Below are 113,457 nucleotides of genomic sequence, written 5' to 3'. Positions count from 1 at the left end.
CGACCAAGAAACCCTGGCCTATGAGATCAAGCCGAAGAGCTGATCTTGATATGACCCAGCCGGGATCCCGGCTGGGTCTTCGTGGAGAGAAGTGGCTTTCCCTCCGGCCTTTTGATTGCTGCTGTTTGCGAAGGATCAGGCAGGTCTGCCTGATCCTTCGCTGTCCCATCCAGTACGAGACAGTATGATCGGTTTTCTTATTCAGCGTGTCCTGCAAGCGATCATGGTCGTGATCGCGATGTCGATCATCGTGTTCCTAGGCGTCTATGCCATCGGCAATCCTATCGATGTGATGATCGATCCGGGATCCGACCAAGCCCTGCGCGAAGCGCTGATCCAGCGCTACGGCTTCGATCGCCCCTTGATCGAGCAGTATTTCGTGTTCATGAACAACATGCTGCATGGCGATCTCGGGCAATCGTTCATCTATCGCCTGCCTGTACTCAACCTGATCATGTCGCGTCTTCCGGCAACCCTGGAACTTGCGCTGACAGCCATGTTGATCGCCACCTGCCTTGGCATCCCGCTGGGATTGTGGGCTGGCTACAAGCCCGATTCGCTTTCGGCCAAATCGATCATGGGCCTATCCGTCCTTGGGTTCAGCGTGCCGAGCTTCTGGGTCGGGCTTCTGCTCATCATGGTTTTTGCGGTCGAGCTCGGATGGCTGCCATCGGGCGGGCGAGGGCCGACCACCCAGGTGCTCGGCATGAACCTGTCGATCACCTCGCTCGAGGGCTGGAGCTACATTATTCTTCCGGCGTTCAACCTCGCGCTGTTCAAGCTCGGCTTGCTGATCCGCCTGACGCGTGCGGGCACGGTCGAGGTGATGAGCTCCGACTATGTGCGCTTTGCCCGCGCACAAGGGTTGTCCGAGAGCAAAGTTGTTGGCCTTCATGTGCTCAAGAACATCTCGATCCCGATCGTGACGGTCTTCGGCTTGGAACTTGGCTCGACGCTCGCGTTCGCGGTCGTGACGGAAACGGTCTTTAATTGGCCCGGCATGGGTAAGCTCATCATCGACTCAATCACCGTTCTCGACCGGCCGGTGATGGTGGCATACCTGATCCTCGTGGTGTTCCTCTTCGTTATGATCAATCTTGTTGTCGACTTGGTCTATGGCCAGCTCGACCCGCGCATTCGCGTAAAGGCGGCGTCATGAGCAATTCTCCCGCCCTCTCGTTGCCGGCGGAGACCAGCTGGACTCGGTTCTCGAACTTCTGGACGGATTTTCGCCAGAGCCCGGTTGCCGTCGCAGCTCTGATCGTTGTCGTCGTCGTGGTTCTGATGGCTATTCTCGCGCCCTTCGTGGCGCCGCAGGATCCCTACAATCAGGAGACCCTTGATCTGTTCGATGCTCGTTTGGAACCTGGAGAGATCGGGTCCGGCGGTTATGCCCACTGGCTTGGTACCGATGCCGCCGGGCGGGACATCTTTTCGGCTATTCTTTACGGATTGCGTACGAGCCTGATCGTCGGCGTCATGGCAGGATCCCTGGCACTCGTGCTCGGCACGTCGGTCGGACTCATTGCGGCCTATTATGGTGGTCGCATCGAGGCACTCATCATGCGCATCATAGACCTGCAACTCTCGCTGCCGGCGATCCTGCTTGCGCTGGTTCTCGTCGCCATGCTGGGGCAGGGGCTGATGCAGCTCGTGGCCGCGCTCGTGGCTGCGCAATATGCCTATTTCGCACGCACGACCCATGGTGCTGCTAGTGCGGAACGGCGCAAAGACTACATCGAGGCGGCACTTTCCACGCCACTGCCGGCCCGCCACGTGCTGTTTCGCCATCTTCTGCCCAATGCGCTGCCGCCCTTGATAGTGGTGGCGACGGTGCAGGTGGCGAACTCCATCGCCCTTGAAGCGACGCTGTCCTTCCTGGGGCTCGGACTTCCCATCACACAGCCTTCGCTGGGGAGCCTGATCTCCAACGGGTTCCAGTTCCTGCTGTCGGGCCGTTACTGGATCTCGATCTATCCTGGCATCGCCCTGATGCTGACGGTCGTCGCCATCAATCTCGTCGGCGATCAGGTTCGCAACGTTCTGAACCCGAGGCGCAGCCGATGAGCGATGCGGTTCTACGTGTCAAAGACCTTCAGACCCAGTTCCAGACCCGGGCCGGCGTTCTGAAGGCGGTCGATGGCGTGAGCTTCGAGGTCGGCCGCGGCCGCATTCTGGGCCTCGTCGGCGAGTCCGGTTCCGGCAAGAGCGTGACGGGTTATTCCATTCTCGGCCTGATCGAGCCACCCGGCAGGATCGTCGGGGGCGAGGTAATCCTGAACGGCAAGGATCTCACGCGCCTGAAAGGCGAGGCCATGCGGCAGGTCCGCGGTGCCCAGATTGCCATGGTCTTCCAAGACCCGATGATGACGCTCAATCCGGTTCTCAAGATCGGAACGCAGATGATCGCGGCCGTGCGGGCCCACGACAATGTTTCCCGCAAGGTGGCACGTGGAAGAGCGCGCGACGCGCTGGCCAAGGTGGGAATACCGAGTCCCGAGGAGCGGCTCGATGCGTATCCGCATCAGCTCTCCGGCGGCATGCGTCAGCGCGTGGCTATCGCCATCGCTCTTCTCCACAGCCCTGCCGTCATCATCGCGGATGAGCCGACGACGGCGCTCGACGTCTCGATCCAGGGTCAGATCTTGGCTGAGGTGCGGCGTCTTGCGGACGAGACCGGCACGGCGTTCGTGTGGGTGACGCACGATCTCGCCGTGGTATCGAGCCTGGCGGACGATATCTGCGTCATGTATGCGGGTAGGGTCGTGGAAAGTGGTCCTGCCGCCGATGTGATCGCATCTCCGCGTCATCCTTATACGGCTGGTCTTCTCGCATCCGTGCCCGCCGAGCACGAGCCTGGAACGAAGCTTCCGCAGGTTCCCGGTTCTGCGCCTTCCCTGGCCAACCTCCCGCCGGGCTGCGCTTTCGCGCCCCGCTGCGCCAAGGCGGGACCGGCCTGCACCACCACGCCGCCCGTCCAGCACTTCGAGCACGGACGCACCGCCCTTTGCCACTACCCGATCGAGCCCGTTTCATGCCAGCCGCTCTCCTTGACATCGACCACGTATCGAAGCGCTTCGTAAAGCAATCTAACATCGGAGAGCGCATCGCTGCCCTACTGGGTGCTGGGCAGAAGGCCGAGACTGTGCGCGCGGTGACCGACGTCAGTCTCACGGTTGCTAAGGGTGAGGTTGTGGGTCTGGTCGGCGAATCCGGCTGCGGAAAGTCGACGCTTGGGCGCATGGTCGCCGGTATCTATACGCCGAGCGACGGCAAGATCCTGTTCGACAAGGTGCCCGTGGCTAGGTCGCAGGGGCGGCGCACACAGAAGCTGACGACCCGCGTTCAGATGATCCACCAGGATCCTTTCGCGAGCCTCAATCCGCGCATCCGCATCGGCGACACGGTGGCTGAAGGCCCGGTGGCGCACAGCATCGTCAGGTCCCGCGAGGCGGATTCCTATGTGGCGGATCTGCTCGGGCGCGTGGGGCTCGACCCGAGTTATCGCAGGCGCTTTCCGCATCAGTTCTCCGGCGGCCAGCGCCAGCGCATCGCCATTGCCCGCGCGCTCGCCATGAAACCGGATCTTCTGGTGCTCGACGAACCTGTGGCATCGCTCGACGTGTCGATCCAGGCGCAGGTGCTCAATCTGTTCATGGACCTGCGCCGCGACCTCGATCTGACCGGCATCTTCATCAGCCATGATCTCGGTGTGGTTCGACATGTCTCCGACCGGGTCGCGATCATGTATCTCGGACGCATCGTCGAGCTGGCACCGACATCCGAGCTCTATGCCAATCCGAACCATCCCTATACCCGCGCGCTCTTCGAGAGCGTTCCGCGCGTCGGCGTGGGCCGGAAAGACTTTCGTCCCATTGCCGGCGAGATCCCATCGCCGCTTCATCCGCCGAGCGGATGTCACTTCCATCCTCGCTGCCCCTTCGCGGGCCCGCGCTGCAAGCGGGAGACCCCTCCGCTGGCCGCCATCGGTCCCGGCCGCTTCTCCGCCTGCCATCTCAACACCGGCGGCACAGATTAATCGGGAAGACTGACAGACATGACCCAGCAGGCATCTCTCGTCGCGCTCCAAGAGCGCGTCGCCGCCGTCAATGATGTGCTCAATGCAACTTCCGTCCTGACATGGGATTCCCGCACCATGATGCCTGCCGGCGGAGCGGAAACCCGCGGACACCAGATTGCGACGCTGACCCGCATCGCGCGCGATCTGCTTCTCGCGCCCGAGACTGAGAGGGCGCTCGAGGAGGCCGAGCGGGCAGTCCTGGAATTTGCGGAGGATTCTGCCGAGAGACGCATGGTGCAGCAGACGCGGCATGCGGTGGAACATCACAAGAGAGTGCCGGCATCCCTGATCCAGGAGCGGGCGGCTCTTCGCACCGTCGCCCAGGCGGCCTGGATCGAGGCACGTTCGAAGAGCGATTTCTCGATCTTTTCGTCCTTCCTTGCCAAGACCGTCGAATTGTCTCGCGCCTATGCCGATTGCATCGGCTGGAACGGGCATCCCTATGACGCAATGGTGTCGATCTACGAGCTGGGCGAAACGGCGGCCAGCCTCAAAGACCTTTTCAAGGAATTGCGGGCCGGCCTGCTGCCTATCCTCGATGACGCGAGGTCCCGGCCGCAGCCCCGTTCGGACTTCCTGTTCCGCGACTTCCCTGAAGAGGGGCAGCGCGCCTTCGGCCTGAGCCTTGCGGAGAGACTTGGTTACGATTTCCGGCGCGGACGCCTGGACACCACGGTTCATCCGTTCGAGGTGTCGTTCACGCGCAACGATGTGCGCATCACCACTCGCTACAACCGCAATTACCTTCCGGCATCCGTCTTCGGCACTGCGCACGAGACCGGGCATGGGCTCTACGAGCAGGGTGTCGATCAGGCCTTCACTCGCACGACGCTCGCCACCGATCTGGTCGGTCTCTACGCGGTCGGCGGTACGAGCTTCGGCGCCCATGAATCCCAGTCGCGTCTCTGGGAGAACCACATCGTCCGCAGCCGCACCTTCTGGCAGCTTCACTTCCCCGAGCTGCAGATGCATTTCCCGGATCAGCTCGGCGATGTGAGCGCGGAGGAATTCTATCGCGCCGTCACCCGCGTCGAGCCGGGCTTCATCCGTGTCGAAGCGGATGAGCTCACCTATGATCTCCACATTATGCTGCGCGTCGATATCGAATGTGCGCTCATGGACGGGTCATTGGCCGTGAACGATTTGCCGGAAGCCTGGAATGCGGCGATCAAACGTGATCTTGATCTCTCCGTGCCGAACGATGCGTATGGCGTCCTGCAGGATGTACATTGGTCGACCGGTTATATCGGCTCCTTCCCGACCTACACGATCGGAAATGTCATGGGCGCCCAACTGATGGAGACCCTGCGCAGGCAGAAGCCGTCTCTCGACGCTTCCATCACTGCGGGCGAGTATTCCGTCCTGGCGGAAGAACTGCGCACGAAGGTCTGGCAGCACGGTCGCCGGTTCATGCGCGACGAGTTGCTGGAGCGGATAACGGGACGCCGTCTCGATCCGGCTCCTTACCTCGCCTATCTGCGCAGCAAGTATGCAGCGTAAGAACAGGCAGGAAGCGGCCTGCGGCTCCGAGGTCGCAATGGCCAGCATCGGTGAGGTTCGTCAGGCTGCCAGCGACATGGGTGCGGCGGCAGCCGAGGTGCTCTCGCCTGCTCACCATTCCACCGGCCCTTGACAGGAGGTCGACCGCTTCCTCTCCGGCATCAAAGCCCCATAAGCCAATCCGGGCAATCCTGTGGAGGAGCCGCAGGGACGCTCGTCCCTGCGGCCCGTTTTCAATGCTCGACCTGATCGGCCGTATGGCCGGCACGCCAATAGGCAACGACCTGATGCTCTGAGGTCGGCACCTTCCACTCCTTGCGCAGGAGCTTCTTCAGGCATCGGCAGCTTTTCTGCTCGCAGCCGGCCCAGATGAAGCGACGCGTCTTGTCCGATGGCATGGTGATCCCGCGGACCGCATCCTCGATCAGGGACGTCGTTCCCGCCGGCGCCCCGTTCCGGTGCATCCAGCGTATGTCAAGCGCGGCGGCGGAGCGAAGAGGCTGCTCCTCGCTCGCATCTGCGACCTCGAGCAGGACGGTTGCTTTGCACTCGGCCGGGAGTTCCGCCAGGACGCGGCTGATGGCCGGAAGCGCGGTCTCGTCGCCGGCAAATAGATACCAGTCGGCAGGCGGAAGGTCGCCACCGCCCGGTCCCATCACTCCGACGACATCCCCGGGGCATGCCTGTTGAGCCCAGGTCGAGCCGGGCGTATCGTCGCCTTCGTGCAGGACGAAATCGATATCGATCTCGCCGTTCTCCAAATCGAGTTCGCGGATCGTATAGATCCGCATCACGGGCCGATCCGCTCCCTTCGACCAGACGGGCCGCCCGTCCTCACCCATCACCGGCCATTGTGGAACGACACCGGGCTTCGGAGGAAACAGGAGCCGTACATGCATGCCGCCGACCGCAAAGCGCGCGAGATCCGCGCCCTTGAGCCTCACCCTCCGCATGCGTGGCGTGATGTTGGTCGCGCTGACCACGCGCATTTCGCGGAAGTAGGGGAGCGGTGCTCCGGCAACACCATCGCCGGACCAGACGATGCGAGGTGTCTCGCCCTCCACGAAACCCAAAATATGCTCCGCAAGGCTCCACTTGACGTAAGCGAGGCCCGTAGCATCAGTGCCCTCCGCACGAAGGTGGAGAGTTTCGTCATCCGCTTCGACCGATGCAACGCCATAATCGAACTCCACTCGGGCGGAGCGATTGGACCGATGCACCCTGCCGTGTTCGATGAAATGATCGCAAAGCATGTCCATCATCTGAAGGGGACCTGCGAGTGTGACCCTCGCCTCGGCCCGAAGGACGGGTGATCTCATCGTTTGTTCCATGGACTATGGTGCTCCATCTATCGGTTTCGACGCAAAAGCCAGATCAGATACGGTCCGCCGATGAGCGAAGCGAAAAGACCCAACGGGAGTTGGTAGGGAAAGGAGACGATTCGGGAGAGCCAGTCGGCTCCGGTCATCAGCCCGGCTCCGATCAGGATAGCCGCCAGCAGTTGATGATGGGCACGACCGAAGCCGAGCAGCCGCGCCATGTGGGGAGCGACGAGCCCGACGAAGCTCAAAGGACCGACGATGAGTGAAGCCGCGGCCGTGAGGCCTGCGGCAAACAGGGTCAGGGTCATGCGGGTCATTTGAAGCGGCAATCCGACAGCGCGTGCATGGTCGGCTCCCAGAGGCAGGATTTCGAGCCAGCGCGTCATGAGGGGCAGCAGTCCCAGCAGAGCCAGAGCCACCGCGAGTGCGGCAGAGGCCTCCGTCCACGTGGTTTGATTGGTCGAGCCGCTGATCCAGGCCAGGAGCTGAAAGGCGCGGGCATCGCCCGTGATCATCGCTGCGTTGACGAGAGCGTTGCAAAGCGCTCCGACCGCAAGGCCTCCAAGGAGGAGGCGCTCCGAATTCTTCTCCTGCTGCCCGGCGACCGAGAGAAGCGCGATTAGGGCAACCAGGACGCCAATCACGGCACCGGTCAGCCGTGTGCCCATGGTCGGCGCAGGAAATGTGAAGAGGACGGCTGCCAAACCTACTCCAGCGCCAGCGCTGACGCCCAGTACCTCCGGGCTCGCAAGAGGATTATCCGTCATCCGCTGCAGGATCATTCCGGCCGCAGCCAGCATGGCCCCGGCGACCGCTGCCGCAGCGATGCGCGGTGCGCGGAACGGGAGGAGGTCGTCGAGAAGCTGACCGGTCGCAACGCTCCAGCCATCCGGTCCGCGTCCGACAAGCAGAGCCGACACGATCATGCCCAGAACGAGGAACAGGATCACAAGCAGCGGGAGGAGTGGCCGAGCGAGCCGTCGCACAGGTGAGGGCGACATGGACACGGATGCGTGACGAGCAAGCCGCAGGCGCGGGAGCAGATAGAGGAGGAGCGGTCCGCCGAGCAGCGCAGTCGCGGCTCCTGTCGGTACCATCTCTGCCGACCCGGCCGCCGCAAGCTGCACGAGACCATCCGCCAGCCATAAGATGGCCGCTCCGATGAGCGGCGCTGCTACGAAAACGTTTTTCTGACTGCGTGCGCCGCACAATCGGGCGAAAGCGGGAGCTGCCAAGCCGATGAAACCGATGACGCCGACTTCCGCCGTGACGGTCGTGGCAAGCCACACGGCGACGGCAAGCGCGAGGAGCCGCAGGGACAGGAGATTGACCCCTAGGCTGCGCGCACTCGCATCATCAAGTCCCAGGATCTCCAGCGGGCGAATCAGGAGGAAGGCTGCGAGAAGGGAAACTGACAGCGCGAGCGCAATCGCCTGAGCGTGGTCCCAGCCCTGCTGGGTGAGTGAACCGCTGCCCCAGATGAGAAGAGACATCATGTATTCGCCGTTCGCGAGGATCAGCGTCGCGCTCAATGCCATGGCAATCAGGGAAACAACCATGCCGGCGAGAACGACCGTGATAGGCTCAAGCCCGCGCTTCCAGGTAACGGTGATGAGAAAGGCGACGACCGCCAAGCCCCCGAGCAGCGCGACGGTCTCGCGTGCGCTGTCCATGAGTGCCGGCGCAAACAAGGTGGCGGTGGTCATGGCGAACTGCGCGCCTGCCGAGATGCCGAGCGTCGACGGATCCGCGATGGGGTTGCGAAGAACCTGCTGCAACAGGGCGCCGGACAGTCCAAGGGCAGCACCGGAGAGCAGTGCGACGGCAGCACGAGGGAGAACGCTGTTGAACAAAAGGATGCGATTCAGCTCGAAGCCCCGGCCGTCTGACAGTGGAAGCAGGTTCACAACCTGATACCAGCACAGACCCATGGCGACGGCAGCGGCCATGAGCCACGCGAGAGCCGATGGCCTTTGCGAAATTGCCCTAACCATTCGGTTCTCCAAGGGCGAAGAGCGCTTCGGTTAACACGCGCGCAAAACGCCTTGCGGCGGGAAGTGCGCCGAAGGGGTTTACGGGTGGCAGCGTCGCGACACGTCCTTCTCGAACGGCCGGAAAGGCATTCCACAATGGGCTATTCGCGAGGGTGCTGCGCGCATCCGGCGGAACCGGAGAGATGATGACGATCGATGCCTTGGGCACTTCCGCGAGAGCTTCCAGGGGAATAGGAGCGGCCGCCGCGTAGCTGGTCGCTTTCGGCCAGGCATTCGTGAAGCCGAGGCGCTGGAGAACGTCGCCGAACATGCTGTCGGTGCCGAAGACCCTGAAGTGGCGTGCGTCGCCGAGATTGATCAGGAAAACGGGTCGTGCCGTCCTGTCGGCGACACGCAGGCGAGCCTGCGCGAGCTCGAGAAATGAGATGTCCACATACGCCTGCGCCCGCTGCTTGCGTCCAAGACGCTCTCCCAAGGCCAGGGTGATCTGCGCGGCTGAGGCATAGGGGGGACGACCTGGTTCGTAGACCGAATAGGACACGACAGGAGCGATTTGTTCGAGGTTGTCCTGCGCCCATGTAAACCAGCGCGAGCTGATGATCAGATCGGGATTGGAGAGGCGCAGCATTTCGAAGTTTGGCGAGCCGCGAAGACCGAGATCGGCAACCTGCGCCGGCACATGCGGTTCGACCGCGATCTTTCGAAACTGTACGAGTTCCGTGGCTGCAACAGGCTCGACGTCCAAGGCGAGTAAGGTCTCGAACATGGCCCAATCGACGACGGCAATCCGCCGGTGGGGTTTCGCTTGGACCTTGCCGATGATGGAAGAGCCGATTGCGGCGCCAAGGAAGCTGCGTCGGGTCAACGCGAATGCATTTCGTGCGGAATATGGCTGCGTTGGCATTCGACGTACCAGGAGAAGATCCTACAGGTCTTTCTACGATGGATGATTTATACTTCTATTTTGGTCGCAAATACTATGCTGCTGTGGTCTCGGCCCAAAGATCGAGTGGATGTCGTTCTCGATCATTGTTTATCACGTAGGCGCCAGCATCATTCATCCTCTGGAGCGGGTTGATGAACCGTGGATGCTGTCGCGTCAATCGATTTCTCTCAAAAACACAATCATTGTAAAAACTTAGAACATTTCCAAACAATGCTTGAAAGTACAGGCGCGGCTATTTCCATCACAAAGGTTTCTCTTCCGAGCCCCGATCCGCCCGTCGATGAGAGCGACGTGGCTCATGATCCACAAGTCTGCTTTCCGGCCCAATATAGTAACAGGCGCAGTTTGTAATAGATATAAAGAGCTTATCTACAGTTTATAATCATTTTAGAATGCAGTTTAGAGTAGTTTTAAAACATAGCTCTTGCCTGAACCCAGCGGAAACCATAGTCAGTCGCCCGGACCAGCAATCCGCCGATTGCGCGCGCATGTGAGGTTTCAGCAGACCTCGATGCGACTGAAAGCCTTGGGGGCAGCTATGAATTGTCGTTATGTGTTGAGTATGGGAGTGAGCTTGGTCTCGCTTGCCGTGATGGTGGCATCGAGCGGGCCATCCATGGCTCAGATGCAGCCTGCGTCCGGCGAGATCGCGCTGGAAACCGTCACTGTCGAAGGGCAGGGCGGCACCGCGACCGGACCGGTGAATGGCTATGTTCCCAACCGCACGGCAACAGGCTCCAAGACTGACACGCCCATCGAGGAAATTCCGCAGGCGGTTTCGGTGATCGGCCGCGAGGAGATAGAAGACCGGCAGGCGCAGAAGGTCGACGAGGCTCTGCGCTACACGGCCGGCGTCTTTGCGCAGCCCTTCGGTGAGGATTCCGACACCGACTGGTTCTACATCCGTGGCTTCGATGCCGGCCAGACGGGCGTTTTCCTCAACAATCTGCCGCTCTATCAATACGGGTTCGGCGGATTCTTTATCGATCCATTCATCCTGGAGCGCATCGAGGTTCTCAAGGGACCTGCTGCCGCTCTCTATGGTGGCAGCGCTTCGGGAGGCTTGATCAATCTTGTGAGCAAGCGCCCGACAGTCGAGCCGCTTCGTTATGTCGAGACGGGGATCAACTCCTGGGGTAACGGCTATGCGGCCTTCGATCTCGGCGGCGCGCTCGATAAGGACAAGATCTGGTCCTACCGCCTGACCGGCAAGGTGTCCGGAGGCGGCTGGGAGACGAGGGAAGCCGAGGATTTCCGCGGCGTAATCGCGCCAGCTCTCACGTTCAGGCCCAATGCGGGTACCGAGCTGACCGTGCTCGGGTCCTACCAGCACATGGATCTCACCCACACGGGAGGCTTCCTTCCCTATGTCGGCACAGTCGTTCCGGCGCCGTTCGGACGTATCTCGCGCCGGTTCTACTACAATGAGCCCGCGGTCGATCTCTACCGCCGCGAGCAGGCGATGATCGGCTACGAGTTCGAGCATGCCGTCAATGACGTCTGGACGCTCCGACAGAACTTCCGGTACGCCCATACGGATTCAAAGGAGCGTGGTCCCTATCCGTACGGCTATCTCGACCCGGCGACCGGTTTCCCGGTTGCCACGCCCGTGGCGCCTGACTTCCTGCTCTACCGCATCGGCTTTAACCACCATACGGTGGTGAACACGCTCTCCCTCGACAATCAGGCAGAAGCGAAGTTCAACACAGGGCCGCTCGGCCACACGCTGCTGCTCGGCCTGGACTATAAGTACTACAACTTGGATCACATCCAGGCTTCGGGCGGTGGGACGCCGATCAGCCCCGTCAATCCGGTCTATGGTGCGCCTCAGGGGCCGACGGTTCCTTACCTCGACCAGGACCTGACCATGAACCAGCTCGGGTTCTATGCTCAGGATCAGATCCGCTTCGGCGGCTGGATTGCGACCCTGAATGGGCGCTACGACCGTGTCAGCACCGAGAGCACCGACAAAGTCGGAAGAGCGAACTTTACCGACAACACCGGCGAGTTCAGCGGCCGCCTGGGACTGGGCTATGAGTTCGCCAACGGGATGACGCCCTATGTTGCCGTGTCGCGCTCCTTCAACCCCGTCATTGGCTCCGATTTCTTCGGTGAATCATTCGAGCCCGAAACTGGTCAGCAGTATGAAGTCGGCCTCAAATATCGGCCGACCTTCTTCGATGGCCTGATCACGGCGGCTCTGTTCGATCTCACGCGTCAGAACGTTACCACGGCTGACCCGGAGCATTCTTTCTTCGAGGCCCAGTTGGGCGAGGTGCGCTCGCGCGGCTTTGAGATCGAAGCGCAGGCCAACATCACGGAAGGCCTGAAGGCGATCGCCGCCTTTACGGCCTATGACATCGAGATCACCGAGGATTCCAATGTCGCGCTGATTGGCAACCGCCCTAACGTGGTTCCGGAGATCCTGGCGTCGGGCTGGCTGGACTATACGGTACAGGAGGGCCCGTTCAAAGGTCTCGGTCTCGGGGCCGGCGTCCGCTATGTCGGCTTCTCCTATGTGGACAACGAGAACACCCTGAAGGTGCCCGCCGCGACCGTGTTCGATGCCGGTATCCGCTACACGCGGGACAACTTCACGGTGGCGCTCAACGTCAACAACCTCCTCGACAACGAATATGTATCATCCTGCGACACGCAGTACACCTGCAACTACGGTGCCGGTCGGGTCGCAACGCTGAAGGCGAGCTACAAGTGGTGACGTGTAGGGCGCCGTATCGAGGCGGCGCCCTCATCTCCGTGCCTAAACCCATGTCCACCGCTTCGAACTCCAACCCTGCCGCCGAGGCTTCTCTGTTCGAACTGACGGAGGTCAGCTTCGCGATTCCTGGGCGCACCCTGCTTCATCCTCTCACGCTGTCCCTCCCGGGGCGGCGTGTGATCGGATTGATCGGCCACAATGGTTCGGGCAAGTCGACGCTCATCAAGCTGTTGGCCCGCCAGCAGCCGGCATCCGGTGGCGCCATTGCCTTCGAGGGGAGGGAATTGTCGGCTTGGGGAGATCGGCCCTTTGCGAGACGGGTCGCCTATCTGCCGCAGCAGACGCCGCCGGCCTCCGGCATGCTCGTCAAGGAACTCGTGGCTCTGGGGCGGTATCCCTGGCATGGACCTTTAGGGCGCTTCGGTCCAGCCGACCGCGAGAAGGTGAGGGAAGCCATGGCTCTCGCCGACGTGGAGCCTTTTGCAGATCGTCTCGTGGACACCCTCTCCGGCGGTGAACGCCAGCGAGTCTGGCTGGCAATGCTGGTGGCACAGGATGCCCAGTTCCTGCTGCTCGACGAGCCGATTTCGGCGCTCGACGTCACCCATCAGGTGGAGGTGCTCGCCCTCGTGCAGCGTCTCTCTCGCGAGCGCGGGCTCGGAGTGGTCGTGGTGCTGCACGACGTGAACATGGCCGCTCGCTTCTGCGATGAGATCCTGGCGCTGCAGACAGGCCGGCTGATCGCCCGCGGCACGCCCGACGCGATCATGACGCCGCAGCAGTTGGAGGCTATCTACGGCATTGCCATGGATGTGATCCCGCATCCCATCACCGGCCAGCCGGTGAGCTTCGTCCGCTGAGCCGGCACCAAGCCCTCTCTTGCTCTGATCCGCCGCCGGCAGTACCTAGTCCCCCATGCGTTCTCTGCTCAATCGCTTTTTCGCCTACTATCGGCCACATCGCGGGCTATTCGTGCTGGACTTCTCCTGCGCGGTGGCTTCGGGCCTGCTCGAGCTTGGCTTCCCGATTGCGGTCAAGTTGTTCATCGACACCCTGCTTCCGACCGGTCAGTGGGGGCTCATCGCGCTCGCCTCGGCCCTGTTGCTTGTCATCTATATCCTCAATGCAGGTCTGATGGCGACGGTGACCTATTGGGGCCATATGCTCGGCATCAACATCGAAACTGAGATGCGGCGCAAGGCCTTCGACCATCTGCAGAAGCTTTCTTTCGGCTTCTTCGACAACCAGAAGACCGGCCACCTCGTAGCCCGCCTCACCAAGGATCTGGAAGAGATCGGCGAGGTCGCCCATCACGGGCCGGAAGATCTCTTCATTGCCGTGATGACGCTGGCGGGCGCCTTTACTCTGATGTTCACGGTCAATGCGAAACTTGCCCTGATTACGGCCCTGGTGGTTCCGCTCACCGCCTGGCTGACGACACGCTATGGCGGCCGCATGACGCGCAACTGGCAAGCCCTCTACGGACGGGTCGGCGATTTCAACGCGCGCATTGAGGAGAATGTCGGCGGCATCCGCGTGGTCCAGGCCTTCGCCAACGAGGATCACGAGCGCCGTCTGTTCGCCCTCGACAACCAGGGTTATCGCAAGACCAAGCTCGAAGCCTACAAGATCATGGCAGCGTCGACCTCGCTGAGCTATCTCAGCATGCGGCTGATCCAGATGGTCGTCATGGTTGCGGGCAGTTATCTGGTGCTCAAGGGTGAATTGACCGCCGGCGGCTTCGTCGGCTTCCTGCTCCTCGTCGGGGTCTTTTTCAGACCGGTCGAGAAGATCAATTCAGTCATCGAGACTTATCCGAAAGGCATCGCGGGCTTCAAACGCTACATGACGTTCCTGGATACGCGTCCGGACATCGCAGACCGCCCAGGCGCGAGGGATGTCGGCAAGCTCAAAGGCGACATTCAATACAGGAAGGTCGTGTTCGGCTATTCTGCGGAGCGTAGCATCCTCGAGGGCCTCGACCTGACGATCCGCGCCGGCGAGACCATTGCCTTCGTTGGACCATCGGGCGCGGGCAAGACGACTATCTGCTCGCTGCTGCCTCGCTTCTACGAGGTTGACAGCGGCGCGATCACCGTCGACGGGATCGACATTCGCGACATGACCCTCCGCTCTCTGCGCAGCCAGATCGGCATCGTGCAACAGGATGTCTTCCTGTTCGCTGGCACAATCCGCGAGAACATCGCTTATGGACGGCTTGAGGCCACGGAGGCTGAAATTCATGAGGCCGCCCGCAGGGCACGGCTCGACGAGGTGATCGCCTCTCTGCCGGCAGGCCTCGATACAGTCATCGGCGAGCGGGGAGTCAAGCTCTCGGGCGGCCAGAAGCAGCGCCTCGCCATCGCTCGCATCTTCCTCAGGAACCCGCCAATCCTGATCCTCGACGAAGCAACATCGGCCCTCGACACGGGGACCGAGCGGGCGATCCAGCAGGCTCTCGCCGAGTTGTCGAAAGGGCGCACGACGCTCGTCATCGCCCATCGCCTTGCCACCATCGTGAACGCGGACCGGATCGCCGTGATCGATCACGGCGTCATCGCGGAACAGGGCAACCACAAAGAGCTTCTCGCCGCCAATGGAATTTACAAGCGGCTGAGCGACGCGCAGTTCGCCTGAGGCGAAGGCCTGACGAGGTCACGCGCCTGCGGCGTCTGACCAGTATTCAAGGCTGCGTGCGTTGACGGGCGATCCTGCCCCGCCGTTCAGATCCAATATGATCCTGTGAAAGCGCTGAGCTTCCTCCGGACCGGTGAGAATTCGGAGGCTATGGATGATCCGGGTGATGCGCAGATGGTTATGATCGTACGAGGTGAGCCACCAATGTGCATCCTGATAGAACCTTAGCATCCGCTCGGCGGCTCGTTTCAGAGTGTCCTGCGCGCTCCGGTCGGCCCTGATCGCCTCAATCTCGACCTGCGTCAGAACAGGGGCTTCAGGCTGGGCGCCGCTCCGGGTCGGAAGCGGAAACAGCCACTGGATGTAGTCGTGCACCTCTTCCAATCGCTCGTCGGGATAGCCGAGGACATCGGCCGCAAGACGTCCCTGACCATCCCGTCCGGTCCCGGCCAGATAAGCGTGGAGAGGGCCTGCCGTCGAATTATCCATCGCCGTGCCTCCGTTCGGGCCGCAGCTTAAGGCTTCTTGCGAACTCAAACCAGCAGGCTTGCGGCGAAGCGTGCGCAGACGAGGAGGAGGAAGATGCCGAAGGCCACCTCGAGCCGACGCTTGGAGAGACGGTGCGCCAGCCGCGCGCCGACAGGCGCCATCCAGGTGCTGGTGGGGATGAACAGCACGAAACCCAGGAGCGAGATGTAGCCGAGAGCCAGTGGCGGCTGGAAGGCGATCACGTCCGGGTAATCGGCCATGTGCGGCCACCCGGCATAGATGTAGCCGAGGGCACCGGGAATCGAGATCAGGATGCCGAGGCCTGACGAGGTCGCCACCGCCTGATGGATCGGGCGGTTGTAGAAGGTCATGAACAGGTTGGAGAGCTGCCCGCCCCCGATCCCCATGAGCGCCGAGAGGATGCCGATGAGCCAGCCGTAGGCCACCATGATGGGCTTGGCCGGCATGTCGAGGCCGAAGCGCCAGGTGTCCTTGCCGAAGAGCAGACGGATCGCCGAGAGGCCGGCCACCACCACGAAGACGGTCTTGAACAGGTCGGCCGGCGCGTAGCGGGCGATGACGCTGCCGACGACGACGCCGAGCACCACGGGCACGGCCCAGACCCTCAGGATCGTCATGTCCACCGCGCCTTTGGCTCTGTGGGCATTGAAGGAGCGGATGGAGGTCGGGATGATGATGGCGAGCGAGGTTCCGACGCAGAGCGGCATGCGGACTTCCTCGGGCACCTCCAGGATGCGGAAGAGCTCGTAGAGGATCGGCACGGCGACCGCGCCGCCGCCGACGCCGAAGACGCCGGCAAGCAGGCCGGTGATGGCGCCGGCCGCCAGGAGCGCCACCACAAGCCATGCCAGATCGAACAGGGGGATACCAAACATCTGAAGGTCCATCGCTGAATAGCATGATGGCCGTAGGATCTTTTCAATCCCGCGGCAAGTGAGACTGTTGCAAGGCTGTCCTACTGCGGGTCGCGCCCCGCTTGCTGCGCCTGATAACCGCGGGCTCTCTCGTCAATCCAGGCCCGATCCGTGATCCCGCCGGGATTGGCGCGAGTGGCCATCGCATCCATGAAAGCGAGAAAACGCTCATGAGCGACGCCGTAGAGCCGGCGCATCTCAGCCAGAGGTTCGGGATGGTCGTCGACGCGCAGGTCGAGCACGGGATAGGGCTCGTCGCGCCAGATCTTGATGGCGGCAGATTGCTTGCCGCGCTTGTCCCCGCCTTCGACCTGCCCTGCATCGAGCGCACTCATGAGACGATCCGCGAAGGGCAGGTCCACGCGCCGCTTGTAGGTTTCGAGCGTCGCTTCGATGACAGATGGGCCCACCAGCATGTTGCCGGCGACCGAGACACCCTCATCCGTGAGATGCCCGCACCAATCGATGCAGTCCTGGCCCGTATGGGCTGCCGTGCGGCCATCACGGTCGATCACATGGAGCTGGCGGGAGCCGTGGCCAGGGTCCTGAGCAGTGAGGATCGCAACAATGTCCTCCGCGCCTCGTCCCTCGGCCAAGAGCCGGATGCCATCGGGGCCGTAAAGGGGATTCACGAGCGCCTGCGTGGCAAGTGCACCGATCCGTGCCGCACCGTGGGGGCAGAGCGCTCCCACGGCGAAGAACTTGGTGGTTACCGCAACGCCGAAGGCGCCGGTCTCAGGATCTTTGGCGAGGATCGACCAAGTCATGACCCATGCTCCTCAACGACCGACCGCGTAGGCCTGCATGAGGCGCGGCGTAGCGGCGCCGTGCAGCAATCCATCCTTGTCCCGGCTTGCCGCGACGAGGCGACCGACCGTCCAGGCAGGCGCGACCTCGACTTCATGGCCGCGTGCGCGCAGTTCGTCGAGCACCTCGGCGCCATAGGTCTCCTCGGCCATGAGGTGGCCGGGCTTCTGCTCGCGCGGATAGAACGAGGAGGGGAAGTGCGCCGTGTGCGACATCGGCTGGTCGATGGCTTCCTGCAGGTTCAGGCCATGGTGGGCATGGCGCAGGAAAAGAAGGAGCTGCCACTGCTCCTGCTGGTCGCCACCGGGTGAGCCGAAGACCATGTAGGGCTGGCCGTCCTTCTCCGCGAGGGTCGGGGTGAGCGTCGTGCGCGGGCGCTTGCCCGGCGCGAGGCTGGCCGGCAGGCCCTCTTCGAGCCAGAACATCTGGGCGCGCGAGTTGAGCATGAAGCCGAGCTCGGGAATGACCGGCGAAGATTGCAGCCAGCCGCCCGAGGGCATGGCGGCGATCATGTTGCCGAAGCGGTCTACCACGTCGATATGCACCGTATCGCCGCGACGTGCCGACCGCATGGAAGCAAGCGTCGGCTCGCCGCCCGTCACCTCCCGGTTCGTCGTCGAGAGGTTGCGCAGGGCCTCAAGGGTGCGGTCGACCTGGGTCTCGTAACCTTCGATGCGGCCGGGGCGCAGTTCGAACGAGGCCTTGTCGCCGATGAGCTTGCGACGCTCGTCGTTATAGGCATCCGACAGCAAGGTCTCGATGGGAACATCCACGAAATCAGGATCACCGTAATAGGCTTCGCGGTCGGCAAAGGCGAGTTTCTTGGCCTCGGTAATGATGTGGATGAACTCGGCGCTGGTCGGCCCCATGGCGGCGAGATCGAAGCCCTTCAGGAGCGCCAGTGTCTGCAGGAAGACCGGGCCCTGGCCCCAGGGCCTGATCTTGTTCACCCGGTAATTGTGGTAGTCGTAGGTCTGGGGAGCGTCGTAGCTTGCGGACCACTTTGCCATGTCATCGCCGGTCAGCACGCCGCGGTGGCGTGAGCCGCTCTGGTCCATGACTTCGGTCTTGCGCACGAAGGCATCGATGGCCTCGGCCACGAAGCCTTTGTAGAAGGCGTTGCGCGCCGCTTCGATCTGGGCCTCGCGGTCACTGCCCTTGGCCTCGCCCTCACGGATGATGCGCTTCCAGGTATCGGCAAGCTGCGGGTTGCGGAAGAGCTGGCGGGGCTTCGGCACCTCGCCGCCGGGCAGGAATACGGCAGCGGAGGTCGGCCATTCGGTTTCGAAGAATTCCTTGAGGCCCTTGATGGTGTCGGAGACGCGCGGCAGCAGGGGATGACCCTGCTCGGCGTAGTAGATGGCAGGCTCCAGCACCTCCCTCAGCGAGAGAAGGCCATGGTCGCGCAGAAGCAGCATCCAGGCATCGAATGCGCCGGGCACGACGGTGGCGAGCATGCCGTTGCCCGGGATGAGCTTGAGGCCCTCGTTCCTGTAGTGCGCGATGGTGGCGCCTTTCGGGGCCGTGCCCTGGCCGCAGAGCACTTCGATCTTCTTGGTCTTGGCCGAGTAGAACACCGCAGGCACCTCACCGGATGGGCCCACCAGATGTGGTTCGACGACCTGAAGCACGAACGCGGAGGCAACGCAGGCGTCAAAGGCATTGCCGCCTTTCTCGAGCATCGACATGCCTGCCGCGGAGGCGAGCCAATGGGTCGAGGTGACGATGCCGAAGGTGCCGAGGATCTCTGGCCGGGTCGTAAACATATGTCTCATCCGAAGTTGGTGTTATTGTTACTGTTCGCGGGGATCGAGCGCATCGCGCAGGCCGTCGCCGAGGAGATTGAATCCGAGCACGATCAGGAAGATCGCCGAGCCGGGGAAGATCGACATCCAGGGAGCCTGGTCCATGAAGTTCTTCGCCGTGTTGAGCATGGAGCCCCAGGAGGGATTGGGCGGCTGCTGGCCGAGGCCGAGGAAGGACAGGCTCGCCTCAGCGATGATGGCGGTCGCGATGGTCAGCGTACCCTGGACCAGGATCGGCGGCAGAACGTTCGGGAGAACGTAGCGCACCAGGATCCAGAAATCGGGCAGACCGATGGCGCGCGCGCCTTCCACGTAATCCTCCGCTTTCACGGTCAGCACCTGTCCGCGGGTAAGGCGGATGAAGATCGGCATGGCGGACAGACCGATGGCGATCATGGCGTTGGTGAGGCTCGGCCCGAGAAATGCCGCGAGCGCGATGGCGAAGATGAGGAAGGGGATTGCCAGCATGGCGTCGGTGGCGCGGGAGATCGCGGCATCGATCAAGCCGCCGAAATAGCCGGCGACGAGGCCGAACGGCACGCCAAGCACGATGGCGATGAAGACTGAAACGACACCCGCCATGATCGAGGCACGGGCGCCCCAGAGCATGCGCGAAAACACATCGCGCCCGAGTTCGTCCGTGCCGAACCAGAACAGAGCCGACGGCATCTTCCGGATGCTGGTGAAGCTCGGCTTGATCGGGTCGTAGGGCGCGAGATAAGGCCCAATGAGGGCAGCGAGAACGAAGAACAGGACGATGGCGCCGCCGAGTACGGCACTCTTGTTCTTCAGGAACTTGGCGAGGACGCGGCTGCGCTTCTTGGGCAGCGCGACCTCGTCGGCGATAGCGGCTGTGGCGGTCATGCGGCGTGCCTCAGGCGGGGATTGACGAGGACGTAAAGGACATCGGCCAGAAGGTTCATGAAGATGAAGCCGACGGCCGTACAGAGGACGACGCCCTGCACCACCGCGTAGTCACGATTGAACACCGCATCAACGATGAGCTTGCCGAAGCCCGGGATGGTGAAGATCTGCTCCGTGAGGACGGCACCCGCCAGCAACTCCCCGAAGAGCAGGGTAGAGAGCGTCACGATGGGCACGAGCGCGTTGCGCAGGGCGTGCTTCAGGATAACCTTCCGGGACAGAAGTCCCTTGGCGCGGGCGGTGCGGATGTAGTCGGACCGCATGACGCCGAGCATGGCGCTGCGGGTGTGGCGCATGAGGCTCGCGGCTAAACCCGTGCCGAGCACGAAGGCCGGCATGAGCATGGTCTTGATGTTGAGCCATAGATCCTCGGTTGGCGGCACATAGCCGGAGGCGGGCAGGAGCTGCCAGCGCACCGAGATCAGCATGATGAGCATGATGCCGAGCCAGAAATTGGGAATAGACAATCCCGACAGGGCGATCACGTTGGCCGTGTAGTCGACCGCCGTTCCCTTCTTCACGGCCGAGATGATGCCCGTGGGAATGCCGATGGCAAGCGCCACGATCATCGCCATGATGGCGAGCTCGAGGGTCACGGGCAGCTTGCTGAGGATCAGGTCGAGCACCGGGATGTCGGTGCGTAGGGATATCCCGAGATTGCCGGTCAGTGCGGAGCCGATCCACGCGAAGTACTGCACCGGGATGGGATCATCCAGGCGGTACTTCTCACGCAGATAGGCGAGCACCTGCGGGTCGCGCTCCTCGCCTGCCATGGTGAGAACCGGGTCGCCGGGCAGAAGCTTCTGCAGGGCGAAGACGAGGAGCGACACGATGATCAGCGTCGGGATGGCAATCAGTATTCGTCGTCCGATGTAGCGCAGCATCAGCTCGTGGAACCCATATCAAAGAAGGGCAGGGGTGTGCCCGGTCATGAAACCGGGCACACATTGTCGTTCAGGAGGCGAACTTCACGCCCTGCAGGCGGATCATGCCGTCCGGATAGGGCTTGAAGTTCTGGACCTTCTTCGTGTGAACGAAGGGCCAGGGCTGGTAGTAGGTGTAGATGATCGGCAGGTCCTGCTTCAGGATTTCCTGTGCGGCATCGTAGAGCTGCTTGCGCTTAGCCTCGTCATTGGTGACGCGGGCATCGTTCAAGAGCTTGTCGACCTGCTCGTTGCAGTAGCGGCCGTCGTTGAGCGCACCCTTGCAGGTGACGAAGGCGTGGATGTTGCCGTCCGGATCGACGCGCCCGGACCAGCCGATCACGTTCACGTCGAAATTGCCGGCCTGAGCCTCCTTCTGCATGGCGGCGAACTCGGTCGGACGCAGCGAGATGTCGAAGCCGGCCTCGGCCGCCATGGCCTGGATGATTTCGGCGATCTGCTGGGTCGTGGTGCTCGTGCCGAAGGTCAGCTCGAACTTCACCCGGTCGACCCCGGCCTCCTTCAGAAGCTGCTTGGCCTTTGCGACGTCGCGGGTGGTCGGACCGAATTTCGGATTGTTGTAGGGGCTGGCCTCCGGGAAGGGCTGCCCGGCCGGCGGATAGATTCCCGCTCCGACCACCTCGTTGATGACGTTGCGGTCGATGGAGAGTTCGAAGGCTTGCCGGACGCGCTTGTCCTTGCCGAGGGGGCTCTTGGCGCGCTCGCCGTTGTTGGTGTTGATGGTCAGGCCCTGATAGCCGATGCCCGAGACCGGCGCGAAGACCAGGTTGGCGTCGCTTTTGGCCGCGGGAACGTCGCTCGGCGCCAGGCGCTCGATAAGGTCGAGATTGCCCGAGCGCAGGTTGGCGAGACGCACGGTCGTGTCCGGAATGGGCTGGAATACGATGCGCTCGAAGTTGAAGTTCTTGGCGTCCCAGTGGTCGGCGAACTTCTCCAGCACGATGCGGTCGTTCTGTACGCGCTCGACGAATTTGTAGGGGCCCGAGCAGACCGGCTTCTGGCCGAAATCGGCTGAGGTCAGCGCTTTCGGTGACATGATCATGCCGGCGCGATCGGAGAGCTGGGAGAGCAGGGTCGCATCGGCGCGGGAGAGGTTGACCTTCACGGTCAGATCGTCGACCGCCTCGACATTGTCCACGGAGGTCAGCTCGCTCTTGCGCAACGAGTCCGGCAGGGTGCGGGCGCGGTCGATATTGGCCTTCACGGCAGCCGCATTCAGTGGCTCACCGTCATGGAATTTCACCCCCGGACGCAGCTTGAAGGTCAGCGACTTGCCGTCGTCGCCCCATTGCCATTCGGTGGCGAGTTCGGGTGTGAACTTCAGGTCGGGCGTGATGTCGACGAGCTTGTTGCACAGCGACGTGAACACGATGCGCCCGACGAAGGTGCGCGCGCGGTGCGGATCGAGCACATCGGGATCTTCGTTCAGGCCGATGCGCAGGGTTTGTGCAGAGGCCGCGGTGGTCATCATGAGCCCGGCGGCCAAGGCAAGGAGCAGTCTCTTCTTCATTCTGTCGTCCTCCAATCGTCCTCTGGATATCGTCTTCTGGTTCAGGGGCTCGTCGCGACGGGCTTATCCTGCCGTTCGCGCCAAGTTCGGTAGAGCGCCAGGCGCTTGGCGAGCGCAGCGCTCGGGGGTGGTGCGCTGATGGAGCCGGCGCCCGATCCCTGGATTTCCCGCCAGAAATGGCAGGCCACCTGCCGACCATCGGGCGCGGCTTCAAGAGCAGGGTGCTGCTCCTTGCACACCGCACGGGCATGGGGGCAGCGGGTATGGAAGCGGCAGCCGGACGGCGGCGCGGCCGGACTCGGCACGTCGCCCTGGAGCAGCGCCTTCGGCTGGCGGTTCGTCGGGCTCGGAACCGGGATCGCGGCGAGCAGCGCCTGGGTGTAGGGATGCAGTGGATTGTCGAAGAGCGCATCCGTGTCCGACAGTTCCACGATCTCTCCGAGATACATCACGGCGACTCTGTCGCTCATGTGACGGATGACGGCAAGGTCATGCGCCACGATGACGAGGGTCAGGCCGAAACGGTCCTTCAGATCCTCGAGCAGGTTGATGATCTGCGCCTGGATCGACACGTCGAGAGCCGAGACCGGCTCGTCGCCCACGATCAGCTTCGGATCGCCCGCGAGCGCCCGGGCGATGCCGATGCGCTGGCGCTGGCCGCCGGAGAATTCGTGCGGATAGCGGTCCGCATGGGTCGGCAGCAGGCCGACCGTGTGCATGAGATCGGCCACGCGCTCGCGCTTCTCCCGCCCGGCGGCGAGATTGTGCAGCCAGATGGGCTCGGCGATGATGTCGCCTACGTTCATACGCGGGTTGAGCGAGGCGTAGGGATCCTGGAAGATGATCTGCAGCTCGCGCCTCAGCTTCCGCAACTCTCTCTTGTCGAGCTTCAGAATCGAGCGGCCCTCATAGCGCACGTCGCCGTCAGTCGCCTCGATCAGGCGCAGCAGGAGGCGCCCCAAGGTGGACTTGCCACAGCCGGACTCGCCCACGACGGCGAAGGTCTCACCGCGCCGAATGCTCAGCGATACGCCGTCGACGGCTCGTACGATCGTCGGCGAGGACAGCAATCCGCCGCCGCCGAAATGCTTCTTCAGATCGATGCCTTCGAGGATGATGTCGTCCGGGGCCATCAAGCTCATAGGTCGGCTCCACGGTGAACTTCGAGAGGGGCATACCAGCAGCGTGCCCGATGACCGGGCTTGATCTCGGCGAGAGGCGGCGGATCGTTGGCGCAGTGGCTGTCTGAGAACGGGCAGCGCGGTGTGAAGCGGCAACCCTTGGGCATCAGCTCCGCCGGCGGAACGGTGCCGCGGATCGTGGCGAGCCGTCCCTGACGACGGCCGAGCGATGGGACTGAACCCATGAGACCGATGGTATAGGGATGCTGCGGATCCTCGAAGATCGCGTCCACCGAACCACTTTCGACCACGCGCCCCGCGTACATCACCGCAACCTCGTCGGCGACTTCCGCCACCACGCCGAGATCGTGGGTGATGAGGATCATGGCCGTGCCGGTCTCCTCCTGCAGACGGCGGATGAGGGTGAGGATCTGCGCCTGAATCGTGACATCGAGGGCCGTGGTCGGCTCGTCGGCGACGAGGAGCTGCGGATCGTTGGCCAGCGCCATTGCGATCATCACGCGCTGGCGCATGCCGCCGGACATCTCGTGCGGATAGGCGCGCAGGCGCTTCTCGGGCGCGGGAATGCGCACCTTCTTCAGCATGTCGAGCGCCCGCTCCATGGCTTCGGCCTTGGACACCCTACGGTGGCGGACGATGCCCTCCGCGATCTGGTCGCCGATGGTGAAGGCCGGGTTGAGCGATGTCATCGGCTCCTGGAAGATCATCGCTATCCGGTCGCCACGCAGATCCGCCCGCTCCCGCTCGGTGAGCGTCAGCAGATCCTGGCCATCGAACAGGGCCGAGCCCGCCACGATCCGTGCCGGAGGCGTCGGCAGAAGCCCCATGAGCGCAAGCGAGGTTACGCTCTTGCCGCAGCCGGATTCGCCGACGACGCAGAGGGTTTTGCCCTTGCTCACCGAGAAGGACACGTCGTCGACAACGTTCACGCCCTTCGGCGCGCCGTCGAAGCGAACGGAAAGCCCCTGAACATTCAGCAAAGGCGGCTCCGCTGCCAACCCGACTTTACCTGGGCTGTGTGTGTCGGTCATCGATTGCTGCGCTGCCTCAAGTCCCATGGAGACATTGATCCTCGGTGTTTGCGGATATTGCTGCTTCTGAATCCTTGCCGTCGGGCAGGGGGCTCGTCATGACTTTCAAAAGCCCGTCGCGCACAAGCTCAAGGTGTTCGCGCATGGCCTGTTCCGCCGCATGGGCTTCACGCTGGGCGATGGCTGCGATCACGCGCCGGTGCTGATCCACATAGGCCTGCTGACGGGCGCCTGAGCGGGCGCGCTCGCGCAGGAGTCGCCACGTGGCATCCTGGCGGATCCGGTCGACCATGTCGAAGATCGCCAGAAGAAGCGAATTGCCGGCAACCTCGGCAATGGCCCGGTGCAGGGCGCTGTCCCAAAGCTCTCGGCCATCCGCGTCCGACATCGAGGCGGTCTTGTTGGCGAGATGCAGAAGCCGCTCGATATCGCCGTTCGAGGCACGCAGGGCTGCGAGCCGGGCCAGCGCCGGCTCGATTTCCAGGCGCACATCCATGACCTCGAGCGGGTTGGTCCGTTTGGACAGTTCTTCGAGATCGGCATGCGCTTCGGGTGGGCGTGGCCCGAGAAAGGTGCCCTTGCCCTGGTGGCGCCAGATCCGTCCTTCGGCCTCCAGCACCTCGAGGGCCCGCCGCAGCGCGCGCCGGCCGATGCCGATCTGCGCCGCCAGCACGCGCTCCGAAGGCAACCGCTGCTCCTTGTCGAAGGGGTTGTCCTCCAGGAGAGCCCGAAGCCGCCCGAGGGCGAAGTTCGAGCTGTCCGGCAATGGATCGGGGTTGGACATGAAATCCGGCTCCCTACGAAGCAATCTTGCTGAAAAATCCGAAGCTGCGATCCATTGTTTCGTCGCTCAGGCCCTGAACGAAACAAGGCTAGCCCAAAGCCGAACCAATTTGCAACTGGTTCAGTGATGGTTCTCTGTTCAAACCTTGCTGGTTCATTGATCAAAAGGGTGAAAAGGGCCGCGATCACACTCTGCCAGTCCTTCACCGTTTGCCTAAAGTTTACGCGTCGAGGGCGCGCATTTCGGGAAACGCCCAGAGCGGACGGTTTGGCCCGGAACTTGCTTCAGGTCTTCGATATTGGTTCACCCTTCGCAGCGAGAGCTTTCAGGAATTTGACCAAACACACACAGCCCGGTCAGCGGCCCCTCCGCGTTGCGATCATCGAGGAAAACAGCATCAGGGCGGCCATTCTCGTCGATGGACTGCAGGAAGCCGGAATCGTCGACCTGGAAGTCATCGACACGATGACCAACATGCTCCGGCGCCTGAGCACCGTCGATCCGGACGTGATCATCATCGGCATCGAGAACCCGAGCCGCGACGTCCTGGAGCAGATGTTCCAGGTCTCGAAGCTGGTGTCCCGGCCGGTGGCGATGTTCGTGGATCGCTCCGACGGATCCATGATCCAGGCTGCGGTCGAGGCCGGCGTTTCAGCCTACGTGGTCGATGGATTGCGCAAGGAGCGGGTGAAGCCCATCGTGGACATGGCGGTGAGCCGCTTCAATGCCTTCGACCGTCTGCAGCGCGAGCTTCTGGAGGCTCGCAGCGAACTGGCATCCCGCAAGGTGATCGAGCGGGCCAAGGGCATTCTCATGAGAACCAGGCAACTCTCGGAGGAGGAGGCTTATGGTCTTCTTCGCCAGACCGCCATGAACGAGAAACGAAAGCTGGTCGACATCGCCCAGAGCGTGGTGACAGCCGCTTCCCTTCTGGAGAAATAAGCGCGTGTGGGATTTCGAAGAGGTGGGGAGCAGCCCCATGCATCAGGCCGGGTCGGTGGATGATACTCCTTCCAAAGTGCGGAGGCGTCCCGCCCCCGAGCGCCTGGTCCGTGTCGGGTTCGTTCCCCTCGTCGATATGGCCGTCCTTGTGGCCGCCGTTGAGCAGGGCTTTGCCCGTCGAGAAGGCATTTGCCTGCAATTGATCAAGGACGTCTCGTGGTCCAACATCCGGGACCGGCTCGCGTTCCGCCAGTTCGACGTCGCACAGATGCTGAGCCCGATGCCGATCGCATCGCAACTCCATCTCGGATCCAACCCCTATCCCTGCTTTACGCCCTTCGCCCTCGGACGTGGCGGCAACGCGATCACGCTCTCGGTCGAACTCTATCGACAGATGCAGGCTGTCGCCGGTCTCGATGGTTCCGAGGACGCGCTCACGAACGGCCTGGCCCTGAAACAGGTGGTCGAGCAGAGAAGGCGGGCCGGCAGGAAGCCTCTCGTCTTCGCCATGACCTATCCCTTCTCCTCTCACAATTACGAGTTCCGCTTCTGGCTCGCGGCGGCAGGGATCAATCCCGACACCGACGTGACCATGACGATCGTCCCGCCTCCGCTCACGGTCGATGCCATGACGGCGCGAGCCATCGATGGCTTTTGCGTCAATGCTCCCTGGAACATGATCGCGGTGGAAAAGGGTGTCGGGCGCATGGTGGCGACCAAGGCCGATATCTGGCCCTCCGCGCCGGAGAAGGTGCTGGGTGTCAGCCCTGAATGGGCAGAGGAGAATCCTGAGACCCTGTCACGCCTTATCGTAGTGCTCGATGCCGCAGCCCGCTGGTGCGACGACGAGCGGAACCACGACGACCTCGCGGGCATGATGTCGGATCCGGCCTATGTCGGTGTTCCATCCGAGCTGATCCGGCGCCTGCTCTCCGGTCGATTGACGGTCGATCCCGACGGCAGAACGAGACAGGTGGAGAATTATCTGACGTTCCACGATCGGTCGGCGAACTTCCCCTGGATCAGTCAGGCGCTGTGGATCTACAGCCAGATGGTGCGCTGGGGACAGGTCGCCTATGACGTGGCCGGTCTTTCCCAGGTTCAGGCTGCCTATCGCCCAGACATGTACAGGGAAGTTCTTGGGAGCCTGGGCCACTCCGTACCCTCGATCGACAGCAGGATCGAGGGTTCGGGGTCGGAGAGGTTGATCGACGGCCGGAGCTTCGCGCCCGAGGACATTCCCGGTTACGTCGCAGGTTTTGAGATCCGGAACGGGATCAGCGCTTCGGTTGCCGAATAGGCATTGCACCGCACACAACAAAGGCGCACTGCACAAATTATGACCTTGAGGAAGATATAGGCAGTCTGTACCTTTTCTAGATGAGAGGCCGGGGACGATGTCCCAACTCCTCTCGACCATAGGCCGGTCAACGATGACAGGCCGCTGATGCCTCTCAGAAGGGGCGTTTCCCGACAACGACGTCGCTGGATCAGCTGTACCCGCATCGATGCGGAATTCAGTTCATCTCGCGGCGTTTTTTGCGTTTCGGCCGGGTCTGCATGACCCGGCAACGGGCGGTCTGTGTCCGCGGTTGAGCCTCGTGGCTTCCGGCAGATCGATCTCGACGAAGTTTCATTAGCACTCGTTCGGCGCAACGGCGCTTGGCGGCAGGAGCAGGGGAAGCACGATGCAGACACCGAAGATCACCCGCCGAGACGCGCTTCGCAGTGTCAGTGCAGCCTTGACGCTGGCTGCGGCAAAAGCGGCTTTCCCCGGCGGCGCTTTCGCGCAGAGTGCCGAGCCTGAGACGAAGACCGTCAAACTGGGCTACATCGCGCTCACCGACGCAGCCGCTCTGATCATCGCCAAGGATAAGGGCTTCTTCGCCAGGCACGGCTTGCCGGATGCGGAGGTGCTGAAGCAGGCCTCCTGGGGCGCGACCCGCGACAACCTCGTCCTGGGCTCGGAAGCCAACGGCATCGACGGTGCGCATATCCTCACGCCGATGCCTTACCTGATTTCGACTGGAAAGGTGACGCAGGGCGGCGTGCCGACGCCGATGTACATCTTGGCCCGGCTGAACCTCGATGCGCAGGCGATCTCTGTTGCCGCTGAATACAACGGTCTGAAACTCGGGCTCGACTCATCGCCGCTGAAGGACGCCTTCGCAAAGAAACGTGCAGCGGGCGGCGATCCGAAAGTCGCCATGACCTTCCCAGGTGGTACGCACGATCTCTGGCTTCGTTATTGGCTCGCAGCCGGCGGCATCGACCCCGACAAGGACGTGTCCACCATCGTGGTGCCGCCGCCCCAGATGGTCGCCAACATGAAGGTCGGCACCATGGATGCCTTCTGCGTCGGCGAGCCGTGGAACGCGCAGCTCATCAACCAGAAGCTCGGTTATACCGCGGCCAACACCTACGAGATCTGGAACAAGCATCCGGAAAAGGCTCTCGGTCTGCGCGCCGCCTGGGTGGACAAGCACCCGAAGGCGGCCCGAGCCCTGCTCATGGCCGTGATGGAAGCGCAGGCTTGGTGCGACAAGCTCGAGAACCGCGAGGAGATGTGCAGGATCGTCGGCACCCGCGCCTGGTTCAACGTTCCGGTCGCCGACATCCTGCCGCGCCAGAGGGGCGAGTACGATTACGGCATCGAGGGCAAGGTCGTGAAGGACTCGCCTGGGATCATGAAGTTCTGGCGCGATCACGCCTCCTTCCCGTTCAAGTCGCACGATCTCTGGTTCATCGCCGAGAACATGCGCTGGGGCAAGTTCGACACGAACACCGACGCCAAGGCCCTCGTCGACAAGATCAACCGCGCCGATCTCTGGCGTGAGGCGGCCACGACGCTCGGTGTCGCCGCAACCGACATTCCTGCCAGCGACAGCCGCGGCAAAGAGACCTTCTTCGACGGCAAGGTGTTCGATCCAGAAAACCCCCAGGCCTATCTCGCAAGCCTGCCCATCAAGCGCATTGCGTAACCGTCGGAGAACAGGCTCATGGTTCATTCCGCCCGCGTCGTGGCACTTCCCAATTTGAAGACCGCGCCGCCTGCCCAGCAGGCAGTGCTCCATCCGCTGGCGCCGAAGCCGGTCAGCGTTCTCTCCCGCGTGGTGCGCATCGGCACCGGCATCGTCACGCAATTGGCTCCGCCCGTTCTGACCATCGCGTTCCTGCTGATCCTCTGGCAGATGCTCGCTTCGAGCCCTACCTCGGCGCTGCCGAGCCCAATGAGGGTGATCGGCGAGAGCTGGGAGATCATCGTCGATCCCTTCAAGGTCGGCAACGGCATCGACCAGGGTCTCTTCTGGCACGTGACCGCATCTCTGGTCCGCGTCGCCTACGGCTATACCCTTGCAGCCATCGTGGGCATCGGAGTCGGCGTCCTGCTCGGCCAGTCGACGCTCGCCATGCGCGGTCTCGATCCGGTGTTCCAGGTTCTGCGCACCATCCCGCCGCTGGCCTGGCTGCCGCTGTCCCTCGCGGCCTTCCGCGACGGGCAGCCTTCCGCAATTTTCGTGATCTTCATCACGAGCGTGTGGCCGATCCTGATCAATACCTCAGTGGGCATCCGCAACATCCCGCAGGATTATCGCAATGTCGCCAAGGTCCTGCGCCTGTCGCCCATCGAGTTCTTCACGCGCATCATGGTGCCGGCCACCGTGCCGCACATGTTCACCGGTCTTCGGATCGGCATCGGCCTGTCCTGGCTCGCCATCGTGGCAGCCGAGATGCTGATCGGCGGCGTCGGCATCGGCTTCTTCATCTGGGACGCGTGGAACTCATCCCTCATCTCCGACATCATCGTGGCCCTGGTCTATGTGGGCGTGGTCGGCTTCGTGCTCGACCGCTCCATCGCGGCCATCGGCCATCTGCTCACCCGCGGCACCGCCGCGCAGTAGGGAGACGGCACCATGGCTTATCTCAAGATCGACCACGTCGGCATCGCCTTCCAGCGCGCCGGCGCCACGACCGAAGTGCTGCGGGATGTGAACCTCTCCATCGAAAAAAGCGAATACGTCTCGATCATCGGCCATTCCGGCTGCGGCAAGTCGACGGTGCTCAACATCGTAGCCGGCCTCCTGGAGCCGAGCCAAGGCGGGGTGCTCCTGGAAGGCAGGGCCGTGAGCGGACCGGGGCCGGACCGAGCCGTCGTGTTCCAGAACCACTCGCTGCTGCCCTGGCTGACCGTGCGCGAGAACGTGGAGCTTGCGGTCAACAAGGTCTTTCGCGGCAAGAGATCGAAGGCGGAGCGCCGGGACTGGACCCGCCACAATCTCGAACTGGTGCATATGGCCCATGCCGAAAACAAGCGGCCGCACGAGATTTCCGGCGGCATGAAGCAGCGCGTGGGCATTGCCCGGGCGCTCGCGATGGAGCCGAAGATCCTGCTGCTCGACGAGCCGTTCGGCGCTCTCGATGCGCTGACCCGCGCGCATCTCCAGGATCAGGTCATGGAGATCCACGGCCGGCTCGGCAACACGATCATCATGATCACCCACGACGTGGACGAGGCGGTGCTGCTTTCCGACCGGATCGTCATGATGACGAACGGGCCGGCGGCCACCATCGGCGAGGATCTGAGAGTCGATCTGGAGCGCCCCCGTCGGCGCCTCGAACTCGTCGGCAATACCACCTACAACGATGCCCGTGCGGCCGTGCTGGAGTTCCTCTATGCGCGCCACCGGGCTCCGACACTCGCAGCGTGAGGAGAGTGACGATGCCCAAGAAGCTGGTCGTCATCGGCAACGGCATGGCCGCCGGCCGTGCCCTGGAGGAACTGTTCGAGCGGGCGCCCGGCGCCTACGAGGTCACGATCTTCGGCGCCGAGCCGCGCGTAAACTACAACCGCATCATGCTCTCACCCGTTCTCTCGGGCGAGAAGGCCTATGAAGACATCTTGATCCATGACGATGCCTGGTACGAGACCCACGGCATCACGCTCCATCGCGGCAAGCAGGTCGTCGAAATCGATCGTGCCGCCAGGCGCGTGACCGCGGCGGATGGAACGGCTGCCGATTACGACCAGCTCCTCGTCGCCACCGGGTCGATGCCCTTCGTGGTGCCGATCCCCGGCGCCACCCTGCCGGGCGTGGTCACCTATCGCGACCTCGACGACGTCAACAAGATGCTCGAGGCGGCGCAAAAGGGTGGACACGCCGTCGTCATCGGCGGTGGCCTGCTCGGACTCGAAGCGGCGGCCGGCTTGAAGGCGCAAGGCATGGAGGTGACCGTTCTGCACCTCATGCCGACCCTGATGGAGCGACAGCTCGATCCCTCGTCCGGCTACCTGCTGCAGAAGGCCTTCGAGGACCGCGGGATCGCCGTGCGCTGCAAGGCCAATACCCATGCGATCCTCGGCGAGACCCATGTCACCGGCGTTCGGCTCGACGACGGAACGGAACTGCCAGCGGACATCGTCGTCATGGCCGTCGGCATCCGGCCGAATGCGGGGCTGGCGAAAGAGGCGGGGCTCGAGACCAACCGGGGCGTGCTCGTCAGCGACGACATGCGCACGAGCGATGCCGATATCTTCTCGGTCGGCGAATGTGTCGAGCATCGCGGGCTCTGCTACGGCCTCGTGGCGCCGCTGTATGAGATGGCGAAGGTCGTCGCCGCGCAGCTCGCCGGCGAGGAGGCGGCCGCCTATACCGGCTCCGTCACGGCCACCAAGCTGAAGGTCACCGGCATTGATCTGTTCTCGGCCGGCGATTTCGGCGAGGCCAAGGATCGGCAGGATATTGTCCTGCGGGATGCGGCGCGCGGTGTCTACAAGCGGCTCGTTCTCAAGGAGAACCGCATCGTCGGCGCGGTGCTCTACGGCGAGACGGGCGATGGCTCCTGGTTCTTCGATCTCCTGCGCAAGGAGACGGATGTCACGGAACTGCGCGACACCCTGATTTTCGGTCAATCCTACGTCGGAGGCGCTCCCCTGGACCCTACGGCGGCCGTTGCAGCCTTGCCGGATGATGCGGAAATCTGCGGCTGCAACGGCGTCTGCAAGGGCAAGATCGTCCAAACCATCACCGGCAAGGGGTTGAGCACGCTCGCCGAGGTGAGGGCGCACACGAAGGCCTCCGCGTCCTGCGGCACCTGCACTGGCCTCGTCGAGCAGGTGATGGCCCTGACGCTCGGGGACAAGTTCGCGAAGTCGGCGGTCGAACCGATGTGCGGCTGCACCGATCTCGGCCATGACGACGTGCGCCGTCTCATCCGGGCGGCCGAGCTGAAGTCGATCCCGGCCGTGATGCAGGAACTGGGATGGAAGACCTCCTGCGGCTGCGCCAAGTGCCGCCCGGCCCTGAACTATTATCTGCTGTGCGATTGGCCGGAGGAATACGAGGATGATGGCCGCTCCCGCTTCATCAACGAGCGCGTCCACGCCAACATCCAGAAGGACGGCACCTATTCGGTCGTGCCGCGCATGTGGGGCGGATTGACCAACCCGCGTGAACTGCGCGCCATCGCGGACGTGGCCGAGAAATACAACATCCCGACCGTAAAGGTCACGGGCGGCCAGCGCATCGATCTTCTCGGCGTGCGCAAGGAGGATCTGACGGCCGTCTGGGCCGACCTCAACGATGCTGGCATGGTCTCGGGCCACGCTTACGCCAAGGGCCTGCGCACGGTGAAGACCTGCGTCGGCACGGAGTGGTGCCGTTTCGGCACCCAGGATTCCACCGGCCTCGGCGTCAAGATCGAGAGATTCATGTGGGGCTCCTGGACGCCGGCGAAGGTGAAGATGGGAGTCTCCGGCTGCCCGCGGAACTGTGCGGAATCGACCTGCAAGGATGTGGGCGTGATCTGCGTCGATTCCGGCTACGAGATCCACTTCGCCGGTGCGGCTGGTCTTCACATCAAGGGCACGCAACTGTTTTGCAAGGTCCCCGAAGAGGATGAATGCATCGAGGTCATCGCGGCCCTGACGCAGCTCTATCGCGAGCAGGGGCACTATCTCGAGCGCATGTACAAATGGGCCGACCGGGTCGGCGTTGAATCCATTCGGGCGACCGTGGTCGACGATCTGACGAGGCGCCAGGCCCTCTACGAGCGCTTCGTCATCTCCCAGCGCACGGCGCAGATCGACCCCTGGGCCGAGCGGGTGGCCGGGCGCGACGCGCACGAGTTCAGGCCCATGGCCAACTTCACCCTTGCGGAGGCAGCGGAATGAGCGAGTGGATCGACGTGGGCGCGGTCGATGACGTGCCGGTTCTCGGATCGCGGGTCGTTCAGGCGCCGGGCGGCGACATCGCGGTGTTCAAGGCGGCGGACGGAACGCTCTTCGCGCTGCGTGATCGCTGCCCGCACAAGGGTGGGCCGTTGTCCCAGGGGATCGTGCACGGCCATTCCGTGACCTGTCCGCTGCACAACTGGGTAATCAGCTTAGAAAGCGGCGAGGCGCAGGGGGCGGACCATGGCTGCACCCATAAAATCCCGCTGCGGATCGAGGGCTCGCGCATCCTGCTCGCGGCCTCGGCTCTCATGGCCCGCGCTGCCTGAGGAGGAAGAATGGCGAGCGGCACCCCGACCCGGACCACGTGCCCCTATTGCGGCGTCGGCTGCGGTGTTCTGGCGACGCCGCAGGAGGATGGCTCGGTCGCGATCAAGGGGGATGAGCAGCACCCGGCCAATTACGGCCGCCTCTGCTCGAAGGGCTCGGCTCTGGGCGAGACGCTGAGTTTCGACGACAGGCTGCTCTATCCTGAAGTCGACGGCCGCCGTGCGGCATGGGATGAAGCGCTCGATCTGGTGGCGCGGCGCTTCTCCGAGACGATTGTCGAGCATGGACCTGAATCGGTGGCCATCTACGGCTCGGGCCAGCTGCTCACCGAGGACTATTACGTCGCAAACAAGCTGATGAAGGGCTTCATCGGCGCCGCGAACATCGACACGAATTCCCGTCTCTGCATGGCCTCGTCAGTGGCGGGCCACATGCGCGCCTTCGGGTCCGATACCGTGCCCGGCACCTATGAGGATCTGGAGGAGGCCGATCTCGTCGTTCTCGTCGGCTCCAACATGACGTGGTGCCATCCCGTCCTGTTCCAGCGCCTCCTCGCCGCTCGCGAGCGGCGAGGCACCAGGATCGTGGTCGTCGACCCACGTCGCACCGTGACGGCGGAAGCCGCCGATCTGTATCTGGCGATCGCACCCAATTCGGATGTCGCGCTTTTTCTAGGCCTGTTCGATCATCTCGACCGGATAGGCTTGTGCGACAGCGCCTATGTCGGCCGACACACCGCGGGCCTCGGCGAGGCGCTAGGGGCGGCGCGGGAATGCGGTTTTCCGGGTGCGCTTGGCGCAACCCGCCTCCCGGCCGAACAGTTGCGCGAGTTCTATACGCTCTGGAGCCGCTCGGAGCGCGTCGTGACCGCCTATTCGCAGGGCGTGAACCAATCCGTCGTCGGCACCGACAAGGTCAACGCCATCATAAACTGTCACCTGTTCACCGGCCGCATCGGACGTCCCGGCATGGGGCCGTTCTCGCTCACCGGACAGCCCAATGCCATGGGTGGGCGCGAGGTCGGCGGTCTGGCAAACATGCTCGCCGTGCATCTCGATATCAACAGCCCGCGTCATCGCGAACTGGTTCAATCGTTCTGGGGCAGCCCCGGCATCGCGGAGCGTCCCGGCCTGAAGGCGGTCGACCTCTTCCGCGCGATCGGTGAGGGACAGGTCAAGGCGATCTGGATCATGGGCACCAATCCGGCCGATTCTCTGCCGGATGCGGATGCGGTCCAGGAGGCTCTCCGGGCGTGCCCGTTCGTGGTGGTGAGCGACGTCACCCGCACCGATACGACACGCCATGCCCATGTTCTTTTTCCGGCAGCCGGCTGGGCGGAGAAGAGCGGCACGGTGACGAATTCCGAACGCCGCATCTCGCGCCAGCGCTCCTTCCTGAAAGCTCCGGGCGAAGTACGGCCCGACTGGCGCATCATCTGCGACGTTGCCGCCCGCATGGGATTTGCCGAGGCGTTCGATTACCGGTCGCCGGCGGAGATCTTCCGCGAGCATGCGGCCCTGTCCGGCATTGCCAATGCCGGAACGCGCGACTTCGACATATCGGCATGTGCCGAGCTGAGCGAGAGCGCTTACGACGCTCTGGCGCCGTTTCAATGGCCGCGCAGGCAGGGTGACATGCTCGACAGCGCGACGACACGCTTCTTCGCGGAGGGCAGCTTCTACACGCCTGACAGGCGAGGGCGGTTCGTCCCGACGCCGGTCGCGCTGCAAGCGATTTCGCCGGAATTCCCGCTGATCCTCAACACGGGCCGCATCCGCGATCAGTGGCACACCATGACGCGCACGGCGAAGACGCCGCGCCTGATGAGCCATTACGCGGAGAGCTTCTGCGAGATCCATCCGGAGGATGCCGAGGACGCCGGAATTGCGCCCGCCGCCCTCGTGCGCATCGTGAGCCCACGAGGCGCAGCCGTCGTCCGCGCCCTCGTGACGGAGCGGCAGCAGAAGGGCAGCGTCTTCGTCCCCATGCACTGGACGGACCAGCAGACAGCGCAGGGACGCATCGGCGCGGCGGTTCATCCATCGGTCGATCCGATTTCCGGTCAGCCCGGTCTCAAGTTGTCCGGTGTGCGCATCGAGCCGTTCGATGCCGCTTGGTACGGCTTTGCCGTCCTGCGCAACAGGCCCGAGGCCATCGCGGCGGATTATTGGGCGCTGGCCAAGGCCGAGGGTGGCTGGCGCATCGAGCTCGCCGGCACCGAGCTGGTGGAAGATTGGGCAGACTATGCCGCCGGCCTGATCGGCAGCGGCGAGGACCTGGAGACGCTGTCGTATAGCGACCAGGACCAGGCCAGCTTTCGGCTCGCGACGTTCTCGGGCGACGCATTGCTGGGCGCGCTGTTCGTCGCGCCGCAACCGGTCGCCGTGTCGCGGACATGGGCGGTCGAGCACCTGTGCGCGGCTGAAATTCGCGGAACCGAGCGCCTTCGTCTGCTGAGCGGGCGTCCAGGCGCCGATCAGGCCGATCCCGGTCCTATCGTCTGTGCCTGCTTCTCGGTCGGCGCGAACCAGATCGCGGCGGCTGTCGAGAATGGCGCTGAAACCGTGGACGAGGTCGGCCAATCCCTGCGTGCCGGCACGAATTGCGGCTCATGCCGCGTTGAAATCAGGAGGTTGATCGATGCTGCAGCCCTTAAGAAAGCCGTCTGAGGCGGAGCCGGGTCGGCTCGGCCGGTTGGCTAAGCTGCCGGTCTTCTTCGACCTGAAGGATCGGCGCGCGGTTCTCGTCGGCGGATCGCCCGGTTCGGCCTGGAAAGCGGAACTGCTCGCCGCTGCCGGAGCTCATGTGGACATCTATGCCTTGGACCCATCTGCCGAGATGGACGCATTGCTGTCGCGCGGTGCTGCCGAAGGCTCGCTCACCCTGTATCGAGCCGATTGGTCCGCCGATATTCTGACCGATGCCGTTCTCGCCGTTGCCGATCTCGACGATGAGGACGAGGCGGGAGCGTTTGCTGCAGCTGCCCATGAGGCGGGAATACCGGTCAACGTGGTCGACAAGCCCGGCTACTGTGACTTCCAGTTCGGATCGGTGGTCAACCGTTCGCCCGTCGTCATCGGCATTTCCACGGATGGCGCGGCGCCGATCCTGGGCCAGGCGATCCGGCGCAGGATCGAGACCCTGCTGCATCCGTCCATCGCCTCCTGGGCGGCCGTCGCTAAGCATTTGCGCGAGCGCGTCATGTGGAATCTGTCTCCAGGCATGGCGCGGCGTGCCTTCTGGGAGCGCTTCACGGATCTCGCCTTCCAGGGCAGAGCGCCGGAAAGCTCCGGCGATACCGTACAGACGGTGATGGATCGTATCGCATCCGAGCCGACACAAAGGGTCGGTCGTGTGACGCTCGTCGGCGCCGGGCCCGGGGATGCGGAACTGCTGACGCTCAAAGCGATGCGCGCCCTCCAATCCGCGGATGTCATTCTCTTCGACGATCTCGTGTCCGAGGACGTGCTTGAGCTCGCCCGCCGCGAGGCGAAGCGCCTCATGGTCGGCAAGCGGGGAGGGCGTGCCTCCTGCGCCCAAGGCGACATCAACGATCTGATGACCCGTCTCGCTCTCCAGGGAAAGCAGGTGGTGCGGCTCAAGTCGGGCGATCCGATGGTCTTCGGCCGCGCCGGAGAGGAGATCGAGCATCTGGAGAGCGCCGGCGTTCCCGTCGACGTGGTGCCGGGCATCACCGCCGGCATCGCCCTGGCATCCATTCTCGGCGTGTCGCTCACGCATCGCGACTTGGCGCAATCGGTCCGCTTCGTGACGGGATGCGCGAAGACCGGGCGGCTTCCGAGCGGTCTCGACTGGCAGGGACTGGCCGATCCGAGCACCACGACGATCTTCTACATGGCGGGCGGCACGGCGGGCGCCATTGCCGAGCGCCTGATCGAGGCGGGATGTTCGCCAACCCTGTCTGCCGTGATGGTGTCCAACGTATCGCGGAGCAACGAGCGTTGGGCCGGCCCGATCGCGGATCTCGGCCGGGCCAGCGAAAGGCGCGACCCGACGAAGCCCGTCATCATCGGTGTCGGCCGCGTGTTCAAGCGAGCTGTCGAAGCAGACGCTTCGGGGCTCGACCATCCTCTCATGCTCAACGCGACGGCTTGATCATGCTGGATGGACGCCGCATCGCCGTGCCCGAGAGCCGGGAACTCGATCTGTTCACACGCATGCTCGAGCGGCATGGCGCCGTCGCCATTCGCTGCCCGCTCGTGTCGATCCACGACGCGGAAGATTCCGCCCCGGTCGACGCCTGGCTCGACCGGCTCGTCGAAGGCCTGCACGACATCGTGGTTCTCTACACCGGAGAAGGCTTGTCCCGCCTTCTGGGCTTCGCCCGCCGGAGGGGGATAGAGGCGGAGGTGATCTCCGCACTGAGCAAAACTCTCAAGATCGCTCGCGGCCCCAAGCCGGCCAAGGTCCTGCGCGGCGTCGGCCTCGTGCCCGATGTGATGGCCGAGGAACCGACGACGGCCGGATTGATGAAGACCCTGTCAACACTCCCCGTCCAGGGAAAGCGCATCGGCGTTCTGCTCTATCCGGGCGGCGAGGAGGCTTTGCCGAACTTTCTCGAAGCGGCAGGGGCGCAGGTCGATCCCGTCCTGAGCTATCGCTATGCCTCGGATGAGGAAGACGGGCAGGTCGTCGCGTTCGTTCAGGAACTCGCCTCCGGAACCGTCGACCTGATCGCCTTCACCAGCACCGCGCAGGTGCGGCGGCTGCAGGAGGTCGCGCGACGCTTCGGCCAGGAAGCGCATCTCGACGCGGCCATGCGGCGGACCCTGATCGCCGCCGTCGGACCCGTCACGGCGGCGGCTGTGGAAAAGGCAGGCTGGCCTGTCGGCGCGATGCCGCAGGACAGCTATCACCTCAAGCCGCTGGTGATGGCCTTCGGCAGGAAGTTGTCGGCGGCTCACATCAGCCCCGCGTGATCCCTTCGCAGGCCTCGAGAAGGGCCTGCAGACCCTCGCGATAGGTCGGGTAGCGAAGCGTCACGCCGAGTTCCGTCCTGATGCGCGTGTTCCGGACGCGCTTGTTGTCCGAATAGAAGGAGCGCGCCATGGGTGTCTGGTCGGCCTCCTCGAACGGCACCTCCGGCGGAGGCTCGCGGCCGAGCAGGTGAGCCGCATAGGCGATCACATCCTGCGGCGGGCCCGGCTCGTCGTCCGCGACGTTGTAGATCGCGTTCCGGCTCGGACGCTCGATCGAGGCCATCAGAACCTGCGCGATATCGGTCGTGTGGATCCGGTTGAACACCTGGCCCGGTTTGACGATGCGCTTGGCAGTGCCGGCGGCGACCTTCACCAGGGCATTGCGGCCCGGGCCGTAGATGCCGGCCAGCCGGAAGATCTGCACCGCGAATGGGGCGCTCTCTCCGAGCGCGAGCCATTGCCGCTCGGCGGCGATGCGATGGTGGGAGCGGACGGTCGCGGGATTGGGCGGGGTCGTCTCGTCCACCCAGGCGCCGTCCGCATGGCCATAGACGCCCACGGTCGACAGGTAGCCGATCCAGCGCAGATCGGGAGCGGACGCGATGGCGTCGGAGAAATGTTCCAGCACCGGATCCGCCTCACGCACGGGAGGCACGGACACGAGCAGCGCATCGGCACGGGCGATCCGGTCAGGAATGCCGGGATCGTAATCCGCGCCGTCGAACCGGTAGGCCTCGATGCCTTCCGCCTCCATCGCCCGAGCTTTCTCCGGCGAGCGCACGGTACCGGCGATTGCGCTGAAACGCTCGCGGTACAGGCTGAGGAACTGGCGGACCGAATAGCCGAGACCGAAGACGAACAGGTTCATGAGACCAATGAATATGGAGATGCGGGGGATCCAGGAAGACCCTAGCGTTACCGACCGGGCCCAGCAATCGGCAATCCTGAACGCCATCGGGAATTCTGTTTCGTGCAACCGAGCTTCCGTATGGGCCGCTTGATCAAGGCCTATCCTTCGGTCCATAACGTCGAGCCGAAACGGGCCAGGCTGCAGCCGCTTGAGCGGTTCTGCTCCCATTAAGCTCCGGTGCGGAGGCGATCCATGGTTCTGAGCAACGAAGACATGGTTGAGCTGGCGGCTTTTCGGCGCAAGCTCCACCGCACTCCTGAACTCTCCAGGGAGGAGGTTCAGACGGCCCGGGACGTTCGCGCGTTCCTGGCTCCTACACGCCCCGACCGAATCATCACCGGTCTCGGCGGCCACGGAATCGCGGCCATCTACGAGGGCAGGGCGCCCGGGCCGACGGTCATGGTCCGGGCGGAACTCGACGGGCTGCCGATCGAGGAAATTTCCGACCTGCCGCATCGCTCCGGCGTTCCGGGCAAGGCGCATCTGTGCGGCCATGACGGGCATATGGCGATTCTGGCCGGCCTGGCGCGTGTTCTCGGACGCCAGCGTCCGCAGCGCGGCCGTGCCATCCTGCTGTTCCAACCGGCCGAGGAGGATGGCTCCGGGGCGGCGGCCGTCGTGGCCGATCCGCGCTTTCGCGAGATCTCGCCGGATTTCGCATTCGCCCTGCATAACCTCCCAGGTCTGCCGCTCGGCCATGTGGCGCTGGCGGAGGGGCCGGTCAATTGCGCGTCCCGGGGCATGCGCATCGTCCTCAACGGCAAGACCGCTCACGCGTCGATGCCGGAGACGGGCGTATCGCCCGTGAACGTCGTGGCCGAGCTGATGCCGGCGCTGACGGCTCTCGGCAGGGGCGGCCCGATGGACGAAGACTTCGCCATGGTGACCGTCACCCACGTGAAGATCGGCGAGCCCGCCTTCGGGGTGGCTCCGGCGCGCGCCGAAATCTGGGCGACCCTGCGTACGTTGACCGATGCCGGGATGGAAGATCTCTGCGTGAGCGCCGAGCATCTGGTCCTCAGCGCCGCGCGGGAGAAGGGACTGAGCGTCGAGATCTCCCATGACGACATTTTCCGGCATTGCGAGAACGCACCGGAAGCCGTCGCCCATCTCCGCCGCGCTCTCGATGAAGAGGGCGTGCCTCATGGCGAAGGCGAATTGCCGCTGCGCGCGTCCGAGGATTTCGGGCGCTTCGGTCAAAGGGCCCCCGCCGCCATGTTCTTCCTGGGAGCCGGAGAGAACCATCCGAGCCTGCATAATCCGGACTACGATTTTCCGGACGACCTGATCGGCATCGGCGCCCGCGTGTTCATGCGGACGTTGCGGAATTTGCTCGGGTAGCCTTGTTGCGCTCCGCCTGGGAATGACACGCTCTCCCGTCATGGCCGGCCTTGTGCCGGCCATCCCGATCCGATGAGGCGCCGCGCTTTTCCGATCGGGATCACCGGGACGAGCCCGGTGATGACGTGGAGGGTACGAGGGCCGGTGAGACTGGGCGGGAACGGTGATGACGCGGTGGGGCAGGACACTGTCCTGGGTCACACCCGTCTTCGTCCCGCACCTGCCTTCGTCATATCCTCTCACGTCATGGCCGGGCTTGACCCGGCCATCCCGATGCGGTGAGGCGCGGCGCTCCACAGGATCGGGATCACCGGCACAAGGCCGGTGATGACGTTGGAGGGGAGTGAGAGGCTGCGGCTCATCCGGCGTCGTGCCGGCCATCCCGACCCGTGAGGCGCGGCGCTTCTCGTTATCGGGCTCACCGGCACAAGGCCGGTGACGACGTGGACGAGGTGACGACGGGGAGGGGCTATCCGGGATGAGCCACGGAATGCCGGGATTACTCCCTCTAAAGCGGCAAGCCGCGCAGTGCCGAGACGGCTTGCATCACGCCGCGCAGTTCGGCGAGGCCTCTCAGGCGGCCGATGATGGGATAACCGGGATGCGTGGGCCTGCCCACGTCATCCAGGAGCTCGTGCCCATGGTCCGGGCGCATGGGAATTCGCCAGTGCTGTTCGCCCGCATCCTTCCGGCGCTTCTGCTCTTCGAGCAGCACCGTGACCAGGGCCACCATGCCCGTATCGCCGCCGAGATGATCCGCTTCCATGAATGAGCCGTCCGGGTCCTTCGCAACATTGCGCAAATGGGCGAACCAGATCCGCTCTGCGAACCGCTTCGCAATGGCCGGAACGTCGTTGACTGGATTGGCCCCAAGGGAACCGCTGCAGAGCGTGAGCCCGTTGCTCGGCGAATCGACGGCGCCGAGGATGAAGGCGATGTCCTCCGCGTTGGACACGATGCGCGGCAGGCCCATGAGCGGGCGCGGCGGATCGTCGGGATGGATGCACATCCGGATCCCGACTTCTTCCGCTGTCGGGATCACCTCCCGCAGGAAGCGGGCGAGATTTTCGCGAAGGGCCGCGGCATCGATATCCCTGTAGCGATCGAGCATCGCGCGCAGGCCCGGAACGTCGTACCTGTCATAGGCGCCCGGCAGGCCTGCCATGATGTTCGACAAAAGTTTGCGCCGGTCGGCTTCCGATGAGCGGAGATGCCAATCCTTCGCGCGTGTCAGAACGTCGGACGAATAGTCCGCTTCTGCGCCGAGGCGCTCCAGCATGAAGCAATCGAAGGCCGCGAATTCATGGACATTGAAGCGCAGCGCCGTCGCGCCGCCGGGAAGCGGGTAGGCCAGCTCTGTCCTTGTCCAATCGACCACGGGCATGAAATTGTAGCAGATCGTCGTGACGCCGCATTGCGCCAAGTTGCGCATCGACTGGCGGTAATTGTCGAAAAGGGACGTCAGGTCGCCTTCGCCGATCTTGATGCGCTCGTGGATCGGCAGGCTCTCGACTACGCTCCAGCGCAATCCGAGCGAGGGATCGGCGGCGATGAGCGCTTTACGCTTCTCGATCTCCTCGACGCTCCAGATCACGCCATAGGGAATCTGATGCAGCGCGGTGACGATGCCCGTCGCGCCGGTTTGGCGGATATGGGAAAGCTGAACGACATCGTCAGGGCCGAACCAGCGCCAGGTCTGTTCCATGATTGCCTCTTAAACGTTAGGCCGAACTCGGGCGTCGGCGGAGGTTCTGAATTCGTCTTTGGCTGAGGTCACGCGCTGAGCACCTCCGGCAGCGCACGGGCCTCAGGCTCGAAGAGGTCCGGATGTTTGGCGGCAAGCTCGGGCAGGGAGCGCAGGATCTCGCTGAGATGCTGATGCATGGCCTTTTCGGCCGCCGCCGGATCGGACGCCTTGATGGCGTCGACGATCATGGCGTGCTGCGCCACGATGAGGTGGCGCGGGGTCGCCTGCTTCACATCGAGATATCGCACCCGGTCCATCTGCGGTTTGACATCCTCGATCATGTGCCAGGCGGCGGGGCGACCGGCCGTTTCCGCCAGGAGGCGGTGAAAGTCCTCGTCGAGGGCCATGAAATCGTCTGAGGATACCGAGCGCTGGGCACGGCGCTGCCGTGCCAGGTTGGCGTTCAGTTCCGTGAGCATCGCGGGAGAAGCCTTGAGGGCAGCCTCCCGCACGACGGCGCATTCGACCGCCTCGCGGATGAAGCGGGCATCCTCGACGGCGGCGCGGGAAATCTTGACCACCTGGGTCCCCCGCTGCGGCAGGACCCGTACGAGACCGGCTTCGCTCAGTTTGATCAGCGCCTCGCGCACGGGAGAGCGGCTGACCCCGAATCGCTGCGCAAGATCCTGTTCGGAGAGCATTTCGCCGGGCGAAATCTTCATGCTGACGATGGCCTGACGAAGCGCGCGCGTGACCTGCCGCGCCATGGGTTCTCGGCTGAGATCGAGCTTCGCAAGGGAAAGTCCATTCGTCATAAGTGGCACACTACCATACTAGTAGACCATTGCAACGGACCTCGGATCGTTTTAAGGTTTGCTCAACGAGATGCTCGGAACCGGCCTGTAAAGGCTCGAGCGAAGGGCCAAGGGAGTACGCGATGCTGATCCACCCGGACCGGCTGTTTCCTGTCGATCCCGCCACTCGCGAGGTGGCGCGCAGACTCTATGGGCAAGTCCGGGACCTGCCCATCGTGTCGCCGCATGGCCACACGGATCCGCGCTGGTATGCGGAGAACGAACCCTTTCCGGATCCGGCGACGCTGTTCGTCATTCCCGACCACTATGTGTTTCGCATGCTCTACAGCCAGGGCGTGCGGCTCGAAGAGCTCGGGATTGCAACGAAGGACGGCAGCCCCGTCGAGAGCGACCCGCGGGCGATCTGGCGTCGTTTCGCGTCGCACTATCATCTCTTCCGCGGCACGCCCACGCGTGCCTGGCTCGATCATACCTTCGCGACCCTGTTCGGCTTCACGGAGCGGCTGTCGGCCGCGAACGCGGACGCCTATTACGACCGGATCGACGAGGCGTTGCGGACGCCGGCGTTCCGCCCGCGCGCGCTCTTCGAGCGCTTCCGGATCGAGGCCATCGCCACGACGGAAAGCCCGCTCGACCCGCTGAAGCATCACGAGACCATCCGGCAATCGGGCTGGAAGGGGCGCGTGGTGACGGCCTATCGTCCGGACCCGGTCATCGATCCCGAATTCGAAGGATTCCGCCAGAACCTCGTGCGATTCGGCGAAATCACCGGCTGCGATACCGCGACCTGGAGCGGCTATCTGGACGCGCATCGGAAGCGGCGCGCCTTCTTCCGCGATTATGGTGCGACCTCCACCGATCACGGCCACCCCACGGCCCGGACTGCCAATCTTTCGCCGACCGATGCCGAGGCCCTGTTCCGCCGCGTCTCGACGGGAGATGCGAATTCCGAGGATGCGGAGCTGTTCCGGGCTCAGATGCTGACGGAAATGGCGGCGATGAGCGTGGAGGACGGCATGGTCATGCAGATCCATCCCGGTTCCTTCCGCAATCACAACGATGCGCTCTATCGCCGCTTCGGTCGGGACATGGGCGCCGACATCCCGCTCCAGACGGATTATGTCCGCGCGTTGAAACCGCTGCTCGACCGGTTCGGCAACGAGCCCGACTTCACGCTCATCGTCTTCACCCTGGACGAGACGAGCTATTCGCGCGAACTGGCGCCGCTGGCGGGCCATTATCCGGCGTTGAAGCTTGGTCCCGCCTGGTGGTTCTTCGATTCGCCCGAAGGCATGCGCCGCTTCCGGGAACTCACCACCGAGACGGCAGGCTTCTACAACACGGTCGGCTTCAACGACGACACGCGGGCCTATCTGTCCATTCCGGCGCGGCACGACGTGGCACGCCGCGTCGACTGCGCCTATCTCGCCAACCTCGTGACGACCCATCGCCTCGAAGAGGATGAGGCGCACGAGTTAGCCTATGATCTCGCCTATCGCCTCGCGAAAGAGGCCTACAAGCTGTGACACGGGACAGGGCCGAAAATGAGCCATGTCGCACAGAACGGGAGGAAGACCATGACGAACCTGATCACCAGGCGGACTTTCGTCGGCGGTGTCGCCGGCGCCGCAGGCGTTGCGGCCCTCGGCGGGCCTAGCTTTGCGCAGGCGACCCTGCCCACGAGCCCGGTTACCCTCAACGTCATCGACGTTGCCGGAAACCTGGCGCTGACGCAGAAGGCCATCGAGAACTACCGCAAGGCGAAGCCCAACGTCGTATCGCGCATCACCTTCACCAAGGCGACCGCGCCGGAACTCGCGGGCAAGATCAAGGCGCAGCAGGATGCCGGCCGCGTCGACATCGACCTCGTGCTCACCGGCACCGATGCGCTCTCCGCCGGCATCGAGCAGAAGCTCTGGGTCGACCTGATCCCGGGCCACGCGAACGCGCTGCCGAAGCTCGACGACATCTACCTTCCGGCCGCGGCCAAGATGCAGGGCCTGGCCAAAGGGCAGGGCGTCGTCGTGACCTACTATCCGTCGGGTCCGCTGCTCGAATACATGCCCGACAAGGTCAAGAACGTGCCGACCACGGCCGAGGAGCTCCTGGCCTACACCAAGGCCAATCCGGGACGCTTCCTCTATGCGCGTCCGGCCAATTCCGGTCCCGGCCGCACCTTCATCATGGGCCTGCCCTACATCCTGGGCGACAGCAATCCGCAGGACCCGGCCAAGGGCTGGGACAAGACCTGGGCCTTCCTGAAGGAGCTGGGGCAGAACGTCGAATATTACCCGTCGGGCACCGGCGCGGTGATGAAGGAGCTCGGCGAAGGCTCCCGCGACATGACCGTGTCGACCACCGGCTGGGACATCAACCCGCGCGTTCTCGGCGTCGTGCCGAAGGAGGCGAAGGTGGCGGCGCTCAAGGGCTTCCACTGGGTGGCGGACGCTCACTACATGTGCGTGCCTCGGGGCCTGTCAAACGAGAAGGTGGCGGTTCTCCTCGACCTCATGAACTTCCTGCTCACCAAGGAGCAGCAGGCCTACACCTATGACGAGGGCTACTTCTATCCGGGGCCTGCCGTGAAAGGCGTGACCCTCGACATGGCACCGCCGGAGAGCCAAGCCGCCATTAAGGAATTCGGCCGTCCCGAATACGAGAAGTGGATCGCCGAGAACCCGATCGAGTTGCCGCTCCAGCCCGAGCAGATGGTCGTCGCCTTCCGCATGTGGGACGAGCAAATCGGCGGCGGCAAGCGCAAGTAAGACCCGCGCAGCTAAGACCAAGAACCGGTCGTGTCTTGGTTTGAATTTCCCTGTCATCCCCGGCGGCTGTGAGGCTGGGATTGACACCCTCTCGACGTCATCACCGGCCTTGTGCCGGTGATCCCGATACGTAAAGCGCAGCGCTTTTCAGCATCGGGATGGCCGGGACGGGCCCGGCCATGACGGGGCGGATGACGGCCTGCGAATGGCAGTGAATACGAACCGAGACACGACCTAAGAACAAGGACCCGCGATGACCATAGCCCTTTCCCAGTTCGACGAAGTCCGGCTCGATCGCGTGAGCCGCGATTTCGGGGCGCTCAACGCTCTGCGCGACGTCTCTCTCACGATCCGGAGGCGCGAGTTCATCGCGCTGCTCGGGCCGTCGGGGTGCGGGAAGTCGACGACGTTGAACTGCATCGCGGGTCTTCTGCCTGTGACCGGCGGAGCGATCTGGCTCGACAAGAGCCGGGTCGACACGCTGCGTCCCGAGGAGCGCGGGTTCGGGATGGTGTTCCAGAACTACGCGCTCTTTCCCCATCTCAACGTGCGCCAGAACATCGGCTTCGGCCTCAAGATGCGGGGCAAGCCCAAGGCGGAGATCGACCGCAAGGTCGATGAGGCCCTGAACCTCGTCCGCCTCGGGGGGCAGGAGAACAAGCTGCCGGGCCAGCTCTCCGGCGGCCAGCAGCAGCGCGTGGCGATCGCCCGCGCCATCGTCATCGAGCCGCCGCTCGTGCTGATGGACGAGCCCCTGTCCAACCTCGATGCCAAGCTGCGTCTCGAGATGCGTGCGGAGATCCGGCGCATCCACAACGAGCTCGGCGCCACGACCATCTACGTGACCCACGACCAGGACGAGGCCCTGTCGCTCGCCGACCGCATCGTGGTGCTGCGCGACGGCGTCGTCCGGCAGGCCGGGACGCCGAAGGAGCTTTACGAAGCTCCGGCCCATCTCGACGTGGCCGACTTCATGGGCTTCCGCAACAAGCTGCAAGGGAAGGTGGTCGGAAGCGACGGCAGCCGTGTCGTTCTCGACGTGGAAGGCGCGCGGATCAGCGGCGTCGCCCGCGAAAGCCTGTCCACCGGCGCCGCAGCCTACGCGGCCGTCCGTCCGGACGACCTCATGGTCGGCGAGGCGGGACAGAACGCCATTGCCGCGACGGTCGATACCATCGAGTATCGCGGCCGCGAATTCGTCGGCACCGCCCATTCGCGCGGCGGACTCGATTTCGTGTTCCGGTCCCATCAGTCGGTGGAGCCCGGATCCCCGGTGCACCTGCGGGCGGACGACCAGCGCGTCCTCGTCTTCGCGGAGCCGATCCAGGGGAGGCAGTGATGGACGCTCTCGCGCCCGCAGCCCCGGTCGAGCACGGTCCCAGCCTGCGCCAGCGTCTGGCCGCCCGGGGCTTCGATGCGGTCACCCTGCTCGTCATCCCGGCGGCGATCTTCAGCCTGCTGCTCTTCGTCTATCCCTTCGCCTTCGGCTTCGTCCTCTCCTTCGAGCCGAAAGCCGGCGGCGACTGGCTGGCCAACTACAGGCGCTTTTTCTCCGATCCGTTTCTCTACGACACGATCGCCAACACGCTCCGGCTCGCGATTCCCGTCACGCTCCTCAACCTGCTGCTCGCGGTGCCGATCGCGTTCCGCGTGCGCCTCATGCGGCGCCAGCGCCTTCTGACCACGATCCTCGTCCTGCCGATCACGCTCGGCACGGTCCTCGTGGCCGAAGGCCTGTTGAACTATCTCGGCCCTCAGGGCTGGTTCAACCGCACCCTCATCACCTTCGGGCTGATCTCGCAGCCCCTGAAGCTCGTTCACAATTACTGGGGTGTCTTCGCCTCGCTGGTGATCACGGGCTTCCCGTTCACCTTCCTGCTGACCCTGTCCTACGTGACGGGCATCGATCCGGCGCTCGAGCAGGCGGCGGCGACGCTGGGTGCCAGCGCATGGCAGCGCTTCCGCCATGTCTATCTGCCGCTGCTGATGCCGGGTTTCGCCATCACCTTCTGCCTGTCCTTCGTGCAGGCCTTCTCGGTGTTCCCCTCGGCGGTGCTGCTGGGCGAACCCGCAGGCGTCACCCGCGTCATCTCGATCGCCGCGGCAACGGCGGCCTTCGAGGAATACGACTACTCCATGGCCTCGGCGATCGCGATGATCATGGGCTTCGTCCAGCTCGGCATCGTGCTGGCGGTGCTCGCATCCCGCGGCCTGTTCTACCGTGGTCCTGCTTCCGGCGCGAAAGGGTAAAGCCGATGATCCGCGACACGACACTCGGCTCCAAGCTCTGGGCGGCGGCCATCTGGTTCCTGGTCGGCTTCTTCGTCATCAACCTGTTCGCCATGATCGCCACCGTGGTGACGAGCTCGTTTGCCACCCGCTGGCTCGGCACATGGCTGCCGGTGGCTTTCACCACGCGCTGGTATTCCTCCGCCTGGAGCGAGTTCCAGCTCTGGGATATCCTGATGGTCACGTTCCAGGTCATCGCGGCCGTGGTGATCATCTCAGGAACGCTCGGCATCACGGCGGCCTATGCGCTGGCGCGCCGCGATTTTCCGGGCAAGCGGCTTCTCGTCCTGCTCTTCCTTCTGCCGCTGCTCATCCCGCCGATCACCTTCGGCATTCCGCTCGCGACGGTGCTCTATCAGACCGGCCTCGCGGGAACGTTCTGGGGCGTGGTGGCGGCCAATCTCGTGCCGACCGTTCCCTTCGTGATCCTCGTCATGATCCCGTTCATCGAGCAGATCGACCCGAAGATCGAGGCGGCCGCGCGGGTGTTCGGCGCCAGTACCTTCAAGCTCTTCATCCATGTGCTCCTGCCGCTGCTCCTGCCCGGCATGCTCGCGGCTTTGCTGCTGGTGCTCGTGCGCACCATCGCCATGTTCGAGCTGACCTTCCTGGTGGCGGGGCCGACCAGCACGACACTCGTCGTCGCACTCTATTATGCGGTCTTCGCCGCAGGCGTGCGCGCCGTGCAGTCCATTGATGCCATGGCGGTGATCTACATGGTGACCACCCTGGTCTGGCTCATCATCGCGCTGCGCTTCGTCAACCCGACGCAGATCGTCACCCGGGCGAAGCAGCAGCCGGCGCATTGATGAGGCGGCCTCGTAAAGCAGGACTAGCCCTCCTCCCCCTTGTGGGGAGGAGTTGGAGGTGGGGGTGTTGGCGCCACGCTGGTCCAGTTCANCCCGGGCGAAGCAGCAGCCGGCGCATTGATGAGGCGGCCTCGTAAAGCAGGACTAGCCCTCCTCCCCCTTGTGGGGAGGAGTTGGAGGTGGGGGTGTTGGCGCCACGCTGGTCCAGTTCAGCGCCGTCACCCCCACCCCTAGCCCCTCCCCACAAGGGGGAGGGAAATGCGCATGAGTTATAGGACGAATTGTGAGCCAGGCTTTGAGGACATGATGCCAGATCGCTTGACTGAAGACTCCCTTGCCGAATTGCCGGAAGGCATTCGCCGCCCGGCCTACGACCGGAGGGCGGTCAGGACGGGAATCGTGCATCTCGGCGTCGGAGCCTTTCACCGGGCCCATCAGGCCGTCTACACCGACGACGTGCTCGGAGAGGATCCCCGATGGGGCATCGTGGCGGCAAGCCTGCGCAGCCCCGATACCTTCGACGCCCTCCAGCCGCAGGACGGCCTCTACACCCTGTCGGTGCGTTCGCAGGACGGTGAAACGCTTCGGGTCGTCGGATCGATCGGCCGGGTCATCGTCGCCCCGCGCGCGACGGACGATCTGCTCGAGGTCATGGCCGATCCGGGGACGCGGATCGTCACGCTGACGGTGACGGAGAAGGGCTATTGCCACGACCCGGCGACCGGCGCCCTCAACGAGGCTCATCCGGACATCGTGCACGATCTCGCGTACCTGAGAACGCCGCGATCCGCTCCGGGCTTCATCGTCGAGGCGCTGCGCCGCCGGCGCCTGGCGGGCATTCCGCCCTTCACGGTGCTGACCTGCGACAACCTTCCGTCCAACGGGCGCACGGTGAAGCGCGTTCTCACCCGCTTCGCCGAACTGGTCGATCCGGAACTCGGCCGGTTCGTGGCCGACGAGGTGTCCTGCCCGTCGACCATGGTCGACCGGATCGTTCCGGCGACAAGCGATCAGGATCGGGAGCGGATCGGCGACGCCCTGGGCGTCACGGATGCCTGGCCCGTCGTCACCGAGCCCTTCACCCAGTGGGTGATCGAGGATCGCTTTCCGCAGGGCCGACCGGCGTGGGAGAATGCGGGCGCGGAGTTCGTCGCCGACGTCGAGCCCTATGAGCACATGAAGCTCAGGCTGCTCAACGGGAGCCACTCGACCCTGGCCTATCTCGGCTATCTCTCCGGCTATGAGACCGTTGCCGACACCATGGCCGATCCGGCCTTCGTGCGGCTGATCGAAGGGCTCATGAATGATGAGGTCACCCCGACCCTCCACATGCCGCCCGGAGCGGATCTCGCGTCCTACAAGAGAGCGCTTGTCGAGCGCTTCAGGAACCCGGCCCTGAAGCACCGGACCTGGCAGATCGCCATGGACGGCTCGCAGAAGCTGCCTCAGCGCCTGTTGGGAACGGTCCGCGACCGACCGCAGAGCGGCGCATCCATCGCGCGCCTGTCCCTCGGGGTGGCGGCCTGGATGCGCTATGTGACGGGCATCGACGAGAGGGGCGCGCCCATCGACGTGCGCGATCCCATGGCGGCACGGTTGCGGGAGATAGCCGACGGGGCAGGGGCCTCGGCCGAGACACTTGCAAATGCGTTGTTCGCCGTGCGTGAAATTTTTGGCGACGACCTACCTGGCGATCCGCGGTTTACGGGATCGGTCACGGCAGCCCTGGCGCGACTTTACGAGCGCGGTGCCAAGCGGACCGTTGCGGAGTTCGAGGCGGATTAGCGTGCCGACACCCGCCTTCGCCCTGCACCCTCCTTGGTCCCACCCTCTCACGTCATGGCCGGGCTTGACCCGGCCATCCCGATGATGAGAGGCGCTGCGCTTCAATCAACCGGGATCACCGGCACAAGGCCGGTGATGACGTGGAGGGTATGGACAGGTGCGGTGTCATTCCCGGCCGGAACGTCGGCGGAGGGGAAATCATCAGTTTAGAACGTGAGCATCGATCCAAGGATGCGTGTTCGGGATCGTTCTTCCAATCCTCAAACCGCCGCCTGCTTCGCGCGCTTGCGCTCGCAGGACTGGCATCTGCAGCCCATCGGCTTGATGAAGGTCTCGAAGTAGTTCTTGCCGTAATTGTAGGTGATCTCGTCGCCAGGCTTGATGCGCTTGATCGCTTTGATCCGAATTTTGCCCTTGTGCACGGTCGCTTGCGCATTCGGCCGGCAGCCGTGGTTGATGTAGCGCGCGGTGTTCCATCGCGGCGAGCCGTCGATGGTCCAGCGGCTGCTGATCTCGAACAGGTAGCGCGTGTTGCGCCGGCGCTCGACTTCCTCGCTCGTGATCTTCGGCCCGACATATTCGATGATGAAGGCGCCCTTTTCGATCACATCGGTGGCGAACAGGCCGAGGCCGGTTTGGGACCGCCCGATACGAAAGGGACCTTCCGGTCTTTTGGTTTTCATGTGGGCAGAAGCTCCAGGAGAATCGAATGCTCAATAGCCATAAACGCGGAGCGATGAAATTGGATCGTCGCCCGCTCTTCTCCAGATCCTGCTGAAAATTTTTGCATGGTTGCCGAGTGGATGGATTCGCTTCACCTGGGCGACGTGTCGTTTCGAGGATGGAAGCCGCCGCATCCACCCACGTCATGGCCGGGCTTGACCCGGCCATCCCACTTCTGTAAAGCGCCGCGCCTCACCGATGGGGATCACCGGCACAAGGCTGGTGATGACGTGGACTTCTAAACGGGTGAACGGGCTGTCTCCGATCAGCCGTCGAGCCAGTGCCGAGCGGGTTCGGACAGATGTGGCTGGAACAGGCTCGCGACCTGCTTGAGGCCCCATTCGAGATGGGACTTTTTGAGGGCGCGCACGCCTTCCTGCACATCGAGATAGACGACCCAGTAGGTCGACACGATCCACACGTTGTGCAGCAGGGGATCGAGGGCCTCGTCCGACACCTCCATCAGCCCCGCCGCCCGCATATGCTCGATGAGCTGCCGGACCGGAGTTCTGATGCGGTCGCTGATCGTTCTGATGCGGCGGCGCAGCTCGGGCGCCGCGGCGATGAGCCCCATGAAGTCCCGGTACAGGAACCGGTAGGCCCAGACGATCTCGAACCATTCGGTCAGGAAGGCCACATAGGCGGACGGATCGGCGCCTGCGGCCTGGTCGCGATTGAGCAGATCGTCGATCGCCGCCTCGAAGCGGTCGAAGATCGCCAGGATCAAGGCCTGCTTGGTCTTGAAGTAATAGTAGAGATTGCCCTCGTTGATCCCGGCGGCTTCAGCGATCTGCGCCGTCGTGACCCGATCGGGGCCGCGCTCGTTGAAGAGGCCCAGGGACACGGCGATCAGATGGTCGCGCGTGCTGACCGCTTTCCGGCGGCGCTTGGCTTTGGGCATCCGTCCCTGCTCGGTCAACGGTGGTCCTCTATGTCGCACTTGGAGATATAAGGTGGACACCTTAAATGGCAAGTCGTCTAAGGTGAGTACCTTATAACCCGGCGCCGCGGCGCCGGGTTCGAGTATAGTCCATTTGAGAGGGACCTTCATGAGCATCGACGCCCTTCCCATGATCTCGGAGCAATGCCCGGGCGTGACGGTGAGCCGACGCTCCCCGTTCTCGGTCCTTCCCGCCCTGGTGCGCGATCCGCTGCAGGCCCTGCCGCCGGAGATCTATCATCAGCCCGTCGTGTATTCTCAGGTGGCCGGACGCCGACGCATTCTGCTCGCCGATCCGGTCCTGATCTATGAGGCTTTGGTGCGCAATGCCGACGCCTTGAACAAGGGGGAGGACGTCCGGAGAGCCCTGGGTCCGGCGCTCGGCCAGGGTCTGCTGACGGCCGACGGCGCCCATTGGCGCTGGCAGCGCCAATCCGTGGCCCCGGCATTCCGGCATGAGAAGCTCATGGGATTGCTGCCGGCGATGATCGCCGCCGCAGAGAAGACCAGGGATCGCTGGCTCGAATCCGGCTCCGCCATCGGCATCGGCCACGAGATGATGCGCACGACCTTCGACATCATCGTCGAAACCATGATGTCGGGACCGGGCGGTATCGACGTGGCGCGGGTGGAGAGAGGCATCACGGATTATCTCAAGCCGACCGGTTGGGTCTTCGCCCTCAGCATCCTGGATGCTCCCGATTGGCTGCCGTATCCGGGCCGCAGCCGGGCGCGGGCCGCGGCGATCTATCTCCGTTCCGCCATCACCCGCATGATCGCGGAGCGTCGTCGAAAGCCGGACGGGCGCGAGGACCTCGTGGCCCTGCTCCTGGCCGCTTCCGATCCCGAGAGCGGCCGAACGATGACCGACGAGGAAATCGCCGACAATCTCCTGACCTTCGTGACGGCCGGACACGAGACCACGGCTCTCGGCCTCGCCTGGACGTTTCTCCTGCTGGCGCGCCATCCGGAGCACGAGGCGAGGGTTCTTGCCGAGATCGACGAGGTGACGGCGGGCGAACCCGTTCGCCCCGAGCACATCGCCCGGCTCGCCTACACGCGGCAGACGTTCTCCGAAGCGATGCGGCTCTATCCTCCCGCGCCCATCATCACCCGGACGGCCACGCGCGCCTTTCCGCTCGGCGGGTTCATGGTGCCGCAAGGCGCGGTCCTCATCGTTCCGATCCATGCGGTTCATCATCATGCGACGCTCTGGGACGATCCCGGGCGCTTCGATCCCGAGCGCTTCGCGCCCGAGCAGGCGAAGGGGCGCCATCGCTATGCCTACATGCCATTCGGAGCAGGCCCCCGCATCTGCATCGGCGGCGCCTTCGCGACCATGGAGGCGGTCGCCATTATGGCGGTGCTGCTGCAGGCCGTCAGGCTTCGCCAGTCGGGCGACATGCCTGCACCCATGATGAAGGTGACGCTGCGGCCGAAGAAAGAGGCGGAGATGCTGGTCGAGCGGCGTGCGTGAAGCGCCGGGCGCCAATCGCGATGCGCTTCCGTGGCTCGTCCGAGGCTCGATCTCTCAGGCGACGCATCCTTCGGCGCGGACCGGATGTCCGCGCCGGCGAACGGCCGGGTTCACCGTTCCGCACGATGCGCGGAGATTTGGAGGACGGGTCGCTCGGGGGTGACGAGGGAGCATCGCCCTCATCCAGGTGCGGGGCTCTTCAGGCCATCTCGGTCGCGTCGGACGTTCCCGCCAGAGTGCGGCGCAGGGTATCGGCGAAGTCGTCGTACGAGAAGGGCTTCGACAAGGTCGAGCAGTCGCGAAACCGCTCGGGAAGCGAACGGAAATCGTAACCCGTCGAGAAGATGAACGGAATCCCGCGGAAACGCAGGACATCGGCGACGGGAAAGACCACCGATCCGTCCACATTGATGTCGAGAATCCCGATATCGATATCGGCCTGGAGCGCGAGAGTCAGGGCATGGTCCAGACGCGCCGCGGGGCCCACGATCTCGCAGCCGAAATCGAGAACCATGTCCTCGATCAGCATCGAGATCATCGCCTCGTCCTCGACGATCAGGACCCGCTTTCGGCAACTCTCGAGCATAGCCCCTCCAAGCCGGATTGCATCTGAAAAGCGCCTTGCGACGTCATTAAACGAATCAGTTGCAACAACTGTAATCGATGGTTCGGTACGCCATCACTATCTTAGGTTATTATGACTTGAGACTGCATGGTAATACCGGCACCCAGCCAAAGTAAAGATCTCGGCTGCACCCTGATTATACAGGCATCCGGCGTGCAATTTCTGCGCGTATGACTGGCGCAACCCTGGTTCCCAGAAGCTCGATGGAGCGCATGATCTGCGCGTGCGGCATGGTGCCGACGCTGAATTGCGCCAGATACCGGTCGTGGCGGAAGAGCTCGTACTGAAACAGGATCTTGTCGATGACTTCCTGCGGGTCGCCCACAGCAAGGGCTCCGCGCGGCGCCCGCATCGCCTCGAACTGCGGGCGGGTCGTGGGAGGCCATCCGCGCTCACGGCCAAGCTGGGTCATCACCCGGGCATAGGCGGGAAAGAATTCATCGGCGGCCTGCTGCGAGGTGTCCGCGACATAGGCATGGGTGTTGATGCCGACCTTGAGGCGCGCCGGATCGTGCCCGGCCCGGCTCCCCGCCTCACGATAAAGTGAAACGAGCGGGGCGAAGCGCTCGGGCTGTCCGCCGATGATGCCGAGAGCCAGAGGGAGGCCGAGCGCGCCCGCACGCATGGCCGATTGCGGCGTTCCGCCGACGGCGATCCAGACCGGCAATGGCTCCTGGACGGGACGGGGATAGACCGGCTGATCGTTCAGAGGTGCCCGATGCCGCCCGGCCCATGTTACCCGTTCCCCGTCCCTGATCTTCAGGAGCAGGTCGAGCTTCTCGGCGAAGAGGGTATCGTAATCGTCGAGATCGTAGCCGAACAGAGGGAAGGACTCGATGAACGAGCCGCGCCCCGCCATGATCTCGGCGCGCCCGCCCGACAGAAGGTCGAGGGTCGCGAAGCTCTGGAACACCCGGACCGGATCGTCGGAGCTCAGCACGGTCACGGCGCTCGACAGCCGGATCCTCGTCGTGCGCTCGGCCGCGGCGGCCAGCACCACGGCCGGGGCCGAGACGACATAGTCGGGCCGGTGATGTTCGCCGAGGCCGAACACGTCCAGGCCGACCTGATCCGCCAGCTCGACCTCCTCGATGAGGTCGCGCAGGCGCTGCGCCGGGGAGAGCCGCCGCCCGGTGGCAGCGTCTTCCGTCAGCTCACCAAATGTATAGACACCAAGTTCCATTGATCTTCCACTCGATTGCCGCGAACGGGAACCGCTATATCAGCCGCCGTGCGGGAATGCATCGAGGGCCGGGAAGCCGCGGAATCAAGGCCGGAGCAGCTTTTGCATGAGGGCATCAGCCGCGCCGCTGGTCAGCCCCCAGGCCACGGGCCTGTCGCTGAGATACACGGTGAATGTGCCGTCCTGCGTCGCCTGTTTGGCAACATGTACCATGAGTTATCCACCTGATGCGGAGCCGGGGCCACGGGCCCATCGTGCGCTCATGATGAAATGGGAGGCGCTTTGCAGAAAGACTAAATTTTGAGCAGCGGCCTAGGGACGACGGGGCGCGGACCCGCGAACCAACCGGTTCATGGACCGTTGCCGTGATGGTGCAGCCAAGCCGGGCTGGCACGGGCCAACCGAGCGGGCGAACAGCAGGGGCGATCCATGAAGCTTTTCGAATGCCAGGCCTGCGGCCAGCCGCTCTACTTCGAGAACAGCCACTGCGAAAGCTGCGGTCGGCGGCTCGGCTGCGTGCCGTCGCTGCAAGAGGTCAGCGCGCTGGACCCAGCGGAGGATGGACGCTGGAAGGCGTTGGCCCTTCCGGAGGGACGCTTCCGTTTCTGCGCCAATGCCGAGCACGATGCGTGCAACTGGCTCATACCTGCCGAGGAAGACAATCCCTATTGCCGGGCCTGCCGCCACAATCGGACGGTGCCGGACCTCTCGATCGCGCAGAATCTCAACCGGTGGCGCAGCCTCGAGACTGCCAAGCGGCGCCTATTCTATACCTTGCTGAAGCTCGAGCTTCCGCTGGCGACACGTGCGGAGGAACCGCAGGGGTTAGCCTTCGACTTTCTGGCCGATCCTGCGGAGAATTCTCCCGGCGGCCCCTCCATTCTGACCGGACACGACAACGGCATGATCACCATCAACATCGCCGAGGCGGACGATGCCGAGCGGGAGCGGCGGCGGCACAGTATGGGGGAGCCGTACCGGACACTCCTCGGTCACTTCCGCCACGAGATCGGTCACTATTTCTGGAACGTCTTGGTCCGCGACGATCCGAGCCTGGAGCGCTTCCGCCAGATATTCGGGGACGAACGGCAGGATTACGGGGATGCCCTGCAGGCTCATTATGCCAGCGGGCCGAAGGAGAACTGGCAGGAGGAATTCGTCAGCGCCTATGCCGCCTCGCACCCTTGGGAAGACTTCGCTGAAACCTGGGCCCATTATCTCCACATCGTCGACACCCTGGAGACGGCCAGCGCCTTCGGCATGAAGGTGCGTCCCAGGATCAGCAGGGGACCGGAGCTGGCGGCGGAAATCGATTTCGATCCGCACCAGGAGGCTGATCTGAATCGCCTGATCACAGGCTGGCTTCCCCTGACCTTCGCCGTCAATTCCCTGAACCGCAGCATGGGGCAGCCGGATCTTTATCCTTTCGTGCTTGCCCCCGCCGTGATCGCCAAACTGGCCTTCATTCATGAGCGCATCCATGCCTGGAGCGGGCGCCGGCAGGGGGAGGCTGAGGGTCATCACGTCCTGAAAGCCGTGATTGGGGGACTGAATTCTCGCATCGGCGCCCCACAATCCGCATGACTTGCCCTTTTGGGACCTTGCGTGAATTGATCAGGTATGAGTAGTAATCTTCTTGCCCTCAGCGGTTGAGGGCGTTACGCCTATAGCGTTTACGAAACTTGAGACTTTAGAAGGCAGTCCTGATGGGCCGGGGAAATGATCACCGTGATCGCCGACGTCAATTTGGCGGTCAACCCGAAGATCACTGGGGCGATTTCGCTCCGCCAGCATCTTACGAACAACGGCCCATGCGGCAGCAGACATCCTATGGCTCTCCCGCCTCTGGACCCGATACTGAAGCACGGGTGAAATGGTTCAATCCTGAGAAGGGCTTCGGCTTCGTCGAAATGACCGACGGATCCGGCGAGGCCTTCCTGCACGTCCGGCAGGTCGAGGCGGCGGGCCATTCCGCGCTCGAATCCGGTACGACCCTGGTCATCAAGGTCGGCGCAGGCCAGAAGGGCCCGCAGGTCCAGGAAATCGTCAGCGTCGACACCAGCACGGCCGAACCCGAGCCGCCGCGTGGCGCTCGTGCTCCGCGGCCGATGCGTTCTGGCGGTCCCGGGCAGTCCGGTGGCGGGTTTGGTCGTCCGAGCGGCGGCCCGAGCCCTCGTCCGGTCAGCGGCCCACCGGAGGTGCCAGCCACCGTCAAGTGGTTCGACTCCGTGAAAGGCTACGGCTTCGTGTCCGTCGAGGGTGAGAGCAAGGATCTGTTCCTGCACATCTCCGTCGTGGAGCGCGCAGGCCTTGGTCAGCTCGAGCAGGGCCAGGCGGTCCGGGTGGCCATCGTCGAGGGTCGCAAGGGTCCGGAAGTCGGCGCCATCGAGCTCGCCTGAGACATCAGTCTTTACCATGAATCAAGCCGGGTTCCCTGCCGCACGGAGTGCGAATGGGCGGACCCGGTTTTTTCGCGTCAGGCGACGCCTATCGAGAGACAGGAAATCGACCCCAAGGTAAACGACACCTCGGGGCCGACGATTTTCAGCAATGGACCTCTTCGAAGGCCCGCACCCACATTTCGCAGACACCGGACCGCACAATCTCATTGAGGGTGAACTCGATGATCGGAACGGGGAGCATCTGCGACTTGATCAGGTGGATGACCGTTCGCAGCCCCGAAGTTTCGCGCAGGTCACACTGGCTCACGTCCCCGTTGATCACCACCGTGCAATCCTCGCCGATACGGGTGAGGAAGGTTTTCATTTCGGCCGGGGTGGCATTCTGCGCTTCGTCCAGGAGGATGAAGGCGTCGCGCCAGGATCGCCCGCGCATCACCTCGAAGGGCACCATCTCGATATCGCCGTTCTTGACCGCGATTTCGTAAGCCGCCGTACCGATCCGTTCCTTGACGGCCTCAATGACCGGTGCGGCCCAGGGGCCGAACTTCTCCTCGAGACTGCCTGGGAAGAAGCCGAGGGAACGGCCGCTCGGAACGTTGGGCCGGGTGAGAATGATCTTGCGGATGCGGCGCTGGCGGAACAGATCCGCCGCGTAGGTCGCTGCGATCCAGGTCTTGCCCGTGCCGGCGGGGCCCAGGACCACGACCTGGGCACTGTTCTTCAAAGCGTCGAGATAATCATCCTGCGTTGCATTGAGCGGCTTGATGGGAGGGAGGCTGCGCTCGGCCTGGAACTTGGATCCGGTGAGGTCGAAAACCTCCGCTGTTTCAAGGGAGCGGCGGGTCTTGCGTCTCTGCTTCTCATGATGCTTGCTCAATGACCAACTCCGGTTTTTGAAACTGCGCACAGAGACCTATCCAGGCGCCGCGCAGAGGCGTCTGGGGGAACTTGCAAGAAACGGGGGGATGCGAGAGCGAGTCGTTGCGGGCGGTGGATTTCCGCGATCCAGAAGGTGAGGATCAGCCTGCCTGCCCATCAAAGCCTATTCTTCTATCTGCCAGTGGCAAACTATCTTTGATTCTGATGACAGTTTACCGCTGCTACGCCTACCTGCGAGTCAAATGTTGAGGCAGCCTGCTTGGTTCCAGGGCATAATCCCTCTGTAGTGGAGAGGGGAGAAATAGCTGTGGATGGCTCTAATGGCGTGTCGCCGAGAGCGGGATCGCACTGCAGGCCCTCGCCAATCGTGGTCGGCGAATGGTAAGGAGGGCGCCTCAAAAAAGGGCAGCCCGGCATGATCGTCATCTTCGGTTCCATCAACATGGACCTCGTTGCGAGGGTGCAGCGAATCGCCCGTCCGGGCGAGACCGTCCTGTCGCGTCGGGCCGACAGCTTCTTTGGCGGCAAGGGATCCAACCAAGCCGTCGCAGCCGCTCGGGTCAGCCACGGCGGACGCATGCGGGTCGCCATGGCCGGGGCTGTCGGCAACGACCCCTTCGGAATGGCCTGCCTCAAGAACCTTGAAGAGAACGGGATCGATGTCAGCGCAATCCGGGTAACCGACGAGCCCACCGGCTGCGCCTTCATCACCGTCGACGAGGCAGGCGAGAATGCCATCACGGTCGCCAGCGGAGCGAATATGGCGCTGCGCTCGGCCGATCTCCCCGATAGCCTCCTGTCAAAGGCCGCCGTTCTGGTGCTTCAGATGGAGGTCCCGATTGCGGAGAACCTGGAGGTCGCCGCGCGGGCACGCCGGGCCGGCGTCAAGGTCGTGTGGAATTTCGCGCCGGTGCCGCCCATAAAGGAGCGTTCCGCCATGGCCGAACTCCTGGCCGTGACCGATGTTCTTGTCGTCAATGAGCATGAGGCACTCGCCGTTGCCGATATCGCAGGTACGCCTGCCGGCGAGGACTATCTCAAGGCGGGTTCGGCGATTTCCAGCTCGTTCGGTTCCATCTGCATAGTGACGGCAGGATCGCGTGGCGCCTATGCCATCGCGCCGGATGGCACTCAGGCCCACGCGACGGCGCGTCCGATCGTGCCGGTCGACACCACAGGCGCAGGCGACACTTTCGTCGGCGTCCTTGCCAACGGGATCGCCGAGGGGCTGGAGGTCGGGCGGGCCATGGAGCGGGCCTGTGCTGCGGCATCCCTGTCCTGCCTCACGGCGGGCGCCCAAGCCGGTATGCCCAAGAGGCAGGTCCTGGACCAGCACCTCTCTCAGGCCTGAGCGCTGCTCTCCGGGATGACCTTGGTCAAGCTGCCGACTGCGGGAAAGAGCGGGATCAGGCAGGCCTGCAGGGCATGGTAAAGATCGGGCTTGCCGGTGAACAGGGTCGTGCCCGGCTTGAGGTCTTCGGTCAACTCCGGCCGCCATCCGCCATTCCGATGGTCGATCAGATACCTATCCGCAAAGCCCCAGAGGGTCCGGTACCATTGCTCGTGGTAATCGCTCGGGGTGTGATCGCCCAGGAACGCCGCAGCGCCGATGGCTTCGGCACAGGGCCACCACAGTTTGTGGGGCAGCCTCGGCTTGTCGTCCCAATCGAGAGCGTAGAAGAAGCCGCCCTTATCCTTGTCCCATCCAAGCTCGATGGATTGGCGGAAGAGTTCTTTGGCGGCTTCCGGCATCCAGGCATGGCGCTTGCCGCCGAGGGCCCAGAGCTGAAGCACGAGGCGCGCCCATTCGAGCCAGTGGCCCGGCGTAGTCCCGTAAGGACGAAAGACGTCGTAGCCGCGATACTCCTTGTCCAGGCTCCAATCGGCATGGAAGTGCTCGGCCACGCGGTAGCCGAGAGCGGCGGCGTGACGTCCGATGATCAGGCTGGCGATCCGCTCCGCCTTGTCGAGATAGGCCCTGTCGTCCGTGGCCTCGAAGGCTGCCATGAGCGATTCCGTCAGGTGCATGTTGGAGTTCTGGCCGCGATACTGGCTCAACGGCTGCCAGTCGCGCGAGAACTCCTCCGTCACGGCCCCGTGCTGCTCCTCCCAGAAGCGCTCCTCCAGAACCTGCGTTATGTCCTGGATCAGGCGGTCCGCGAGAGGATGCCCCACCACCTTCGCGCTGGAGGCGGCGAGCAGCACGAAGGCATGCCCATAGGCCTGCTTGGTGTCGTCCTTCGGTCCATTGTTGTCCAGCGACCAGACATAGCCGCCGTTCTGAGCGTCCCGATGGGCATTCCAGAGATAGGTCATGCCATGATCGACGATAGCATCGCATCCGGGCCGGCCGAGTAGGGTCCCGATGGCGAAGCAATGCACCATGCGGGTGGTATTGTGGATCTGCCGGACCGCATTCGTGAGTTCGATGGGTTGTCCGGCATCATCGAGGTCGAAGAAGCCGCCGGCCGGATTGATGATGCCGTTCTGGAAGAATTCGAAGAGGCTGTTCGCCTGCTCCAGCAGCCATTGCCGATGAAAGCGATTTGCGCGCCAGCTCGGGCCGAGAGGAGGAAGAACGGGAAGGGACGTTGTCATGATCATTTCCGCTTCGGTCAGGCGCGCGCCGCCATAAACTGCTCAACCTCATTCCATGAGGGTGGATTGGCGCCGCGGCGGGTGCAGACGATGGCAGCAGCGGCTGCCGCGAAATCGAGAGCTGCCGTGACGTGCTTCTCGGTCAATTCGGTGATCCCTTCGGGCGAGAGCAGGTTGTTGGCATCGAGCCAGGAGAGAAGACCGGCATGGAACGTGTCGCCCGCGCCGACCGTATCCACCACCTCGATCCGGGGCGCTGGGCGCTCCAGGATCCGATCGCCAAAGGCCGCCAGCGGACCCTTCTCGCCGCGGGTGACGATGACGAGCTTCGGGCCCCCTCGGAGCCAGCCGCGGGCGGCCGATGCGAGATCGTGGGTAGCGTAGAGCAGCTCGATGTCCTCGTCGCTCGCCTTTACGACGTCGGCATAGGCAAGGAGGCCCTCGAAGCGCGCGCGATAGGCCTTCAGATCGCCGACAACGCGCGGTCGGACGTTGGGATCGAGCGAGATCACGCGGGATCCCGCCTCGCGGCGGAGCAGGGTTTCGATAGCGCTCGCGATGGGCTCCACTCCAAGCGCGTAGGATCCGGCGGCAATGGCCGTCACATCAGCCGGCAATTGGGCCGGGAGCGCCTCCGGCGTAAGGGCACGGTCGGCACTGTTTGGCGCATAGAAGGAGTACTGCGGCTGCCCCGAAGCGCTCGTCGCGACCACGCTCAATGTGGTGTAGTTCGGGCAGCGCTTGAGATAGGCAGGGCTCACGCCGGATTCGGCGAGCTTTTGCGCCAGGAAGGTGCCGAAAACGTCGTCCGATAGGGTGGACAGGAAGGCCGAGGAGCGCCCGAGACGGCCGATTCCGATGGCGACATTGAAGGGTGAGCCGCCGGCCACGGCTTCGGCCGGAAAGCCTGCCGGGTTCGATTCTCCGATAAAGAGGTCGATCAGGGCTTCACCACAGACCAGGATCATCAAAAGCCTCTCAAAATCATTCGGGCATAGCATCGGGCGGAACGGGCTCCGAGGGAAGAGCCGAGATCCGTTTGAGGTCGCGCAATATATGATCCAGGGAGACGGGTCCAGAGACGCCCCCGAAGCCGAAATAGAGCGTCCTGTAATGGGCGAAGAGCTGCTCATAAACCGCGTGCGCCGCAGGATCCGGCTCGAAGGTGCGGAAGGGCAGACAGATCGCTCCTTGCGCGCTGTCTAGATCCGGATGAGACCCGGCGGCGAGGCTCGCGAAGATGCTGGAGCCGAGGCCCGTGGGGATGCCGCTGGGGACCAGCACCGGACGGCCGAGCACATTGGCGTAAACCTGATTCAGCACCGTGTTGTGCTGCGGGATCCCGCCCGCATTGATGACCCGCTCGACCGGCACGCCCCCTTCGGCCATGCGCTCCAGAATGATCCGCGTGTGTAATGCGGTGCCTTCGATGGCGGCGAACAGCTCGTCCTGTGCCGTGTGCAACAGGTTCCAGCCGAGCGTGATGCCGCCGAGATCCGCCTTGACCAGAACGGTGCGGTCGCCGTTGTCCCAGGTCAGGCGCAGGAGGCCCGTCTGGCCGGCGCGATAATGCTCCAAGCCTTTGGAGAGTTCTTTCACGTTGGTGTTGGAGCGGCGCGCGATCGCCTCGAAGATGTCGCCCGTGGCCGACAGCCCGGCCTCGATGCCCACGAGCTTGGGATCGACGCTGCCGGGCACGACACCGCACACGCCCTGGATCAGACTGGTGTCCTCGGCCATCGCGATGATGCAGGTCGATGTGCCGACCACGTTTACCACGTCGCCGACCCGGCACCCGGCGCCGATGGCATCCCAGTGTGCGTCGAAGGCTCCGACCGGGATCGGAATGCCGGCCTTGAGGCCGAGGCGATCCGCCCAGTAGGGGGTGAGATGTCCGGCGACGACATCGGAGGTGACGTACTCGCCTGCGAGCTTCTCACGGATGCCGTCGAAGAGCGGATCGACCTTGGAGAGGAATTCCTGCGGGGGCAGACCGCCCCAGCGCGGGTTCCACATCCATTTATGCCCCATGGCGCAGATGCTGCGTTTCAAACGGTGCGGATCGGTGACGCCGGTGAGGGTCGCGGCCACCATGTCGCAATGCTCGAGAGCCGTCACGAGCCGATCGCGCTTGTCAGGGTTGTTGCGCAGCCAATGCAGCAGCTTGGAGAAGCCCCATTCATGCGAATAGATGCCGCCGCACCATCGGATCGCTTCGAGACCTTCCTGGTGGGCGAGCCGGGTGATCTCCTCGGCCTCGGATTTCGCCCGATGATCGCACCAGAGGTAATATTCGTCGAGAGGCTCAAGGCCTTCGCCCACCATGACCACGCTGGACCCGGTTGTGTCGATGGCGAGCGCCGCGATGTCCTCGCCCTCCACGCCTGCCGAATCCAGGGCACCGCGCATGGCCCGCGCCAAGGCGTCCATGTGATCGGCATGAGCCTGGGTGGCATGGTCGGGATTGTCACGCCTGCGGTGAAGCGGGTACTCCGCCGTGGCGAGGCCGAGCGGGCCCTTGCGATCATCGACGAGGGTGACCCGCACGCTCAGAGTGCCAAAATCGACACCTGCTACAACGGCCATCTGTGTCTCCCAAAAAGGGGCATATGCGGTTGAAAGAGGGCCAGGGCCTTATTTCTCGGCCTGGCCATAGGTCGCGGTCGCGCCATGCTTGCGGAAATAGTGCCGGTCGAGAAGCGCCTGAGACACGCCCTGCGCGTTCGGCTGCAGCGAAAACGTGTACATCGCCATGCGGGCCACCGCTTCGAGCACAACGGCATTGTGAACGGCGTCGTCCGGCGTCCTGCCCCAGGCGAAGGGGCCGTGCCCGGCGACCAGGGCCGCCGGCACCTCCATCGGATCGCGGTTGCCGAAGGCGTCCGTGATGGCGACGCCTGTCGCGCGAACGTAATCGTTCTTGATCTCGTCGGCGGTCAGCTCGCGGGTGATCGGGACCGGGCCGTAGAAATAGTCGGCATGGGTGGTGCCCAAGGCTGGGATCGAACGACAGGCCTGGGCCCAGGCGGTGGCGTGTTCGGAGTGCGTGTGCACCACGCCGCCGATCTCCGGGAAGGACTTGTACAGGTGGATATGGGTGTCGAGATCGGAGGAGGGGCGCAGTTCGCCCCAGACGATCTTGCCGTCGAGATCCGTGATCACGAGGTCGTCGGCCTTCATGCGTTCATAAGGCACGCCGCTCGGCTTGATGACGACGAGATTGTCCTCGCGGCTGATGCCGCTCACGTTGCCGAAGGTGTAAAGCACGAGCCCGCGGCGCACCACTTCCAGATTGGCTTCCAGAACCTGCTCGCGCAGCAGCTTCAACATCGAGGCGCCTCCTGGTGGCACATGCATGGAAAAAAGGCGGCCACAGCTCGCGCCATGGCCGCCGGAAGTCAAACGAAATCAGCGGACGGCCTGCCAGCCCTTGTAGTCCTTGATGTTGTCGGCCGTGATCAGCTTCGGCTCGAGCAGGATCACGTTCTTCTCTGGCTTCTTGCCGTTCACGATCCCGACGGCGAGCTCATAGGACTGAGCGGCCATGACGTACGGATCCTGGGAGGCCGAGGCCTTGATCAGGGAGTTGCCGGACTTCAGCTCGGTCTCGATGTCCGGAGCGCCGTCGACCGCCGTGATGATGAACTCGTTCCGGTTGAGCTGCTTGGCAGCCAGGTTGATGCCGATGGCAGTCGGATCGTTGATCGCGAAGACGGCGTCCACCTTCGGGAAGCGGGTCAGCAGGCTCTGGCCGACGGCGAAGCCGCCTTCACGGGAGCCCTTGGCGTCCTGGTTGTCCGAAAGAACCTTGATGTCCGGGAACTTGGAGAAGACGTTCTTGCAGCCCTTCACGCGGTCCGTAATCGACGAGACCTGCGGACCGTTCACGATGAGGACGTCGCCCTTACCCTTCAGGTGGTCGGCGATGTACTGGCAGGCGAGCTCGCCTGCCTTGACGTTGTCCGTCATGACCGTCACGTCCGCTCCTGCGGCCGCCACGTCGAAAGCGGCCACGACCATTCCGCCAGCCTGGGCGCGCTTGACCGACGGCTCGATGGCCTTGGGATCGACCGCGTTGATCATCACGATTTCCGTTCCGGCCGCCGTGAAATTGTCCATCTGCGTGAACTGCTTGTTCAGATCGTAATCCGCCGACACGGACGTGATCTTGGCCCCGGGAGTGATCTCCTTCGCTTTGGCCTCGATGCCCTTGATGGTGGCGACGAAGAACGGGTTGCCGAGCAGGCCGACAGAGATGCCGACGTTCTTGACGTCCTTGGCGTAGGCCGGGGCTGCCAAAACCGCAGCGAGGGCTAGGCCGAGAGAGAGACGAGACAGTGTCATAGAGGTTCCTCCAGGATCTTCATTGCAGGTGTCTTGTTGCCTCACGATGCCCAGAGCTTGTGCTTGCCACCGGGCAATCGCAGATACGAGCGCCCGAGCCGGGCGCCGGTATTTCGTGTCAGGTGCGCGCCGATCCCTTGAGGCGGTAGCGGTCGAGCGCCACGGCCCCGATGATCACGAGCCCTTTGATGATGAACTGCCAGATGTCGGAGACGCCCACCAGAATGAGGCCGTTCGTCAGAATGGCGATGATCAGAGCGCCGATCAGCGTGCCCCAGATCGACCCGATGCCGCCGACGAAGCTCGTGCCGCCCAGAATGACGGCCGCGATGGCATCGAGTTCGTAGGACTGACCGAGTTGCAGGCCGTTCGCGGCGAAGAGGCGCGCCGCCGACATGACGCCGCCGAGGCCTGCCGCGAGTCCCGAGAAGGCATACACGAACAGCAGAACGGCCCAGACCTTGATGCCGGTGAGGCGCGCGGCATCCGGATTGCCGCCGACCGCATAGATATGGACGCCCAGCACTGTCCTTCGCAGGATGAACCAGGAGATGATCACCACCGCGAAGGCAATCCACACCAGCCAGGGCAGGCCGAACAGGGTGCCATTGCCGATGAAGGCGAAGGGAAGCTGCGGATTGAACTGGGTCGTGTCGCCACCGAGCAGGCGCGCGAGGCCGCGCACGGCCGTCAACGATCCTAGAGTGACGATGAAGGGTGGCAGCTTCGCAAAGGCGATGAGCGCGCCGTTCACGAGGCCGAGGCCAAGGCCCGCCAACAGGGCGGCCGGAATGCCCAGCATGCCCCATTCAGGGATCAGGGATCCCAAGATCGCCACCATGGCGGCAGCGGCCAGGATCGAGCCTACGGACAGGTCGATGCCGCCGGTGAGGATGACGAAGGTCATCCCGGCCGCGAGCACGGTGTTGATCGAGGCCTGCTGCATCACGATCGAGAGGTTCTGGAAGCTCATGAACCGGCCCGACATGAGCTCGAACACGACGCCGAGGATGATGAGCACCGGCAGCATGCCGATCGCCTGCAGGGTTGAACGCCAGGCAAGGCGGCGCTGCAGGCTTTGAGACGCCGCATCAGCGCCCTTGGTTCCGGTTGCTTGCACAGGTGCGCTGGTCTCATTCGGGGGTGTCATTCGGCCGCTTCCCTTACGCCTGTCGCAATGGTGATGATGTTTTCCTGGGTCACGGGCGGGTGACCGGCTCCGCCGACCTCGCCGGCAAGCCTGCCCTCGCGCATCACGAGCACGCGGTCGCAGATACCGACGACCTCCGGCAGCTCGCTCGAGATGACGATCACGCCGACCCCGTTGCGGGCGAGGCTGTCGATCAATCGGTAGATCTCCGACTTCGCCCCGATGTCGACGCCTCGGGTCGGCTCGTCGAGGATGAGGACCTTGGGCTTCGTCTCGAGCAGGCGCGAGAGGAGAACCTTCTGCTGGTTTCCGCCGGACAGGCTGCCGACCAGCACGGAGTCCCCCGCCACGCGGATGCCGAGCGCCCGGATTGCCGCCGCCGCCCTCTGCTTTGCGGCTTTCAGGTTGAGGACGCCGCCCAACCGTGAATCCCGTTCCAGAACGCTGATGTTCACGTTCTCGCGCACGGTCAGATCGAGAAAGAGGCCGAGATGCTTGCGATCCTCGGTCAGATAAACCACGCCGGAATTGATCGCATCCTCAGGCCGGTGGATCGAAAGACGCTTGCCGTCGAGGAGGACCTCGCCGCTAGTACGGGGATCGGCGCCGTAGATGAGGCGGGCGAGTTCGGTGCGACCCGCTCCAACGAGGCCGGCAATACCAAGGACTTCGCCCTCATGCAGCTCGAAGGAGCAATCGTGCACGCGCACGCCGTCTCCCATGTTGCGGACGGCGAACATTACCGGCCCACGGCTCTGATGAGCGTCGTGCTCCTTCTTGTAGAAGGACGACAGGTCGCGGCCGACCATCATCTGCACGAGGCGTTCCGCAGAGATTTCGTCGCCGACAAGGGTGCCGACATAGGAGCCGTCCCGGAGCACAGAGACCCGCTCGGCCAGCTCGTAGATCTCCGCCATGCGGTGGCTGATATAGATGATGGCCAGTCCTTCGGCCCGAAGCTGCCGGACGAGCGCGAACATCGCCTCTGTCTCGCGGGAGGAGAGGGAGGTCGTGGGCTCGTCCATGACCAGAATGCGGGAATTTGCGATGAGTGCTCGGGCGATTTCCACGAGCTGCCGCTCGGCCATCGACAATTCGCTGACCTTGGTCGTGGCCTTGAAATGAACCCCGAGCCGTTCGAGAACGCTCTGGCAGGCCGTCTCCATGGAGCGCCGGTCGACCATCGGACCCGACTTGTGCTCACGCCCGAGAAGCATGTTCTCCGCCACTGTCAGGTTCGGCGCGAGGGAGAGCTCCTGATAGATGATCGAAATGCCGTGATGACGTGCCGTCAGCGGTCCGTCGATCGTGACCGGTTGGCCGTTGATACGGATCTCTCCACCCGGATCGGCCTGGTAGGCACCGGACAGGATCTTCATCAGCGTCGACTTGCCGGCGCCGTTCTCGCCCATCAAGGCATGGATTTCGCCAGGGTAGACGGTGAGGGACACGTTCGTGAGCGCCTTGACGCCAGGAAACGTCTTGGAGATGTCCTTCATTTCGAGGATCGAGGTGGATCCTGTCATGAGCGTTTCCCTAAAGGCACCTTATTGGAACGGCAGTTTTCAGCCTTGAATTCTGAAGACTCTATCATGCCAAAAGTCAGACCGGATCAGAACAGATTGTGACTGCCCTAAATGCTTCAATTCAATTGCGTTTCAATCCCTCCAATCTATTCGTGGACGACTGCCCACAACTTTTCATGTGCATCGGCTTTCATACACGGCAACATGGTTGTTACTGGTGCGATACATAGTTACAGTTAAACAGGGTGCAGCCTCAACCATTTCCATTCAGGATCGCATGAATTCTGGCTTCAGGGCGCGATACAGGCTGCGGAAGGCCTCGATCCGCGGGCCGTATAGCTCCACGAGCTGTGGCTGTGGCTCGATGGTCTCGAGAATGCTGGGTGCGGTGCACACGGCTTGCGGGGTTTCGCCGGTCGCGGCGATGCGTGCCAGTCGCGCCGCACCGAAGGCCGGTCCCTTGTCGCTGCCCTGATAACGCACCATGGGAACGTTCAGGACGCTGGCGAAGATTCTGGCCCAGAACGCGCTTCGCGAGCCGCCTCCGATCATGCCTGCATGGGTGAGAGACGTGCCCGCCTGCTGGAGGCATTGCATTGCGTCGGCGAAACTGAAGGCCACACCTTCCAGAATGGCTTGCACCAGATCCGTCTGTTGTGTCTGGGGCGAGAGCCCGAAGAACACGCCGCGCGCATAGGGATCGTTATGCGGCGTCCGCTCTCCCGCGAGATAAGGGAGGAAGAGAACGGAGGACGGCTTTCGGTAAGCGGCTTCAGTCTCGCTCAGGAGTTCGCCGATATCGCGTTTCAGAAGTTGGGCGCCCCAGGCCAGGCAGCTTGCCGCGTTCAGCATCGCCGCCATCTGGAACCAGCGGCTGGGAACCGCATGGCAGAAGGAATGCACCAGGGCTTCAGGTGCCGGGCTGAAATCCTGCGTGGTGACGAACAGCTGTCCGGAGGTGCCGAGCGAGATGAAAGCCGATCCGTCCTCAATGGCGCCGAGACCGACGGCACCGGCCGCCGCATCGCCCCCACCGCCTGCCACGACGACATCACTCCGCAGTCCCCATCGTTGAGCGATGTCGGCGCGCAGGGTGCCGGAGGGTTGCGAGCCCTCGACAAGGCTCGGCATCTGATCGCGGCTGAGGCCCGTCGCTGCCAGCGCATCGTCCGACCAATCGCGTTTGGCTTCATCCAGCCACCAGGTGCCGGCCGCGTCGGACATCTCCGTCACGATCTCGCCGGTCAGCTTGAGGCGGATGTAATCCTTCGGCAGCATCACCTTGCGCACGGCGCGAAAGACTTCCGGTTCATGCCGGGCGAGCCAGACGAGCTTCGGGGCGGTGAAGCCCGGCATCGGGATGACGCCCATGGCATGCGAAAGTTCGGGATGCCTGGTCCCGAGCTCCTGCGCCTCCCGGAAGGAGCGGCCGTCATTCCAGAGAATCGCAGGCCGAAGGGGACGATCGTTCTCGTCGAGCAGCACGGCACCGTGCATCTGTCCGGAAAGACCGATGCCGCCGATATCCGCAAGCGCGGAAGGGGCTTGGGTGCTCAGACTATCGAGTGCCGACTGCACCGCCTCCCACCAGATCTCCGGATCCTGCTCCGACCATAGGTCGTGCGGGCGGGAGACCTGCAACGGAACATCCGCTTCTGCAACCGCAGTCTGCCGCTCGTCGACGAGAATGGCTTTCACCGCCGAAGTGCCGACATCGATACCGAGATAGTGAGGCACGCCGCATGCTCCTTGAGGGTTGATGGCCTTGCTTTGGCCTTATGTTCAGACGAGCATATAGCTCAGCCCTGCCGCGTAGGCATACAGGTGATAAAATCCAGAGGCGTGGCCATGAAAAAATCTCATGGTCGAAATGTCGCTCGGATATTTAAATGGGAACGGGACGCACCAGATAGTCCAGTATGCCAGAGAATTCCGAAAACCAGTCTGAGTTCACCCGTCCCGATGCGCCTTCCTCGGCGGCTGCGCTGAGCGCTGCCGTGCGGCTCCATCTGGGAAAGCAACTGCGCGCCCTCTATGGCGATCCCACGGAGGACAAGCTTCCGCGCGATCTCGCACGGCTCGCCGATCGCGTGGCCCAGGTCATCCGCGCCCATACCGAGCCCGTCGATCAGGAGTTCGTCAACGGCGTCATGGATGCGCTGCCGAACCTGCGCGCCTTCGCGCTGTCCCTGACCGGCAAGGTCGATCAGGCCGAAGACCTGGTCCAGGACACCGTCCTCAAGGCGCTCACCAAGCAGGATACGTTCGAGTCCGGCACGAACCTGCAGGCCTGGCTCTTCACGATCCTGCGCAACGGATTCTACTCGACCCACCGCAAGACCAGCCGCGAGGTCGAGGACGGCGACGGGACCCATGCAGCCAGCATGATCGCCATCCCCGACCAGGAGGACAAGCTCGCGCTCCAGGATCTCTCGACGGCACTCGAAAAGCTGCCCCAGGAGCAGCGCGAGGCGATCATCCTCATCGGTGCCGAAGGCATGTCCTATGAGGATGCAGCGGAGGCGCTGGGTGTGAAGGTCGGGACGATCAAGAGCCGCGTCAACCGGGCCCGTAACCGCCTCGCCGAACTGATGGGCACGAGCCGCGTCGAACACGACCACTCGGCAACCGCCTGACAAATCCATTCACCGCGTGCTATGCGTCCGCCGGCCACCATGGGCAGACGCATAGCATTTTCTCGTTCCGGGGCCTTGCTGCTGCTCTCCGGCAGCAGTTGCCGACGGTCAGCGTCTGAAACGCCGTCCGAACTTCGCAGGACAACTGACTGCCCGAAGGACGTTGTGAGGCATGTCGCTTGTCGCCCTGATCGGGTTTCTCGCTCTTACGGGAATCGCCGCCTATACGCAGACCCTGACGGGCTTTGCCTTCGGTCTAATCACCATGGGTGGTGTCGGTCTCACGGGCCTGCTTTCGCTTCCCGACGCAGCCTTGATCGTGAGCGTGCTCACCTTCGTGAATGCCACTCAGATGCTCCTGAAGGGGTGGCGGGACGTCGCCTGGCGGGAGTTCCGTCTCGTGATGCTGACCAGCATCCCCATGCTCTTCGTCGGCTACTGGCTTCTTGAATGGCTCGCCGGAACGCGCGCAGATCTTCTGCGCCTCATTCTCGGTCTCGTGATCATCGTCTCGAGTCTGCAACTCGCCCGTAAGCCGGAGCCGCTCGCGCGGAAGTCCGGCGATGGTTCGTTTCTATTCTTCGGCAGCATTGCCGGTCTCATGGGCGGACTGTTCTCGACCGCCGGACCGCCGCTGGTCTATCACCTCTATCGGCAGCCGCTGTCGCTTGTGACCGTTCGCGAGACCCTGGTGACCGTCTTCGCGGTGAATGCCGTCTTCCGGACCGGATTGGTGACCTTTTCAGGCGATCTCCCTTCATGGTCCACCTTGAGTGGCCTGCTGGCAATCCCGGTCGTCATGGGTGCGACCCATGCCGCACGCCGATGGCCTCCGCCGCTTTCGCCCGCCATCATGCGCCGCATCGTGTTCATCCTGCTGTTCCTATCCGGGGTGTCACTGGGCGCTCCGGCCGTCATTCGCCTGCTTGCAGCATCCTGGCCTGCCTAAAATATCAGCGGCCGCAACACCTCCCGTTTCGAACTTTTGCACCGGTTCCAAGGTTGAGCTTGTAGCTGGTGGGTGCTCGAAACCGCTCTTCTGCCAAGGAGGGGAGCATGGAACACAGGCCTCTGTCCGAACTCAGTAGCGTCGCCGACCTGAAGATCCCTGAGGACGTCAAAGCGCCGGTCCTGTCGAAGCGGGAACGCCTGGACCGTTGGGTCGAACTCCTGGAGCGAGCGCCCGACCGCATCCTCAAGACCCTGGACGAGATCGAATGGAAACCCAAGGCGCAACGCCGGGTGCTGCGAGCCGACGGATCCGCCCTGACGGTGGCTTATTCCGATCCGGTGCTCCGGACTGCCGGACTGCTCAGCGACAGGTTCGGGGATGCCGTCGATTTCTTCGAGATTTCCGAGCACGATGCCCACATCGTTCTATGCTCGTGCCATGGCGGTGAAGCGATGCGTGCGGACGAAGCCGCCCGCCGGGTGCGGGGCATCCGGTCCCCCAGCCTTTGGGCCCTTTATTTCGGCTGGTTTCGATAAAGCTCAAGCGGCCCTGGTCTAGGATCAATCCTTGTAGGGATCGAACTCTCCAGGGCCTGCCATCGCGACAGCAAAGGGTCTGAGCGTGTGCTCGATCCCGATGGTATCCTTGTGATAGGCCAGCACGTCCTCGAGGCGCCGGTAGACCATGGGGCTCTCGTCAACGTCGCCCCCGCGCAGGAGAATGCCTTTCTCTCGCAGCCAAGCATCCATCTGGTCGCGGGTAAAGCGGGGAGGGCGGACCCATTCGCCAGCCTTATTCTTCTTGCCCTTTGCATCCATTCGACCGAAGAGGCGGCCCGCGCCGTGCACGGTCGAGTAGAGGCTGTCGGCGCTCTCCGGACCCTCGACCCCATGCAGGATGACCGCATTGTCGCCCATGGAGCCACCGACGAAACCGCGCTGCCCGGGAAAGGCAGGCGTCGCCCCCTTGCGGACGACCCAGTATTCCTTGCTGCCGTGCTTCTCCCGCCACACGAAGTTGTGGTGGTTGTGGACCATGTCCGTCACGTGTCCGCCAATGATCTGGCGCACGCGTTCGACCACCCACTCACGCCCCGCATAGGCGTAGAGCCCGCCGAGCTTCACTCCAGCGATGTAGCTCTGTCCGACCTCGCTGTCCTGATGGACGAGGGCTGGATCGACTTCCATGCCGTCCTTGGCTCCGACCAGGGCAAGGTGCTTGGTGGTGATCTTATGACCGAGGCCGCGGGAGCCGAAATGGACCCCGATCCAGACGAATCCTTCCTCGTCTTCGAATAAATCCACATAATGGTTGCCGGAGCCGACCGTCCCGAGCTGTCCCGAAGCCAGTTTCTTGAGGTCCCTAACCCCGGCTTCGTCCCAGAGGGGCGAATCGAACAACTCGTGATCGACTGCCACGGCGTTCTTCTGCCCGATCCCGAAGCTGATGGTGCGTCCGATATCGGACAGGATGCGTCCTGACTGGCCGGCGATATCCTCGTAGAGGGTATCGAGCCGAACGGCCATATTCCCGCAGGCAATGTCGAACCCGACGCCGCTGATGGATACGTGCTCCTCGTAGGCAATCACGCCCCCGATCGGGTGGGCATAGCCGAGATGCCCGTCCGCGCAGAGCACACCCTTCGCGGCGCTCCCGACCTGCATGCATCGGTCCAGCTGACGGATGGTTTTCTCATCATGCTCGCCATAGATACGGGTGTTCGTCGTCAAGAATAGTCTCCTAGGATCAAGGGCGATTGTACCGCTCGCGCAGGCGCTCGACCTCGCGCTGCAGGGCGTCGAGCCCGCGCGCAATGTCTCGTCCCATGTTCTCGACGACGCCTGTGCTCGCGGCTACGTCCGGGCAGTCGAGGGTGCCGTCCCGCCGATGCCGGGGCGAGATGCCGCCCTGTGGGGTGAGCAGGTAGGCGCAGCCCGTATCCTCGTCCCGCCAAATCACGGGCTGCTCGAGAGCGGAAGCCGGATGGGCCGCCAGGACCAGGAACGCAATGCTGCACCATCGGAAAGAGTTGTTCATGGCAAGACCTCCAGGCTCGAACCCCACCTTCGAGGGCAAAACCGGTGTGGCGGCCAGGTTCCTTGCGCATCGTGCGGAAAGGGTGCGGAAAGGTGCGGCCGCGTTCAGGTCCGACGCTTTAGCCGCTACCTTCCGTCAATTTGACTTCCCGCCGGGTTTAGACGACATCACGCGGTTTGATGGACCTGTGCCAATGGGAAATCCCGATGGCATGAAGGATTGCCCGCCTCCGGAGTGATTGATGGACGGTTCTGTCCCCCAACAGCGGATGTCTTTGCGCTACCTGTCCGTGGCTCAGCTGACGAGCGTCGTCGAGCGGAGCCATGCGCGGCTCTGCGCCGTTCTCGTGTTGCTCTCGCTCGTGTGCTTCCTGCCGGGCTTCACCTCGCTCCAGCCCATGGACCGGGACGAGCCCCGCTATGCCCAGGCGTCCAAGCAGATGCTGGAGACCGGCGACTTCGTGGACATCCGCTTCCAGGATGAGGCGCGGCACAAGAAGCCGGTCGGGATCTATTGGCTGCAGAGCACCAGCGTCGCCATCGGCCAAGCACTCGGAGTTCCAGAGGCGCGGACCACCATCGCACTTTATCGAATCCCGTCCCTGTTCGGCGCTATTGCGACGGTTCTGCTGACCTACTGGGCCGCCCTTGCGTTTTTCGGGAGGCGAGGGGCTTTCCTGACAGCTGCCTTGATGGCGACCTGTGTGATTCTCATGGTCGAGGCGCGTCTTGCCAAGACGGACGCCATGCTCACCGCCTGCTCCGTCGCGGTCATGGGAGGACTTGCCCGGGCTTATTTGAGCCGTGGGGCCGGGGTTCTGCCCCGGCGGGCTTTGCTGATCTTCTGGACCGGCTTCGCCCTGGGCATTCTGATCAAAGGTCCCCTCATAATCATGTTTGCGGGCCTGACGGCGGCAGTTCTCGCCTACAAGGAGCGCTCGGCGCGCTGGCTCCTCATCCTACGGCCATGGCTCGGCGCCGTCTTCACCCTAGCGGTCGTGCTGCCATGGTTCATTGCAATCACGCTCAAGACCGGCGGGGCCTTCTATTCCGAAGCCGTCGGTCACGACATGCTGGGCAAGGTAGGCACGGCGCAGCGATATCACTGGGCGCCGCCCGGCTTCTACCTGATCTCGTTCTTCGCCACCTTCTGGCCCGGTGCCGTTCTGGCAGCCATCGCGGTGCCGTTCGCGTGGATCCACCGCCGCGAGGAGCCGGTGGCCTTTGCTCTTGCCTGGATCGTACCGTCCTGGCTCATCTTCGAAGCGGTGCCGACCAAGCTGCCGCACTACACATTGCCGCTTCTGCCGGCAGTGGCGATTATCACGGTCATGGCGATCTCGCGCCATTTCGTCGGCCCCCACCGGCCCGCGGCCAAGGTTGCGACTGTCCTGATTCCGTTCATTCCCGTGGGTCTGACCATCGGCCTGTCGACCGTGGGATGGACGTTCGACGGCATGCCGCCCTTCCGGGCGCTTCCGTTCCTTGTCATCTCCTCACTCCTCGCCCTCTGGGCCTGGTGGCTCTTTCTGAAGAACCAGATGGCCCCGACTCTTTGGGCAAGCTTCATCTCGGCCGCCTTCCTGGCCATCGGGGTTTTCGGCTTCGCCCAGCTCGACCTGCGCTCTCTCAAGCTGTCGGATCGACTGGCCGAGGCAGCCCGCAACGTTCCATGCGAAAATCCGCAGGTCGCGACCCTTGGCTATCGTGAACCCAGCCTCGTCTTCCTGACGGGGACGAACCTCGAAATGGTTGAGACAGGGGCGCAGGCCTCCGCCTTCCTGCGCCAGGGCGGGTGTCGTGTCGTCTTTGTGGAAAAACGCTACGAGGGAGAGTTCCGGACAGAGAACGAGCGTCTGAAGCAGCAGCCCACGCTCTCGACCCGTATCCAGGGATTCAATATCAACAGTGGGCGGCGGGTCGATCTCGCGGCCTACACGACGGGCTTCTAGAACCCAATTGCGTTTTGAAGAGGCGGCCAGCAATGGCCCGTAACGGATGACTGACCTTTCCTCAGGGCCACGCATCAGCGTCGTGGTGCCTGTCAAGAACGAGGCGCTCAACATTCTCCCCCTGGTGGAGGAGATCGAGCGCGCCTGCGCACCGCTCTCGCCCTTCGAGGTGATCTATGTGGACGACGGCTCGACGGATGCGACCGTGGACCAGGTTATGGACGCGCGCACGACCCGGCCTTGGCTGCGGCTCGTTCGGCACGAGACGAGTTGCGGGCAGAGCGCGGCCGTTCGCACCGGCGTTCACGCTGCCCGCGGTCCTATCGTCGTTACCTTGGACGGGGATGGGCAGAACGATCCCGCGTTCATTCCCCAGCTCGTGGCGGCGCTCGACGATCCGCAGACGGCCCTCGTTGCCGGGCAGCGGGTAGGGCGCAAGGATGGCACGTACAAGAAATGGCAATCGCGCATCGCCAATGGCGTGCGGGGAAAGATCCTGAAGGACGGGACGCGGGATACGGGCTGCGGGCTCAAGGCCTTCCGTCGTGATGTCTATCTGCGGCTGCCCTATTTCGACGCTCTGCACCGGTTCATGCCGGCCCTGGTCAAGCGCGAAGGCTTCCGGATCGCCCATGTCGACGTGATCGACAGGCCCCGCCATGCGGGTCGGTCCAACTATGGTATGTTCGACCGTCTGTGGGTCGGCATCCTTGATTTAGCCGGAGTCTGGTGGTTGATCCGACGCCGCCGCCGTGTCCCCGCTTCTCAGGAAATCGTCTGATGTTGATGCGTCTTTCCCATGATCTGGGACTTTACTTCTACGACCTGGTCGTCGCCCGGTTCGACCTGTGGGCAGCCTTCGGCGTGCTGGCCCAGTTCGTCTTCGGGGCGCGCTTCCTCGTGCAGTGGATCGCGAGCGAAAAGGCCGAGAAGAGCGTGATTCCCGTCGGATTCTGGATCCTGTCGATCTCCGGCGGCCTGATGACCCTGGTCTATGGCTTCGCCCGCAGCGACATCGTCATCATCCTGGGCCAAGCGTTCTCGATTTTCATCTACGTCCGTAATCTGATGCTGATTGCTAAGGAGAAGAAGAAGACCGGAGGCCAGATCGTCTCCGGTTCCGAAGCGGAAGCTTCGGCAGGGTGACGGCCGCCGAAGCCTGAAACTGCTCAGGCCGCCTGGGCGTCCGTCTCTCGAAGCCGGGCGAATCCGGCGTCGAGATCCCGCTTCAGGTCGTCCAGGTCCTCCAACCCGATATGGAACCGTAGGGCATGGCCGCCGGGCTCCCACGTGGTGGCCGTGCGGTAGGTCGCGCAATTGAAGGGGATTACGAGGCTCTCGAACCCGCCCCAGGAATAGCCCATGCCGAAAAGGGACAGCCCATCAAGCATCGCGGCGAGTGCCCTATCGGAGCAGGGCTTCAGGATGATCGAGAACAGGCCTGAGGAGCCCTTGAAGTCGCGCTTCCAGATTTCGTGCCCCGGATAGCTTTCCATCGCCGGATGCAGCACTCGGGCCACCTCGGGACGGCTTCCGAGCCAATGGGCCATCTCCAGAGCTTGGGTCCCATGCTCCCTCAGGCGCAGCGCCATGGTGCGCAGGCCCCGCAAGCCCAGGAAGACATCCTCTGGGCCCGGACACATGGCGAAGGAATCGTACGTTTCGCGGAGCTGCTTGAAGCAGCGCTCGTTGGCCGAGACCATACCGAGCAGCAGGTCCGATCCTCCGCTGAGATACTTGGTGCCCGCTTCGATGGCGATGTCCACTCCGCGCTCGTGGGGTGGGAAGAGCAGGGGAGTCGCCCAGGTGTTGTCCATGAGGACCACGGCCCCATGCCGGTGCGCCACCTCGGCAATCGCGGGGATGTCCTGCATCTCGAGGGATTGGGAACCCGGAGCCTCCGTAAACACCGCGGTCGTGTTCGGACGGATCAAAGCTTCGATTCCGGCGCCGATCTGCGGGTCGTAATAGGTGGTTTCCACACCAAATTTCGTGAGGACCCAGTTACAGAACTGCCGGGTCGGCAGGTAGACCGAATCCGTGATCAGAAGATGGTCGCCGGCTTTCAGGCATGACATTAGGGCAACCGTGACGGCTGCGAGCCCGGAGGGGGCGAGCACCGTGCCGGCCGCTCCCGTCAGGTCCGTCCAGGCAGTCTCAAGGGAGTTCGTGGTCGGAGTCCCTTTCGTTCCATAGGAATAGCGCCCGCGCCTGTGAAGGAGATCATCGGTCGTCGGATACAGGACGGTGGAACCGCGATAGATCGGCGTATTAATGAAGCCGTGCTGCTCGAACGGCTCTCGGCCGGCATGAACCAGGCGGGTTCGTTCGGATAGGTTTTGGGGCTTTGGAGGGAGTTTTGACATTGCTTCAGGGGCTTGCTGAGGAGATTTCGATCTGAAACCGGGCAGCCGCTGCCGTCAAGTCAGGCAAGAAATGCCTTCCATCAAGACTTGACCAGTGATTAATCATGGAATGTGATGGATCTCGATGCCGCCTCAACCGAGACGGCGCGGAACGGTCTATCGGGGCTCGGCTGGGGGGTGATAACCATAAGCGGCCGAGCCATGTGTACTATTGGGAGAAGATACAAACATGAAAAAGGCTCTCGTATCGATTGCCTTCGGCCTGACAGCCAGCCTGTTCGCAACGGGCGCATCGGCCCAGGCGACGCTCAACAGCGTGAAGCAGAAGGGCTTCCTGACCTGCGGCTCGAACACGGGTCTCGCCGGTTTTGGCCAGCCGGACGCTCAGGGCAACTGGACGGGTCTCGACGTCGATTTCTGCCGCGCCATCGCGGCCGCGATCTTCGACGATCCGACCAAGGTTCGCTTCATTCCGCTCGCCGCCAAGGACCGCTTCACGGCGCTCCAGTCGGGCGAAGTGGACGTGCTGTCCCGCAACTCCACCGCGACCATGTCGCGCGAGACGCAGCTCGGCCTCGACTTCCCGGCCATCAACTATTTCGACGGCCAGGGCTTCATGGTCCGCAAGAAGCTCGGCGTCGCCTCCGCTAAGGAGCTGAACGGCGCTTCGATCTGCACCCAGCAGGGCACCACGACCGAGCTCAACCTCGCCGACTACTTCCGTGCCAACAACATGAAGTACGAAGTGGTGGCCTTCGCGACCTCGGACGAAACGTTCAAGGCCTACGACGCCGGCCGCTGCGACGCGTTCACCACGGACGCCTCCGGCCTTTACGCCGAGCGCCTGCGCGCCTCGGCTCCGGATGATCATATCGTCCTGCCCGAGATCATCTCCAAGGAGCCGCTTGGCCCGGCAGTCCGCCACGGCGACAACCAGTGGGGCGATATCGTCCGCTGGACCCACAATGCCATGCTGAACGCTGAGGAGCTCGGCGTCACCAAGGCGAATGTCGAGCAGATGAAGAATTCCGAGAACCCGGAGATCAAGCGTCTTCTCGGTACGGAAGGCAAGTTCGGCGAGGCCACCGGCCTGACGAACGACTGGGCCGTCCGCATCATCAAGCACGTGGGCAACTACGGCGAGGTGTTCGAGAAGAACGTCGGCGAGGGCTCGCGCCTGAAGATCAAGCGTGGCCAGAACGCCCAGTGGACCAAGGGTGGTCTGCAATACGGCATCCCGGTTCGCTAAGCCGATCCAAGAACAGGGCGCCCGGACATTCCGGGCGCCCTTTCAAAAACGATAAAAGCCGCCCGTTCATGGGGTCAGCCCGCGCATGAACAGGGGAGGACGGCCCGGTATAAAATAAAAAAGCCGTCAGAGGATGAACTCAGTGCAGACCGCTGTCAGTCAGACATCGCCCCCCCAGAAATCGTTCCTATACGATCCCAAGGTTCGTGGAATTTTCTATCAGGTCGTTCTCATCGTCGGGATCGTCTACCTGTTCTATATGGCTGCGACGAATGCCATCGAGAACCTGCAGCGCGCCAAGATCGCCTCAGGCTTCGGCTTTCTCAACAATACCGCAGGCTTCGACATCAGCCAGACGCTGATCCAGTTCAGCGCCGCGGGTGGAACCTATGGCGACGCCTTCATCGTCGGCCTTCTGAACACCCTGCTCGTTTCCGCCATCGGCATCTTCTTCACGACAATCCTCGGATTCGTCATCGGCATCGCCCGCCTGTCCAAGAACTGGATGGTCGCTAAGGTCGCCATGGTCTATGTGGAGGTGCTGCGCAACATTCCGCTGCTGGTGCAGCTGTTGTTCTGGTACATCGCCGTTCTCGGCGCCCTGCCGCAGCCGCGCAATTCACTCGAGATGGGTGCGGGGTTCTATCTCAACGCCCGTGGCCTCTTCATGGCCAAGCCCATTTATGGGCCCAATATTTCGATTCTCGTTGCGGTCCTCCTGATCGGTCTTATCGGAACATTCTTGTACCGCCGCTGGGCCAGGAAGCAGCAGGAGCAGACCGGGCGGCAATATCCCGTCGGCAAGGTTACGCTGGCGTTGGTTCTCGTCCTGCCGGTCTTGACCTGGATCGTCCTTGCCCTGGTGGGTACCAATCCCATCACCTTCGAGCTGCCGCGCAAGGGCACCTTCAACCTGACGGGCGGCATGCAGATCCTGCCGGAATTCGTGGCGCTGCTTCTTGGCCTCGTCACCTATACGGCCGCCTTCATTGCCGAGGTCGTGCGCGCCGGCATTCTCGCCGTGTCGAAGGGGCAGACGGAAGCTGCGGGCTCCCTTGGCCTCACGCCGGGGCAAACCCTTCGCCTTGTGGTGATCCCACAGGCGATGCGCGTGATTATCCCGCCCCTGACCAGTCAGTACCTGAACCTGACGAAGAACTCGTCACTGGCCGTGGCCATCGGCTATCCCGACCTCGTGCAGGTCTTCATGGGAACCGTGCTCAATCAAACCGGCCAGGCCATCGAAGTCGTCGTCATCACCATGGGCGTCTATCTGACGATCAGTCTCGTGACCTCATTCATCATGAATATCTACAATCGCCGTGTGGCGATCGTCGAACGGTAGGAGATCGCATGAGCACCGCCGTCGATATCCCCCGTTTCGTCCGCGCCAAGCAGGTGGAGGCGCTGCCTCCGCCCAATCTGGCGCGCGGCCCTGTCGCCTGGATCCGGGAGAATCTGTTTTCCGGCCCCTTCAACACGATCCTGACGCTGGTGGTGTTCTACCTCCTGTATGTCATCGTTCCGCCGCTGGTCCGATTCTTGCTCATCGATGCGGTCTGGACCGGCACCGACCGGGCCGCCTGCCGCGCCGATACGGGCGGCAGCGAGACCGGCGCCTGCTGGGCCTTCATCTGGGACAAGATCAACTACTTCATCTACGGTTCCTATACGATCTCCGAGCGCTGGCGGGTGGACATGTTCTTCGCTCTTCTGGCGATCGGCGTCGTCTGGCTGCTGTGGCTTCGGGCGCCGCGCCGGGACCTGGGAGCAGTCTACTTTTTCTGGATCTTCCCGATCGTCTCCTATGTCCTTCTGACCGGCGGAAACGCCGATTTCGGCGTCCGTTTCTGGATCGGCTTCGCGATCTTCGGCGCCCTTGTGGTTGCCCTGTTCGCCTTCTTCGCGGCGCTGCTCAAGACCGCCATGCGTCCGGCGCTGATCATGGGCGGCGGCATCGTCGCGGTGATCGGCGTGACCCTGGCCCTCATCGATATCGATTTCGGCTTGGCCCATGTGCCCACGTCCCTGTGGGGCGGCATTCTGGTGACGCTGCTCGTCGCGACAGTCGGTATCGTGGTTTCGCTGCCTTTCGGCATCGTGCTGGCGCTGGGGCGGCGCTCGAAGCTCCCCATCGTGCGGATGGCCTCGGTGATCTTTATCGAGTTCGTGCGCGGCGTGCCGCTGATCACCGTGCTGATCATGGCCAATACCATGCTGCCGCTGTTCCTTCCCGGCGACATGACGGTCGACCGCCTGCTGCGTCCTCTCATCGGCACGGCGCTCTTCGCCTCCGCCTACATGGCCGAGGTGGTGCGCGGCGGTCTCCAGGCCATGCCGAAGGGCCAGTATGAAGGCGCGATGTCCCTGGGCCTCAACTATCCGCAGATGATGACCCTCATCGTCCTGCCGCAGGCCCTGCGCATCGTGATTCCCGGCATCGTGAATACCTTTATCGGCCTGTTCAAGGATACCTCGCTCGTCGCCATCGTCGGCATCTTCGATCTGGTGAAGACCATCGAAGCCTCCCGCATCGACCCGAACTGGGCGGCTCCGACCATCGGTATTACGGGCTATGCCTTCGCGGCCCTGTTCTATTTCGTCTTTTGCTTCGGAATGTCACGGTACTCGCTCGGCGTCGAGCGGCGCCTTGCGTCAGGTCAGAATCGGTAAACACTCATGGCGACCACAATGTCATCCCAAACTCTCCGCACCGTCGACATCGACCCTAAAGCCGAAGCCGCCGTTCAGATGATCGACGTGCACAAGTGGTACGGCGAGTTCCACGTGCTGCGGGACATCAACCTCAATGTCAGGCGCGGCGAGCGCATCGTCATCTGCGGTCCCTCGGGCTCCGGCAAGTCCACGATGATCCGCTGCATCAACCGCCTGGAGGAGCACCAGAAGGGCCGCATCATCGTCGACGGCACGGAGCTCCTCAACGATCTCAAGCGCATCGACGAGGTTCGTCGCGAAGTCGGCATGGTGTTCCAGCACTTCAATCTCTTCCCGCATCTCACGATTCTCGAGAATTGCACGCTCGCGCCGATCTGGGTGAAGAAGATGCCCAAGAAGGAGGCGGAGGAGATCGCCATGCACTACCTAAAGCGGGTCAAGATCCCCGAGCAGGCGAACAAGTACCCGGGCCAGCTCTCCGGCGGACAACAGCAGCGCGTGGCGATCGCCCGCTCGCTCTGCATGAGCCCCAAGATCATGCTGTTCGACGAGCCGACCTCGGCGCTCGATCCCGAAATGGTGAAGGAAGTGCTCGATACCATGGTGGGCCTCGCCGACGAGGGCATGACCATGCTCTGCGTCACCCATGAAATGGGCTTTGCACGCCAGGTGGCCGACCGGGTGATCTTCATGGATTACGGGCAGATCGTTGAGATGAACACCCCGGACGAGTTCTTCAAGAACCCACAGCACGAGCGCACCCGGCTGTTCCTGAGCCAGATCCTTCACTGAGACGAATCCTGCGAAACGAAAAGGCCCCGAGATGTCTCGGGGCCTTTTTGTTGGTCTGTGTGTTCAGGCTTTCTTCGCCGGTCCCGTCTCCACGGGCAGATCCTCCCGCGCGCCCCATTCGGACCATGAGCCGTCATAGATGGCGTCGGCGGGACGCCCCAAGGTCTCGAAGGCGACAGACAGGATGGCGGCGGAGACGCCGGACCCGCAGCTGGCGATGATCGGACGTTCGAGGTCGAGCCCGGCCTGGCGGATCGCTTGCTCGATGCTCGCCTTGTCCTTCAAGCGGCCATTGTCGACGATTTCGCTCCAGGGGAGATTTCTGCTCCCGGGAATATGACCGGCCTTGAGGCCGGGGCGGGGCTCGGGCGCCTCTCCTCTGAAGCGGTCGGCCGCGCGGGCATCGACCACCTGGGCCGCGCCTGATCCAATTGCATCCCGAACCTCGGCGATATCGGCAACGACCGAGGCGTCGAAGGACGGCGTGAAGGTCTTGGCCTCACGAGGTTTCTCGGGACCCGTCTCGATCGGGTGCCCCTCGGCTTTCCAGGCCGGAAAGCCCCCTTCCAGAATCGAAACGTCGCGAGCCCCGAACACCTGAAACATCCAGCGAACGCGCGGCGCCGAGAAGAGGCCGATGCCGTCATAAACGACAACGGTCGTGTCCTCGCTGATTCCCATGGCGCCCGCGGCCTTCGCGAAATCCTTCGGCGAGGGAAGCATGTGGGGCAGGGAGGACGACGTGTCCTTCACCGTATCGATGTCGAAGCGCACAGCGCCGGGAATGTGGCCTGCGAGGTATTCGGCCTGCGGGTCGCGGTTCTGGGTCGGGAGATACCAGGAGCCGTCCACGACCACGAGGTTCGGATCGTTCAGGTGCTCCTGCAGCCAGGAGGTCGAGACGAATGGCTGGGACATTGGCAGTTCCTTGAGAGATGAGTTCAGTCGACCAGGGAGATGCGAACGCGGCGATTCTGCTTGCCCTTCTTCTCGATGTCGGTGATTGCGACCGTGCCGATCTCGCCGGTGCGGCGGACATGGGTGCCGCCGCACGGCTGGAGGTCGATTCCTTCGATTTCCACCAATCGGACGCGGCCCGATCCGCGTGGCGGCTTCACGGACATGGTCTTCACGAGCCCCGGATTGGCATCGAGTTCCTCGTCCGTGATCCAGCGCTCCGTGACCGGCGCATCGCGCTGGATCAGCGCATTGAGCTTCTCCGTAATCTCCGCCTTGTCGAGGCCGGCGTCGGGAATGTCGAAATCGAGCCGCCCGTCGCCCTCGCCGATGGCGCCACCGGTCACCGGGTAGGGCAGGACGACGCTGAGCAGGTGAAGCGCGGTGTGGACGCGCATGCGCCTCAGGCGACGGGGCCAATCGAGCTGCAGTTCTACCGTTTCACCTGCTTCGAAGCGCGATGCCGCCTCGGGCCCGACGAGATGAACGACCTGTGAGCGGTCGGCGCCGTAAACCGCATTCGTGATGTCGAACCGGTCGCCGTTCGCCCTCAGGACAGCACCCACGTCTCCCGGCTGCCCGCCTCCTTGAGCATAGAACACGGTCTGATCCAGAACGACGCCACCCTCCGGAGTGGTCCCGAGAACGCGGGCTTCACAGGAAGCGGCATAGGCATCATCGCGGAAAAGAAGCGTGGTCGCGGTCATGATCGTCTCGAGTTATGAACAGGCTGAGCAGCCCATGCGGAAAATGAGGGGCGATGCTGACGGCAATGAGCTTTGCGGGTCAAGTCGCTTCGTTGGTCGAATGTCAGGAAAGTGCCTCAGCCACGCCGTGAAGGCTGCGGAGGCTTCAAACGCGCGAGACCAGGGGGCGACGGTACCGGGACAGGTCTGGCTCAGCCTGATTTCCGCTCAATCGAGAAGATGGGACGGGCGCCTCAAGGTTTGTGGATGAAGGCCAAAGGCTGTCATGCCAGCTTAGGCACGAGGGTGCGGAAAGCGGGCAGCATTGTCCAGCGAATGCACTGCGTCCGAGCCGTTTTCGACAACAGCAAAGCACAGAACCTGCGATCGGCTTGCCGCGGCTGCGGCGAGGGCAGGGAATCGGCGAGACGATGATCGTCAGACCGGGATAGGAGATCGTGAACCGGTGCTCATGGCACCGGATCATAGTCACGCTTCGAACCTGCGATACAACGCATGGCCGAGGGGGGCCGATTGGGTCTGCCGGGGATGAGCACTGGAAAGGTTGGCTCCGGCGGTAGGATTCGAACCTACGACCAACGGATTAACAGTCCGCTGCGCTACCGCTGCGCCACGCCGGAATAAGCCACACCTTTCAAAAAAGCCTTATATCGGCTTCATGAGCGCCGCGGAAGTCTCTGAGGACGTCTCCTTCGGCGAGGTGGGAGGCATATAGCACGGGTTTCGACGGTTGCAAGTGCATTGTTGGCGCACGGGACCGAAAAGGGCCTGTTGCTCTTTGGGGGGATGGTTGCTATGGAGCAGCCGTCGCGGTCGCGACACGCCCCGGATGGCCTCGTGGCGGAGTGGTTACGCAGAGGACTGCAAATCCTTGCACCCCGGTTCGATTCCGGGCGAGGCCTCCAACAAATTTCTGAAGGCTCTATCCATGGTCGATTTCACCCAGGCGCGCCGCATGATGGTTGATGGCCAGCTGCGCACTTTCGATGTGAACGACATGTCTCTCCTGGATGCCATGGACAGCGTCCCGAGGGAGCTCTTCGTGCTTCCAGGCCGTGAGGCACTTGCCTATATCGATCAGGATATCCTCGTCAGTGATGGCGGCGAGACCCGCTATATGCTTTCCCCAATGATCCTCGGCCGCCTGATCCAGGCGCTCGAGATCGATGCAGGGGACAAGATCCTCGATGTCGCCTGCGGCCGGGGCTACGCCTCGGCGGTGTTCCATTCGCTCGGTGCCCAGGTGACGGCTCTCGAAGCGGATGAAGCTCTTGCGGCTGCTGCCAGGCAGTGCCTGAACGCCGCCGGCGCTGGCGATGTCACTGTCGTGACGGGGCCTCTCGAACAGGGCCATGCCGCCCACGCCCCCTATGACGCCATTCTCTTGAACGGCTCCGTCGAGGTTCGTCCTGAGGGCCTCCTCCAGCAGCTGGCTGAGGGCGGCCGTCTCGTGTGTGTCAAGGGGCGGGGACGTGCCGCCCGGGCCATGCTCTATGTCCGCTCTGGCGATGCCATCGGCGAACGCAGCCTGTTCGAAGCTGCGGCACCGCTCCTGGCACCCTTTGTCCAAGCTCCGGGCTTCTCGTTCTAATTCCTTTCAGATCCTTAATTTCCTCGGCCGGGAGTGTCGCTTTTTTGCGCCACTCCCAAGCTAAAATCGAGTTGGCTCTAACGCGCTGTTGCCGACTCTGTTCCCTTGGGTATTGTTGCGCTTTGAGTCGTAGTGGTTTCTGAAAACGGCGGCTGTTGCGGTTGTTCCGTATTGGTCGCTAGGCAGGTGCGCGTGAAGAAAAAGCATTCCAGGAAGACGTATCGCTTGCTCTTTGGGGCTATGACCTCGGTGTTCGTGCTGGCCGGCCTTGGCGGAGTGTCGGCCGAGACCCTGGAAAGTGCTCTGGCACGTGCTTATGGCAACAATCCGGATTTGAATGCCCAGCGGGCGAATGTCCGCGCGACGGACGAGACGGTGGCCCAAGCCAAGTCCGGCTATCGCCCGACGATTAATGCAACGGCCGATGCCGGCAGGACTTGGACCTCGGCGGAGAGTCCAGCGTCGCGTTTCTCGGCGAACACGACTACCAGAAGTGCACTGAACCCTCGCGGGGTCGGCCTTGAGCTCAATCAGACGATCTTCGACGGGTTTCGAACCCAGAACCGGGTCCGAGCGGCGGAATCCTCCGTCCTCGGATCGCGGGAGACCCTGAACAGCACCGAGCAGAGCATCCTGCTCGATGCGGCGACGGCCTATATGGACGTCCTGCGGGATACGGCCATCCTCGACCTGCAGCGCAATAACGTCGAGGTCATCGACGAGCAGCTGCGTCAGACCCAGGACCGGTTCAACGTCGGCGAGGTGACCCGGACTGACGTCGCCCAGGCGGAGGCCCGTCTGGCAGCGTCACGATCCGAGGCCAGCCTCGCCGAGGCAACTCTGCGCAACAGCATTGCAATTTATCGCCAGGTTGTCGGCGTCGAGCCTGCTCAGCTGGCACCCGGACGTCCTCTGGACCGCCTGACCCCACGCAATGTCGATTCGGCGCTGAAAGTCGCCCTCAATGAGCATCCGGCCATCAAGGCCCGTCAGCACGCTGTCGATGTGGCCGAGCTGCAGGTGAAGATCGAGCAGGGCGCCCTTGCTCCGCAGCTTGGCGTGGCCGGCGCCGTCGACCAGCGCTATGACCGGCAACAGTCAGGTGATGCGGCGCTTTCAGCCTCGGTGGTCGCCCGGCTGACCGTACCGATCTACGAAGGCGGCCAGGCTTACGCCGCGACTCGTCAGGCCAAGGAAACGGCCGGGCAGCGCCGTCTCGAAGCCGATTCCGTTCGCGATCAGGTTCGTGCCGCCGTGAGTTCCTCCTGGGGACGGTTGGAAGCGGCTCGCGCTCAGATCGTCGCCGCTCAGGCGCAGATCGATGCCGCCGAGACCGCACTCAGCGGTGTGCGTGAAGAAGCCCGCGTCGGCCAGCGTACCACTCTCGACGTGTTGAACGCTCAGCAGGAATTGCTGAATGCCCGCGTGAACCTCATCACGGCTCAGCGCGACCGGGTCGTGGCTTCCTACAGCCTCGTCAATGCGATGGGCCGCCTCAACTCACGGGCGCTTGGCCTCAAGGTTAACCATTACAGCGCGAAGATCCATTATGATCAGGTGAAAGATCTTTGGGTCGGGACGAGCACACCCGACGGTCGTTGATAAGTTTTGGGGCCAGAACCAAAAAGTTCTGGCCCCGCTTGTTTTCTTTAAGGTTACGTAAAATACTTCATTTACATTCATTCGAATGTGATTCTTGCGTATTTTGATTTGGATGCGGCTATGGGTTCTGCGAGCCTGAAGGTTAATGAGCCATCGATGGAAGAAATTTTGGCTTCCATCAGGCGTATCATCTCTGATGATGAGACGCTGCGACCCTCCGAGCGTGATGAGCCGGGCACCTCTCCTCTCAGCAACGTCCTCGACATTGCCGAGCTTCACGTGTCTCCGCTGATCGCCTCAAGCCCGAATGAGTCGGTGCTCGGTCCTTGGAGCCGGGGTGAGGCACTGGGCGCTGATGCGCATTCCGAAGACGACATCTTGGAGGATCGCCACGTTCCCGACGAGCAGGCTGCACCGAGGATGGTACCGGCTGCCGTCCGCGAAGCGCTGGCCATAACCCCGGCGGTCGAGCCTGAAGTGGCCGATGCCCTTATCTCTCGCGAAACCGGGGCTTCGGTTTCGGGCGCCTTCGACCTTCTCAGCGCTTCCTTGAAGCCGAGCCAGCCTCAGACCGTCGAGGATCTCATGAAGGAGATGCTGCGTCCCATGCTGAAGGCATGGCTCGATGATAATCTTCCTTCCCTAGTCGAGCGGCTAGTGCGGGATGAAATCGAGCGCGTGACTCGCAGCCGGGGCTGAGCCGTCGGTCGGGCCAATCCTGCGGAAGGCTTGGCCACTTTTGAAGCGCGCTGCGCTCAGATTGTCGCCCCTCTGTTGACTTCGACCGATCCGTCCGGTTTGTAGCCGTCTTGCTTGCGCGTTTTCGCGCCAAAAGACCGGTATTCATCATGATGGACAAGACGTTCGATCCTTCCGCTGTCGAAGCACGCATTTCCGCCCGCTGGGAAGAGGCTGAGGCCTTCAAGGCCGGTCGCGCGGATCGCAGGGACGCGGTACCCTATACGATCGTCATTCCCCCGCCGAACGTGACCGGCTCGCTCCATATGGGGCATGCTCTCAACAACACGATCCAGGACATTCTGTGCCGCTTCGAGCGCATGCGGGGCAAGGACGTGCTCTGGCAGCCGGGCATGGACCATGCGGGCATTGCCACGCAGATGGTCGTCGAGCGCCAGCTCGCAGAGCGCCAGATCCAGCGCCGCGACCTTGGCCGTGAGGAGTTCATCAACCGCGTCTGGGAGTGGAAGGAGGAGTCCGGCGGCACCATCGTGCGGCAGCTCAAGCGCCTTGGCGCCTCCTGCGACTGGTCGCGAGAGCGCTTCACCATGGACGAGGGCCTGTCCCGCGCCGTCCTGAAGGTCTTCGTCGACCTCTACAAGCAGGGATTGATCTACAAGGACAAGCGCCTCGTGAACTGGGACCCTAAGTTCCAGACCGCAATCTCGGATCTCGAGGTCCAGCAGATCGAGGTGAAGGGCAATCTCTGGCACATCCGCTATGCCGTCGAGGGCATGCCCGACCGCTCCATCACGGTGGCAACCACGCGTCCCGAGACGATGCTCGGCGACGTGGCCGTGGCCGTCCATCCGGACGATGAGCGCTACAAGGATCTGGTCGGCAAGTTTGCCATCCTGCCGCTGGTCGGCCGGCGCATTCCTATCGTGGCAGACGAGTATTCCGACCCCGAGAAGGGCACGGGCGCGGTCAAGATCACGCCCGCGCACGACTTCAACGATTTCGAAGTCGGCAAGCGCCACAAGCTGCCGCTCATCAACATCTTCGGCACCGAGGCTCAACTTGCTCTTGCCGGCAACGAAGCGTTCCTGGAGGGCCTTGAGCAGACTGACGATCTCAAGGCAGTCCTGGCCCTCGACGGCGTCGGCCGTTTCGAGGCGCGCCAGCGCATCGTCCTGATGCTGGAGGAGCGCGAGATCCTCGTCCAGATCGAGCCGCACGCTCACACCGTGCCGCACGGTGATCGCTCGAACGTGGTGATCGAGCCCTATCTCACGGATCAATGGTACGTGAACGTGAAGCCGCTCGCGGAGCGTGCCCTCGGGGCCGTGCGCAAGGGCGAGACCAAGTTCGTGCCCGAGAACTGGGAGAAGACCTACTTCCAGTGGCTCGAGAACATCGAGCCCTGGTGCGTCTCCCGCCAGCTCTGGTGGGGCCACCAGATCCCGGCCTGGTATGACGATCAGGGCAATGTTTACGTCGCCATGAGCGAGGAGGACGCCAAGGCAGAAGCACGCGCGAAGAATGGGCGAGAGGTACCGCTCAAGCGCGACGACGACGTGCTCGACACCTGGTTCTCTTCAGCGCTGTGGCCGTTCTCGACTCTCGGTTGGCCGGACGACGCTCCGGAACTGAAACGGTATTATCCGACCAACACTCTCGTCACCGGCTTCGACATCATCTTCTTCTGGGTCGCCCGCATGATGATGATGGGCCTGCACTTCATGGAAGAGGTGCCCTTCGATACGGTCTATATCCATGCCCTCGTCCGTGACGAGAAGGGCGCAAAGATGTCGAAGTCGAAAGGCAACGTCATCGATCCGCTCAATGTGGTGGACCAGTACGGCGCCGATGCGTTGCGCATGACGCTTGCCGCCATGGCGGCGCAGGGGCGTGACATCAAGCTCTCCGTTCAGCGCGTGGAAAGCTACCGCAACTTCGCGACCAAGATTTGGAACGCCGCGCGCTTTGCCGAGATGAACGAGTGCAAGCGCGATGCCAGCTTCGATCCGGCATCGGTGCAGGAGACGCTCAACAAGTGGGCGCTCAGCGAATGCGCCAAGGCGATCCGCGAGGTGTCCGCGGGCATCCAGAACTACAAGTTCAACGAAGCGGCGCTTTCGGCCTATCGTTTCGTGTGGAACGTGTTCTGCGACTGGACTCTCGAACTGGCCAAGCCCGTGCTGCAGGGAGCGGACTCGCCTGCGAAGGACGAGACCCGCGCGACGATCGCCTTCATCTTCGACGAGATCTGCAAGCTCCTGCATCCCTTCATGCCGTTCCTGACGGAAGAACTTTGGGCCATCAAGGGTCAGGAGGGGCCGAAGCGCGAGACGATCCTGGCTCTGACCGCCTGGTCAAACCTCGATCATCTCATCGATGAGCAGGCCGAGGCCGAAATCGGCTGGGTAGTTGATCTCGTGAACGAGATCCGTTCCGCTCGCTCCGAAACGAACGTGCCGGCCGGCGCGCAGATCCCACTGGTGCTCGTCGCCTCCTCTGCCGACGTTCAGGGTCGCGCCGGACGCTGGGGCGATATCGTGAAGCGCCTCGCACGTCTCTCGGACATCTCCTACGCCGCCGGAGCTCCGAAGAGTTCGATTCAGCTCCTCATCCGTGGTGAGGTTGCGGCCTTGCCACTGGAGGGCGTGATCGATCTCGACGCCGAGCGAGCCCGCCTCGCCAAGGAGATCCAGAAGCTCGACGTGGAGGTCGGCAAGATCGACGCGAAGCTTGGAAATGCGGATTTCATCAAGCGCGCACCCGAGGAAGTCGTCGAGGAGCAGCGCGAGCGTCGCGAAGAGGCGCTGACCCGCAAGGCGAAAATGGAAGAGGCGCTCGGGCGTCTCAGGGATGCGTGAGGCAGTCCCTTTGATACACGCGTCATCAACCGGCCTTGTGCCGGTGATCCTGATTTGAAAAGCGTGGCGCTCTTCCGATCAAGATGGCCGGGGCAGGCCCGGCCATGACGCGAGTGTGAGGTTCGGGCCGCTCACCCGATCACGAAGTCCACCAGAAGCTTCACGTTCAGCGCCACGATTACCGCGGCGATGATGCCTGCGAAAGCCGTCAGCCAGCGGGGCGTGACGAGGGCACCCATCTTGTTCTTCGAGGCGGTCATGGTCACGAGCGGAATGACCGCGAAGGGAAGCTGAAGGCTCAGGATCACTTGGCTCAGGATCAGGAGTTTTGCCGTGCCACCCTCGCCATAGGCAATGGTTACGCCTGCTGCCGGAATGATCGCGATGCCGCGCGTGACAAGGCGGCGCAACCAGGGTGCCATCCTGAAGTTGATGAAGCCCTCCATGACGATCTGGCCTGCCATGGTCGCGGTCACCGTCGAGTTCAGGCCGCAGCATAGGAGTGACAGGCCGAAGAGCATCGGCGCAATGGCGCTGCCGAGGATCGGCTGGAGAAGGGTATGGGCTTCGCCGAGCTCTGCGATCTCCGACCGGCCCGTGTGGTGGAAGGCAGCGGCCGCAAGGATGAGAAGGGACGCATTGATCGTCAGCGCGAACATCAGGGCGATGGTCGAGTCGAGAGTTGCGAAGCGCAGGGCCTCGCGCCGCTCGTTCAGGGTTTCGCCATAGGCACGGGTCTGCACGATGCCCGAATGCAGATAGAGGTTATGCGGCATGACCGTCGCGCCCAGGATGCCCAGAGCGAGATAGAGCATGTCGGGATTGGTGACGATCTCGGTCGTCGGGGCAAAGCCCGCAATCACGCCGGCCCAATTCGGATCGGCCATGGCGATCTGGATGCCGAAGCAAACCGCGATCACGCCGAGCAGAGTGATGATGAAGGCCTCGACCCAGCGGAAGCCTAGATTCTGAAGATACAGGATCAGGAACACGTCGAGCGCCGTGATGATCACGCCGATCTCGAGCGGGATGCCGAAGAGAAGGTTGAGGCCGATGGCCGTGCCGATCACCTCCGCGAGGTCTGTGGCACAGATGGCAAGCTCCGCGAGGAGCCATAGCCCCCAGGCGACCGGTTTCGGATAGGCGTCCCGGCAGGCCTGGGCGAGGTCGCGACCGGTGGCAACTGCCAGGCGGGCGCAAAGAGACTGCAGGACGATCGCCATGATGTTGGAGATCAGCGCGACAGAGAGGAGGGCGTAGCCGTACTTCGAGCCGCCGGCGATGGAGGTCGCCCAGTTGCCCGGGTCCATGTAGCCCACGGCCACCAGATAGCCGGGGCCCATAAAGGCTGCAGCCCGCCGCCACACGGATCCGGGGCGCACCGCAATCGAGCGATTGACCTCCGGCAGGGAGGGCAGGTCTCGCGAATTCCGCCAGGCGGCCTTTTGCACAAGGGAAATGGGGGCGGACTGGTCCATGGATTCTTTCTGCAGTTGCAAACTATTTGCAATAAGAAGCTAGCCTGGATCAAACGTCTCGGCAAGAGGAGAGTTGCACAAGGTTGCGTTTGAAAATCACCTCGCCTCGGAGGGGCATGAGATTGCTGGATGGGTGCGCAAGCCGGCTGTTAAGACGTGACAAGGCGCTTGAGGTTTGCTCTAGGTTTACCAAAACCAGACAGGATCGCCGGAACAGGGATGGAAATGCTCGAGAGTGTTCTGATTGCCAATCGCGGCGAGATCGCGTGCCGTATCATCCGAACCGCCCAGCGCCTGGGAATGCGTACCATCGCGGTCTATTCGGAGGCCGATGCGGAAGCGCTCTTCGTGCAGATGGCGGACGAGGCCCACCTCATCGGTCCTCCTCCTGCGCGAGAGAGCTATCTCCGGATCGACAGGATCATCGAGGTCGCCAGGCGGACCAACGCGGCCTCCATCCATCCCGGTTACGGCTTCCTCTCCGAGCGGGCCGAATTCGCCGAGGCCTGTGCAGCAAACGGTATCGTCTTCGTCGGGCCTCCGGCCTCCGCCATCAAGGCCATGGGCCTGAAGGATGCGGCCAAGTCGCTGGTACAGCAGGCGGGCGTGCCGGTCGTGCCCGGCTATCACGGCTCGAAGCAGGATCCTGACTTCCTGCGTCAGAAGGCCTATGAGATCGGCTATCCGGTCCTCATCAAGGCGGTTGCCGGCGGCGGCGGCAAAGGCATGCGACGGGTCGAGAAGGCGGCCGATTTCGACGCGGCGCTGGAGAGCGCCCAGCGTGAGGCTCAGAGTTCATTCGGCGATCCGCGGGTGCTGGTGGAGAAATACATCCTTTCGCCACGCCATATCGAGATCCAGGTCTTCGCCGATGGCCACGGCAACGTGGTGCATCTCTTCGAGCGCGACTGCTCGCTCCAGCGCCGCCATCAGAAGGTGATCGAGGAGGCCCCGGCTCCCGGGATGCCCCCGGAGATGCGCCAGGTGATGGGGCAGGCAGCCGTCGAGGCGGCCCGTGCGGTCGGGTATGTCGGAGCCGGCACCGTCGAGTTCATTGCAGACGGTCGCGAGGGGCTCCGTCCCGACCGGTTCTACTTCATGGAGATGAACACCCGCCTCCAGGTGGAGCATCCGGTGACCGAAGCGATCACGGGGCTCGATCTCGTGGAGTTGCAGTTCCGTGTCGCCTCGGGCGAGGCGTTGCCATTCGCGCAGGAGGATCTCGCCATCGACGGCCACGCGGTCGAGGCACGCCTCTATGCGGAGGATCCGGAAAAGGAATTCCTGCCTTCGACGGGCAAGCTCTGGGCTCTCGAATTTCCGGAAAGCGAGGGTATCCGCATCGATACGGGCGTCGAAGCGGGTGCCGAGGTCACGCCCTATTACGATCCCATGATCGCGAAGGTCATCGCCCACGGCGCGACCCGCGAGGAGGCCCTGGACAAGCTGGCCGAAGCGCTTGGGCAAACGATCGTTGCAGGCCCGAAGTCCAACGCGGCCTTCCTGAAGAAGCTGTGTGAGGCCGAAGGCTTCAGGGCAGGGGCGTTCGATACCGGCTTCATCGACCGCAACACTGCGGATCTCGGGGTCGGACCTCAGCCGATCGACGAGGTCGCCGTGTCCTTCGGCGCGTCCGCGCTCATCTCACGGGAGATCGAGCGGCTGCGTATGGCCGAGCTGCAAAAAAGCGATGAGCCGTCGTCGCCCTGGTCGATGCCGGACGGTTTTCAGCTTCTTGGGTTACGCAGCGTCGGCGTTCCGCTGCGCGTTGACGGCGAACGTGTCGAGGCCCGCGAGGTATTCAGCCGCGAGCATCCTGGCGCGAGCACCGTTGCCTTCGGCAACAGCGATCCGTGGGCCAATGAGGAAACCGACCGCGAGGTGGAAGCACCGCACGGCGTCTACATCATCCGCAATGGACGCCAGACATTCGTGCAGACCTACGATCCGTTCGATGTCGATCTCGAGCACATGGACGAGGGCGGGACGGTCAAGGCGCCGATGCACGGCAAGCTCATCGCGGTCTTCGTACAGCCCGGCGACCGGGTCGAGAAGGGTCAGCGGCTCGCGATTGTGGAAGCGATGAAGATGGAGCATGTGCTGGTGGCGCCCTCCGATGCGGAGGTGGCCGAGATCGCCGCCGAGCCGGGGGCGCAAGTGGCGGAGGGCGCACGCCTGATCGTGCTCAAGACGGAGGAGTAACCTGCGGCGCATCGCCAGATGACTGATCTGGCACGCGCGTGGTTGAAAACGGATATGGCACTTCACCTGATCAAACTCTGCGTCGGCTGCGACTCGATTACGGATCTCGAAGAGTGGATCGAGGAGAACCGCGCGCTGCATCGGCGCCTCGGGCGTGAGTACGAGCAGACGCATACCACTCGCATGGTTCCCAAGCGGACGGACGAACTGCTCGATGGCGGCTCCTTGTTCTGGGTGATCAAGGGGCAGGTTGCGGCTCGCCAGAGGCTGCTGGCCGTCCGCCCCTTCACCGATTCCGATGGCATCGGTCGCTGCCATCTGGTGCTGGAGCCGAAGGTGGTTGCAGTCGAGTCGCGTCCCTGCCGGCCGTTCCAGGGCTGGCGCTATCTGGTTGCGAAAGAGACCCCGCGTGACATCGACCTGAAAACCGGTGATCTTGCCAGGATGCCGGAACACATGCGCCGGGAACTGGCCGAGCTGGGCCTCCTGTAACCTATGTGAATCTTGGGAGATGGTTCGATGAGGCTTCTCTGTGTGACTGCAGCTCTTCTCTTTTCTGGGAGCGGTCTTGCACTTGCGAAAGAGTGCCGCATGCCTGATGGGCGGGTCCTTCAGCTGCGTGAATGCAGGGATCGTTTCCAGGACCGTCGATCGGAAGTCGAGAGACAGGATTCCGTTAGGGGCAGCCAGGGCTTCATCGATCTGGGGAATGGTACTCAGGTCCGGATCGGGGGACGTATCCGCGCGGAAGTCACTGGACGCCGTTAGACTTTTTAGCTGGGGATCCTCTTGGAACCGCGCCGCGTCGAATAGCATTGGCTCAGCAGTTCAGTTGAGTGGAGGTTCCGATGCTGATGTGTGCATCCGAAGGCCGGCACTGGCGTTACGAGGTCTGCGAGCATGACGACGGCTATCTTGTCCAAATGCGCGATCTGACTACGGGCGAGCTGGACGAGGAATTCTCCACCATTTTCCGCACGCTTCCCGTCGCCTTTGCCTATGCCGAGATGTCGGCCGCATACGAGCGATACGCCGCTTCGGAACTCGAACATGCCGAAGACGAGCAGATCGAATTCGACGTCGAAGCCACCGAGCGTCATTTCATCGATCTGAGCGACAGGCTCCACGATTCCGGCATCAACGGTGTCGTCGTCCAGGCCTGGGAACGGGAAAGTCAGCGCAGCCGAGCCGGATTGCTGCATTGAACCTTGATCGGGGCAGTCCTGGGCTTCGCGTTTGCAAGCGGAGACTGTCCCTCTAGCATTGCTCCATCACGACTCACCCCGACGATGGAGTTCCCATGGCCGATCTCTCAGCCTTCCCGATTGCGACCCGCTGGCCGGCCCAGCATCCCGACCGGATCCAGCTCTATTCCACGCCCACGCCCAATGGGGTAAAGGTCTCTATCATGCTGGAAGAGACCGGACTTCCCTACGAGCCGCATTTCATCAATATCGGCCAGAATGAAACTTGGACCCCTGAGTTCCTGTCCCTGAACCCGAACGGCAAGATCCCGTCCATCATCGATCCCGACGGACCTGGCGGTAAACCGCTGCCTCTGTTCGAATCCGGCGCCATTCTCCTGTACCTTGCCGAGAAGACCGGCAAGTTCCTGCCATCCGATCCTGCGCGGCGCTACGAGACCATCCAATGGGTCTTCTTCCAGATGGCGGCCGTCGGGCCGATGTTCGGTCAGCTCGGATTTTTCCACAAGTTCGCCGGCCGTGAGATCGAGGACAAGCGCCCGCTTGAACGCTACCGGAACGAATCCAAGCGCCTGCTCGGCGTGCTGGAGACGAGGCTCGAGGGGCGCGATTGGATCATGGGCGAGGACTACACCATCGCCGACATCTCCCTGCTCGGATGGGTCCGCAACCTGATCGGCTTCTACGGCGCGGGAGAACTCGTGGAGTTCGACAGCCTGAAACGTGTCCCGGCCTGGCTGGAGCGCGGACTGGCTCGTCCCGCGGTCCAGCGCGGCCTCGATAGTCCGAAACGGCCTGATTAGGCCTTCAGCGCAGGCTTCATTCTTCAAGCTGCCGATTTACATCGGCCCCATCTCGGCCCACATGTTGGGGTGGGGAAGAAAACGATGATGCTGCTTCTTGGAATTGTGGCGGTCGCGCTTCTGTGGTGGCTCGCCAAGTCTTATACGCGCTCCGATGCCCAGACCCTGGCGAAAAGCCTCAAGGTCGTGGCAGGTATCGCGGCGTTGGGTGCGGCCGTGCTTCTAGGGGTCAAAGGACGCTTCGATATGGCCCTTCTCCTTGGCGGCTTTGGAGCCTGGGCGTTGGGCTGGAATGCCCTGAACCTCCCGGGGCCTTGGCGGAAATTCCAGCAGGCGACCGGCCGCTTTTCCCGCATCCGATCGGCCATGATCGAGATGGAGATCGACCACACGACCGGCGCTGTCGAAGGCACCATCCTGGTAGGGGCGTTCGCGGGGCGCCGCCTCTCGAGCCTGGACCCGCAGAGCTTGAGCCGTGTCTATGACGAATGCTGTGCCCATGATCCACAGGGCATACCACTCCTAGAGGCTTATCTTGATCGCCGGTTTACCGGCTGGCGTGAAAACGCTCATGGAGATCGTGACACGCGGACGCGCACCCATGCGCATTCGGGCGTAATGACGAAAGAGGAAGCCTATCAGATCCTGGGGCTTCAGCCTGGTGCGAGCCTCGACGAGGTCCGAAAAGCGCACCGGACGCTGATGAAGAAACTCCATCCCGACCAAGGAGGGACGGCGTACCTCGCGGCTCGCGTCAACGAGGCGAGAGAAGTCCTGTTGGGCCGACATCGCTGATACTCCACGCGCGATCCGGTTTGTCTTCAAGCTGCGACGGCGCAAACACACGCACCGTCGCAGGGTTCTCTATGTCAGCTCAGCCGCGCGAGGCGAAGCAGTTCACACCAGCCTTTTTAAGCTGTTTGCACGCATTCGCCGCATCATCGGACTCGGAGAAGCCGGAGAAGCGGGCGCGGAAGAGCGTGCTGCCTTCGACAGTCACCTTTTCGGTGAAGGGTGAGGCCTTTCCGAGAACCTTGCCGAAGCGACCGCGGGCGGAGTCGAGCATCGCCTTCGCCTTGTCCTCGTCATCCGTGGCACCGAGCTGGATCACCCAGCCGTTCACCACCTTTTTGGGCTCGGCCGCCTCCGACTTGGGAGCTTCAGTCTTGAGGGAGGCTGTCTTGGTCTCCGCAGAGACGGTAGAGCCCTGCGCGGGCTCGACGGCCCTTGCCTCTATCCTGGCCTGGAGAGCAGCCTTCTGGGAGGCGGGGATCTGGGCTGGAGCCGGCAGAGCGGCATAGGCCTGGGCGTTCAGCGGCAGCGGTTCCTGGCCCTTCTGCCACCGCACGGAGGAGGGAGTGGTGGTCGAACTGGCGCCCGAGGCCGAGGCGACGACCGGCCGCAAGGTGTTCAGGTCGAGCGGCTTACGCGCGGGTGCAGCCTGGGGCGTCGAGGCCTGAGCAATGGGGGCCTGCGGGGTAGCAGACGCCACTTTCACAGGAGCCGCGACGGGCGAGGTCTCGACGGGCCGCGGGGCCGGGGCCTCAGCCACCAGGGCAGGCTGGTTCTCGAACACGGCAGGAGCAGTCCGGGTGCCCGCATAGGCGCGAGGCAGATGAGAGGCGATGAGCGAGGCCATCTTCTGGTCGCGGGAAGCGCCAGAGCGGCCGCCGAGCACCACGCTGACAATGCTGCGGGTGTCGGTATTCACCGAGGTCAGCAGGTTGAAGCCGGAGAGGCGAGTATAACCGGTCTTGATTCCGTCCACGCCCTCGATTTTGCCGAGCAGCCGGTTATGGCCACGGATGGTGCGGCTGCCGTACTGGAACGAGCGGGTCTGGAAATAGGCGAAGTATTTCGGGAAGCGGTCCTGGATCGCGCGGCCGAGGACGGACAGGTCGCGGGCGGTCGTGATGTTCGGCGGGGAGTGCGGCAGGCCATGGGGGTTGTAGAACGCCGTCGAGCTCATGCCGAGCTCCCTGGCCTTGCGGGTCATCATCTGGGCGAAAGCATCTTCGGAGCCGGCGATGTTCTCGGCGACCACGACGGAAACGTCGTTGGCGGAGAGGGTCACCATGGCCTTGATGGCATCGTCGACCTTGATGGTTGATCCCGGACGGACCCCCAGCTTGGTCGGCGGCTGGCTGGCGGCATAGGCGGAAACGGTGAGGGGAGTATCCAGGCGCATACGGCCCCGCTCGAGCTGCTCGAAGAGCAGGTAGAGGCTCATCACCTTGGTGAGCGACGCCGGGATCCGCGGCTCGTCAATATTTTCGCCCTGCAGAATCTTACCGGTCTTTGCATCGACGACGATGGAGGCGGAAAGCGGGCTGTAGCCACCACCGGACGACTTGGCCTTGCGACGTGCCGCGTCCGCAGGGGATGCGATCGCAACGGCAACTGACACGACAATACCAATCAGAGCCCATGTCTTTCGGCGTCCCATCCAAACCGAATTCATGCTTCAAAATCCCTGTTTCGTTTGGTTCTTAGGCCCTTGCGCCCGGCTCTCTCGAAGGAACCGTTACCGGCACAACACACCCTCCGATGGTAAGAGGTTGCGGTTACGGGGCGGTTAACGGGGGCGAATGGAGTGGTCGGCTTATTGTGCATTGCACAATGAAACTTGACAAATTTTTGTGCACTGCACATAATGGGTTCGTCAGCTATCCAGCGGCGCCATCCGTCATCTAACTCGTTATTGCCGAGGTTCACAATGCTTCAGCCGTTTACCCAGATCCAGAAGTTCGGCCAGGACAACCTGGATGCTACCGTCAAGGCCTTGGGTGCCTTCTCCAGTAACAGCCAGACGATTGCCACCGAGACGGCGGATTTCGCCCGTAAATCGTTCGAGCAGACCTCGGCAACTGTGGAGAAGCTCCTCGGCGTGCAGACCCTCGACAAGGCCGTTGAAATCCAGACCGCCTTCGTAAAAGGCGCCTATGACAGTCTCGTCAGCCAGACGGCCAAGATGGGCTCGCTCTACTCAGCTCTCGCGACGGAGACGATGAAGCCCTACGAGGGGCTCCTCTCCAAGGCCACGACCGCCTAAGGCGGGATCAGTCTTGTCTCATGACGCGCCCGGGCCTGTCCCGGGCGTTTTGCGTTGGGGCTGCCATGCATCTAGGGCTGGGCCTTCCGCTCGCGCAGGAGTGACCAAGATGTCGCTCTTTTCTTGAAGACTGCGACCACCCATCTGGTTGATCTGGCAAACCGAATGGAGCGACTATACATTTGGATTGTTGCCGATGGCCCGAAACAGGACGGACCGGAGGTCGAGGCCAAGAACACAAGAAGGGGCGGTCGTCCGACTATGTTGCGGTTAGCTCAAGGTACTTTGACCCTGTCGGAATCTTTTCCGGTATCCGCTGCCGGCGGGTCACAGCCCCCTGGAGGCGACGATGGCGGTCGTTCGAACACGGCTATCATCACGAAAACCAAGCCGCGCACGAAACGGCCGAACCTTTACCGCGTTCTCCTCTTGAACGACGATTACACCCCGATGGAGTTCGTGGTGCACGTGCTGGAGCGGTTCTTCAACAAGAACCGTGAGGATGCGACCCGGATCATGTTGCACGTACACCAGAATGGCGTGGGAGAATGTGGAGTTTTTACCTACGAAATTGCCGAGACCAAGGTGACCCAGGTGATGGATTTCGCCAGGAAGCACCAGCACCCTCTGCAATGTGTCATGGAAAAGAATTAGCCGAGCCCCGTCTCATAAAAGGACAAGCCGTTGCCGAGCTTTTCTCGCAGTCTTGAACAAGCCCTTCACCGAGCTCTCGCTCTCGCGGGCGAGCGCCGCCATGAATATGCAACCCTCGAACACCTTCTCCTGGCCCTGATCGACGACCAGGATGCTGCGGCCGTCATGCGGGCCTGCAATGTCGATATCGAAATTCTTCGCCGCAACCTGGTCGATTATGTCGACAGCGAGCTGGCCAATCTCGTGGCCGATGGACGCCAGGATTCCAAGCCGACGGCCGGCTTCCAGCGCGTGATCCAGCGGGCGGTGATCCATGTCCAGTCGTCCGGCCGCGACGAGGTGACCGGCGCGAACGTGCTCGTGGCCATTTTCGCCGAGCGCGAGAGCCACGCGGCCTACTTCCTGCAGGAGCAGGACATGACCCGTTACGACGCGGTCAACTACATCAGCCACGGCATCGCCAAGCGCCCAGGCCTCACGGAAAGCCGCTCCCCGCGCGGATCCGAGGAGGAGCCCTCCACCGAGCGTCCGACGCAGGACGAGGGCGACGCGCGCCAGAAGAAAAAGGGCGACGCGCTCGAGGCTTACTGCGTCAACCTCAACAAGAAGGCGAAGGAAGGTCGGATCGATCCGCTAATCGGCCGTGAATCCGAGGTCCAGCGCACCATCCAGGTCCTGTGCCGCCGCCAGAAGAACAACCCGCTCCTCGTCGGCGAGCCGGGCGTCGGCAAGACTGCCATCGCGGAGGGCTTGGCCCGCAAGATCGTCCAGGGCGAGGTGCCGGAGGTCCTGAAAGGTGCCACCGTGTTCTCCCTCGACATGGGAACGCTCCTTGCCGGTACCCGCTATCGTGGCGACTTTGAAGAGCGCCTGAAGCAGGTCATGAAGGAGATCGAAGCGCATCCGAACGCCATCATGTTCATCGACGAGATCCATACGGTGATCGGCGCCGGCGCCACCTCCGGTGGTGCGATGGATGCCTCGAACCTTCTGAAGCCTGCGCTCGCCCAGGGCAGCCTCCGCTGCATCGGCTCGACCACCTACAAGGAATACCGCCAGTATTTCGAGAAGGATCGGGCCCTCGTGCGTCGCTTCCAGAAGATCGACGTTAACGAGCCTTCGGTGCCGGACGCCATCGAGATCGTGAAGGGCCTGAAGCCCTATTTCGAGGACTTCCACAAGCTCAAGTACACCAACGAAGCCGTCAAGGCGGCGGTGGAGCTGTCGGCCCGCTACATCAATGACCGGAAGCTGCCGGACAAGGCGATCGACGTGATCGACGAGACCGGCGCGTCGCAGATGCTGCTTCCCGAGGGCCGTCGCAAGAAGACCATCGGCATCAAGGAGATCGAGGCGACCATCGCCACCATGGCCCGCATCCCGCCCAAGACGGTGTCGAAGGACGATGCGGAGGTGCTTGCGCATCTGCAGGATACCCTGAAGCGCGTTGTTTACGGCCAGGACAAGGCCATCGAGGCGCTATCCTCGGCGATCAAGCTGGCTCGCGCCGGCCTGCGCGATGCGGAAAAGCCCATCGGCTCCTACCTGTTCGCCGGTCCCACGGGCGTCGGCAAGACCGAGGTGGCCAAGCAGCTTGCCACGTCCCTCGGCGTCGAGCTCCTGCGCTTCGACATGTCGGAGTATATGGAGCGGCACACGGTCAGCCGCCTGATCGGCGCTCCTCCCGGCTATGTGGGCTTCGACCAGGGCGGTCTCCTGACCGACGGGATCGACCAGCATCCACATTGCGTGCTTCTGCTTGACGAGATCGAGAAGGCCCATCCGGATCTGTTCAACATCCTGCTCCAGGTCATGGACCACGGGAAGCTGACGGATCACAACGGCAAGCAGGTCGATTTCCGTAACGTGATCATTATCATGACCACCAATGCGGGGGCCGCCGACATGGCCCGCCCGGCCTACGGCTTCACCCGCACAAAGCGCGAGGGGGACGATACGGAGGCGGTCAACAAGCTGTTCACGCCCGAGTTCCGTAACCGTCTCGACGCGATCATCTCCTTCGCTCATCTGCCGAAGGAAGTGGTGCAGAAGGTGGTCGACAAGTTCGTCATGCAGCTCGACGCCCAGCTTGCCGACCGCAACGTCTCGATCGAGCTCACCGACGAGGCCCGCGACTGGCTGGTCGAGCACGGCTATGACGAAGCCATGGGCGCCCGCCCGATGGGTCGCCTGATCCAGTCGACCATCAAGACACCGCTCGCGGACGAGGTTCTCTTCGGCCGCCTGAAGGACGGCGGAGCCGTCCGCGTCGTGGTCAAGACGGACGATATCGGTCTGCAGAGCCTCGGTTTCGAATACGTCGAAGGGCCGGTGAAGCCGAAGCCCGAGAAGGACGTGACGAATGCCGCTAAGAAGAAGCCCAAGGCCAAGTCCGCTTCTTCGAAGACGAAAAAGGCCGTGAAACCGAAGGGATCCGATGGTAATGGGGGCGGAGGTGTTCGCACCGTCCCGAAAGTTCCGTTGGTTAGAGCATGACGAGTGAGATTCACGAGGGACCGCTTGAGGCGTCCCGGACCCTGGACGCTCCGGCGAGGCTGTCATGGCGCGAAAAGCGCTACCTGCGTCGTCGCCGGCGCGTGTGGTTCGAGGAAATCCTGGGTTGGATCCTCGTGCCGGTGATCATCTTTGGCTGCTACTGGCTTCTGAACATCGGCCTGAACGCCGTCGGCACATCGCCGGCCGCGATCATGGAAGGGATCGACGCGATCATCTCCAGCCTTTGAGGCTGGCCCAGCCCGGACCCGACTCTGCTATCTGGCCGCATCGGACCACATGCCGATGCGGCTTTCTATTTGATAGACTACGTTAAGGGAGCATCAGTCGCTTTGGACCAAGAAACAGGCTTCCATTGGTTTGAATGGACCATTTCCGGAGCCTGGAGCATCGGATTAAAACGTGGATAAGCGACGCTCAGCCTAACCCCAGGCCCACGGTGTGGCCTTCTGACGGACAATGAGGACGCGGTGACGAAACTGATCGGCATTTCGGGAAGCCTGCGCCAAGCCTCCTATAACTCCGCCTTGCTGCGAAACGCTGCGGGCCTGATGCCCGAGAACACAGAACTGGTGGTCGAAACGATCAAGGGAATCCCGCTCTACGATGGCGATGTCGAGGTCAACGACGGGATTCCTATGCGGGTCACCGAGTTGAAAGATGCCATCGCCGCTTCGGACGGCCTGCTCCTCGTCACACCGGAATACAACAATTCCATCCCGGGCGTGTTCAAGAACGCCATCGACTGGCTCTCCCGGCCGGACTCGGACATCAAGCGCGTTTTCGGCGGCAAGCCAGTGGCTGTCATCGGCGCGTCGCCGGGCGGTTTCGGCACCATCCTGTCCCAGAATGCGTGGCTTCCGGTCCTGCGAACGCTGAAAGCAGACTTCTGGGCCGGCGGGCGCCTGATGGTGTCGCGTGCGCAGACGGTTTTCAACCAGGACGGCACCTTCGCCGATCAGAAAATCGAGGACCAGCTCCGCAAGTATCTCGAAGGCTACACCGCCTACGTTCGGGCTGCGCGGCAGAACGCATCCGCGTCCTTACGCTAATCCTGATCCGTGTGCCGGAACGGGGTAGCCTCCGCCAGTTCTTCCGCAGCCTCTGACACGTAGAGACGCTCCTGGTCGAGATAGTCCTGCACCGCCCGGCGCAACGAAGGATCGGCGATGTCATGGGCCGAGGACGTGATCACCGGCCTGTAGCCGCGCGCGAGCTTGTGCTCCCCCTGGGCTCCGGCTTCGACCCGGTCGAGCCTGCGGGTGATGGCGAATTCGATCGCCTGGTAATAGCAGACCTCAAAATGCAGGAAGGGATGATCCTCGATGCATCCCCAGTTGCGTCCGTAGAGCCGCTTGTCGCCGATGAAGTTGATGGCGCCCGCGATATGCCGTCCGTTGCGCTTGGCCATGACGAGCAGAACCCTGTCGGCCATGCGCTCGCCGAGAAGGGAGAAGAAGCTGCGATTGAGGTAGGGCCGCCCCCACTTGCGCGAACCCGTGTCCATGTAGAACGAGAAGAATGCGTCCCAATGGGCCTCCTCGATGTCGCTCCCGGTCACCCAGTCGATAGAGATGCCGTTTGCCAGGGCATCGCGCCGCTCGCGCCGGATGGCCTTGCGCTTGCGTGACGCAAGGGCAGCCAGAAAGTCCTCGAAACTGCCATAGCCGTCATTGAACCAGTGGAACTGCTGGTCGTCCCTCTGCAGGAACTTCTCTGCGGTCAGGGCACCGAGATCCGCTTCCTGCACGAAGGTGGCGTGAATGGAGGAAGCCCCGGTCTTGTCTCTCAAGGCTCTAAGACCAGCGATCAGATAGGAGCGGACCTCCGCTGATCGGGATCCATGCGGGACGATGAGGCGGGGGCCCGTGACCGGCGTGAACGGAACCGCGACCTGGAGCTTGGGATAATAGCGGCCGCCCGCACGGGTATAGGCATCCGCCCATGAATGGTCGAACACGTACTCGCCCATGGAATGGGACTTCAGATAGCAGGGGGCCGCACCCAGCAGATTCTCAGCTTCATCCTCGACGAGAATATGAACAGGCCCCCAGCCGGTCTTGCCCCCGACGCAGCCGGAATCCTCCAGTGCGGACAGAAAGGCATGAGACACGAACGGGTTGAACGGATCGTCATCGCCCGTGCCGGTGCCGATCGCGCAGGCATCCCAGTCGGAGGACGGAACCGCCTTGAGACCTTGGGCAATTTTGACTTGGAGTGTCACTGGGTGGAAGGATCCCGCCGTTAGGCGTTAAGAGCTAATCACTCAGCGAGATCCTTGCAACCATCGGGCATCGTGCGGAAAAGCCGCTTCGGCACTCCGCGCGAAGCAATGCTCTATGGCAGAAAGTCCTCGAACACCATCTGGTCCGCGTGCTTTTCGGCCTTGGCGCGGTCCTCAGGATTGCGCACCGTCCAAGTCATCACGGGCAGGCTGCCCAGGATCCGGCTGAGATGAGTCGAAGCACAGGGGATATCCTTGACGCGCCAGGACAGGAAGTGCGGCTGCGTCTCGGAGAAATGCAGCAGGTTCGCCATCCGGTGCTTGGCCTCGGGCGTCAGGTAGCTGTCCGACTTGGACGCATATTCCAGCTCTCCGATGAACCCGCGTGTGATGTGCGGCGCGTTTTCGCGGAGATACGCCACGATATCCGGATCGAACGACTTCACGACGAAGGGGCCGTTGTACTCGGCCAGAATCTCAATGACCCGCTTCGTCAGCCGCATATCGCCGTTGAACTTGCTCTTGATCTCGATGACCAGGGGCGTGCGTCCGGCAATCGTGCCGAGATAGTCTTTGAACGACGGAATCTTGTCTCCCTTCGCGGCACCTGAGATGCCGATCCCAGTCAGAGCGGATATCCTGCGCTCGACCAGCAGCCCGGTCTCGCCCGTGAGGCGGTCGAGCTCGAAATCGTGGAAGACGACGGCCTCGTTGTCGGCGGTCAGTTGAACGTCGAGCTCGATGGGAAAGCCGCGCGCGATGGCGGCTTCCGCGGCCGAGATCGTGTTCTCGATGATGCCTTCGGCTTTGTTATGGAGGCCGCGATGGGCGATGGGCTTCGCGACGAGCCAGCTCGGTGTGCTCATTTGACTTCAAACATTCCTTCGACTTCGACACAGGCATCGAGGGGCAATTCCGCGACCCCGACGGTGGAGCGGGCATGGCGGCCGGCATCACCCAGGACCTCCACCATCAGGTCCGAAGCGCCGTTCATGACGGGAGCCAGGGCCGCGAAGGTCGGCACCGCATTGATGAAGCCGCCCAGGCGGACACAGCGGGTGACGTTGTCGAGATCGCCCACGGCGGCCTTGAGCTGGGCGAGCAGGTTGATGGCGCACAGGCGTGCGGCGTCCTGGCCGACCTCGGGTGAGATTTCCGCGCCGAGTTTGCCCTTGTGGGCGTCGGATAGCTTGCCGTCGAGGCCGAGGCAGAGTTGCCCCGAGACGACGATCAGGTTTCCGGTCCGAACGAATGGGACATAATTCGCAACCGGTGCAGCCGGCGTCGGAAGAGTGATATCCAGTTCCTGAAGTTTTTTGTCGACTGCGCTCATGGAAGCCTCGTTCCGTGACATCATCCGGACGGAGTAGTGGCGGATGAGCCGTAAGGACGCAAGCGGGAACATTGCCCTGTCCGCAGGAGGATCCTATCTTGGCTCGCGCATCATGCGGAAAATGGAGACCCGGTTTTCCGCACCGACAGATGCGCTGCTGAAGGGATTGAGCATCGGATCGATCCTAAAAGTGGGTTCCACTTTTGGGTCCGGTGCCCTAGCGTCGGATCGGGAGAAGAAATGCGGTTCCTTGTTGTAGCCTCTGGCCTGTCCATGGCTTTTCTGGCGCCGGCTTTCGCGGAGACGCCAAAGCCTTCTGTTCAACTTGTGCCCCACAGAGCGGTCTACGACCTTTCGCTTCTGAGGGTCGGCGGTTCCAATGGAGTCGAGAATGCAAGGGGTCGCATTGCCATGGAATTCGGCGGTGACGCCTGCGACGGCTACACCCTGAAATACCGGCAGGTCACGATCCTCAACAGCAGCGAGTCGGGGTCCAACACCCTCGACATACAGACCGCGACCTACGAGACGGGCGATGGCCGCTCCATGCATTTCAAGTCCACATCGCTCCGGCAGGGCATGATCAAGGATGGCGAGGTCGACGGTGACGCCAAGATCACGCCCCAGGGGAGCCTCAACGTCGATCTGAAGCAGCCGAAGAGAAAGGCGTTCGAAGCCACAGGCGAGACCGTGTTCCCGACCGAGCACCTCAAGCGCCTGATCGAGGCGGGGCGACGGGGGGACAGCACTCTTTCCGTGAAGGTCTACGACGGTTCCAACAAGGGCGACAAGGTTTACGACACCCTGGGTCTGATCGGCCGCAAGATCGAGGCGGGCGCGGCGACGGCCTCTCTGGAGGATGTCGTTCAGGGCGGGAAGCTCGCCTCGGTCGCGCGCTGGCCCGTGACGATCAGCTACTTCGAGGAAGGCAAGGCCGACCGGACGCCCGTCTATACGATCTCCTTCGAGCTCTACGAGAACGGGATCAGCCGCGCCTTGAAGCTCGATTACGGGGACTTCGCCCTGAAGGGCGACCTGAAGAGCCTGGACGTGCAGGCGCCGAGCTCCTGTCAGCAGTAGATCGTGGAGTCTAGGGCTTGCGCAGCACGATCCCCTTCTGCACGGCGTTTGCGCCGAATTTGTTGCGAAGCTTGTCGATGGCGGCCTCCATATGGGCCTGCCGCACCACGCTCTGATCCGCGAGATCGCCCTTGTCGGCGTCGGCTGCATCACAGAGATCGGCGGCGCCGATGCCGATGAGGCGGAAGGCAGTGCCGTCGCAGGCGGCCCTCAGGAGCTGCCGCGCCGGATCGAAGAGCCGGGCGGCGAGCTGGGTCGGGGCGAGGCCCGACCGGGTTCTCGTGAGGAGCCGAAAATCCCTGTCTTTCAGCTTCAGGGTCACGCTCTGCCCGGCTAGGCCAGCCGCCTTCAGGCGACGGGAGACCTTTTCCGAGAGCCGCCACAGGATCGGCTCCAGATCCTCGAAGGAGCGCAAATCCGTCTCGAAAGTGGTCTCCGCCGAGATGCTCTTCGTCTCGCGTTCCGGGTTGACCGACCGGCGATCCTCACCCCAGGCCAACCGGGACAGGCGCTGAGAGTCGCGCCCGAGGGCCTCGAACAGGGTCTTCAGCGGCACGTCGCGGAGATGCGCGATCCGTGTCACCCCGGCCTTGGCGAGCCTGTTTTGAGCCGATGCGCCGATGCCGGGAATGATCCCGACCGATTTGTCCGCAAGGAAGTCGGCGGCTTCCTCTCGTCCGACGATGGAAAAACCGCGGGGTTTCTCAAGGTCGGAGGCGATCTTGGCCAGGAACTTGTTGTAGGAGAGTCCGACGGAGATACTGATTCCTATCTCCTTTTCCACCTTGCGGGCGAAGCGGGCGAGGGTCAGGGCTGGGCTGCCGTGATGAAGCCGCTCCGTCCCGGTCAGGTCGAGAAAGGCCTCGTCGATGGAGACGGGCTCCACCAGCGGTGTCAGCTCTCGCATGAGCTGGCGCACCTCGCGTCCGGCCTTGCTGTACTTATCGCCGTTGGGCTTGATCACCGTGGCATGGGGGCAGAGCTTGAGCGCCTGGAACATGGGCATCGCCGAGCGTACGCCGTAGGTACGCGCGACATAGCAGGCGGTCGAGACCACGCCGCGCTTGCCACCGCCGATGATCACCGGCCTGTCGGCGAGGCTTGGATCGTCCCGCTTTTCCACCGCCGCGAAGAAAGCGTCGCAATCCACATGGGCGATGGAGAGGCTGTCGCGCTCCTTGTGCCGCAGAAGGCGAGGGGACCCGCAGGCCGAGCACCGCTCCGCCAGGGGGCTGGCTGAAAGCGTCAGGCAGTCACGGCAGAGAGGGGCGTCGCTCATGGGTCGTCGGGGCTATTCGAACTCGGACGGAGAGAGGGTCCAATGGGCCTCCATGATGTGCTCTGGCTTGGTGTTCAGCTCTTTGGCGAGCGAGATCAGCAGCGGCTCGTCGGACACGACATAATCGAGGATCCCGGCGAAGAATCCAGGGGACGATGCGGCCGAACGGATGGTTTCGGGGCGCAGGCCCGAGACCGCCAGGAATCGGCTCAGCCGCTCCTCGTCGCCCGTAAGGAACGAAAAAGCGCCGAGTGCGACATTTTCGGCCTCCTCGCGGGTAACTCTTTTTAAGGGAGTGTTCATTCTGTCAGTTTGCATTTCATCAATAGGTTTGGACTTAACTATACCATCAAATGAACCATTGGGCCGATGAAGTACATCTGGGGCCCCGGGGATAGCGCCCATGAAGAAGACTGTGCTCATCGTTGAGGATAACGAACTCAACATGAAGCTCTTCAACGATCTCCTCGAGGCCCATGGCTATGCGACCTTGAAGACCAGCCATGGCATCGAAGCCATGGAACTGGCCCGGGCTCACAAGCCGGACCTGATCCTCATGGACATTCAGTTGCCTGAGGTTTCAGGCCTCGAAGTGACCCGTTGGCTCAAGGCCGATGACGAGCTGAAGTCGATTCCCGTGATCGCCATTACGGCTTTCGCCATGAAAGGGGACGAGGAACGGATCAGGGAAGGGGGCTGCGAGGCCTATATGTCAAAGCCGATCTCGGTTTCCAAGTTCATCGCGACCGTGAAAACTTATCTGGAAGCCGATGGGAAGCCGTCATAACTGGGTCGAATCCATGGCATGACCCGAGCAGAAGCTTCAAAAGAGCGAGTCATCCCTTTGACATGACTTGCCTTTAAGTTTTTTTGGAAAATGCCGCTTTTTGGCCACATCGGCGCTTGCATCGTTCCATGTTTCCTATACGTTCAGCCCAAGTCTCCGCCTTAAAGCGGACGTAATGCCCTACGGATGCTCAGGTCCGCCGCATCTCCTGGGAGTTCGGGGGCTCGGCCAGCCTGGGGGCAGATCGTTGCCTCCTCAACGCTGTCCCCAGCTGGCCACCACTTCTTTTCAGTTTTCTGCCTTAAGGCGCCGAAAGGCGCCTTTTGTTTTGCGTGCCGCCATCCATAGGTTTCAGCCAGGCGTCCCGACATACTATCGAATCGCTATGCCTCCCTGTTCCATACAAGCTTAACGATAAGGGGGCGCCGCTAGGGAAGGCGCGCCCCATGGCCGTTCCGGGATGCAGTTGCCGTTCCGCCCTGCTACCCTGGGACAATATTGTCCAAACGGGATGAGGGATCATGGACCATCGTACACCTTCGCTGCCGCCCAAGACGGCGCTGACCCGCTTTTCCGTCGCTCCCCTGTCGGTGATGACCCGACGCCTCGCGGATGTCGCTTCCGGTCGGGCTCCCGCCGATCTCGTGATTACGGGCGCCCGTGTGCTTTCGACCTATAGCGAACGTATTGCGCCGGAGCGGGAACTCTGGGTCGCCGGAGGGCGCATCGCGGCCGTGCAGCCTGCCGGTGCGTATCGCGAGGTCGATGGAGCACCGGGCCGGGTGTATGATGCGATGGGCGGCATCGTCGCCCCGGGTCTCGTCGACCCGCACATCCACATCGAGAGCAGCATGATCACGGCCTGCGCCTATGCGGAGGCGGCGCTCCTCAACGGCACCACGACGATTTTCTGCGACAGTCACGAGATCGGCAACGTGATGGATGCCGCCGGTATCGAGATGATGCTGGAGGACGCGCGCCAAGCGCCATTGTCTATCTTCCTCACGGTGCCGAGCACGGTGCCCGCCACCACGCCGGACCTGGAAACGGCGGGCGGTGACCTCACGCCGGACAAGATCGCAGCTCTTTTCGACCGCTGGCCGGAGGCGGCGGCCCTCGGCGAGAAGATGGATTTCGTACCCGTGACCATGGGGGACGAGCGCAGCCACGCGATCCTCGCGGCCGCCTTGGAGCGTGGCAAGCCAGTCTCGGGCCACATCTATGGACGTGAGTTCGTGGCCGCTTACGCGGCAAGCGGCGTCACCGATACGCATGAAGCGATCGACCGCGACATCGCCGACGATCTGCTCGATGCGGGCGTATGGATCTTCCTGCGTGGCGGCCCACCTACGACGCCATGGCATTCATTGCCCGAGGCCATCAAGACCATCACGGAACTGGGTTCCTCGCATAAGCGCATCTGCGTATGCACCGACGACCGCGATGCGGACGACCTGATGATGTTCGGCATGGATTGGGTGACGCGCGAAGCCCACCGCGCAGGCATGAGCCGAGAGCAGGCCTGGAGCATGGGTTCGCTCCACCCGGCCACGCGCTTCGGCATGGAGGGAGAGATCGGCGGCCTGGGCGGCGGACGCCGCGCGGACGTCGTGCTGCTCAACGACGCGCTCGAAGTGCAGAACACCTGGTATGGTGGCGAACTCGTGGTCGAAAACAGAAAGATCACGCCGGTGCTCGATCAGGCACTCTCCAACCGCTACCGCTATCCCGCCCAGGCGTACCGCACGGTCCATGTCTCCGAGCGGCCGAAGCTGATCCCGGAACTGCCCACGTCGGCCGTTGAGGCTAATGTGATCCGCGTCGCGTTGCCGGGCATCGTGCTCTTCCATGACAAGGTGCAGCTCGAGCCCGAGACGGATTGGGATACGCTGCTCGCCAAGAACGAGCTCACCTTCGTGTCCGTCATCGAACGCCACGGCCGCACGAACGGGGGCGGCATCGCCCATGGTCTTCTCAAGGATTTCGGTCTGAAGAGCGGTGCTGTTGCAAGCAGCGTCGGGCACGATTCCCACAATCTGATCGTGGCTGGGACGAATGAGGACGATATGCAGGTGGCCCTCGATGCCATCATCAAGGCGCAAGGCGGTGTCTGCCTGGTGGATCAGGGCAAGGTCATCGCCATGGTGCCGCTTCCGATCGCGGGGCTTCTCTCCGACAAGCGAGTGACGGAAGTCGCCGAGGAAACCCGCGCCCTGAAGGCTGCGTGGGAAAAGGCAGGCTGCAGGATTCCCTATATGGGCTTCAATCTCATCCCGCTTTCCGTCATTCCCGAGATCCGCATCACCGACAAGGGCTTGGTGCTCGTGCCGGAGATGGAGCTGGTGCCGCTCTACGAGGAGTGAGCGTTCAGCGCGGAGCGGTAACCTCGAACAGGGCCACCGCTTCGCGCATCGCGGACGCGAAGGCCGGATGATCGTAAAGATTGTTGTGGCCTGCATCCGTAATCGTTCGATCGAGAATAAGATTGGGGATGGCGCGCCGCAGGGGATCGCTGCGGCGCGCCGGGACGATGGTGTCACGGCCGGCGACAATGATTGCGGTGGGCGTCTGC

Annotated in this window: 101 protein-coding genes and 2 tRNA genes (2 of these 103 only partly in view); 58 read left to right on the top strand and 45 right to left on the bottom strand. The window is 63.1% G+C overall.

Annotated features, from left to right (window positions below; translation table 11 throughout):
- The 6 genes from KHP60_RS03280 to KHP60_RS03255 form a co-directional block, all read left to right on the top strand.
- A protein-coding gene (locus KHP60_RS03280; RefSeq protein WP_213562136.1) for an ABC transporter substrate-binding protein crosses the window boundary here: on the top strand, window positions 1-43 show its 3' end. Its footprint begins 1,538 nt before the window's first position; the window shows 43 of its 1,581 coding nt (coding positions 1,539-1,581); the start codon falls outside the window, past its left edge; its stop codon occupies window positions 41-43.
- 141 nt (window positions 44-184) lie between these two features.
- Window positions 185-1,159 carry an ABC transporter permease gene (locus tag KHP60_RS03275; RefSeq protein ID WP_213562135.1) on the top strand — a complete coding sequence of 325 codons (975 nt, stop codon included), beginning with the start codon at window positions 185-187 and terminating at the stop codon, window positions 1,157-1,159.
- Window positions 1,156-2,067, top strand: coding sequence for an ABC transporter permease (locus KHP60_RS03270; protein WP_213562134.1), 912 nt, complete (start codon window positions 1,156-1,158; stop codon window positions 2,065-2,067). Before KHP60_RS03275 ends, KHP60_RS03270 begins: the two co-directional genes overlap by 4 nt.
- Window positions 2,064-3,083, top strand: coding sequence for an ABC transporter ATP-binding protein (locus KHP60_RS03265; RefSeq protein WP_213562133.1), 1,020 nt, complete (start codon window positions 2,064-2,066; stop codon window positions 3,081-3,083). The genes KHP60_RS03270 and KHP60_RS03265 overlap by 4 nt, the downstream gene beginning before the upstream one ends.
- On the top strand, window positions 3,035-4,039 hold the full coding sequence (locus tag KHP60_RS03260) for an ABC transporter ATP-binding protein (RefSeq protein WP_213562132.1): 1,005 nt from the start codon (window positions 3,035-3,037) through the stop codon (window positions 4,037-4,039). The genes KHP60_RS03265 and KHP60_RS03260 overlap by 49 nt, the downstream gene beginning before the upstream one ends.
- Before the next feature lie 18 nt (window positions 4,040-4,057).
- Entirely contained in the window at window positions 4,058-5,581 is a 1,524-nt protein-coding gene (locus tag KHP60_RS03255) for a carboxypeptidase M32 (protein ID WP_249688458.1), read from the top strand.
- Between the two features lie 233 nt (window positions 5,582-5,814).
- Here KHP60_RS03255 and KHP60_RS03250 read toward each other — a convergent pair whose 3' ends face one another.
- Genes KHP60_RS03250 through KHP60_RS03240 form a run of 3 tightly spaced genes read right to left on the bottom strand, consistent with a single transcriptional unit; the run spans window position 5,815 to window position 9,801 of the window.
- The gene (locus KHP60_RS03250) at window positions 5,815-6,900 is read right to left on the bottom strand and encodes a siderophore-interacting protein (protein WP_213562131.1); all 1,086 of its coding nucleotides are present in this window, start codon (window positions 6,898-6,900) and stop codon (window positions 5,815-5,817) included.
- A 29-nt stretch (window positions 6,901-6,929) separates the two neighbouring features.
- Window positions 6,930-8,897, bottom strand: a complete 1,968-nt coding sequence (gene fhuB / locus KHP60_RS03245; protein WP_213562130.1) for a Fe(3+)-hydroxamate ABC transporter permease FhuB — start codon at window positions 8,895-8,897, stop codon at window positions 6,930-6,932.
- Window positions 8,890-9,801, bottom strand: coding sequence for an iron-siderophore ABC transporter substrate-binding protein (locus tag KHP60_RS03240; RefSeq protein ID WP_213562129.1), 912 nt, complete (start codon window positions 9,799-9,801; stop codon window positions 8,890-8,892). The genes fhuB and KHP60_RS03240 overlap by 8 nt, the downstream gene beginning before the upstream one ends.
- 604 nt (window positions 9,802-10,405) lie before the next feature.
- Here KHP60_RS03240 and KHP60_RS03235 point away from each other — a divergent pair.
- Genes KHP60_RS03235 through KHP60_RS03225 form a run of 3 tightly spaced genes read left to right on the top strand, consistent with a single transcriptional unit; the run spans window position 10,406 to window position 15,199 of the window.
- Entirely contained in the window at window positions 10,406-12,562 is a 2,157-nt protein-coding gene (locus KHP60_RS03235) for a TonB-dependent siderophore receptor (RefSeq protein WP_249688456.1), read from the top strand.
- Between the two features lie 50 nt (window positions 12,563-12,612).
- Window positions 12,613-13,422, top strand: coding sequence for an ATP-binding cassette domain-containing protein (locus tag KHP60_RS03230; RefSeq protein WP_213562127.1), 810 nt, complete (start codon window positions 12,613-12,615; stop codon window positions 13,420-13,422).
- Between the two features lie 55 nt (window positions 13,423-13,477).
- A complete protein-coding gene (locus KHP60_RS03225; protein WP_213562126.1) occupies window positions 13,478-15,199 on the top strand; it encodes an ABC transporter ATP-binding protein in 1,722 nt (573 codons plus the stop codon).
- 18 nt (window positions 15,200-15,217) lie between these two features.
- Here KHP60_RS03225 and KHP60_RS03220 read toward each other — a convergent pair whose 3' ends face one another.
- The 10 genes from KHP60_RS03220 to KHP60_RS03175 form a co-directional block, all read right to left on the bottom strand.
- Window positions 15,218-15,688: an opioid growth factor receptor-related protein gene (locus KHP60_RS03220; RefSeq protein WP_213562125.1), complete on the bottom strand. Its 471-nt coding sequence runs from the start codon at window positions 15,686-15,688 to the stop codon at window positions 15,218-15,220.
- Between the two features lie 44 nt (window positions 15,689-15,732).
- Window positions 15,733-16,584: a sulfite exporter TauE/SafE family protein gene (locus KHP60_RS03215; RefSeq protein WP_213562124.1), complete on the bottom strand. Its 852-nt coding sequence runs from the start codon at window positions 16,582-16,584 to the stop codon at window positions 15,733-15,735.
- Between the two features lie 80 nt (window positions 16,585-16,664).
- Window positions 16,665-17,390, bottom strand: coding sequence for a DUF1028 domain-containing protein (locus tag KHP60_RS03210; protein WP_213562123.1), 726 nt, complete (start codon window positions 17,388-17,390; stop codon window positions 16,665-16,667).
- Window positions 17,391-17,402: 12 nt separating this feature from the next.
- Window positions 17,403-19,196, bottom strand: a complete 1,794-nt coding sequence (locus tag KHP60_RS03205; RefSeq protein ID WP_213562122.1) for a gamma-glutamyltransferase family protein — start codon at window positions 19,194-19,196, stop codon at window positions 17,403-17,405.
- Window positions 19,197-19,223: 27 nt separating this feature from the next.
- Window positions 19,224-20,099, bottom strand: a complete 876-nt coding sequence (locus tag KHP60_RS03200; protein ID WP_213562121.1) for an ABC transporter permease — start codon at window positions 20,097-20,099, stop codon at window positions 19,224-19,226.
- A complete protein-coding gene (locus KHP60_RS03195) occupies window positions 20,096-21,043 on the bottom strand; it encodes an ABC transporter permease (RefSeq protein ID WP_213562120.1) in 948 nt (315 codons plus the stop codon). The genes KHP60_RS03200 and KHP60_RS03195 overlap by 4 nt, the downstream gene beginning before the upstream one ends.
- Window positions 21,044-21,113: 70 nt before the next feature.
- Window positions 21,114-22,613, bottom strand: coding sequence for an ABC transporter substrate-binding protein (locus tag KHP60_RS03190; protein WP_213562119.1), 1,500 nt, complete (start codon window positions 22,611-22,613; stop codon window positions 21,114-21,116).
- Window positions 22,614-22,654: 41 nt separating this feature from the next.
- Entirely contained in the window at window positions 22,655-23,755 is a 1,101-nt protein-coding gene (locus tag KHP60_RS03185; RefSeq protein ID WP_213562118.1) for an ABC transporter ATP-binding protein, read from the bottom strand.
- The gene (locus tag KHP60_RS03180; protein ID WP_213562117.1) at window positions 23,752-24,786 is read right to left on the bottom strand and encodes an ABC transporter ATP-binding protein; all 1,035 of its coding nucleotides are present in this window, start codon (window positions 24,784-24,786) and stop codon (window positions 23,752-23,754) included. Before KHP60_RS03180 ends, KHP60_RS03185 begins: the two co-directional genes overlap by 4 nt.
- 16 nt (window positions 24,787-24,802) lie before the next feature.
- The gene (locus KHP60_RS03175; protein WP_213562116.1) at window positions 24,803-25,570 is read right to left on the bottom strand and encodes a FadR/GntR family transcriptional regulator; all 768 of its coding nucleotides are present in this window, start codon (window positions 25,568-25,570) and stop codon (window positions 24,803-24,805) included.
- Window positions 25,571-25,903: 333 nt separating this feature from the next.
- Between KHP60_RS03175 and KHP60_RS03170 the strand changes: the two genes are divergently transcribed.
- From KHP60_RS03170 to KHP60_RS03125, 10 genes are all read left to right on the top strand, one after another.
- The gene (locus KHP60_RS03170; protein WP_213562115.1) at window positions 25,904-26,512 is read left to right on the top strand and encodes an ANTAR domain-containing response regulator; all 609 of its coding nucleotides are present in this window, start codon (window positions 25,904-25,906) and stop codon (window positions 26,510-26,512) included.
- 37 nt (window positions 26,513-26,549) lie between these two features.
- On the top strand, window positions 26,550-27,812 hold the full coding sequence (locus KHP60_RS03165) for a CmpA/NrtA family ABC transporter substrate-binding protein (RefSeq protein WP_213562114.1): 1,263 nt from the start codon (window positions 26,550-26,552) through the stop codon (window positions 27,810-27,812).
- A 388-nt stretch (window positions 27,813-28,200) separates the two neighbouring features.
- A complete protein-coding gene (locus KHP60_RS03160) occupies window positions 28,201-29,493 on the top strand; it encodes a CmpA/NrtA family ABC transporter substrate-binding protein (RefSeq protein ID WP_213562113.1) in 1,293 nt (430 codons plus the stop codon).
- Between the two features lie 18 nt (window positions 29,494-29,511).
- Complete coding sequence (ntrB, locus tag KHP60_RS03155; RefSeq protein WP_213562112.1) at window positions 29,512-30,414, top strand: nitrate ABC transporter permease; 903 nt, start codon at window positions 29,512-29,514, stop codon at window positions 30,412-30,414.
- Between the two features lie 12 nt (window positions 30,415-30,426).
- Window positions 30,427-31,221 carry an ABC transporter ATP-binding protein gene (locus KHP60_RS03150; protein ID WP_213562111.1) on the top strand — a complete coding sequence of 265 codons (795 nt, stop codon included), beginning with the start codon at window positions 30,427-30,429 and terminating at the stop codon, window positions 31,219-31,221.
- Between the two features lie 11 nt (window positions 31,222-31,232).
- The gene (nirB, locus tag KHP60_RS03145; protein WP_213562110.1) at window positions 31,233-33,683 is read left to right on the top strand and encodes a nitrite reductase large subunit NirB; all 2,451 of its coding nucleotides are present in this window, start codon (window positions 31,233-31,235) and stop codon (window positions 33,681-33,683) included.
- Window positions 33,680-34,012, top strand: a complete 333-nt coding sequence (nirD, locus tag KHP60_RS03140; RefSeq protein ID WP_213562109.1) for a nitrite reductase small subunit NirD — start codon at window positions 33,680-33,682, stop codon at window positions 34,010-34,012. The genes nirB and nirD overlap by 4 nt, the downstream gene beginning before the upstream one ends.
- 9 nt (window positions 34,013-34,021) lie before the next feature.
- Window positions 34,022-36,682: a nitrate reductase gene (locus tag KHP60_RS03135; RefSeq protein WP_213562108.1), complete on the top strand. Its 2,661-nt coding sequence runs from the start codon at window positions 34,022-34,024 to the stop codon at window positions 36,680-36,682.
- Window positions 36,654-38,129, top strand: coding sequence for a siroheme synthase CysG (gene cysG, locus KHP60_RS03130; RefSeq protein WP_213562107.1), 1,476 nt, complete (start codon window positions 36,654-36,656; stop codon window positions 38,127-38,129). Before KHP60_RS03135 ends, cysG begins: the two co-directional genes overlap by 29 nt.
- A gap of 2 nt (window positions 38,130-38,131) precedes the next feature.
- Window positions 38,132-38,953: a uroporphyrinogen-III synthase gene (locus KHP60_RS03125; protein WP_213562106.1), complete on the top strand. Its 822-nt coding sequence runs from the start codon at window positions 38,132-38,134 to the stop codon at window positions 38,951-38,953.
- Here the strand turns inward: KHP60_RS03125 and KHP60_RS03120 are convergent.
- A complete protein-coding gene (locus KHP60_RS03120) occupies window positions 38,940-39,821 on the bottom strand; it encodes an SDR family oxidoreductase (RefSeq protein WP_213562105.1) in 882 nt (293 codons plus the stop codon). The genes KHP60_RS03125 and KHP60_RS03120 overlap by 14 nt on opposite strands.
- Before the next feature lie 234 nt (window positions 39,822-40,055).
- Here KHP60_RS03120 and KHP60_RS03115 point away from each other — a divergent pair, with 234 nt between their 5' ends.
- Complete coding sequence (locus KHP60_RS03115) at window positions 40,056-41,204, top strand: amidohydrolase (protein WP_213562104.1); 1,149 nt, start codon at window positions 40,056-40,058, stop codon at window positions 41,202-41,204.
- A gap of 239 nt (window positions 41,205-41,443) precedes the next feature.
- Here KHP60_RS03115 and KHP60_RS25420 read toward each other — a convergent pair whose 3' ends face one another.
- The 3 genes from KHP60_RS25420 to KHP60_RS03105 form a co-directional block, all read right to left on the bottom strand.
- Window positions 41,444-41,566, bottom strand: a complete 123-nt coding sequence (locus tag KHP60_RS25420; protein ID WP_283770669.1) for a hypothetical protein — start codon at window positions 41,564-41,566, stop codon at window positions 41,444-41,446.
- A gap of 146 nt (window positions 41,567-41,712) precedes the next feature.
- Window positions 41,713-42,909 (bottom strand): mannonate dehydratase, encoded by a 1,197-nt coding sequence (gene uxuA, locus KHP60_RS03110; protein ID WP_213562103.1) that lies wholly within the window; start codon window positions 42,907-42,909, stop codon window positions 41,713-41,715.
- Window positions 42,910-42,977: 68 nt separating this feature from the next.
- The gene (locus tag KHP60_RS03105; protein WP_213562102.1) at window positions 42,978-43,706 is read right to left on the bottom strand and encodes a GntR family transcriptional regulator; all 729 of its coding nucleotides are present in this window, start codon (window positions 43,704-43,706) and stop codon (window positions 42,978-42,980) included.
- A 122-nt stretch (window positions 43,707-43,828) separates the two neighbouring features.
- Between KHP60_RS03105 and uxaC the strand changes: the two genes are divergently transcribed.
- From uxaC to KHP60_RS03075, 6 genes are all read left to right on the top strand, one after another.
- Window positions 43,829-45,232 carry a glucuronate isomerase gene (gene uxaC, locus KHP60_RS03100; RefSeq protein ID WP_213562101.1) on the top strand — a complete coding sequence of 468 codons (1,404 nt, stop codon included), beginning with the start codon at window positions 43,829-43,831 and terminating at the stop codon, window positions 45,230-45,232.
- A 51-nt stretch (window positions 45,233-45,283) separates the two neighbouring features.
- Entirely contained in the window at window positions 45,284-46,471 is a 1,188-nt protein-coding gene (locus KHP60_RS03095; protein WP_213562100.1) for an ABC transporter substrate-binding protein, read from the top strand.
- A 253-nt stretch (window positions 46,472-46,724) separates the two neighbouring features.
- Window positions 46,725-47,810 (top strand): ABC transporter ATP-binding protein, encoded by a 1,086-nt coding sequence (locus KHP60_RS03090; RefSeq protein ID WP_213562099.1) that lies wholly within the window; start codon window positions 46,725-46,727, stop codon window positions 47,808-47,810.
- Complete coding sequence (locus KHP60_RS03085) at window positions 47,810-48,721, top strand: ABC transporter permease (RefSeq protein ID WP_213562098.1); 912 nt, start codon at window positions 47,810-47,812, stop codon at window positions 48,719-48,721. The genes KHP60_RS03090 and KHP60_RS03085 overlap by 1 nt, the downstream gene beginning before the upstream one ends.
- Before the next feature lie 5 nt (window positions 48,722-48,726).
- Entirely contained in the window at window positions 48,727-49,569 is an 843-nt protein-coding gene (locus KHP60_RS03080; RefSeq protein ID WP_213562097.1) for an ABC transporter permease, read from the top strand.
- A gap of 306 nt (window positions 49,570-49,875) precedes the next feature.
- On the top strand, window positions 49,876-51,354 hold the full coding sequence (locus KHP60_RS03075) for a mannitol dehydrogenase family protein (RefSeq protein WP_213562096.1): 1,479 nt from the start codon (window positions 49,876-49,878) through the stop codon (window positions 51,352-51,354).
- Window positions 51,355-51,614: 260 nt separating this feature from the next.
- On the opposite strand, the gene KHP60_RS03070 is transcribed toward KHP60_RS03075, so the two are convergent.
- On the bottom strand, window positions 51,615-52,037 hold the full coding sequence (locus tag KHP60_RS03070) for an SET domain-containing protein (RefSeq protein ID WP_213562095.1): 423 nt from the start codon (window positions 52,035-52,037) through the stop codon (window positions 51,615-51,617).
- Between the two features lie 305 nt (window positions 52,038-52,342).
- Window positions 52,343-52,978 (bottom strand): TetR/AcrR family transcriptional regulator, encoded by a 636-nt coding sequence (locus tag KHP60_RS03065; protein WP_213562094.1) that lies wholly within the window; start codon window positions 52,976-52,978, stop codon window positions 52,343-52,345.
- Window positions 52,979-53,126: 148 nt separating this feature from the next.
- On the opposite strand from KHP60_RS03065, the gene KHP60_RS03060 reads away from it, so the two are divergent.
- Entirely contained in the window at window positions 53,127-54,494 is a 1,368-nt protein-coding gene (locus KHP60_RS03060) for a cytochrome P450 (RefSeq protein WP_213562093.1), read from the top strand.
- A 199-nt stretch (window positions 54,495-54,693) separates the two neighbouring features.
- Here KHP60_RS03060 and KHP60_RS03055 read toward each other — a convergent pair whose 3' ends face one another.
- The 3 genes from KHP60_RS03055 to KHP60_RS25415 form a co-directional block, all read right to left on the bottom strand.
- Entirely contained in the window at window positions 54,694-55,080 is a 387-nt protein-coding gene (locus KHP60_RS03055) for a response regulator (protein WP_213562092.1), read from the bottom strand.
- Window positions 55,081-55,255: 175 nt separating this feature from the next.
- Window positions 55,256-56,302, bottom strand: coding sequence for an LLM class flavin-dependent oxidoreductase (locus tag KHP60_RS03050; protein ID WP_213562091.1), 1,047 nt, complete (start codon window positions 56,300-56,302; stop codon window positions 55,256-55,258).
- Between the two features lie 84 nt (window positions 56,303-56,386).
- On the bottom strand, window positions 56,387-56,515 hold the full coding sequence (locus tag KHP60_RS25415; protein WP_283770668.1) for a hypothetical protein: 129 nt from the start codon (window positions 56,513-56,515) through the stop codon (window positions 56,387-56,389).
- 216 nt (window positions 56,516-56,731) lie between these two features.
- Here KHP60_RS25415 and KHP60_RS03045 point away from each other — a divergent pair, with 216 nt between their 5' ends.
- Window positions 56,732-57,886: a putative zinc-binding metallopeptidase gene (locus KHP60_RS03045; protein WP_213562090.1), complete on the top strand. Its 1,155-nt coding sequence runs from the start codon at window positions 56,732-56,734 to the stop codon at window positions 57,884-57,886.
- Window positions 57,887-58,113: 227 nt separating this feature from the next.
- Entirely contained in the window at window positions 58,114-58,701 is a 588-nt protein-coding gene (locus tag KHP60_RS03040; RefSeq protein WP_213562089.1) for a cold-shock protein, read from the top strand.
- 145 nt (window positions 58,702-58,846) lie between these two features.
- Here KHP60_RS03040 and KHP60_RS03035 read toward each other — a convergent pair whose 3' ends face one another.
- Window positions 58,847-59,581 (bottom strand): PhoH family protein, encoded by a 735-nt coding sequence (locus tag KHP60_RS03035; RefSeq protein WP_249688454.1) that lies wholly within the window; start codon window positions 59,579-59,581, stop codon window positions 58,847-58,849.
- A 417-nt stretch (window positions 59,582-59,998) separates the two neighbouring features.
- Between KHP60_RS03035 and KHP60_RS03030 the strand changes: the two genes are divergently transcribed.
- Window positions 59,999-60,934: a ribokinase gene (locus KHP60_RS03030; protein ID WP_213562088.1), complete on the top strand. Its 936-nt coding sequence runs from the start codon at window positions 59,999-60,001 to the stop codon at window positions 60,932-60,934.
- Here KHP60_RS03030 and KHP60_RS03025 read toward each other — a convergent pair.
- The 8 genes from KHP60_RS03025 to xylB all read right to left on the bottom strand — a co-directional run bounded on the left by KHP60_RS03025 (window position 60,925) and on the right by xylB (window position 70,938).
- A complete protein-coding gene (locus tag KHP60_RS03025) occupies window positions 60,925-62,181 on the bottom strand; it encodes an AGE family epimerase/isomerase (protein ID WP_213562087.1) in 1,257 nt (418 codons plus the stop codon). The two genes, KHP60_RS03030 and KHP60_RS03025, sit on opposite strands and share 10 nt — an antisense overlap.
- Before the next feature lie 17 nt (window positions 62,182-62,198).
- Window positions 62,199-63,149 carry a carbohydrate kinase gene (locus tag KHP60_RS03020; protein ID WP_213562086.1) on the bottom strand — a complete coding sequence of 317 codons (951 nt, stop codon included), beginning with the start codon at window positions 63,147-63,149 and terminating at the stop codon, window positions 62,199-62,201.
- A gap of 16 nt (window positions 63,150-63,165) precedes the next feature.
- The gene (locus KHP60_RS03015; RefSeq protein ID WP_213562085.1) at window positions 63,166-64,767 is read right to left on the bottom strand and encodes a ribulokinase; all 1,602 of its coding nucleotides are present in this window, start codon (window positions 64,765-64,767) and stop codon (window positions 63,166-63,168) included.
- A 48-nt stretch (window positions 64,768-64,815) separates the two neighbouring features.
- Window positions 64,816-65,511, bottom strand: a complete 696-nt coding sequence (locus tag KHP60_RS03010; RefSeq protein WP_283770667.1) for an L-ribulose-5-phosphate 4-epimerase — start codon at window positions 65,509-65,511, stop codon at window positions 64,816-64,818.
- Window positions 65,512-65,589: 78 nt separating this feature from the next.
- Complete coding sequence (locus tag KHP60_RS03005) at window positions 65,590-66,525, bottom strand: ABC transporter substrate-binding protein (RefSeq protein ID WP_213562084.1); 936 nt, start codon at window positions 66,523-66,525, stop codon at window positions 65,590-65,592.
- Window positions 66,526-66,643: 118 nt separating this feature from the next.
- A complete protein-coding gene (locus KHP60_RS03000) occupies window positions 66,644-67,675 on the bottom strand; it encodes an ABC transporter permease subunit (RefSeq protein WP_213562083.1) in 1,032 nt (343 codons plus the stop codon).
- Complete coding sequence (locus tag KHP60_RS02995; protein WP_213562082.1) at window positions 67,672-69,201, bottom strand: sugar ABC transporter ATP-binding protein; 1,530 nt, start codon at window positions 69,199-69,201, stop codon at window positions 67,672-67,674. Before KHP60_RS02995 ends, KHP60_RS03000 begins: the two co-directional genes overlap by 4 nt.
- A 267-nt stretch (window positions 69,202-69,468) precedes the next feature.
- The gene (gene xylB, locus KHP60_RS02990) at window positions 69,469-70,938 is read right to left on the bottom strand and encodes a xylulokinase (RefSeq protein WP_213562081.1); all 1,470 of its coding nucleotides are present in this window, start codon (window positions 70,936-70,938) and stop codon (window positions 69,469-69,471) included.
- A gap of 182 nt (window positions 70,939-71,120) precedes the next feature.
- Between xylB and KHP60_RS02985 the strand changes: the two genes are divergently transcribed.
- The 3 genes from KHP60_RS02985 (at window position 71,121) to KHP60_RS02975 (ending at window position 73,325) form a co-directional block, all read left to right on the top strand.
- Entirely contained in the window at window positions 71,121-71,837 is a 717-nt protein-coding gene (locus tag KHP60_RS02985; RefSeq protein WP_213562080.1) for a sigma-70 family RNA polymerase sigma factor, read from the top strand.
- A gap of 172 nt (window positions 71,838-72,009) precedes the next feature.
- Window positions 72,010-72,786, top strand: a complete 777-nt coding sequence (locus KHP60_RS02980) for a TSUP family transporter (protein WP_213562079.1) — start codon at window positions 72,010-72,012, stop codon at window positions 72,784-72,786.
- 107 nt (window positions 72,787-72,893) lie between these two features.
- Window positions 72,894-73,325 carry a hypothetical protein gene (locus tag KHP60_RS02975; RefSeq protein WP_213562078.1) on the top strand — a complete coding sequence of 144 codons (432 nt, stop codon included), beginning with the start codon at window positions 72,894-72,896 and terminating at the stop codon, window positions 73,323-73,325.
- Window positions 73,326-73,349: 24 nt separating this feature from the next.
- Here KHP60_RS02975 and KHP60_RS02970 read toward each other — a convergent pair whose 3' ends face one another.
- Window positions 73,350-74,519, bottom strand: coding sequence for an RtcB family protein (locus KHP60_RS02970; protein WP_249688451.1), 1,170 nt, complete (start codon window positions 74,517-74,519; stop codon window positions 73,350-73,352).
- 16 nt (window positions 74,520-74,535) lie between these two features.
- On the bottom strand, window positions 74,536-74,826 hold the full coding sequence (locus KHP60_RS02965; RefSeq protein WP_213562077.1) for a hypothetical protein: 291 nt from the start codon (window positions 74,824-74,826) through the stop codon (window positions 74,536-74,538).
- A gap of 241 nt (window positions 74,827-75,067) precedes the next feature.
- Here KHP60_RS02965 and KHP60_RS02960 point away from each other — a divergent pair, with 241 nt between their 5' ends.
- Genes KHP60_RS02960 through KHP60_RS02950 form a run of 3 tightly spaced genes read left to right on the top strand, consistent with a single transcriptional unit; the run spans window position 75,068 to window position 77,923 of the window.
- Entirely contained in the window at window positions 75,068-76,777 is a 1,710-nt protein-coding gene (locus KHP60_RS02960) for a glycosyltransferase family 39 protein (RefSeq protein WP_213562076.1), read from the top strand.
- Between the two features lie 46 nt (window positions 76,778-76,823).
- Window positions 76,824-77,558, top strand: coding sequence for a glycosyltransferase family 2 protein (locus tag KHP60_RS02955; protein WP_213562075.1), 735 nt, complete (start codon window positions 76,824-76,826; stop codon window positions 77,556-77,558).
- Complete coding sequence (locus KHP60_RS02950; protein WP_213562074.1) at window positions 77,558-77,923, top strand: lipid-A-disaccharide synthase N-terminal domain-containing protein; 366 nt, start codon at window positions 77,558-77,560, stop codon at window positions 77,921-77,923. The genes KHP60_RS02955 and KHP60_RS02950 overlap by 1 nt, the downstream gene beginning before the upstream one ends.
- Window positions 77,924-77,946: 23 nt before the next feature.
- Here KHP60_RS02950 and metC read toward each other — a convergent pair whose 3' ends face one another.
- The gene (gene metC / locus KHP60_RS02945; protein WP_213562073.1) at window positions 77,947-79,143 is read right to left on the bottom strand and encodes a cystathionine beta-lyase; all 1,197 of its coding nucleotides are present in this window, start codon (window positions 79,141-79,143) and stop codon (window positions 77,947-77,949) included.
- A 229-nt stretch (window positions 79,144-79,372) separates the two neighbouring features.
- Here metC and KHP60_RS02940 point away from each other — a divergent pair, with 229 nt between their 5' ends.
- From KHP60_RS02940 to KHP60_RS02925, 4 genes are all read left to right on the top strand, one after another.
- Window positions 79,373-80,392 carry an amino acid ABC transporter substrate-binding protein gene (locus tag KHP60_RS02940; protein ID WP_213562072.1) on the top strand — a complete coding sequence of 340 codons (1,020 nt, stop codon included), beginning with the start codon at window positions 79,373-79,375 and terminating at the stop codon, window positions 80,390-80,392.
- Between the two features lie 133 nt (window positions 80,393-80,525).
- A complete protein-coding gene (locus tag KHP60_RS02935; RefSeq protein WP_213562071.1) occupies window positions 80,526-81,737 on the top strand; it encodes an amino acid ABC transporter permease in 1,212 nt (403 codons plus the stop codon).
- Window positions 81,738-81,745: 8 nt separating this feature from the next.
- Window positions 81,746-83,065, top strand: a complete 1,320-nt coding sequence (locus KHP60_RS02930; RefSeq protein ID WP_213562070.1) for an amino acid ABC transporter permease — start codon at window positions 81,746-81,748, stop codon at window positions 83,063-83,065.
- A gap of 78 nt (window positions 83,066-83,143) precedes the next feature.
- The gene (locus tag KHP60_RS02925) at window positions 83,144-83,860 is read left to right on the top strand and encodes an amino acid ABC transporter ATP-binding protein (protein ID WP_152710371.1); all 717 of its coding nucleotides are present in this window, start codon (window positions 83,144-83,146) and stop codon (window positions 83,858-83,860) included.
- A gap of 63 nt (window positions 83,861-83,923) precedes the next feature.
- Here KHP60_RS02925 and sseA read toward each other — a convergent pair whose 3' ends face one another.
- The 3 genes from sseA to KHP60_RS02910 all read right to left on the bottom strand — a co-directional run bounded on the left by sseA (window position 83,924) and on the right by KHP60_RS02910 (window position 86,144).
- Window positions 83,924-84,778, bottom strand: a complete 855-nt coding sequence (sseA, locus tag KHP60_RS02920; RefSeq protein ID WP_213562069.1) for a 3-mercaptopyruvate sulfurtransferase — start codon at window positions 84,776-84,778, stop codon at window positions 83,924-83,926.
- Window positions 84,779-84,801: 23 nt separating this feature from the next.
- Window positions 84,802-85,524 carry an alanyl-tRNA editing protein gene (locus tag KHP60_RS02915; protein ID WP_213562068.1) on the bottom strand — a complete coding sequence of 241 codons (723 nt, stop codon included), beginning with the start codon at window positions 85,522-85,524 and terminating at the stop codon, window positions 84,802-84,804.
- Between the two features lie 545 nt (window positions 85,525-86,069).
- Window positions 86,070-86,144, bottom strand: a tRNA-Asn gene (locus KHP60_RS02910).
- Window positions 86,145-86,355: 211 nt separating this feature from the next.
- On the opposite strand from KHP60_RS02910, the gene KHP60_RS02905 reads away from it, so the two are divergent.
- The 5 genes from KHP60_RS02905 to KHP60_RS02885 all read left to right on the top strand — a co-directional run bounded on the left by KHP60_RS02905 (window position 86,356) and on the right by KHP60_RS02885 (window position 92,274).
- Window positions 86,356-86,429, top strand: a tRNA-Cys gene (locus KHP60_RS02905).
- A gap of 23 nt (window positions 86,430-86,452) precedes the next feature.
- Entirely contained in the window at window positions 86,453-87,115 is a 663-nt protein-coding gene (locus tag KHP60_RS02900; protein ID WP_213562067.1) for a protein-L-isoaspartate O-methyltransferase, read from the top strand.
- A 240-nt stretch (window positions 87,116-87,355) separates the two neighbouring features.
- Entirely contained in the window at window positions 87,356-88,717 is a 1,362-nt protein-coding gene (locus KHP60_RS02895) for a TolC family outer membrane protein (RefSeq protein ID WP_249688466.1), read from the top strand.
- 120 nt (window positions 88,718-88,837) lie between these two features.
- Entirely contained in the window at window positions 88,838-89,416 is a 579-nt protein-coding gene (locus KHP60_RS25410; protein ID WP_213562065.1) for a PopZ family protein, read from the top strand.
- Window positions 89,417-89,565: 149 nt separating this feature from the next.
- Window positions 89,566-92,274, top strand: coding sequence for a valine--tRNA ligase (locus KHP60_RS02885; protein WP_213562064.1), 2,709 nt, complete (start codon window positions 89,566-89,568; stop codon window positions 92,272-92,274).
- Between the two features lie 131 nt (window positions 92,275-92,405).
- On the opposite strand, the gene KHP60_RS02880 is transcribed toward KHP60_RS02885, so the two are convergent.
- The gene (locus tag KHP60_RS02880; protein ID WP_213562063.1) at window positions 92,406-93,752 is read right to left on the bottom strand and encodes an Nramp family divalent metal transporter; all 1,347 of its coding nucleotides are present in this window, start codon (window positions 93,750-93,752) and stop codon (window positions 92,406-92,408) included.
- Window positions 93,753-93,977: 225 nt separating this feature from the next.
- Between KHP60_RS02880 and KHP60_RS02875 the strand changes: the two genes are divergently transcribed.
- The 5 genes from KHP60_RS02875 (at window position 93,978) to KHP60_RS02855 (ending at window position 98,757) form a co-directional block, all read left to right on the top strand.
- Window positions 93,978-95,954, top strand: a complete 1,977-nt coding sequence (locus tag KHP60_RS02875; protein ID WP_213562062.1) for an acetyl/propionyl/methylcrotonyl-CoA carboxylase subunit alpha — start codon at window positions 93,978-93,980, stop codon at window positions 95,952-95,954.
- Window positions 95,955-96,008: 54 nt separating this feature from the next.
- Window positions 96,009-96,446: a DUF1489 family protein gene (locus KHP60_RS02870; protein WP_213562061.1), complete on the top strand. Its 438-nt coding sequence runs from the start codon at window positions 96,009-96,011 to the stop codon at window positions 96,444-96,446.
- Between the two features lie 356 nt (window positions 96,447-96,802).
- Complete coding sequence (locus tag KHP60_RS02865; protein ID WP_213562060.1) at window positions 96,803-97,159, top strand: hypothetical protein; 357 nt, start codon at window positions 96,803-96,805, stop codon at window positions 97,157-97,159.
- Between the two features lie 95 nt (window positions 97,160-97,254).
- Window positions 97,255-97,962: a glutathione S-transferase N-terminal domain-containing protein gene (locus KHP60_RS02860; protein ID WP_213562059.1), complete on the top strand. Its 708-nt coding sequence runs from the start codon at window positions 97,255-97,257 to the stop codon at window positions 97,960-97,962.
- 84 nt (window positions 97,963-98,046) lie between these two features.
- On the top strand, window positions 98,047-98,757 hold the full coding sequence (locus KHP60_RS02855; RefSeq protein WP_213562058.1) for a DnaJ domain-containing protein: 711 nt from the start codon (window positions 98,047-98,049) through the stop codon (window positions 98,755-98,757).
- 79 nt (window positions 98,758-98,836) lie between these two features.
- Here the strand turns inward: KHP60_RS02855 and KHP60_RS02850 are convergent, their stop codons facing one another.
- Window positions 98,837-100,423 carry a D-alanyl-D-alanine carboxypeptidase gene (locus KHP60_RS02850; RefSeq protein ID WP_213562057.1) on the bottom strand — a complete coding sequence of 529 codons (1,587 nt, stop codon included), beginning with the start codon at window positions 100,421-100,423 and terminating at the stop codon, window positions 98,837-98,839.
- Between the two features lie 255 nt (window positions 100,424-100,678).
- Here KHP60_RS02850 and KHP60_RS02845 point away from each other — a divergent pair, with 255 nt between their 5' ends.
- From KHP60_RS02845 to KHP60_RS02825, 5 genes are all read left to right on the top strand, one after another.
- A complete protein-coding gene (locus KHP60_RS02845; RefSeq protein ID WP_213562056.1) occupies window positions 100,679-101,014 on the top strand; it encodes a phasin family protein in 336 nt (111 codons plus the stop codon).
- Window positions 101,015-101,275: 261 nt separating this feature from the next.
- Window positions 101,276-101,668, top strand: a complete 393-nt coding sequence (gene clpS, locus KHP60_RS02840; RefSeq protein ID WP_249688464.1) for an ATP-dependent Clp protease adapter ClpS — start codon at window positions 101,276-101,278, stop codon at window positions 101,666-101,668.
- 30 nt (window positions 101,669-101,698) lie between these two features.
- On the top strand, window positions 101,699-104,164 hold the full coding sequence (gene clpA / locus KHP60_RS02835) for an ATP-dependent Clp protease ATP-binding subunit ClpA (RefSeq protein ID WP_213562055.1): 2,466 nt from the start codon (window positions 101,699-101,701) through the stop codon (window positions 104,162-104,164).
- Entirely contained in the window at window positions 104,161-104,412 is a 252-nt protein-coding gene (locus KHP60_RS02830) for a hypothetical protein (RefSeq protein ID WP_213562054.1), read from the top strand. Before clpA ends, KHP60_RS02830 begins: the two co-directional genes overlap by 4 nt.
- A 240-nt stretch (window positions 104,413-104,652) precedes the next feature.
- Window positions 104,653-105,234 carry an NADPH-dependent FMN reductase gene (locus KHP60_RS02825; RefSeq protein WP_213562053.1) on the top strand — a complete coding sequence of 194 codons (582 nt, stop codon included), beginning with the start codon at window positions 104,653-104,655 and terminating at the stop codon, window positions 105,232-105,234.
- Here the strand turns inward: KHP60_RS02825 and KHP60_RS02820 are convergent.
- The 3 genes from KHP60_RS02820 to KHP60_RS02810 form a co-directional block, all read right to left on the bottom strand.
- Window positions 105,231-106,406: a GNAT family N-acetyltransferase gene (locus KHP60_RS02820; RefSeq protein ID WP_213562052.1), complete on the bottom strand. Its 1,176-nt coding sequence runs from the start codon at window positions 106,404-106,406 to the stop codon at window positions 105,231-105,233. The genes KHP60_RS02825 and KHP60_RS02820 overlap by 4 nt on opposite strands.
- 113 nt (window positions 106,407-106,519) lie before the next feature.
- Window positions 106,520-107,272, bottom strand: a complete 753-nt coding sequence (locus tag KHP60_RS02815; protein WP_213562051.1) for a glycerophosphodiester phosphodiesterase family protein — start codon at window positions 107,270-107,272, stop codon at window positions 106,520-106,522.
- Complete coding sequence (locus KHP60_RS02810) at window positions 107,269-107,739, bottom strand: RidA family protein (protein ID WP_213562050.1); 471 nt, start codon at window positions 107,737-107,739, stop codon at window positions 107,269-107,271. Before KHP60_RS02810 ends, KHP60_RS02815 begins: the two co-directional genes overlap by 4 nt.
- Before the next feature lie 240 nt (window positions 107,740-107,979).
- Here KHP60_RS02810 and KHP60_RS02805 point away from each other — a divergent pair, with 240 nt between their 5' ends.
- Entirely contained in the window at window positions 107,980-108,819 is an 840-nt protein-coding gene (locus KHP60_RS02805; RefSeq protein WP_213562049.1) for a cell envelope integrity EipB family protein, read from the top strand.
- A gap of 10 nt (window positions 108,820-108,829) precedes the next feature.
- Here the strand turns inward: KHP60_RS02805 and KHP60_RS02800 are convergent, their stop codons facing one another.
- Both KHP60_RS02800 and KHP60_RS02795 read right to left on the bottom strand, forming a co-directional pair.
- Window positions 108,830-110,098 carry a DNA polymerase IV gene (locus tag KHP60_RS02800; protein WP_213562048.1) on the bottom strand — a complete coding sequence of 423 codons (1,269 nt, stop codon included), beginning with the start codon at window positions 110,096-110,098 and terminating at the stop codon, window positions 108,830-108,832.
- Window positions 110,099-110,110: 12 nt separating this feature from the next.
- Window positions 110,111-110,503 (bottom strand): DUF3572 domain-containing protein, encoded by a 393-nt coding sequence (locus KHP60_RS02795; protein WP_213562047.1) that lies wholly within the window; start codon window positions 110,501-110,503, stop codon window positions 110,111-110,113.
- Here KHP60_RS02795 and KHP60_RS02790 point away from each other — a divergent pair.
- Window positions 110,502-110,885, top strand: coding sequence for a response regulator (locus tag KHP60_RS02790; RefSeq protein ID WP_036351276.1), 384 nt, complete (start codon window positions 110,502-110,504; stop codon window positions 110,883-110,885). The two genes, KHP60_RS02795 and KHP60_RS02790, sit on opposite strands and share 2 nt — an antisense overlap.
- 521 nt (window positions 110,886-111,406) lie before the next feature.
- Entirely contained in the window at window positions 111,407-113,248 is a 1,842-nt protein-coding gene (locus tag KHP60_RS02785) for an adenine deaminase (protein ID WP_213562046.1), read from the top strand.
- 4 nt (window positions 113,249-113,252) lie between these two features.
- Here the strand turns inward: KHP60_RS02785 and KHP60_RS02780 are convergent, their stop codons facing one another.
- On the bottom strand, window positions 113,253-113,457 hold the end of the coding sequence (locus KHP60_RS02780) for an alpha/beta hydrolase (protein WP_213562045.1). Its footprint extends 605 nt past the window's final position; only the last 205 of its 810 coding nucleotides appear in the window; its start codon lies off the right edge, out of view; the stop codon is at window positions 113,253-113,255.

It is taken from the genome of Microvirga sp. 3-52, from assembly GCF_018383585.1.
Classification (GTDB): domain Bacteria; phylum Pseudomonadota; class Alphaproteobacteria; order Rhizobiales; family Beijerinckiaceae; genus Microvirga.
The sequence above is the reverse complement of the archived record's forward strand: the minus strand, read 5'-3'. Positions and strand labels throughout refer to the sequence as shown.

What these genes read in the sequence shown, in the direction of transcription:
- clpS (WP_249688464.1), top strand. Translation starts at nt 101,276, where the DNA reads ATGTTGCGGTTAGCTCAAGGTACTTTGACCCTGTCGGAATCTTTTCCG.
- KHP60_RS03065 (WP_213562094.1), bottom strand. Translation starts at nt 52,978, where the DNA reads ATGCCCAAAGCCAAGCGCCGCCGGAAAGCGGTCAGCACGCGCGACCAT.
- KHP60_RS03025 (WP_213562087.1), bottom strand. Translation starts at nt 62,181, where the DNA reads ATGACAACGTCCCTTCCCGTTCTTCCTCCTCTCGGCCCGAGCTGGCGC.
- KHP60_RS03135 (WP_213562108.1), top strand. Translation starts at nt 34,022, where the DNA reads ATGGCGAGCGGCACCCCGACCCGGACCACGTGCCCCTATTGCGGCGTC.
- KHP60_RS03200 (WP_213562121.1), bottom strand. Translation starts at nt 20,099, where the DNA reads ATGACCGCCACAGCCGCTATCGCCGACGAGGTCGCGCTGCCCAAGAAG.
- KHP60_RS03190 (WP_213562119.1), bottom strand. Translation starts at nt 22,613, where the DNA reads ATGAAGAAGAGACTGCTCCTTGCCTTGGCCGCCGGGCTCATGATGACC.
- KHP60_RS03030 (WP_213562088.1), top strand. Translation starts at nt 59,999, where the DNA reads ATGATCGTCATCTTCGGTTCCATCAACATGGACCTCGTTGCGAGGGTG.
- KHP60_RS02800 (WP_213562048.1), bottom strand. Translation starts at nt 110,098, where the DNA reads ATGAGCGACGCCCCTCTCTGCCGTGACTGCCTGACGCTTTCAGCCAGC.
- KHP60_RS03225 (WP_213562126.1), top strand. Translation starts at nt 13,478, where the DNA reads ATGCGTTCTCTGCTCAATCGCTTTTTCGCCTACTATCGGCCACATCGC.
- KHP60_RS03010 (WP_283770667.1), bottom strand. Translation starts at nt 65,511, where the DNA reads ATGTTGAAGCTGCTGCGCGAGCAGGTTCTGGAAGCCAATCTGGAAGTG.
- KHP60_RS03250 (WP_213562131.1), bottom strand. Translation starts at nt 6,900, where the DNA reads ATGAGATCACCCGTCCTTCGGGCCGAGGCGAGGGTCACACTCGCAGGT.
- KHP60_RS03120 (WP_213562105.1), bottom strand. Translation starts at nt 39,821, where the DNA reads ATGAACCTGTTCGTCTTCGGTCTCGGCTATTCGGTCCGCCAGTTCCTC.
- KHP60_RS03220 (WP_213562125.1), bottom strand. Translation starts at nt 15,688, where the DNA reads ATGGATAATTCGACGGCAGGCCCTCTCCACGCTTATCTGGCCGGGACC.
- KHP60_RS03055 (WP_213562092.1), bottom strand. Translation starts at nt 55,080, where the DNA reads ATGCTCGAGAGTTGCCGAAAGCGGGTCCTGATCGTCGAGGACGAGGCG.
- KHP60_RS03095 (WP_213562100.1), top strand. Translation starts at nt 45,284, where the DNA reads ATGACGAACCTGATCACCAGGCGGACTTTCGTCGGCGGTGTCGCCGGC.
- KHP60_RS03150 (WP_213562111.1), top strand. Translation starts at nt 30,427, where the DNA reads ATGGCTTATCTCAAGATCGACCACGTCGGCATCGCCTTCCAGCGCGCC.
- KHP60_RS02855 (WP_213562058.1), top strand. Translation starts at nt 98,047, where the DNA reads ATGATGCTGCTTCTTGGAATTGTGGCGGTCGCGCTTCTGTGGTGGCTC.
- KHP60_RS02995 (WP_213562082.1), bottom strand. Translation starts at nt 69,201, where the DNA reads ATGACAGGATCCACCTCGATCCTCGAAATGAAGGACATCTCCAAGACG.
- metC (WP_213562073.1), bottom strand. Translation starts at nt 79,143, where the DNA reads ATGTCAAAACTCCCTCCAAAGCCCCAAAACCTATCCGAACGAACCCGC.
- KHP60_RS03125 (WP_213562106.1), top strand. Translation starts at nt 38,132, where the DNA reads ATGCTGGATGGACGCCGCATCGCCGTGCCCGAGAGCCGGGAACTCGAT.
- KHP60_RS02895 (WP_249688466.1), top strand. Translation starts at nt 87,356, where the DNA reads ATGACCTCGGTGTTCGTGCTGGCCGGCCTTGGCGGAGTGTCGGCCGAG.
- KHP60_RS03240 (WP_213562129.1), bottom strand. Translation starts at nt 9,801, where the DNA reads ATGCCAACGCAGCCATATTCCGCACGAAATGCATTCGCGTTGACCCGA.
- KHP60_RS03070 (WP_213562095.1), bottom strand. Translation starts at nt 52,037, where the DNA reads ATGAAAACCAAAAGACCGGAAGGTCCCTTTCGTATCGGGCGGTCCCAA.
- KHP60_RS03045 (WP_213562090.1), top strand. Translation starts at nt 56,732, where the DNA reads ATGAAGCTTTTCGAATGCCAGGCCTGCGGCCAGCCGCTCTACTTCGAG.
- KHP60_RS02790 (WP_036351276.1), top strand. Translation starts at nt 110,502, where the DNA reads ATGAAGAAGACTGTGCTCATCGTTGAGGATAACGAACTCAACATGAAG.
- KHP60_RS03215 (WP_213562124.1), bottom strand. Translation starts at nt 16,584, where the DNA reads ATGTTTGGTATCCCCCTGTTCGATCTGGCATGGCTTGTGGTGGCGCTC.
- uxaC (WP_213562101.1), top strand. Translation starts at nt 43,829, where the DNA reads ATGCTGATCCACCCGGACCGGCTGTTTCCTGTCGATCCCGCCACTCGC.
- KHP60_RS02830 (WP_213562054.1), top strand. Translation starts at nt 104,161, where the DNA reads ATGACGAGTGAGATTCACGAGGGACCGCTTGAGGCGTCCCGGACCCTG.
- ntrB (WP_213562112.1), top strand. Translation starts at nt 29,512, where the DNA reads ATGGTTCATTCCGCCCGCGTCGTGGCACTTCCCAATTTGAAGACCGCG.
- KHP60_RS03050 (WP_213562091.1), bottom strand. Translation starts at nt 56,302, where the DNA reads ATGGAACTTGGTGTCTATACATTTGGTGAGCTGACGGAAGACGCTGCC.
- KHP60_RS02940 (WP_213562072.1), top strand. Translation starts at nt 79,373, where the DNA reads ATGAAAAAGGCTCTCGTATCGATTGCCTTCGGCCTGACAGCCAGCCTG.
- KHP60_RS03270 (WP_213562134.1), top strand. Translation starts at nt 1,156, where the DNA reads ATGAGCAATTCTCCCGCCCTCTCGTTGCCGGCGGAGACCAGCTGGACT.
- KHP60_RS02955 (WP_213562075.1), top strand. Translation starts at nt 76,824, where the DNA reads ATGACTGACCTTTCCTCAGGGCCACGCATCAGCGTCGTGGTGCCTGTC.
- KHP60_RS25420 (WP_283770669.1), bottom strand. Translation starts at nt 41,566, where the DNA reads ATGAGCCGCAGCCTCTCACTCCCCTCCAACGTCATCACCGGCCTTGTG.
- KHP60_RS03075 (WP_213562096.1), top strand. Translation starts at nt 49,876, where the DNA reads ATGCCAGATCGCTTGACTGAAGACTCCCTTGCCGAATTGCCGGAAGGC.
- KHP60_RS03165 (WP_213562114.1), top strand. Translation starts at nt 26,550, where the DNA reads ATGCATCAGGCCGGGTCGGTGGATGATACTCCTTCCAAAGTGCGGAGG.
- KHP60_RS03230 (WP_213562127.1), top strand. Translation starts at nt 12,613, where the DNA reads ATGTCCACCGCTTCGAACTCCAACCCTGCCGCCGAGGCTTCTCTGTTC.
- KHP60_RS03275 (WP_213562135.1), top strand. Translation starts at nt 185, where the DNA reads ATGATCGGTTTTCTTATTCAGCGTGTCCTGCAAGCGATCATGGTCGTG.
- KHP60_RS02980 (WP_213562079.1), top strand. Translation starts at nt 72,010, where the DNA reads ATGTCGCTTGTCGCCCTGATCGGGTTTCTCGCTCTTACGGGAATCGCC.
- KHP60_RS03105 (WP_213562102.1), bottom strand. Translation starts at nt 43,706, where the DNA reads ATGACGAATGGACTTTCCCTTGCGAAGCTCGATCTCAGCCGAGAACCC.
- KHP60_RS02885 (WP_213562064.1), top strand. Translation starts at nt 89,566, where the DNA reads ATGATGGACAAGACGTTCGATCCTTCCGCTGTCGAAGCACGCATTTCC.
- KHP60_RS03040 (WP_213562089.1), top strand. Translation starts at nt 58,114, where the DNA reads ATGCGGCAGCAGACATCCTATGGCTCTCCCGCCTCTGGACCCGATACT.
- KHP60_RS02880 (WP_213562063.1), bottom strand. Translation starts at nt 93,752, where the DNA reads ATGGACCAGTCCGCCCCCATTTCCCTTGTGCAAAAGGCCGCCTGGCGG.
- KHP60_RS03255 (WP_249688458.1), top strand. Translation starts at nt 4,058, where the DNA reads ATGACCCAGCAGGCATCTCTCGTCGCGCTCCAAGAGCGCGTCGCCGCC.
- KHP60_RS03185 (WP_213562118.1), bottom strand. Translation starts at nt 23,755, where the DNA reads ATGAGCTTGATGGCCCCGGACGACATCATCCTCGAAGGCATCGATCTG.
- KHP60_RS25415 (WP_283770668.1), bottom strand. Translation starts at nt 56,515, where the DNA reads ATGGTACATGTTGCCAAACAGGCGACGCAGGACGGCACATTCACCGTG.
- KHP60_RS02860 (WP_213562059.1), top strand. Translation starts at nt 97,255, where the DNA reads ATGGCCGATCTCTCAGCCTTCCCGATTGCGACCCGCTGGCCGGCCCAG.
- KHP60_RS03175 (WP_213562116.1), bottom strand. Translation starts at nt 25,570, where the DNA reads ATGTCCAACCCCGATCCATTGCCGGACAGCTCGAACTTCGCCCTCGGG.
- KHP60_RS03085 (WP_213562098.1), top strand. Translation starts at nt 47,810, where the DNA reads ATGGACGCTCTCGCGCCCGCAGCCCCGGTCGAGCACGGTCCCAGCCTG.
- KHP60_RS25410 (WP_213562065.1), top strand. Translation starts at nt 88,838, where the DNA reads ATGGGTTCTGCGAGCCTGAAGGTTAATGAGCCATCGATGGAAGAAATT.
- KHP60_RS03210 (WP_213562123.1), bottom strand. Translation starts at nt 17,390, where the DNA reads ATGACTTGGTCGATCCTCGCCAAAGATCCTGAGACCGGCGCCTTCGGC.
- KHP60_RS03020 (WP_213562086.1), bottom strand. Translation starts at nt 63,149, where the DNA reads ATGATCCTGGTCTGTGGTGAAGCCCTGATCGACCTCTTTATCGGAGAA.
- sseA (WP_213562069.1), bottom strand. Translation starts at nt 84,778, where the DNA reads ATGTCCCAGCCATTCGTCTCGACCTCCTGGCTGCAGGAGCACCTGAAC.
- KHP60_RS03265 (WP_213562133.1), top strand. Translation starts at nt 2,064, where the DNA reads ATGAGCGATGCGGTTCTACGTGTCAAAGACCTTCAGACCCAGTTCCAG.
- KHP60_RS02875 (WP_213562062.1), top strand. Translation starts at nt 93,978, where the DNA reads ATGCTCGAGAGTGTTCTGATTGCCAATCGCGGCGAGATCGCGTGCCGT.
- KHP60_RS02870 (WP_213562061.1), top strand. Translation starts at nt 96,009, where the DNA reads ATGGCACTTCACCTGATCAAACTCTGCGTCGGCTGCGACTCGATTACG.
- KHP60_RS02930 (WP_213562070.1), top strand. Translation starts at nt 81,746, where the DNA reads ATGAGCACCGCCGTCGATATCCCCCGTTTCGTCCGCGCCAAGCAGGTG.
- KHP60_RS03195 (WP_213562120.1), bottom strand. Translation starts at nt 21,043, where the DNA reads ATGCTGCGCTACATCGGACGACGAATACTGATTGCCATCCCGACGCTG.
- KHP60_RS03090 (WP_213562099.1), top strand. Translation starts at nt 46,725, where the DNA reads ATGACCATAGCCCTTTCCCAGTTCGACGAAGTCCGGCTCGATCGCGTG.
- KHP60_RS02965 (WP_213562077.1), bottom strand. Translation starts at nt 74,826, where the DNA reads ATGAACAACTCTTTCCGATGGTGCAGCATTGCGTTCCTGGTCCTGGCG.
- KHP60_RS02985 (WP_213562080.1), top strand. Translation starts at nt 71,121, where the DNA reads ATGCCAGAGAATTCCGAAAACCAGTCTGAGTTCACCCGTCCCGATGCG.
- KHP60_RS02810 (WP_213562050.1), bottom strand. Translation starts at nt 107,739, where the DNA reads ATGAGCGCAGTCGACAAAAAACTTCAGGAACTGGATATCACTCTTCCG.
- KHP60_RS02815 (WP_213562051.1), bottom strand. Translation starts at nt 107,272, where the DNA reads ATGAGCACACCGAGCTGGCTCGTCGCGAAGCCCATCGCCCATCGCGGC.
- KHP60_RS02975 (WP_213562078.1), top strand. Translation starts at nt 72,894, where the DNA reads ATGGAACACAGGCCTCTGTCCGAACTCAGTAGCGTCGCCGACCTGAAG.
- KHP60_RS02865 (WP_213562060.1), top strand. Translation starts at nt 96,803, where the DNA reads ATGCTGATGTGTGCATCCGAAGGCCGGCACTGGCGTTACGAGGTCTGC.
- nirB (WP_213562110.1), top strand. Translation starts at nt 31,233, where the DNA reads ATGCCCAAGAAGCTGGTCGTCATCGGCAACGGCATGGCCGCCGGCCGT.
- KHP60_RS03015 (WP_213562085.1), bottom strand. Translation starts at nt 64,767, where the DNA reads ATGGCCGTTGTAGCAGGTGTCGATTTTGGCACTCTGAGCGTGCGGGTC.
- KHP60_RS02935 (WP_213562071.1), top strand. Translation starts at nt 80,526, where the DNA reads ATGAACTCAGTGCAGACCGCTGTCAGTCAGACATCGCCCCCCCAGAAA.
- fhuB (WP_213562130.1), bottom strand. Translation starts at nt 8,897, where the DNA reads ATGGTTAGGGCAATTTCGCAAAGGCCATCGGCTCTCGCGTGGCTCATG.
- KHP60_RS02925 (WP_152710371.1), top strand. Translation starts at nt 83,144, where the DNA reads ATGATCGACGTGCACAAGTGGTACGGCGAGTTCCACGTGCTGCGGGAC.
- KHP60_RS03180 (WP_213562117.1), bottom strand. Translation starts at nt 24,786, where the DNA reads ATGACCGACACACACAGCCCAGGTAAAGTCGGGTTGGCAGCGGAGCCG.
- KHP60_RS03005 (WP_213562084.1), bottom strand. Translation starts at nt 66,525, where the DNA reads ATGACACTGTCTCGTCTCTCTCTCGGCCTAGCCCTCGCTGCGGTTTTG.
- KHP60_RS03260 (WP_213562132.1), top strand. Translation starts at nt 3,035, where the DNA reads ATGCCAGCCGCTCTCCTTGACATCGACCACGTATCGAAGCGCTTCGTA.
- KHP60_RS02960 (WP_213562076.1), top strand. Translation starts at nt 75,068, where the DNA reads ATGGACGGTTCTGTCCCCCAACAGCGGATGTCTTTGCGCTACCTGTCC.
- KHP60_RS02785 (WP_213562046.1), top strand. Translation starts at nt 111,407, where the DNA reads ATGGACCATCGTACACCTTCGCTGCCGCCCAAGACGGCGCTGACCCGC.
- cysG (WP_213562107.1), top strand. Translation starts at nt 36,654, where the DNA reads ATGCTGCAGCCCTTAAGAAAGCCGTCTGAGGCGGAGCCGGGTCGGCTC.
- KHP60_RS02950 (WP_213562074.1), top strand. Translation starts at nt 77,558, where the DNA reads ATGTTGATGCGTCTTTCCCATGATCTGGGACTTTACTTCTACGACCTG.
- KHP60_RS03060 (WP_213562093.1), top strand. Translation starts at nt 53,127, where the DNA reads ATGAGCATCGACGCCCTTCCCATGATCTCGGAGCAATGCCCGGGCGTG.
- KHP60_RS02795 (WP_213562047.1), bottom strand. Translation starts at nt 110,503, where the DNA reads ATGGGCGCTATCCCCGGGGCCCCAGATGTACTTCATCGGCCCAATGGT.
- KHP60_RS02850 (WP_213562057.1), bottom strand. Translation starts at nt 100,423, where the DNA reads ATGAATTCGGTTTGGATGGGACGCCGAAAGACATGGGCTCTGATTGGT.
- KHP60_RS02900 (WP_213562067.1), top strand. Translation starts at nt 86,453, where the DNA reads ATGGTCGATTTCACCCAGGCGCGCCGCATGATGGTTGATGGCCAGCTG.
- KHP60_RS03160 (WP_213562113.1), top strand. Translation starts at nt 28,201, where the DNA reads ATGCAGACACCGAAGATCACCCGCCGAGACGCGCTTCGCAGTGTCAGT.
- KHP60_RS02845 (WP_213562056.1), top strand. Translation starts at nt 100,679, where the DNA reads ATGCTTCAGCCGTTTACCCAGATCCAGAAGTTCGGCCAGGACAACCTG.
- KHP60_RS03205 (WP_213562122.1), bottom strand. Translation starts at nt 19,196, where the DNA reads ATGTTTACGACCCGGCCAGAGATCCTCGGCACCTTCGGCATCGTCACC.
- KHP60_RS02915 (WP_213562068.1), bottom strand. Translation starts at nt 85,524, where the DNA reads ATGACCGCGACCACGCTTCTTTTCCGCGATGATGCCTATGCCGCTTCC.
- KHP60_RS03000 (WP_213562083.1), bottom strand. Translation starts at nt 67,675, where the DNA reads ATGACACCCCCGAATGAGACCAGCGCACCTGTGCAAGCAACCGGAACC.
- KHP60_RS02805 (WP_213562049.1), top strand. Translation starts at nt 107,980, where the DNA reads ATGCGGTTCCTTGTTGTAGCCTCTGGCCTGTCCATGGCTTTTCTGGCG.
- nirD (WP_213562109.1), top strand. Translation starts at nt 33,680, where the DNA reads ATGAGCGAGTGGATCGACGTGGGCGCGGTCGATGACGTGCCGGTTCTC.
- KHP60_RS03115 (WP_213562104.1), top strand. Translation starts at nt 40,056, where the DNA reads ATGGTTCTGAGCAACGAAGACATGGTTGAGCTGGCGGCTTTTCGGCGC.
- uxuA (WP_213562103.1), bottom strand. Translation starts at nt 42,909, where the DNA reads ATGGAACAGACCTGGCGCTGGTTCGGCCCTGACGATGTCGTTCAGCTT.
- KHP60_RS03235 (WP_249688456.1), top strand. Translation starts at nt 10,406, where the DNA reads ATGGGAGTGAGCTTGGTCTCGCTTGCCGTGATGGTGGCATCGAGCGGG.
- KHP60_RS03080 (WP_213562097.1), top strand. Translation starts at nt 48,727, where the DNA reads ATGATCCGCGACACGACACTCGGCTCCAAGCTCTGGGCGGCGGCCATC.